We start from the raw sequence: 112,757 nt of genomic DNA on the forward strand, positions 1-112,757 counted from the left end.
TGCGCCGGAAGTGGTGCGCATTATAGGCCCAGCAGATTTGACGTCAACTGTTATTTCGCAGCCTATTCGGCTTTTAGCGAAATACGCGCAAAGGCCTTCTTGCCTGCCTGGCACACATGCACGCTGCCCACCTTATATATATAGCTACGATCCACCACCTCACCATCCACCCGCACACTTCCAGCCCCAAGCAGGTCCCTAGCCATCGCCGCATTCTTCACTAGGCCTGCCTTGTTCAGCAGGGCAGAGATAGGCATGTCTTCAGCAGCTAGCAATTCGATCTCAGGCAGGTCATCGGGCAGCTCGCCGTCTTTCATGCGGTTACCGGCAGAGCGATGGGCGCCCGCGGCGGCTTCCTCGCCATGAAAGCGCGCGACCAGCTCCTCCGCTAATTTGATCTTGATGTCTCGCGGGTTTGCCCCCTGCTCAACATCCAACCTGAACTGATTGATTTCACCCATTGAACGAAAACTCAGCAGCTCGAAATAACGCCACATCAAAGCGTCGGGAATCGACACTAACTTGCCGTACATGACGCCCGGCGCCTCTTGAATACCGACGTAGTTACCCAAGGACTTGGACATTTTTTTGACCCCGTCGAGGCCTTCAAGCAGCGGCATGGTGACGATGCACTGCGACTCCTGACCGTAAGCCCGCTGCAGCTCGCGCCCCATCAGCAGGTTGAACTTCTGATCGGTCCCACCCAGCTCCACATCAGCACGCAGCGCCACCGAGTCATAACCCTGCACGAGCGGGTAGAGGAACTCATGGATGGCGATCGGCTGATTGGTCGTGTAGCGCTTACTGAAATCATCACGTTCCAGCATGCGCGCGACGGTGTACTGCGAAGCCAGCCGGATGAAATCAGCAGGGGTCAGCTGATCCATCCAGGTAGCGTTGAACGCCACCTCGGTTTTCGCCGGATCGAGAATCTTGAACACTTGGTTCTTATACGTCTCGGCATTCGCCAGCACTTGCTCGCGCGTCAGCGGCGGCCGAGTTGCGCTCTTGCCGCTCGGATCACCGATCATGCCCGTGAAGTCGCCAATCAGGAAAATCACCTGATGCCCCAACTCCTGGAATTGGCGCAGCTTATTGATCAGCACGGTATGCCCAAGGTGGAGATCAGGGGCTGTCGGATCGAAGCCCGCTTTAATTCGTAGCGGTTGACCGCGCTTGAGCTTTTCAACCAGCTCGGATTCAACCAGAACCTCTTCTGCACCGCGCTTGATCAGCGCCAGCTGCTCTTCAACCGACTTCATAACAGGGCTCACGACTACTCAAAAATCAAAGGGAACCAACCATACAATATCGCAGACAAATAACAAGTTTTGCCCAGCGCCCACCCACTCCATCACCGCACAACTACGCTCAGGGTTGCCTCGTAGACGATTTGGTTATATTTTATACAGTTATTGCATATTCATCATTTTCTTCATCTCTTCTATCCATCTTTTCAAAGTCAAAAGCAGCCTATGACCCCTAAAACGACCAAAGCGCCGCCTCTATACCCGAAAAGCCATATCTTGGCTGCCAGCGGCGTAGCTGCACTGCTCAGTTTGTCCTTACTCGTGTTCCCATCCCGCGAAGTCGAAGCCAAGCGGACCTACCTTGCCCTGGAACTCGACAGCAGCCCCGCACTTGTGGTGCCGGAAAATGATGCCCCGCCACTCGACTCTGACCTAGAGGGTAAAGCCGCCTCACCCTTCGCCAAGATCGAAAGCACGCTAGAGAGTCAGAGTCCCGCTGAGCAAAATGCAGCTATAAAGGATACGGACACAGCACCCAGCCCTAGCGACACCCCTGCCGACCCCAGCCACAAGATCGTTAGCGTTGCGAATGGCGATACCCTGTCCACGGTATTTGCCAAAGTCGGCCTGTCCGCCAATGCCTTGCATGACGCGCTGAGCAGCAGCAAAGAGGCCAAGCAATTCAGCCGTCTTAAGGTTGGCCAGGAACTGGAATTTCAGCTGAGCGCGGACGGCCAACTCGAAAGCCTGCACAGCAAACTGAACGATCTAGAGAGCATCAGCCTGGCCAAGACTGAAAAAGGCTTCGCGTTCAAGCGCGAACTGGTCAAGCCAGACGTCAGGACTGCCTATGCTCACGGCATGATCAACAGTTCGCTGTTTCTCTCCGCCAAGCGCGCGGGCCTGTCACATGGCTTGACCATGGAACTGGCCAACGTCTTCGGCTACGACATCGACTTCGCCATGGATATTCGCAGAGGCGATGAGTTCGAACTGGTCTACGAAGAAAAAGTAGTTAACGGCAAGCGCGTCGACACCGGCAACATTCTCTCAGCACGCTTTACCAACCGCGGCAAAACCTTTACCGCCGTGCGTTACACCAACAAACAAGGCTCCACCAGCTACTACAACGCCAACGGCGAGAGCATGCGTAAAGCCTTCATCCGCACCCCCGTTGACTTCGCCCGCATCAGCTCGCGCTTTTCCAACGGCCGCCGCCACCCGATCCTCAATAAGATTCGCGCACACAAAGGCGTCGATTACGCCGCGCCGCGCGGAACACCAATCAAGGCTGCTGGTGATGGCAAGATTGTCCTCGCCGGACGCAAAGGCGGTTACGGCAATGCCGTTGTCCTGCAACACGGCAGTCGCTATCGCACGCTCTATGCACACATGCAGGGTTTCGCCAAAGGCATACGCACCGGCGGTAGCGTGAAGCAAGGACAAATCATCGGTTACATCGGCACCACCGGCCTTTCCACGGGTCCGCATCTGCATTATGAATTCCAGGTCAATGGCGTTCATGTCGACCCGCTGAGCCAGAAACTGCCCATGTCCGACCCGATCGCCAGTAGCGAGAAGGCTCGCTTCATGCAATTGAGCAAACCGCTGATGGCGAAGATGGATCAGGAAAGATCCACCCTGCTCGCCCTCAACAAGCGCTGATTGCGGTGCCGTATTACCTGGGGGTGATGTCTGGCACCAGTCTGGACGGTCTGGACATCGCCCTGATCGAACAGACCGACAAGACCACCCTCATCGCCACTCGCTACCTACCCATGCCGGCCGAGTTGCGCAACGAACTGCTGGCGTTGTGCTCGCCAGGCCCGGATGAATTGGCAAGGGCCGCCATGGCCGAACAGCGTTGGGTGCAACTGGCAGCGTATGGCATCAACGAACTGCTGGAGCAGAATCGGCTCAAGCCTGAGGCGATTCGCGCGATAGGCAGCCACGGTCAAACAGTACGCCATGAGCCCGCGCGCGGTTTCACCATCCAGATCGGTAATCCTGCCCTTCTTGCCGAACTCACCGGGATCTGCGTGATAAGTGACTTTCGCCGCCGCGACATCGCCGCCGGCGGACAAGGTGCTCCCTTGGTGCCGGCCTTTCATGAAGCCTTGTTCGATGACCAACGTAGCCGCCGAGCCGTGCTGAATATTGGCGGGTTCAGCAACCTTAGCCTGCTAACGCCCGGCCAGGCCGTACATGGCTTCGATTGCGGCCCGGGCAATGTCCTACTGGATGCCTGGATTCAACGCCAGCGCGGTGAAAGCTTCGACCGTGACGGCGCCTGGGCCGCCAGCGGGCAGGTGCAACCGCACTTGCTGCAAGCCCTGCAGAGCGACCCCTACTTCCAGACCCAGGGCCCCAAGAGTACCGGCCGCGAACTGTTCAACCTCACCTGGCTTGAACGGCATCTAAGCCGCCTGCCCGAGTACCCAGACGCGGATACTCAAGCGACGCTGCTAGAGTTGACTGCATCGAGCATTGTTGCCGCGCTGCAAAGCGCCCAGGCCCAGACCGAAGAACTGCTGGTCTGCGGTGGCGGCGCGAACAACCGCGCGTTAATGGCACGCCTGAGTGATCTGCTGCCTGGCTGCGCGGTCAACAGCACGGCGGCTCATGGCGTACCAGCGGACTGGGTGGAAGCCATGGCCTTCGCCTGGCTGGCACACTGCTGCCTGGAAGCTATTCCAGCTAACCGCCCCAGCGTCACGGGCGCCCGAGGACTAAGGGTACTGGGGGCGATCTATCCCGCCTGAGCACTGCCTTTTACAACCCCCTGAAACGACAACGCCGCGCACAAGGCGCGGCGTGAGCGTCGAGTCTCTGCTTACGATCAGATCGAAAAGGACGAACCGCAGCCACAGGTCGTGGTGGCATTCGGATTCTTGATCACAAAACGCGAGCCTTCCAGACCTTCCTGATAATCTACCTCGGCACCCGCCAGATACTGGAAGCTCATGGGGTCAACCACCAGGCTCACCCCCTCGCGCTCGACGATAGTGTCGTCATCGGCGACGTCTTCATCGAAAGTAAAGCCATACTGGAAGCCCGAACAACCGCCACCGGTCACGAATACACGTAACTTCAGGCGTGGGTTGCCTTCTTCATCGACCAGGCTCTTCACCTTGCTCGCGGCGCCCTGCGTGAATTGCAAAGCTGTAGGGGTGAAGGTTTCGACGCTCATGCTGACTATCTCCCGGCGCTAAGCGCCATACTGCGTTGGGCCCTGCATTATCCGCTTACCCTACAAAAGCGGTCAACTATTGTGCGTCGTCCAGTCGTTCTGGCAGTTCCAACGGGCGCGCGTGATCTTTCAGATGACACAAGCGCCCTTCGATCTGCGCGCCCATGGCCATCTCCATCAACCCGTAATAGAGGTCGCCGCGCACTCGCGCACGGGCGCCCAACTCCAGGTGCTCGCTGGCATGCACATCGCCGATCACCTCGCCGTCGATCACGATACGAGGCGCGCGGACTTCGCCCTCGACCAACCCTTCGACACTGATTCGCGCCATGCCGTCAGTGGCCAGCAAATTACCAGTCACGCGACCATCGACCTGCACCGCCCCCTGGAACTGTAAATCACCACTCAGCTCAGCCCCTGCGGCAATCAGGCTGGTCTTACCGGTAAAACGCTGTAGATCGGTTCTGCTTTTGTCTTTATTCCACATATACAACTGTCACTCTTCGTCGATCCATTTGAATGTACGCTCCAGCGGTTTCTCACCTTTGATTTCGGCGCGCACCTTGACCTGACGCGGTATAAAACCGTCAGGTAACTTCAGCTCGGCGAAGCGTCCAGCTTCGGGAATGGACTGGAAATGCTTGAACGCGAAGGAAATCACCTGATCATCCAGCTGATCAGGCAGCCCTTGGGTCAAGGCCGCCAACTCCAGACTGACCGGCGTGTCGCCCTGCACCCCTTCCACAGTCACCTGCAGTTTTCCCTCCAGGGGCTTCTCGTCCTTGCCCACCCGGCTGAGCAGCAGTTTGTAGCGAAATAGCTGCGGTGTGTCCGTGGCCTGCAACTCAAAGGCACGAATCCTCAGCCCCTTTCGTCGGCTCGCCGGCGCCAACACCCCTTTGTAGAAAGCCAAGTCCTGTTGTTGCTTGAATATCTGCTCCTCGAGCAGCTTGATGGTCAGGCGACTCTGCTCGTTAGCTTGCTGCGCGACTTTTTCGCCGCTGGAAACGACCGCCAGACGCTGGCGCAATTCTTCCAGCTCCTGCTCTTGCTCAGTCAGGCGCGCCTGCAGCGATTGCCGCTCCGCCACAACCACTTGCATAGTGCGCGCCTGCCACCAGCCTCCGGCATAGAACGCAACAGGAAGCGCCAGGCTCAACAGCAGTAGCGCCAAACGCATGCGCTTGGCGCCACGCGGGTCACTCGGCCGGACTTCCCAGCCGGCCATCAGGGCAACATGGCCGCATGCGCCAAGCCGAGACGTTCGTCGAGACCGAAGAGGATATTCATGTTCTGCAGCGCCTGCCCCGAGGCCCCCTTAACCAGATTGTCGATCACCGACAACACGACGACCAGGTCGCCACCTTGCGGGCGGTGCACGGCAATACGACAGACGTTGGCACCGCGCACGCTGCGGGTCTCGGGGTGACTGCCGGCCGGCATCACATCGACAAAAGGCTCCCGAGCATAACGCTGCTCGAACAACGCCTGCAGGTCGACCGTTCTGTCCGTCACGGTCGCATACAGGGTGGCGTGAATACCACGAATCATCGGCGTCAGATGTGGCACGAAGGTCAGACCTACCTCCGCACCGGCAGCCCGCCGCAAGCCCTGACGAATCTCCGGCAGATGACGGTGGCCCTTGACCCCATAGGCCTTCATGCTTTCGCCAGCCTCGCTGAACAGTGACCCTACGCTGGCACCACGTCCGGCGCCGCTGACCCCGGACTTGCAGTCGGCGATCAATTGCGCGGTATCGGCCAGGCCGGCTTCCAGCAGCGGGATCAGGCCCAGTTGCGCCGCTGTGGGGTAACATCCCGGCACCGCGATCAGCCGCGCAGTCTTGATCGCCTCGCGATTGACCTCGGGCAGACCATAGACCGCCTCAGGCAGCAGATCCGGGGCGCCGTGCGGCTGGCCATACCATTTCGCCCACTCTTCGGCGTCTTGCAGACGGAAGTCGGCGGACAGATCGATGACCTTGGTACCGGCCGCCAACAGCTCACCGGCCAAAGCGTGGGCCACCCCGTGCGGGGTGGCGAAGAACACCACATCGCAGGCGCCCAGGGTCGCCACATCCGGCACGCTGAACGCTAGGTCGGCGTAATGCCCGCGCAGGTTCGGATACATCTCATCGACGCGCAGGCCCGCTTCGGAGCGTGAAGTGATGACCTCGACGTGCGCCTGCGGATGCTGCGCCAACAGGCGCAGCAGCTCGACACCGGTGTAACCCGTGCCGCCAACGATCCCGACCTTGATCATCACTTGCCCCTTGAAAAAGCCATTGGAAAGCTGTCGATGATAAAGCCGCTGCGGCCAGGGGCCAACCGCCAGTGATGACGTATGCGGCATCGCCCACTACTATCGAGGCACTTTAATCGCGTGGAAATCGAATAATGCTCTACCTGTGGCTCAAAGCCCTGCACATCATCGCCATGGTCTGTTGGTTCGCCGGGCTGTTCTATCTGCCACGCCTGTTCGTCTATCACGCGATGAGTGACGACGAGACCAGCCGTCAGCGTTTCTGCGTGATGGAGCGCAAGCTGTATCGCGGCATCATGTTGCCGTCGATGCTCGCCACCCTGGTTTTCGGCATCTGGCTGCTCAGCCTCAACCCAAGCCTTTATCTCAGCCAGGGCTGGATGCACGCCAAACTCATCCTGGTGCTCCTACTGATCGGCTACCACCATGTCTGCGGCGCCCAGCTCAAGCGCTTCGCCCGTGGCGAAAACCAACGCAGTCACGTGTTCTACCGCTGGTTCAATGAAGCTCCGGTGCTCGCCCTGATCGCCATTGTCGTCCTGGTGATCGTTCGTCCGTTCTGACCCTGCCACACTCCTCAGCCGAAGGTGTCGCCATGTCCCTGCCCGCCCTGTTCGAACAACGTTTGCGTCTGCCAGTGGTTGCTGCCCCGATGTTCCTGGTATCCAACCCGCAGCTGGTATTGGCCTGTTGCCAAAGTGGCATCGTCGGCAGCTTTCCGGCGCTGAACCAGCGCGACAGCAGCGGCTTTAACGCTTGGCTGGACGAGATCGAAGCTGGACTTAGTCCCGAGGCGGCGCCCTACGCCGTTAACCTGATCGTGCATGGCAGTAACCCACGCCTGCAGGCGGATCTAGCGATCTGCGTAGAACACCGTGTGCCCATCGTCATCACCAGTCTCGGCGCGGTGAAGGAAGTGGTCGATGCGGTGCATAGCTACGGCGGCCTGGTGTTCCATGACGTGACCACCCGCCGCCATGCGGAGAAAGCGGCGGAAACCGGCGTCGATGGGTTGATCGCCGTGGCCGCAGGTGCCGGCGGGCATGCCGGCACCTGGAGTCCATTCGCGCTGATCGCCGAAATCCGCCAGTTTTTCGACAAAACCCTGCTGCTCGCCGGCTGCCTCAACCGTGGCCATGAGATTCTTGCCGCGCAGTTGCTCGGCGCCGACCTGGCTTACCTCGGCACACGCTTTATCGCCACGCAGGAAAACAATGCCACTACGGCTTACAAACAGATGATCGTCGATGCCAAAGCCGCCGATATCATTCACACCCCGGCAGTCTCCGGCGTACCGGCCAGCTTCATGCGCCGCAGCCTGGAGCTCGCCGGCTATGACCTGAAGCAGCTGCAAAACAAGGCCGAGGTCAATTACGGCGAGAAGCTCAAGCCGATCAGCGACGAGGCAAAAGCCTGGAAAACCGTGTGGTCGGCCGGCCAGGGCGTCGGCGCAATCGGCGACCTGCCAACGGTCGAGGCGCTGGTCGCGCGCCTGGATCGCGAATATCGCGCGGCACACAGCCAGGCCCAGCACCTGAAAAACTGCTGGCTACGCTGAAACTCGCAGCCTGTTCAGCCCAGACCCGGGAGGCTGCTCGACGGCGCCAACGCCCAGCCTGCCGCCACGCAGCCAGTAAATCTGTCCCCCGAGCAGTTTGTTTGGCAAGCGCCGTGCCCGCTAAGCTATCTTGATTATTCCTCCATGGCGCCGACAAGGAAGCCCGCATGACCCAAGCCCGTTTCAAGATTGTCTTCAATGGTGAACTGATGCCCGAAGTGGCCCTCGATACCGCCAAAGACAACCTTGCCCGACTGTTCAAGAGTGACCGCACGCGAATCAATAGCCTGTTCAGCGGCAGCACCTTCGCCCTCAAACGCGACCTGGGTGAAAGCGAGGCCGACCAGTATCTGGCGGCCTTGCAACGCGCTGGCGCCAACGCGCGCAAGGAGCCGGACCTGGCAGCCAGCCTAACCCTGGTGGAAACCGAAGAGCACAACCCCGTCGTAGCAGCCGACACGGTCAGTGGCGCTGAGATGACCTGCCCCAAGTGCGGGAAACAGCAAGCTAAAACAGCAGAATGCTCGGCATGCGGGATCATCATCGAGAAATACCTGGCTCGCCAAGCCTTGCTGGCCGAGAGCGCGCCGAGAGTTGCCTCGAACAACGTCAGCTCCAATACCCCCTATGCGCCGCCACAGGCCGCCGTCGGCGAGGCCGTGGCGGAAATCGGCGATCTCAAGGTGTTCTCCACCGATGGCCGGATCGGTCGCTTACGCTACCTGGCCTGGTCGCTGGTGCTGATGTTCGCCGCCAGCGGCGTCATGGCCGTAGTGGCCATCGCCGCCAGCATCTCCGAGGTACTCGGCGGCTTGCTCGGCATCGCGGTAGTGATCGGCATGCTGGTGGTCAGCGTGCAGATAGGCGCACAACGCCTGCATGACATCGGCTGGAGTGGCTGGCTGCTGCTGCTGAACATTGTGCCCATCATCAACAGCGTGTTCTGGTTGCTGATGCTAGTGATTCCCGGCACCCTTGGCGCCAACCGTTTCGGCCCACCGCAACCGGCCAACAGCACTGCGGTCAAGGTACTGGCCGGGTTGTTCCTGGCGTTGCTGCTCGGCGGCGTCCTGACCTTGTTTCTCGGCGGTTTTGCCATGCTCGGCTTGGCCTTGAGCGGCCTCGATCTCGGCGCGTTGGGCACACCCAGCAACTGACCGGTCACTGGGCCGCAGTCATTTACTTGCAGGCCCAGGCAACCCTCGGCCACCGCCGCGGTCGAAGCCGACCCGTCACGGAGAAACGCAATGCCCCGTTATGCCCTGATCACCGGTGCCTCAAGCGGTATAGGCCTGGCCCTGGCCGAAGCCCTGGCGCGCCAGGGGCGCAATGTAATTCTGGTGGCGCGCCAACGCCATGCACTGGAAAGCATCGCCTGTGAGCTGAGCCAGCGCTTTGGCGTAGAGGTACTGTTTCGGGTCTGCGACCTGAGCGAGCCGCTGCAGTTGTCCGGCTTACTGCATGAGCTGGAGCAAAGCGAACTGAGCATCGACTTGCTGGTGAACAACGCCGGGCTGGGCAACTCCGGCGCCTTTGTCGCGCAGGACTGGAAGCGCGAACAGCAACTGATCGAAGTCAACATCCTCGCCCTCGCCCGGCTCTGTCATAGCATCGGCACCATCATGGCGGGTCAAGGCCACGGGCAAATCCTCAATGTCGCCTCGGTAGCGGGCTTTCAGCCCGGCGCCTGGATGAGCAACTACTACGCGAGCAAGGCCTATGTATTGCACTTCTCCGAGGGGCTGCGTGAAGAGCTCAAGGAGTACGGCGTCAGCGTGTCGGTGCTGTGCCCCGGACCGACACGCAGCGCCTTCTTTCGCAACGCGCAGCTTGATAGCGCACCATTGGAAAGCAGCAAATTACTGATGAGCGCCGAGGAAGTGGCGCTCATCACGGTCAGAGCGCTGGAAAAGAAGCGCGCGATCATCATTCCCGGCTGGCGCAATCGGCTGATGTCCATGCTGCCGCGCTGGGCCCCACGCTGGCTGGTACGCAAAGCTGCAGCCAGGATCAATCGACGCTTTACCCGCGCGGATTGACCCTTGGCGGCTTAGCCATTGGCATTCACCGTGCGGCCGTCGGCCCAGCTGCGCAGGGCGTTGAGATTTTCTGCCATGACCACTGACAACGGCGCCGTGCTCTGGATGCTCTGCAGCAGCAAGGCCTGATCGACAGCCTTCTGCTGCGCCTGAGCGGCGTACAGCGCACTGACCACCACCTGCTCGATCTCCGCTCCGGAAAAACCCTCGCTGGCGTCCACCAACAGGCTCATATCGAAATCGCCGGGTTCCAGCTCGCGCCGGGCCAGGTGGATACGGAAGATATCCAGGCGCACCTCAGCATCCGGCAGGTCGACGAAGAACAGCTCATCGAAGCGTCCCTTGCGCACCAACTCGGGCGGCAGGCGTTCGATGACGTTGGCGGTGGCCACCATAAATACCGGCGCTTTGCGCTCGCTCATCCAGGTCAACAGGGTCCCCAGCACACGCTGACTGACCCCGCCGTCGTGCTCGCCACTGGCCAGGCCCTTCTCGATTTCGTCCATCCACAGCACGCAAGGCGCCATCTGCTCGGCCAACTTCAAGGCCTCGCGCAGGTTGCGTTCGGTCTCGCCGAAGAACTTGTTGTACAGGCAGGCGAAGTCCAAGCGCAGCAACGGCAAGCCCCACAGCCCAGCCACCGCCTTGGCCGCCAGACTCTTGCCACCGCCCTGCACCCCGACCAGCAGCACGCCCTTGGGCAAGTCGACGCCCTTGGCGTCGAGGAAAACCGCCTGACGCTCGGCCAGCCAGCGCTTCAAATTGTTCAGCCCGCCGACTTCGGCAAAACGTGCGGTGTCGTACTCGAAGCTCAACACCCCGTCCAGGTCGAGCAGCTGGAACTTGGTCTTGTTCAGCTCGGGCAGGTCTTCCTGAGTAATGGCGCCGTCATCGCAGATGACGTTGCGCGCCAAGGTGCGCGCCTCGGCATGGCTCAGACCGCGCAGGTTCTTCACCACCTGCTGCAAGGTGCGGTTATCGGTGCGCACGCGGGCGTTGTGGTTGCGCTCGCTCCAGTGACTGGCCTCCTCGCGAACGATGGCCAGCAGCTCGTCCTCAGAAGGCAAGGCCAAGCTGAAGCGCGCGGCATAACGCTGCACGTCTGGCGGCAGCTTGCAGGCGTAGGACACCAGCACCAGCGTCGGCTTGTGCGGGCTGGTGCACATGGCAATCTCCTTGAGCAGGCGCACCAGCCTGGGGTTGTCGTCGAGAAAGGGATGCAGGTCGCACATGACGTAGAGATTCGCCAGCGGATCGGCCTTGATCAACCGTAGGGCGGCCTCCGGCTCCTGAGTCTGACCATCGCCCAGCGGTTCTCCGCCAAAGCCGAGGCGCTGCAAACCCTCGGTCACCGACCAGGTATGCAAGCCGAGTCCGCGCTTGACCGCCAAGCCGGTAAGGGTTTCCAGCACCCGGGGTTCGTCCCAGGATTCGACAAGGACCAGCTTGACCTTGGAGTCGAGCACCAGGCCCAGGTCATGAATATCGTTTTTCACGCAAACTCCTTGTACGTGCGTCACCACTGGCCGGGACAAACACCCACCGTTAAACTCGAATTTCTTTCAACAGGCCGGGAGACTGTCCATGGACTGTCTGTTCTGCAGAATCGTCGCCGGTGAAATACCCGCGCGCAAGCTTTATGAAGACGACCAAGTGTTTGCCTTTCACGATATTGGCCCGCAGGCGCCCGTGCACTTTCTGGTCATCCCGAAAAAACATATCCCCACGCTGAACGATCTCACTGAAGAGGACAAAGCCCTGACCGGACACATGCTCTTCACCGCGCAACGCCTGGCCAACGAGCTCGGCTGCGAGGCCGGCTTCCGCGTGGTGATGAATTGCAATGATCAAGGCGGGCAAACCGTCCACCACATTCATATGCATGTACTCGGTCAGCGCCAGATGACCTGGCCACCGGGTTAATCGAAAACATTACCGGACTGGCCGGCCACCCGGAAGCTGGACGATATACCCCACAGGCTTGGCTGATAGCGAGGCAAAACGCCTCAGACCTGGCTCAAGCCTATGCTCGACGATTGGAGTAAACTGGGCCGCGTTGCTCACGCCGGAGGTTCCATGGCCAACGAACGCCTTTACTCACCCATCGACCGCCTGTTGCTGCAAGCCGATGTGGCACTGCGCACCCTGCTGCCCTTCAGCGGCCAACCCAGCCGCCCTTCGCCGGCCATTGTGCAGCCTGAAGCCGAACTGGATGAGCAGGTAGCGCAGCACGTTGCCGGCCTGATGCGCATCAACCACACGGGCGAGGTATGCGCCCAGGCGCTGTACCAGGGACAAGCGCTGACCGCCAAGCTACCCGCGGTACGCAGCGCCATGGAGCACGCCGCCGACGAGGAGGTCGATCATCTGGCCTGGTGCGAACAGCGCATCCGTCAGCTCGGCAGCCACCCCAGCGTGCTCAATCCACTGTTCTATGGCTTGTCATTTGGCGTGGGCGCGGTCGCCGGCTTGATCAGCGACAAGGTCAGCCTGGGCTTCGTCGCCGCCACCGAAGACCAGGTGGTCAAACACCTCGACGAACACTTGCAGCAGATCCCGCCCAGCGACGAAAAGTCCCGGGCAATTCTCGAGCAGATGCGCGAAGACGAGGCCCTGCACGCCACCAGCGCCCTGGAAGCCGGCGGCCTACGTTTCCCGTTGCCGGTTAAATTCGGCATGAGCCTGGTCGCCAAGGTCATGACCACAAGCACCTACCGCATCTAAATCCAGCGGACAGCAAAAAGGGGCGCTTGAGGCGCCCCTTCTTATTGTCAGCTTCAGCAAGCACAACTGCTTGGCGTCTGGATCAACGCGGCATATTGCGCGCGTAAAAGATCTCCAGCATCTCGTGGCGCACGCGCTCTTCCACCTGAGCGCGCTGCTCAGGGGTCAGATTGTTGGTGGCATCGCCGAACAGGTAGCTGTCCAGTTCGAAGTCCTTGAGCAACATCTTGGTGTGGAACAGGTTCTCCTGATACACATTGACGTCGGTCATCTGGTACGACGCCTGGGTATCGTCGGAGAGGTAGTTCTGAATCGAATTGATCTCATGGTCGATGAAGTGCTTCTTGCCTTCCACGTCACGGGTGAATCCGCGCACGCGATAATCGACGGTGACGATGTCCGAATCGAACTGATGAATCAGGTAGTTCAACGCCTTGAGCGGAGAAATCACCCCGCAGGTCGACACGTCGATGTCCACACGGAAGGTAGCGATGCCATCCACCGGATGAATCTCCGGATAGGTGTGCACGGTGATGTGGCTCTTATCCAGATGGGCGAGAATGGTCTCGGGCAACGGGCCTGGCGACTCCTCAATCTGACTTTCCGTCGGGTCAACCGGCTGCTCGGAAATCAAAATGGTCACGCTGGCGCCTTGCGGGTCGTAATCCTGCCGGGCGATGTTGAGGATATTAGCGCCGATAATGTCGACAACATCCGTGAGAATCTGGGTCAGGCGCTCGGCATCGTACTCTTCGTCGATGTACTGCACATAGGCCTGCTGGTCTTCCGCGGTTTCCGCGTAGCAGATGTCATAGATGTTGAAGCTCAAGGTCTTCGTCAGGTTGTTGAACCCGTGGAGCCTGAGTTTGCTTTTCATCACCGTTGAAACTCTCTATATGGATGCGGCCTGACCGCGTGATCGAGCATGCCCGTCAGATGCGCAGTGCGCTCCTGCGTAGGACGATGAACACCTCTTCGCATTGGCGATTTTGATTGCTTGCATGGCGCGCAAAGCGCCCCGAAAAAAGGCGCGGCTATCCAGGTGACGCGCACCGGCCGCCAGGGTGTGGCCAATGCAACTGCTCAAAGGATTTCAGCCCAGTTCGATGATTTCATAGTCGTGACTGATCTCGACCCCTGCGCGGCCGAGCATGATCGAAGCCGAGCAGTACTTCTCTGCCGACAGCTCCACCGCACGCTTGACCTGCGCCTCTTTCAAACCACGGCCCTTGACCACGAAGTGCAGGTGGATTTTGGTAAACACCTTGGGCTCTTCACTGGCGCGCTCGGCCTCCAGAAATGCTTCACAGCTCTCTACCGGCTGTCGGGATTTTTTCAGGATGCTGACCACATCGAAGTTGCTGCAACCGCCAAGGCCGATCAGCAGCATTTCCATGGGGCGCACACCCAGGTTACGCCCACCGCTCTCCGGCGGACCATCCATCACTACCGCGTGGCCGCTGCCCGACTCGCCGAGAAACAGGGCTTCGCCGGCCCACTGAATGCGCGCTTTCATTACCAAGCCTCCGCTGTTAAAAAGGGACGCAGCTTACCACAGCGCTTTTTGTTGCCAGGCTACAGCTGATAACCTGAAAGTTCCTTGGCAAGGTGTTATCCAGGTCGCAAAATCGCCCCCCATCACTGACCCTCTGTTAAGCTGGCGCCGGATTACTGGCACACTTAGCCGGATAACTAATAAAAAACTTGCCTGTCGGACAAAGGCTCATCTTTTATATTCGGGAATCGGGCATGGTCGCTATTACCCTCACACCTAAAATCAAGAATCTCGACAAACTCCTCGCACACTGTCACCGCCGCCGCTATACGGCGAAAAGTACCATCATCTATGCGGGCGATCGTTGCGAAACCCTGTTCTTCATCGTCAAAGGCTCGGTCACCATCCTGATCGAAGATGACGATGGTCGTGAAATGATCATCGCCTACCTCAACCCCGGAGACTTTTTCGGCGAGATGGGCCTGTTCGAAAAAGAAGGTGCGGAGAAAGAGCGCAGCGCCTGGGTACGGGCGAAAACCGAATGCGAAGTCGCTGAGCTCAGTTACGCCAAATTCCGTGAGCTGACCCAGCAAGACCCGGACATCCTCTATGCCCTGGGTAGCCAGATGGCCGAGCGCCTGCGCAACACCACGCGCAAGGTCGGCGACCTGGCTTTCCTCGACGTCACTGGGCGTGTAGCGCGCACCCTGCTCGACCTGTGCAAGCAACCCGACGCCATGACCCACCCGGACGGCATGCAGATCAAGATCACTCGCCAGGAAATCGGCCGCATCGTCGGCTGCTCGCGAGAGATGGTCGGTCGCGTATTGAAGACCCTGGAAGAGCAGGAATTGGTCTACGTCAAAGGCAAAACCATGGTGGTGTTCGGCACCCGCTGAATTCTTCAGATCTAAAAAAACCGGCGCATGTGCCGGTTTTTTATTCAACTTATTCAGGCTGGTCAGTCGACATCCAGACCGCTGACCACCCGCTTGCCTCCGGGAAAGAACAGGCGCTCCAGCTCGGCGCCGGGATTTTCCGCGCGCATAAACGCCTCGCCGACCAGAAAGGCGTAGACCTCACTGATTTCCATCAACTCGACATCGGCGCGATTGAGGATGCCACTCTCGGTCACCACCAGACGGTCGCGCGGAATCCGCGGCAACAGGTCCAGGGTAGTTTCCAGGCTCACCTCGAAGCTGTGCAGGTTGCGGTTGTTGATCCCCACCAGCGGCGTATCCAGGGTATTCAGCGCGCGATCCAGTTCATCGCCATCGTGCACTTCCACCAGCACATCGAGATCGTGAGCCTTGGCGGTCGCCGCCAGCTCGGCCATCTGCGCATCGGACAGGGCCGAGACGATCAGCAACACGCAGTCCGCGCCCAAGGCACGGGCCTCGACGATCTGGTACGGGTCGATCATGAAGTCCTTGCGAATCACCGGCAGCGAGCAGGCGCTGCGGGCCTCCTGCAAATAACGGTCAGCGCCCTGAAAGAAATCCACATCGGTCAGCACCGAGAGGCAGGTCGCCCCCCCGGCCTGGTAACTCTGAGCCAGCTCCGCCGGCACGAACTGCTCGCGCAGCACGCCTTTGCTTGGTGAGGCCTTCTTGATCTCGGCAATCACCGCCGGCTGCTTGCGCTTGGCCTGGGCCAGCAAGGCCTGGGCGAAGCCACGGGGCGCATCGGCGGCCCGCGCTTGCTGTTCGACCTCGGCGAGGCTGACCAGGGCGCGGCGTGCGGCCACTTCTTCGGCCTTGCGGGCGAGAATCTTTTCCAGAACGGTCGGCAGGCTCACCCTTCATTCTCCTGTTTGAACACTGCGGTGAAGGACACCAGCTCCTGCAGCTTTTCCCAGGCCAGGCCGGTGTGCAGTGCATCGTGGGCCATGTCCATGCCTTGCTGGAGACTGCTGGCCAGATCGGCAGCATAGAGCGCGGCGCCGGCGTTGAGCACGATCATGTCGACGGCTTTCTGCCCGGCCTCGGTCTTGCGCCGACCCAGCGCGTCGCGAATCAGCGCCAGGGACTCGGCGGGGGTTTCCACGGTAAGCCCGATCAGGCTCTGGCTCTTGATGCCAAAGTCTTCCGGCTGGATACGGTACTCGCTGACCACGCCACCTTTCAGCTCGGCCACATAGGTCGGCGCAGCCAGGCTGATCTCATCCAGGCCATCATGGGCATGCACCACCAGCACGTGCTCACTGCCCAAGCGTTGCAACACTTCGGCCAGCGGCCGGCACAGCGCCTGGCTGAACACTCCGATCACCTGGTGCTTGACCCCGGCCGGATTGGTCATCGGCCCGAGCATATTGAAAATAGTCCGTAGCCCCAACTCACGACGCGGGCCAATGGCATGCTTCATCGCGCCGTGATGGGCCGGGGCGAACATGAAACCGACACCGACGCTCTCCACGCAACGCGCGACCTGCGCCGGCGTCAGGCTGAGGTAAACCCCGGCCGCCTCCAACAGATCGGCACTGCCGCTCTTGCCGGAGACCGCACGATTGCCGTGCTTGGCCACCTTGCCGCCGGCCGCCGCGACGACGAAGGCCGCCGCCGTGGAGACGTTGAAGATGTTCATGCCATCGCCGCCGGTACCGCAGGTGTCGACCAGGCGCTCGGCGTCGATCTGCACCGGTGAGGCCAGCTCGCGCATCAGCTTGGCTGCACCGGTGATCTCGTCGATGGTCTCGCTCTTCATGCGCAGGCCCATGAGGAAGGCGCCGATCTGCGCGTCGCTGCACTGCCCGGTCATGATCTCGCGCATCACGTCCTGCATTTCCTCGGTACTGAGATCGAGCTGACCGACCACCCGATTGAGGGCTTCCTTGATGTTCATTGGCGCACGCCTCCGTGTTGGTTGAGGAAATTGGCAAACAGCTCGTGACCCTGCTCGGTGAGAATAGACTCGGGGTGAAACTGCACACCTTCGATGTTCAGGGCCTTGTGGCGCAGGCCCATGATTTCATCGAGCGAGCCGTCGTCCAGCTGAGTCCAGGCCGTGACCTCCAGACAGCCCGGCAGGGTTTCGCGCTTGACCACCAGCGAATGATAGCGGGTCACCGTCAGCGGCTTGTTGAGCCCGGCGAAAACGCCCAGGTCCTGGTGAAACACCGGACTTGTCTTGCCGTGCATCACCTGACGCGCGCGCACCACATCGCCGCCGAAGGCCTGGCCGATGCTCTGGTGGCCCAGGCAGACGCCGAGAATCGGCAGCTTGCCGGCAAAATGAGCAATCACCGCCAGCGACACCCCGGCCTCGGTCGGCGTGCAGGGGCCCGGGGAAACGACGATGCGCTCGGGCTTTAGCGCCTCGATCTCGGCGACGCTCAGTTCGTCGTTGCGAATCACCTTGACCTCGGCACCCAGTTCGCCGAGGTACTGCACCACGTTGTAGGTAAAGGAGTCGTAATTATCGATCATCAGCAGCATGGCAGGACTCCTTAGTTCTTGGTCTGGACAGGGGCGGTTTGTTCGGCGAGCGCCACGGCGCGGAACATGGCGCGGCGCTTGTTCAGCGTCTCCTCCCACTCCAGCGCCGGCACCGAGTCGGCGACTATGCCGGCGCCGGCCTGCACGTGCAGCTCGCCGTCCTTGATCACCGCGGTGCGAATGGCGATGGCCGTGTCCATATTGCCGTTCCAGGCCAAATAGCCGACCGCGCCGCCATAGACGCCACGCTTGACCGGCTCAAGCTCATCGATGATTTCCATGGCGCGGATCTTCGGCGCGCCGGACAGCGTGCCGGCCGGCAGGATGGCGCGCAAAGCATCCATGGCGCTCAGGCCGTCCTTGAGCTGACCGGTGACGTTGGAGACGATGTGCATGACGTTGGAATAACGCTCGATCACCATTTTCTCGGTGAGCTTGACGCTGCCGGTGCTCGACACGCGACCGACATCGTTGCGCCCCAGGTCGATCAGCATCAGGTGTTCGGCGAGCTCCTTGGCGTCCGAGAGCAGGTCCTGCTCCAACGCCACATCGGCCGCTTCATTGGCGCCGCGCGGGCGGGTGCCGGCGATCGGCCGCACCGTCACCAGGTTGTCCTCCACGCGCACCAGCACCTCCGGCGAGCTGCCCACCACATGGAAGTCGCCAAAATTGAAGAAGTACATATAGGGCGTCGGATTAATGCAGCGCAGCGCGCGATACAAATCGATCGGCGCGGCCTTGAAGGGAATCGACATGCGTTGGGAGATCACCACCTGCATGCAGTCTCCCGCCAGGATGTACTCCTTGATGGCATTCACCGAACGCTCATAGTCGTCACGGCTGAAGCTGGAGCGGAATGCCGGCTCGGCAGCCGACGCGGCATTCAAATCGACCCCCAGGCGCGGAGTGATCGGCTGGCGCAGCTTGCTCAGGATGTTTTGCAGATGTTCCAGCCCGTTCTCAAGCGCGTTGGTTTCGGCCGGGTCGGCGAGCACGATGGCGTGCATTTTGCCGGCCAGGTTGTCGAACACCACCACGGCATCCGAGACCATCAGCAGAATGTCTGGAGTGTCCAGTGGATCGGGATTAGGGCAGGCGCCCAGACGCTTCTCCACATAACGCACGCTGTCGTAACCGAAGTAGCCCACCAGCCCGCCATTGAAGCGCGGCAGCCCCGGCAGGGTCGGCACCTTGTAGCGCCCCTTGAACTGCTCGACGAAGTCCAGTGGGTCCGCGCACTCGTGGCGCTCCACTTCGACACCATCGACGCTGATACTGACGCTATGGCCGTAGGCGCGCAGCACGGTGCGGGCTGGTAGGCCGATAATCGAGTAACGCCCCCACTTCTCGCCGCCCTGCACGGACTCCAGCAAGTAGGTGTTGGCCTGATCGGCCAGTTTCAGGTAGATCGACAACGGCGTGTCGAAGTCGACCAGGGTTTCACAGGCAAGGGGGATGCGGTTATAGCCGGCAGCGGCCAAACGCAGGAATTCTTCGCGGATCATGATCAGCCTCGTGGCTTGAGGGTAAAACGGTCGTGTGCAAACCTGCCGACTAAGCGGCCAAGATCAGTTCAGAGGCGCCAGCGCCAACGGGCCAGAGACTTGATGATTTTCATCCCAGCTCGTGCGAGCCAGTGTTTGCAGGTAACCACCACGGGGGGATCTCTTGGGCGGGAGTAAAGACTGGCCACACTAGCGTAGCCGCCGAGGCGAATCAACCCGCCGAACTTGCTCTCAGGCCAACTGCCGCCCTGTTTCCTCAATGGTGGCGAGCCCGCGCAAGCATCGCCTGCAGGCTCCTGCTTACTCTGTAGCCAACAATAACTCTCGTAGGTCGTCGATCACTCGCGCCGGCGCCTCTTCGGCGATTGGCCGGCCGTGGTTGTAACCATAACTGAGCGCCACACAGGGCACGCCCGCCGCCTTGGCCGCCAGCACGTCGTTGCGCGAGTCGCCGACAAACAATGCCTGCCGCGCCTCGACCTGGGCCAGCCGCAGGATATGCAGCAAGGCTGCCGGATCGGGCTTCTGCTGCGGCAGCGTATCGCCGCCGACAATCCAGCGGAAATAGCCACCCAGTCCTTTCTCATCCAACAACGGGGCGACGAAGCGCTCCGGCTTATTGGTGACGATGGCCAGTGCAATACCCTGCTCGGTTAGCCAGCCGAGCATGTCCTTCACCCCGGGATAGACACGGGTCAGGGCATGGCTCTCGGCGTAGGCCTGCATAAACAGCTGCAGCGCCTCGGCCGCGTCCGCCTCGGCGATATGCGCGTGCTGCAGGCCACCGGCCAGGGCGCGGCGCACCAACACGCTGGCGCCATTGCCGACCCAGTCGCGCACTCGCTCGACGCCTGCCGGCGCCCGGCCAAGGCCGAGCAGCACCTTATCCACGGCGGCGGCGAGATCCGGCACCGAGTCCACCAGGGTACCGTCCAGGTCGAACATCACCAGGCGCGGCAACTGGCCAGCAAACAGCTCGCGCAACTGCATCAGCCGCGCACCTGCGCCAGCTCGGCGCGCATCGCCTCGATCACCTCGCGGTAGTTCGGCTGGTTGAAGATCGCCGAACCGGCGACAAAGGTATCGGCGCCGGCCGTGGCGATCTCGCGGATGTTCTGCACATTGACCCCGCCATCGATCTCCAGGCGGATATCGCGGCCACTGGCATCGATCAGCGCACGCGCCTCGCGCAACTTATCGAGCGTGCCGGGGATGAACTTCTGCCCGCCGAAGCCCGGGTTGACGCTCATCAACAGGATCATGTCGACCTTGTCCATCACGTACTTGAGCACGTCCAGCGGGGTCGCCGGATTGAACACCAGGCCGGCCTTGCAGCCGCCGGCACGGATCAGTTGCAGCGAGCGATCGACATGTTCGGACGCTTCCGGGTGGAAGGTTATGTAGCTGGCGCCAGCCTCGATGAAATCGCCGATCAGTCGATCCACCGGCTTGACCATCAGGTGGGCATCGATCGGAGCGGTGATGCCGTATTTGCGCAGCGCCGTGCAGACCATCGGGCCGATGGTCAAGTTGGGCACGTAATGGTTGTCCATCACATCGAAGTGGACGATATCGGCGCCGGCAGCGAGGACGTTATCCACTTCCTCGCCCAGGCGAGCGAAGTCGGCGGAAAGGATCGACGGGGCGATGGCGAAGGGTTGCATGGCGCACCTCGGGAGCATTCACGGAAGGCGCGCAGTGTACCAGCCCAGAGCAAGGCTCGGCATGGCCGGAGACGCCTGACAAAACAACCGCAAAACCGCTAGGCTGCGAGCACGATTGCCGCCCGGAGAAGTGCTATGCCCTCGCACCATGCCCCCCTTGCCCTGTGCCTGCTGTTGCTCGGCGCGCAGGCTTATGCCGAAGGCGAGGTGCCCCCGAGTAGCGCGCCTGTCAGCACAGCTTTGCCCGCAGTTGAGCGCGCAAAGCTGGCGGAGCGCAGCCAGGCCGACGCCAGCGCACTCGAGCGCCAGCTACAAGATAAACAGCAGCAGCAACTCAAGACCGCCGATGACAGCTTTTTGGCCCTCTGGCTACCCGCCAACGTCGGCGAACCAAGCGGCGCGGTGATTCTCCTGCCCGGCGACGATGAGAGCGCCGACTGGCCACAAAGCATCGGACCACTGCGGCGCAAGTTACCGGATGCCGGGTGGCACAGCCTGAGCCTGAGCTTGCCCGACCCTCAGGGTGAGAGCCTGCCCTTGCGCAGCGCCTCCACCGACGCCAACGTCAACGCCGCCCCTGCCAGACAGCCAATAGCAGCCCAAACAGACGAGAGCACCGGCGAGCCTGACCCGACTGAGGCCGCCGACGAACCGCCAGTCGACGATCAGGCGTTGCCCGCCAGTACTGATCTTGAAACCGCTCGCGAAGCCCAGCGCAAGACCCACGCAGAGCGCGTCCTGACGCGCATCGAAGCCGGCATCGCCTTCGCCCAACAGCAACAGGCGAAGACCATCGTCCTGCTCGGCCATGGCAGTGGCGCTTATTGGGCGGCACGCTTTCTGGCCGAACGCCAGCCAACGGAGGTGCAGAACCTGCTGCTGGTCGCCGCCGAACTGCCCGACGGATTCAGCCCGGCGCTGGATGAACTCATCCCCGGCCTGAAGCTGGCCACCGGCGATTTCTACTACCAAGAGCAGAACAGCGATCGCAATGCCGCGCTCAAGCGCATGCAGACGAGCAAGCGACAAAAGCACCCGGCCTACACTCAGATCGCCATGCAGGCGCTACCCGGTAATCCGCCAGCGGAGCAGGAACAGTTGTATCGGCGCATCCGCGGCTGGCTCAACCAGCACCTGCACGCCAGCGCACAGTAGCTAATCGCCCCGACGGCAGGCCTGCCTGGCGCCTAGCGAAAACCGTGGCGCTGGCGGATCAGCTCGTAGGCCCGGTGCAGCTCGCCGGTTTTTTCCGTGGCTTCGCGCACCCGCTCGGGGCCTGCGCCACTGCCGGTCAGCTTGTCGGGATGGTGACGACTCAACAACCGTCGATAAGCGCGCTTGATCTGCAGTGGTTCGCTATCGGCCGCGACCCCGAGCAAACGCAGCGCGTCCTGATAGCTACCACCGGCCGAGGCCAACGGGCCTTGCCTCGGCGCGTAGGCCGCACTCAGCGCCTCCTGGGTCGCAGCGGGGACATTCAGCCACTTGCCCCACAACAGAATGAGCTCGCGCTCGGTTCGCGACACCCGACCATCCACCCAGGCCATCCGCCAGCACGCGCGCAACAAGGCTTCACCGCGCACCGTCTGATGACGCAGCGGCGCGCGCAGACTGTCACGCCCGGTCTTGCCGCGCGCAAACGCCTCGATGGCCCGTCGCTGCGCCACCTCATCCAGCCCCAGGCGCTGCATCTCGGCCCGCGCCTGCTGAATATGTGCATGCAGCACCCGGCCATCGCACTTGGCCAAACGGCCAAGCAGAAGAAACAACACCTCCTCATCGCCGGGTATTGCCCGCCCCCCCAGCCGCTCACGCAGCGCGGCCCAACTGCTCAAGCGCAGACGGCGATCCAGCACCTGACCGAGCAGACCACCGAGCAATGCCCCGGGAATACTGGCCACGGCCAGACCGGCAAATGCACCGAGCAATGTCGCCGGCCAGAGCACGTCAATCCCCCTGCGCGAGCAAACGCTCTACTTCAGCCAGGCGCTCATGGGTGCCAACATCGACCCAACGCCCACTAAAGGTCTCGCCACTTACCTGCCCTTCGCGCATGGCAGTGCGCAACAGCGGCGCCAGCTTGAACGCACCGGGCTGGCAGCCGGCGAACAGCGCTGGCGAGAGCAGCGCGATGCCGCTGTAGGTCAGGCTCGGTTGATCGACGACGGCATCACTCACTCGACCTTGATCCAGGCAGAAATCACCCGACTGGTGATGCGCCGGGTTGGCCACCAGCACCAGGTGAGCCAGCCCGCTCAGCGGCTTATCCAGCACGGCAAAGGGGTAGTCGGTAAAAATATCGCCGTTGACCACCAGAAAGGGTTCATCGCCGAGCAAGGGCAATGCCCGAAAAATCCCGCCCCCGGTTTCCAGCGGCTCACCCTCGGCCGAGTAGCGGATGCTCACGCCGAAGCGCCCGCCGTCGCCGAGGTAGTCCTCGATCTGCTGCCCGAGCCAGGCATGGTTGATCACCAATGCGCGGATACCCGCGGCGGCCAGGGCACGCACGTGGTACTCGATCAGCGGCACGCCGGCGGCCTGCACTAACGGCTTTGGCGTATGCAAGGTCAAGGGGCGCAGGCGCTCACCTTTGCCGGCGGCGAGAATCATCGCCTTCATACGGATGCCGTCTCGACCTGTCGCAAGCTCACCAGCAACTCGCCCAACTCGGCCAACTCGGGTCGGCGCGCCAGCACGGCGTCGATATACGCGAAGAAACGTGGCACGTCGCCGAGGTACCTGGGTTTGCCATCACGGTGACAAATACGCGCAAAAATACCGATCACCTTGAGGTGGCGCTGCACCCCCATCAAATCACTGGCGCGCAGAAAGTCGTCCAGCTCCGCCTGCACCGGAATACCCGTGGCACGCGCCTGCCGCCAATAGGCTTCCAGCCAGTCGCGCACCCGCGCCTCCGGCCAGCTGAGAAAGGCATCCTTGAACAGGCAGGTCACGTCATAGCTGACCGGTCCGTAGACCGCATCCTGAAAATCCAGCACCCCCGGATTCGGCTCGCTGAGCATCAGGTTGCGCGGCATGTAATCGCGATGCACCACGACCTTGGGTTGCGCTAGCGCGCTGGCGATCAACAGGTTACTGATGCGCTGCCAGGCAGCCTGTTGCGCAGCATCCAGTTCGATGCCCAGGTGATGTTGCACGTACCACTCGGGAAACAGCTGCAACTCGCGGCGCAGCAAGGCGTCGTCATAGCTCGGCAATCCCGCCTCCATCGGTAACCGCTGAAACGCCAACAACGCCTCCAGTGCATCGGCGAACAGCGGGCCGGCGTTATCCGCATCGATCACGTCCAGATAGGTTTGCCGGCCCAAATCACTCAGCAATAGAAAGCCGCGTTCGACATCGGCCGCGAGTACCTGCGGCACGCTCACCCCGGCTCCAGCCAACAGCGCCGCAACCTTAACGAAGGGCCGACAGTCCTCCTGCGGCGGTGGCGCATCCATCACGATCAGGCTGCGTCCGGCACCTTGCCAGCGGAAATAACGACGAAAGCTGGCGTCGCTGCTGGCCGACGTCAACGTGGCAGCGGGCACTTCACCCCAGCCTTGCGCGGCGAACAGCGTCGGCAGCTGCCGATCGAGCCAATCGTTCAGGAGTTGCAGGCGTACATCTTCATCAGGCATTACAAGGGTCTCCACGGCGCTAGCCGTTGCGCGGGTCATGCTTTATTATCCAGCATCTTTTTCAGCCCATCGAGAGGCGTGCGGCCCCTGGGCCGATAGCGCGCAGGAAGCCCGGAAAAATAAGATGGCAGTAAAATACCCCGCGTTCCGTAAAAAATTCCCACTTCTGGTCACTGGCAGCCTTCTTGCCATACAGCCTGTCGCTGGCCAATTCGCCATAGCTGCCGAGCAGTATGACTGCCAAGCGTCGGCTTCCGGTAGCTGGGCATGCGCGCCAAAAGCCAGCAGTGCTGCTGTGCCGGCACGCCCGGTGCACAGTGGCTCCGCCGTCAGCGCCGGCACCTCCGCAGACAAGAGGGGAGAGAGCAAAGCCTCCACCGCCACCCTAGTCACGCAAAGCGGCGGCAAGGCCCTGGCCTCGCGCAGCGCCGACTACAGCCATCTGGACTGGGTGCCGCGCGAGCAACTGAGCGCCGCGCAGCTGGCCGAAACCGGCCCTTACTGCGCCGGCGCTTACGTTGAGCCGAAGCGCCCGGGCATGGGCGACACAACGCCGATGAGCGAAGCGCCGCTGTTCGTTTCCGCCAAAGCCTCGCGCTACGAGCAGGAACAACAGGTCGCGACCCTGGCTGGCGATGTGGTTCTGCGCCAATCGAGCCTGCAGGTCGAGGCCGACGAGGCCCGCCTGCTTCAAGCCGAAAATCGTGGCGAGCTGATTGGTAATGTTCGTCTGCGTGACGATGGCGCGCTGGTGGTCGGCGACCGTGCCGAGCTGCAACTGGACAACGGCGAAGCCAAGATCGATAACGCCGAGTATGTCCTGCACAAAGGCCATGTACGCGGCAGCGCGCTCTACGCCAAACGTGAAGAGACGGCGATTATCCGCCTGAAAGACGGCACCTATACCAGCTGCGAGCCCGGCAGCAACGCCTGGCACCTGAAAGGCAACAACGTCACCCTGAATCCCGCCACCGGTTTTGGCACCGCGACCAACGTCACCCTGCGGGTCAAGGATTTCCCGGTTTTCTACACGCCGTATATCCACTTTCCGATTGATGATCGGCGCCAGTCCGGCTTCTTGCCGCCGAGCATCAGCAGCTCCGGCAATAACGGCCTGACGCTGCAGACGCCCTATTATTTCAATCTGGCGCCGAACTACGACGCCACGCTCTACCCGACATACATGAGCGACCGCGGCCTGCTCACCGAAGGCGAAATGCGCTACCTGACCAAGAGCAGCGAAGGTCAGCTGGGCGCCGGCTACATCAGCGACAGCAACGACGACCGCAAGCTGCAATCGGAGTCCAAGCAGCAGCGCTGGCTCTATAGCTGGCAGCACAAGCAGGGCCTAGACTCGCGCCTGCTGGCCGAAGTCGACTACACCGACATCAGCGATCCGTATTATTTTCAGGACCTGAGCACCGACCTCGGTATCGACAACACGACCTATGTCAATCAGCGCGGCACCCTGACCTATCGTGGCGACGGCTACACCGCCCGCCTGAATGCACACGCTTACGAGCTGGCCAACATCACCGATATCACCCCGTACAACCGTTTGCCACAGATCACCCTGGATGGCGCGCTGCCGTTTCACCCGGGCGGCCTGGACTTCAGCTACGGCAGCGAATTGGTGCGCTTCGATCGCGACCTGCGCTCGGGTCTGTTCAGCGATGAAAATGGCATTACAACCCCTTGGTACGACACGAACTTGCAGGGCCTGGCTCGCGCCAACGGCAATCGCCTGCACCTGGAGCCGGCCGCCAGCCTGCCGCTGGATTGGAGCTGGGGCTTCGTCAAGCCGCAGGTCAAGTTCCTGCAGACCAACTATGACCTGAGCCTCGACCAGCAAGGCAAAAACACTCTGCTGGCCGAGCAGGAGTTCAGTTCCAGTCAAAGCCGCAGCCTGGCCATGTACAGCGTCGACAGCGGCCTGTACTTCGACCGCAACACCCAGTGGTTCGGCAAAGACTTCCGCCAGACCCTGGAACCGCGCCTGTTCTACCTCTATGTACCCGAGGAAGACCAGACCGACATTCCGGTCTTCGACTCCGGCGAATACACCTTCAACTATGCGTCGCTGTTCCGCGAGAACCGCTTCTCCGGCAAGGATCGCATCGGCGACGAAAACAAACTGTCACTGGGTGTCACCAACCGCTGGATCGAAAGCAACGGTTTCGAACGGCAGCGCTTCAGCATCGGCCAGGCCTTCTATTTCAAAGACCGCAAGGTGCAACTGCCAGGCATCGAGGCAAGCACCCGTGTCGATGCGCAATCATCCGTATCGCCTTACGCCTTGGAATATCTGTACCGCTTCAACCGTGACTGGCGCCTGTCCGCGGACTTCAACTGGGACCCGGACACCCACCGCACCCGCTCGGGTAGCACCATGTTCCACTACCAGCCGGAAGACAACCCGAACAAGATCATCAACGCCGGCTATCGCTACCGCAACGACACCGTGCGTTTCGACCAGAGCACCGGTAGCTGGGTGGTTGGCGGCGGCGATTTCGGCACGCCGGGCACCCCCAACTTCATCAAGGACTACTACAAGGTCAGCCAGCATGACTTCTCGGTGATCTGGCCAATCGTCCCGCAGTGGAGTGCGATTTCCCGCTGGCAGTATGATTATGGCCGCAATCGCACCCTCGAGGCCTTCGCCGGCTTTGAGTACGACAGTTGCTGCTGGAAGCTGCGGGTGGTCAATCGCTACTGGATCGACTACGACGAAGTCAGTCTGAACCCCTCGCTGAATGATCAGGCCGACAGCGGTATCTTCCTGCAAATCGTCCTCAAAGGCCTGGGCGGCGTGACAGGCAACAAGGTTGAAACTTTCCTCGACCAAGGCATTCAAGGTTATCGTGAACGTGAAGATCAAGCTTTCTGATTGTCTGCGCCCGCTGCTGTTGGGCGCAGTGTTCCTGAGTGCCGCGGCGCAGGCCGAGGTACAACCACTCAACCGCGTCGTGGCGATTGTCGACAACGACGTGATCATGCAGAGCCAACTGGACGCACGCGTTCGCGAGGTGCAGCAAACCATCGCCAAGCGCGGCGCGGCCGTGCCGCCGGAAAATGTGCTCAGCCAGCAAGTGCTGGAACGCCTGATTATCGAGAACATTCAGCTGCAGATCGGTGACCGCTCCGGCATTCGCATCACCGATGAAGAACTCAACCAGGCGATCGGCACCATTGCTCAGCGCAACGGCATGAGCATCGAGCAGTTCAGGGCCGCGCTGTCCAAGGATGGGCTGTCCTTCGCCGATGCCCGCGACCAGGTACGCCGCGAGATGATCATCAGCCGAGTGCGTCAACGCCGTGTGGCCGAGCGCATCCAGGTGACCGATCAGGAAGTGCAGAACTTCCTCGCCTCCGACCTCGGCAAGTTGCAACTGTCGGAAGAGTTCCGCCTGGCGAACATCCTCATTCCGGTTCCTGAAGGGGCGTCTCCCGAGACTATCCAGGCGGCGGATCGCCAGGTGCAAGAGCTTTATACACAACTGAAGCAGGGCGCCGACTTCGCCCAACTGGCGATCGCCCGTTCGGCCAGCGAAACCGCCTTGGAAGGTGGCGAGATGGGCTGGCGCAAAGCGGCTCAACTGCCCCCACCCTTCGACGCCATGATCGGCGCCCTGTCGGTCGGCGAGGTCACCGAGCCGGTGCGCACGCCGGGCGGTTTCATCATGCTCAAGCTGCTGGAAAAGCGCGGTGGCGGCGGCAACCAGGTACGTGACGAGGTCAACGTTCGCCACATTCTGATCAAGCCCAGTGAAATTCGCAGCGAAGCCGAAACCAAGCGCCTGATCGAGCGCCTTTACCAGCGGGTAAAGGCTGGGGAAGACTTCGCCGAACTGGCGAAGAGCTTCTCGGAAGACCCGGGCTCGGCGCTCAATGGTGGCCTGCTCAGCTGGATCGACCCGAACGCACTGGTTCCGGAGTTCCGCGAGGTGATGAACTCCACCCCCAGCGGCGAGCTGTCCAAACCGTTCAAGAGCACCTACGGCTGGCACATACTGCAAGTCATGGGCCGTCGTGCCACTGACAGCAGCGAGGAGTTCCGTGAGCAACAAGCAATGAACCTGCTGCGCAACCGCAAATACGACGAAGAGCTGCAAGCCTGGCTGCGCCAGATCCGCGACGAGGCCTACGTCGAGAGCAAGCTCTAAGCCTGCCCAGCTGGACCCGAGCCCGGCGCCTGCAACTAGCAGCACCGGGCTTTTCCGTTAAGGGCCGCGTACAGCATAAGATAGCGCTCAGTCCCAAAATTAATACCCGCCCTGATAGAGCGATCGAGAACTTGCCATGACTGCACAGCCTCTTTTCGCACTGACCCCCGGCGAGCCGGCAGGCATAGGCCCCGACTTGTGCCTGCTGCTCGCGCGCCAGGCGCAACCCCACCCGCTAATTGCCGTCGCCAGTCGTGACCTGCTCGCCGAGCGCGCCAGGCAACTGGACGTGGCGATTGAGCTGATCCCGATCGCCCCCGGCACCTGGCCGCAACAGCCCAGCCCAGCAGGCAGTCTGTATGTGTGGGATACGCCGCTGGCCGCTCCGGTCGTTGCCGGCCAGCTGAATCAGGCCAACGCCGCCTACGTCCTGGAAACCCTGACCCGCGCCGCTCAGGGCTGCCTGGACGGGCATTTCGCCGGGATGATCACCGCGCCGGTGCATAAGGGCGTGATCAACGACGCCGGCATCGCCTTCTCCGGGCACACCGAGTTTCTCGCCGATCTCACCCACACCGAGCAAGTGGTGATGATGCTCGCCACCCGTGGCCTGCGCGTGGCCCTGGTGACTACCCATCTGCCGCTCAAGGATGTCGCCGCGGCGATTACCGCCAAGCGCCTGGCCCGCGTTACCCGCATCCTGCATGCCGACCTGCGCGATAAGTTCGGCATCGACCAGCCGCGCATTCTGGTCTGCGGCCTCAACCCGCATGCCGGAGAGGGCGGCCACATGGGCCGCGAGGAAATCGAGACCATCGAACCGACGCTCGAACTGTTGCGCGGCGAAGGCATCGACTTGATCGGCCCGCTACCGGCCGACACCCTGTTTACCCCGAAGCACCTCGAGCACTGCGATGCAGTGCTGGCGATGTATCACGACCAAGGGCTGCCGGTGCTCAAATTCAAGGGTTTCGGCGCTGCGGTCAACATCACCCTGGGCCTGCCGATCATCCGCACCTCGGTCGATCACGGCACCGCCCTCGATCTGGCCGGTAGCGGCAAGATCGACAGCGGCAGCCTGCAAGTCGCCCTGGAAACCGCCTACGCCATGGCCGCCAGCCAGACCCAGCAGAACTGAGGCGTCAGGCCAGCGCACGCCGGCCGCCCTCTAGCCCCTAAGCCTAAAGGTGGATGGAAAAACACCATCCACCCCACGCCCTGTTAAACTGCCGCACTTTGCATTCGCTTTAAGCTCGCGGCTTGAAGCTTGGAGCCGTTTGAATGTCCGAACCCTATCAACACCGCGCGCGCAAGCGTTTCGGTCAGAACTTTTTGCACGACGCCGGGGTCATCCACCGCATCCTGCGGGCGATTCACGCCCGCGAAGGCGAGCATTTGCTGGAAATCGGCCCGGGCCAGGGCGCCTTGACCGAGGGCCTGCTCGACAGCGGCGCAAAACTCGATGTCGTCGAGTTGGATCGCGACCTGATCCCGATCCTCAACGCTAAATTCGCCACAGAGCCGCGCTTTCAGCTGCATCAGGGCGACGCGCTGAAGTTCGACTTCAACCGCCTGGGCGCGCCCCCCCGCAGCCTGCGGGTGGTCGGTAACCTGCCGTACAACATTTCCACGCCGTTGATCTTCCACCTGCTGAGCAATGCCGCGTTGATCCACGACATGCACTTCATGCTGCAGAAAGAAGTGGTCGAGCGTCTGGCCGCCGAGCCCGGTGGTGGCGACTGGGGCCGTTTGTCGATCATGGTGCAGTACCACTGCCGGGTCGAGCACCTGTTCAACGTTGGCCCGGGCGCGTTCAGCCCGCCGCCTAAAGTCGACTCGGCGATCGTCCGCCTGGTGCCCCATGAGACACTGCCGTATCCAGCCAAGGACCATCACCTGCTCGAGCGCGTAGTGCGGGAGGCCTTCAACCAGCGCCGCAAGACCCTGCGCAACACGCTCAAAGCCCTACTGCCCGCGACTGCGATCGAAGCGGCCGGCGTTGACGGCAGCCTACGCCCCGAGCAATTGGATCTGGCGGCCTTCGTGCGCCTGGCCGATCAACTGGCCGAGCAGCAGAGCACCCCAGCAACGCCTGACAGCCGCTAAACTGCCTGTTCAGCATACCGAGTCCCAGCACATGCCCGATCCTCGCTATCAGGTCGACGTCAGCGTCACCACTCGCTACCTGCCGGAGCAATCGCAGCCGGAGCAAAATCGCTTTGCGTTTGCCTATACCGTAACCATCGTCAATAGCGGTGAACTATCGGCCAAACTGCTCTCACGCCACTGGCTGATCACCGATGGCGACGGCCGCGTGCAGGAAGTGCGTGGCGCCGGTGTGGTGGGGCAACAACCACTGATCGAACCTGGCGACAGTCATACCTATAGCAGTGGCACGCTGATCGCCACTCACGTCGGCACCATGCAGGGCAGTTATCAAATGCTCGCCGAAGACGGTAAACGCTTCGACGCCGATATCGCGCCCTTCCGCCTGGCGGTACCGGGCTCGCTGCACTGATGGCCACTTACGCGGTAGGCGACCTGCAGGGTTGCCTCAGCCCCCTCCAGTGCCTCTTGCAACGTGTGGCCTTCGACCCCGACAAAGACCGCCTGTGGTTGGTCGGTGACCTGGTCAACCGCGGCCCGCAGTCGCTGGAAACCCTGCGTTTTCTCTACCGCATGCGCGATGCCGTGACCTGTGTACTGGGCAACCATGACCTGCACCTGCTGGCCGTCGCGCAGAACATTGAACGCCTGAAAAAGGCCGACACCTTGCGCGCAATTCTCGACGCACCCGATCGCGACGAGCTGCTCGACTGGCTGCGCCAACAGAAGCTACTGCATTACGACGCCGAGCGTGACATCGCCCTGGTGCACGCTGGGATTCCCCCACAATGGACCCTGGAAAAAGCCCTCAAACGCGCGAGCGAGGTCGAGGAAGCGCTGCGCGACGACGCCCGCTTCCCGCTGTTTCTCGACGGCATGTACGGCAACGAACCCGCCCGCTGGGACAGGGAGTTGCATGGCGTCCCGCGCCTGCGGGTGATCACCAACTACTTCACCCGCATGCGCTTTTGCAGCGCAGACGGTACCCTGGACCTGAAGAGCAAAGAAGGCGTCGACAGCGCGCCGCCTGGCTATGCCCCCTGGTTCAGCCATCGCGAGCGCAAGACGCGTGGACAGAAGATCATCTTCGGTCACTGGGCTGCGCTGGAAGGCCAGTGCAATGAACCCGGCCTGTTTGCCCTGGACACTGGTTGCGTGTGGGGCGGCGCCATGACCTTATTGAATATCGACAGCGGCGAGCGACACCGCTGTGACTGTAACCTGGAGCACCCATGAGCGACTTCAAACGCATCCCCCCGAAGCAGGCCAAGGCCCTGCGCGAACAAGGCGCAGTGGTGGTCGATATCCGCGACCCTGAGAGTTTTGCCCTCGGCCACATCGCCGGCTCGCAGCACTTGGACAATCACTCACTGCACGACTTTATCGCCAAGGCCGACCTCGACCGACCGCTGATCGTTGCCTGCTACCACGGCAACTCCAGCCAGAGCGCCGCCGCCTACCTGGTCGGTCAGGGGTTTTCGGAGGTGTACAGCCTGGATGGCGGCTTCGAGTTGTGGCGCAGCACTTACCCCGAAGACTCCACGCAAACGCAGCCCGAATAAAAATATATTCGGCGGTCAAACCGCACCGGCACTGGGCTGCCGCCCTTTCCTGACGAACGGTAATATCTTGATATCGTTCGCCGCCCCTTGACCTCGCCGATTCCGAACTATCCTTTAGCTCAGGCCATCCAAAACAAGGTAGAGCCGGCCAACCGGCATCCGGGCCATCGGTAAGACCTTTTGGTGTACTGGGGGATATCTCTCGACTGATTCGTCAGCCGACTACCAGCACCCGCACGACCGATCCCGCGCCGGCTCCTAGCATTGAGCGAGGTGACGTCATGACCATTTTCAGCCACTTCCAGCAGCGCTTCGAAGCGACTCGGCAAGAGGAATACTCCCTGCAGGAGTACCTTGAGCTATGCAAGCAGGACCGCAGCGCCTATGCCACCGCTGCCGAGCGCCTGCTGATGGCCATAGGCGAGCCCGAACTGCTCGACACCTCGAGCAACTCGCGGTTGTCGCGCATCTTCTCCAACAAGGTCATCCGCCGTTACCCGGCCTTCGCCGACTTCCACGGCATGGAAGAGTGCATCGACCAGATCGTCTCCTACTTCCGCCACGCCGCTCAAGGCCTGGAGGAGAAGAAACAAATCCTCTACCTGCTCGGCCCGGTTGGCGGCGGTAAATCGTCGCTGGCAGAGAAGCTCAAGCAGCTGATGGAAAAAGTGCCCTTCTATGCGATCAAGGGCTCGCCGGTGTTCGAGTCGCCACTCGGCCTGTTCAGCGCGACCGAGGACGGCGCCATCCTGGAAGAGGACTACGGTATCCCGCAGCGCTTCCTCAACAGCATCATGTCGCCCTGGGCGACCAAGCGTCTGGCCGAGTTCGGCGGCGACATCAGCCAGTTCCGTGTGGTCAAGCTCTACCCGTCGATTCTCAACCAGATCGCCGTGGCCAAGACCGAGCCGGGCGACGAGAACAATCAGGACATCTCGGCGCTGGTCGGCAAGGTGGATATCCGCAAACTGGAAGAATTCCCGCAGAACGACGCCGACGCCTACAGCTTCTCCGGTGCCCTGTGCCGCGCCAACCAAGGCCTGATGGAATTCGTCGAGATGTTCAAGGCACCGATCAAGGTGCTGCACCCACTGCTGACCGCCACCCAGGAAGGCAACTACAACAGCACCGAAGGTCTCGGTGCGATTCCCTACAGCGGTATTCTGCTGGCCCACTCTAACGAATCGGAATGGCACAACTTCCGCAACAACAAGAACAACGAGGCGTTCATCGACCGTATCTACATCGTCAAGGTACCGTACTGCCTGCGCGTGACCGATGAAATAAAGATCTACGACAAGCTGCTGTTCAACAGCTCTCTGGCCAACGCCCATTGCGCCCCAGACACCCTGAAGATGCTCGCCCAGTTCTCCGTGCTGAGCCGGCTGAAGGAACCGGAAAACTCGAATATCTACTCGAAGATGCGGGTCTACGACGGCGAAAACCTCAAGGACACCGACCCCAAGGCCAAGTCGATCCAGGAATACCGCGACACCGCGGGCGTCGACGAGGGCATGAACGGCCTGTCGACCCGCTTCGCCTTCAAGATTCTCTCCAAGGTGTTCAACTTCGACCCCCATGAGATCGCTGCCAACCCGGTACACCTGTTGTATGTACTGGAACAGCAGATCGAGCAGGAACAGTTCCCCGCCGAGACGCGCGAACGCTACCTGCGCTTCATCAAGGAATACCTGGCACCGCGTTACATCGAGTTCATCGGCAAGGAAATCCAGACGGCCTACCTCGAGTCTTACAGCGAGTACGGACAGAACATCTTCGACCGCTACGTGCTGTACGCCGACTTCTGGATTCAGGACCAGGAATACCGTGACCCGGAAACCGGCGAAATCCTCAATCGCGTGGCGCTCAACGAGGAACTGGAAAAGATCGAAAAACCGGCCGGCATCAGCAACCCGAAGGATTTCCGCAACGAAATCGTCAACTTCGTCTTGCGCGCCCGCGCCAACAACAACGGCAAGAACCCAACCTGGCTCAGCTACGAGAAGCTGCGCGTGGTGATCGAGAAGAAGATGTTCTCCAACACCGAGGACCTGCTTCCGGTCATCAGCTTCAATGCCAAGGCCAGCAAGGAGGACAAACAGAAACACAACGACTTCGTCACTCGCATGGTCGAGCGCGGCTACACCGACAAGCAGGTGCGCCTGCTCTCCGAGTGGTATCTGCGGGTTCGCAAATCGCAGTAACGTAGCCCCAAGCATCAGCCACAAGCGGCAAGCCGGAGTGCCCGCGCAACACGGCTCCATTTGCCGCTCGTGGCTTGCAGCTTAAAGCTCCCCGGAGGGGTCTATGAGCCATGTGATCGACCGGCGCCTGAACGGCAAGAACAAAAGCACGGTAAACCGCCAGCGTTTTTTGCGACGTTACCGTGACCACATCAAGAAAGCGGTGGAGGAAGCGGTCAGCCGCCGCTCCATTACCGACATGGAGCATGGCGAACAGATCAGTATTCCCGGTCGCGATATCGACGAACCGGTGTTGCACCATGGCCGGGGCGGCAAGCAGACAATCGTCCACCCGGGCAACAAAGAATTCACCACCGGCGAACGCATTCCTCGCCCGCAAGGCGGCGGGGCCGGCCAAGGCGCAGGCAAAGCCAGCAATAGCGGCGAAGGCATGGATGAGTTCGTCTTCCAGATCACCCAGGAAGAATTCCTCGACTTCATGTTCGAGGACCTGGAGCTGCCCAATCTGGTCAAGCGCCATCTGACCGGCAGCGACACCTTCAAGACCGTGCGCGCCGGCATCAGCAACGAGGGCAACCCGTCACGGATCAACATCATCCGCACCCTGCGCTCGGCCCACGCCCGGCGTATCGCCCTGTCCGGCAGCAGCCGCGCCAAATTGAAAATCGCGCAAGCCGAACTGGAGCGCCTCAAGCGTGAGGAACCGGACAACCTCGGCGACATTCAGCAACTGGAAGCTGAAATCAGCAAGCTGCACGCGCGCATCAACCGCGTGCCGTTCCTCGACACCTTCGACCTCAAGTACAACCTGCTGGTCAAGCAGCCGAACCCCAGCTCGAAAGCCGTGATGTTCTGCCTGATGGACGTGTCCGGCTCGATGACCCAGTCGACCAAGGACATCGCCAAGCGCTTCTTCATCCTGTTGTACCTGTTCCTCAAGCGCAATTACGACAAGATCGAAGTGGTATTCATCCGCCACCACACCAGCGCCAAAGAGGTGGACGAGGAAGAGTTCTTCTACTCCCGCGAGACCGGCGGCACCATAGTCTCCAGCGCACTCAAACTGATGCAGGAGATCATGGCCGAGCGCTATCCCATCAACGAGTGGAATATCTATGCCGCCCAGGCGTCGGACGGCGACAACTGGAACGATGATTCACCGATCTGTCGGGATATATTGATAAAGCAGATCATGCCGTTCGTGCAGTACTTCACCTACGTCGAGATCACCCCGCGCGAGCACCAGGCGCTGTGGTTCGAATACGAGCAGGTCTGCGAAGCGTTCGTCGACACCTTCGCCCAACAGCAGCTGGTCTCGGCGGCCGATATCTACCCAGTGTTCCGCGAACTGTTCCAGCGGAGGCTCGAAACATGACGGCATATGACGGCGCTGTGCGCAAAAAGAAAGGCCAACCGATCTCCACCGGCTCGGAATGGACCTTCGAGCTGATCCGCGCCTACGATCGAGAGATCAGCCGGATCGCCGAAGGCTATGCGCTGGACACCTACCCGAACCAGATCGAAGTCATCACCGCCGAGCAGATGATGGATGCCTACGCCTCGGTCGGCATGCCACTGGGCTACCACCACTGGTCCTACGGCAAGCAGTTCCTCAGTACCGAGAAGAACTATAAGCGCGGCCAGATGGGCCTGGCCTACGAGATCGTGATCAACTCCGACCCGTGCATCGCCTACCTGATGGAAGAGAACACCATGTGCATGCAGGCGCTGGTGGTGGCCCATGCCTGTTATGGGCACAACAGCTTCTTCAAGGGTAACTACCTGTTCCGCACCTGGACCGATGCCAGCTCGATTGTCGATTATCTGGTGTTCGCCAAGCAGTACATCATGCAGTGCGAGGAGCGTCATGGCATCGACGCCGTGGAGGACCTGCTGGACTCCTGCCACGCCCTGATGAACTACGGTGTCGATCGCTACAAGCGCCCTTACCCGATTTCCGCCGAAGAAGAGCGGCGCCGGCAGAAAGATCGCGAAGAACACCTGCAAAAGCAGATCAACGACCTCTGGCGCACCATTCCCAAAGGCGCGGACAAAGGCGACGACAAGGACAGCAAGCGCTTCCCCGCCGAACCCCAGGAAAACATCCTGTACTTCCTGGAAAAGCACGCACCGCTGCTGGAACCCTGGCAGCGCGAGGTGATCCGCATCGTGCGCAAGATCGCCCAATATTTCTATCCGCAACGCCAGACCCAGGTGATGAACGAAGGTTGGGCGACCTTCTGGCACTACACCCTGATGAACGATCTGTATGACGAAGGCCTGGTCACCGAAGGCTTTATCATGGAGTTCCTGCAGTCGCACACCAGCGTGATCTACCAACCGCCGTTCGACAGCCCTTATTACAGTGGCATCAACCCCTACACCCTGGGTTTTGCCATGTACCGCGACATCCGCAGGATCTGTGAGGCGCCCACCGAAGAAGACAGGCGCTGGTTCCCCGATATTGCCGGCAGCGACTGGCTGAGCACCCTGAAATTTGCCATGAAGAGCTTCAAGGACGAGAGTTTTATCCTGCAGTACCTGTCGCCCAAGGTGATTCGCGATCTCAAGCTGTTCAGCATCATGGACGACGACCAGAAGGATGAACTGCTGGTCTCCGCCATCCACGACGATCCGGGCTATCAAATCATCCGCGAAACCCTCGCCGCGCAGTACAACCTCGGCAACCGCGAACCCAACGTGCAAATCTGGAGCATCGATCGACGCGGCGACCGCTCGCTGACCCTGCGCCATCAACAGCATGATCGCAAGCCACTGGGCAGCTCGACCGAAGAGGTGCTGAAGCACCTGCACCGCCTGTGGGGCTTCGATATCCACCTGGAAACACTGCAAGGCGACAAGTTGATCAACACCCAGCACGTGCCGCCCAAAGGCGACCCTGAACATGACAGCGATCACCCGCGACTGGACCTGATCATTCCCCCCATCTAATCGGCTGCCCCCAGCCAGCGCCCGTGCGTATCACAGCAGCCTTGGCGCGGCTGCTGTGATACGCCACTTGCTCATCCGACCGCGCTACCTCGACGTGGCTCCTGGGCGATAAGCCTTTTCCCACCGGCACGCCTAACCGTTATCCTCTGCGGCAACGGAGGTAGGCATGCAGATTTACAAAGTCGGCGGCGCGGTACGCGACCGTCTGTTGGGGCGACCGGTCAGCGAGATCGACTGGGTGGTAGTCGGCGCCACGGCCGAGCAGATGTTAGCGCAGGGATTTCGCCCGGTAGGTGCGGATTTCCCGGTGTTCCTGCACCCGAAAACGGGCGAGGAGTACGCCCTGGCGCGCACCGAGCGCAAGAGCGGGCGCGGCTACGGTGGCTTCACCTTCTACGCCAGCCCGGAAGTCACCCTGGAAGAAGACCTGATCCGCCGCGACCTGACCGTCAACGCCATGGCCGAGGACGCTCAAGGACAGCTGATCGACCCCTACGGCGGGCAACGCGATCTCGCCGCACGTCTGCTGCGGCATGTTTCCCCGGCGTTTGCCGAAGACCCGTTACGGGTACTGCGCGTCGCGCGCTTCGCCGCGCGTTATGCGCCGCTGGGCTTTAGCGTCGCCCAACCAACCCTCGATCTCATGCGCCAACTCAGCGATTCCGGCGAACTGTCGGCACTCACCCCCGAGCGCAGCTGGAAGGAAATCTCGCGCGCGCTGCTGGAGCCACGCCCGGATATATTTATCCGCGTATTGCGCGACTGCGGTGCCCTCAAGGCGCTGCTTCCGGAAGTCGACGCGCTATTTGGCGTCCCGCAACCACCCGCCCACCATCCGGAGATCGACACCGGCGCGCATGTACTCAGCGTCTTGCGACAATGCGCCGAACACCAACAACCGCTGAGCGTGCGCTGGGCCTGCCTGCTGCACGACGTGGGCAAAGGCCTGACACCCGAGGCGGAGTGGCCCCGGCATATTGCCCACGAGCAACGCGGCCTGGCGGCGATCCGCGCGATCAACGAGCGCAGCAAGGCACCGAAAGACTGCCAGGAGCTGGCCCTGCTGGTCGGTGAATACCACACCCATGGTCATCGTGCCCTGGAGCTGAAGGCCTCGACCCTGCTGGAGCTGCTGCAGCACTTTGACGTCTATCGACGGCCGCAGCGTTTCGAGGCATTCATAGCCGCTTGCGAAATGGATGCCCGCGGCCGCGATGGCCTGGAACAGTCCGCCTACCCGCAGGCCGACTACCTGCGCGGCGCCATGCGGGCGGCGCGCAGCGTTGCGGTACAACCGCTGCTGCAGCAAGGATTCACGGGCCCAGAGCTGGGCGAGGCACTGAAGCGCGAGCGCCTGAAGGCGCTCAAGGTCTACAAGAACAGCGCGGAAAAACCTTAGGACTTAGGAAAAGCCAGGCGCAGCGACTCGGGGGTCAGCTCGACCCCGCGCCACTGAAAGGCCACCGGCCACAGCTGCTGGTCGATTCGCGCCGCCTGCCACAGCTCGGCAAAACTGCGCCGCTCGCCCAAATGCAGGCTATCCGGCGCCAATAGCGCCAGAGGCCACAGCACGAAAGCATTCTTCAGAATTTCTACGCGGGGCAATATCAGGCCATCAAAATTGCCGACTTGATCGCCATACAACAGCACATCGATGTCCAGCGGCAGACCCTTGCGCTCCGGTGCGTAACGTCCATTGTCCGCCTCGATGAACTTCAGCCGACGATCCAGCTCACGCAGGGGTAACTCGGTATAGCCCGTCACCACCAGATTGAAGAACGGCCCACTCTTGATCCCCACCGCCTGACTCTCGAACACCGGCGAGCAGCGCATCTCCTGCAGAAAGCCCGCCAGCGCCTCAAGGCCGGCGCACAAGTGGGCCTGACGCTCGATATTGCTGCCAAGGCCGAGAAAAACCGGAGTTAGCGACATCCGCGCTCGATCTCCACGCCGACACCACCTGCAGCGGCCGGCACTGCGCCGGGCTTGGTCAAGCGCAGACGCATCCAGGGAATCTGGAATTCGTGCATCAGCAGCTCAATCAGACGCTCGGCAAAGGTTTCCACCAGGATGAACTGCGCCTCGCTGGCGAAAGTCTGCACACGCGTCGACACCGCGGCGTAATCGAGCGCCTTGCTCAGGTCATCGCCCGCGGCGGCCGGTCGATTATCCCAGCCCAAGCTAAGATCCAGGCGTAAGCACTGGCGAATGGTGCGCTCCCAGTCATAGGCGCCGATCACCGTATCGACTTCCAGCCCTTCAATAAACACTATGTCCAAACACTTTCTCCGCAACTCTTAGGAGGCCACATCATTGGCAGGCCATTGTTAAAAACCACTGCGTCGACACACCCCGCCGAGACCCTACTCACACGCTGATTTACCCTGGGTAAACTGCACTCGTTGAGCTTATCTCGCAGGCCAAACCTTCGCTCGCTACCTATTTCAACGGCCTGCTAGAATCAGGGCGTCCCTCGCCCGGAATGGATACCATGTTTTGGTTGTTGGCGATCCTCGCCTACCTGCTCGGCTCGCTGTCCTTCGCCATTCTACTCAGTCGCCTGATCCATGGCCCGGACCCACGCGCCAGTGGCTCAGGCAACCCTGGCGCCACCAACATGATGCGGGTCGCCGGCAAGCGCCTGGCCATCTTGACCTTATTGGGCGACTCACTCAAAGGTCTGTTGCCCGTGCTAATGGCCCACCAGCTTGGCCTCAACCTGCAACAGCAAGCCTGGATTGGCCTCGCGGCGGTAATCGGTCACCTCTATCCCTTGTTCTTTCGTTTCCGCGGTGGCAAAGGCGTCGCCACTGCCGCGGGCATGCTGCTGGGGCTTTACCCGCCGGCCGCGCTTCTCGCCGTTAGCGCCTGGCTGTTGACCTTTTTCCTCACCCGCATCAGCTCAATCGCGGCGTTGATCGCCATACCGCTGATTTTACCGCTACTGGCCTGGCAACAGCCTGCGGCTCTGTTACCGATGAGCGCCCTCACCGGCCTGGTCGTCTGGCGTCATCGCGGCAATCTACGCGATCTATTCGCCGGCCGTGAGCGGCATTTCTGACTCGACAACCTGAACGCTGCTCATCCTCCAGCCGCAACCTTACAACGCAGGCAACTGCTCCATCGGCCAACGCGCTTGCACGGTGATGCTCAAGCCCTCGTGCTGACCGGCCTTGAGGCGCTGACAGCCGGCGTACGCGATCATCGCGCCGTTATCCGTGCAAAAGGCCGGGCGCGCGTAGAACACCTGCCCCCGCAACTCGCCCAACATACGTTCCAGCGAGGCCCGCAGGGCGCTGTTCGCACTGACGCCACCGGCGATCACCAGGCTGTTCAAACCCGTTTGTTTGAGTGCGCGACGACACTTGATGGTCAGCGTCTCGACGACCGCCTGCTGAAACGCCAGGGCGATGTCACAGCGCGTCTGCTCCGTGTCGTCGCCGGCCTCGCGGCAGCGCTGCCAGGTATTCAAGGTGAAGGTCTTCAAGCCACTGAAACTCATGTCCAGGCCCGGACGATCGGTCATGGGCCGAGGAAACTTGAAACGCCCCGGCGTGCCGCCCTCAGCCATGCGCGCAATTTCTGGCCCGCCCGGGTAGTTCAGGCCCATCAACTTGGCGGTCTTGTCAAATGCCTCACCGGCAGCATCGTCGAGCGACTCACCCAGCAGTTGATAACGGCCGATACCGTCCACCCGTACCAGTTGGGTATGCCCGCCGGACACCAACAAAGCGACGAACGGAAAGCTCGGCGGTTGCTCCTCCAACATAGGCGCCAGCAAGTGCCCCTCCATATGGTGCACTCCGAGAGCCGGGATGCCCCAGGCAAATGCCAGAGCCTGGGCACAGGAGGCACCGACCAGCAGCGCGCCGACCAAGCCGGGGCCCGCGGTATAGGCAATCGCATCGATATCGCTCGACACGCAGCCGGCCTCGGCCAGCACCTCGCGAATCAACGGCAGCATGCGTTTGACGTGGTCGCGTGATGCCAGCTCGGGCACCACTCCACCGTAGACTCGATGCAAGTCAATCTGGCTGAATAATGCATCGGCCAGCAGTCCACGCTCACTGTGATAGAGCGCGACACCGGTTTCATCGCAAGAGGTTTCCAATCCCAGAACCAGCATGGGCAGTGCCTTGTAGTAGAGAGGGGGCAGCTTCGAAGGGGCGCATGATAAGGGTGCCTGACGCGGCTCGACCAGTGCTTTTCGATCAGAGGCTTTGCATTCCGGGCAATGAGGCGGTAACATCCGCAACCCTTAAAAACCTACGTTCTCCAGCGCCATTTGCCAGGAGCACGTTAACCCCGGTAATAAAGAAGGTACGCCCTGGATGCCAGCCGTCAAAGTTAAAGAGAACGAACCCTTCGACGTAGCTCTGCGTCGTTTCAAGCGCTCCTGCGAAAAAGCCGGTGTTTTGGCTGAAGTTCGCAGCCGTGAATTCTACGAAAAACCGACTTCCGAGCGTAAGCGCAAAGCAGCAGCCGCTGTTAAGCGTCACGCCAAGAAAGTGCAGCGCGAGCAGCGTCGCAGCGTTCGCCTGTACTAATAAGTACAGCCGAAACGCCTGAAAGCCCGACTTCGGTCGGGCTTCGCTTTTAGACTCCGCGCCACCCTCGGGTGGCGATCGGAGTCTTTTAGTTTCTGCCCGCAACTGTCCAGCCGCCTTCCACGACAGTACTCTGAGCGCCTATGGCCGGCCTGATCCCACAATCTTTTATCGATGACCTGCTCAACCGCACCGACATCGTCGACGTGGTGGCCTCGCGCATCCAGCTGAAAAAAGCCGGCAAGAACTACACCGCCTGCTGCCCCTTCCATAAAGAGAAAACCCCCTCGTTCAGCGTCAGCCCGGACAAACAGTTCTATTACTGCTTCGGCTGCGGCGCGGGCGGCAACGCCCTGGGTTTTATCATGGATCACGATCAACTGGACTTCCCCCAGGCCATCGAGGATCTAGCCAAACGCGCCGGCATGGACATACCGCGCGAAGAAGGCGGACGCAGCAACAAACCACGACAACCAACCGACTCGCCGCTCTACCCACTGCTTACGGCAGCCGCCGACTATTACCGACAAGCCCTGAAGAGCCATCCACAACGCAAAGCCGCAGTGGACTACCTGAAAGGCCGCGGCCTGTCTGGCGAAATTGCCCGCGACTTCGGCCTCGGCTTCGCCCCGCCAGGCTGGGACAACCTGCTCAAGCACCTGACCAGCGACAGCCTGCAACAAAAGAGCATGATTGACGCCGGCCTACTGGTCGAAAACGCCGAAAGCGGCAAGCGCTACGACCGCTTCCGCGACCGCGTGATCTTCCCGATCCGCGACAGCCGTGGCCGCGTAATCGCCTTTGGCGGCCGGGTACTCGGCGACGACAAACCCAAGTACCTGAACTCGCCGGAAACCCCGGTATTCCATAAAGGCCAAGAGCTCTACGGCCTGTTCGAGGCACGCAAGAACAACCGCAACCTCGACGAGATCATGGTGGTCGAGGGCTACATGGACGTCATCGCCCTGGCCCAACAAGGCCTGCGCAATGCCGTCGCCACGCTCGGCACCGCCACCAGCGAAGAACACCTCAAGCGCCTGTTTCGCATCGTCCCCAGCGTGCTGTTCTGCTTCGACGGCGATCAGGCTGGACGCAACGCCGCCTGGCGCGCCCTGGAAGCCACACTCTCGAGCCTGCAAGACGGTCGCCGCGCACGCTTCCTGTTCCTCCCGGACGGCGAAGACCCGGATACCCTGGTTCGCAGCGAGGGCACCGACGCCTTTCGCGCACGCATCAACCAACAAGCACAGCCACTGGCCGACTACTTCTTTCAGCAACTCAGCGAAGAAGCCGACCCACGTTCCCTGGAAGGCAAAGCGCACCTCGTCACACTGGCCGCCCCACTGATCGACAAGATCCCTGGCGCCAACTTGCGCGCCCTGATGCGCCAGCGCCTCACTGAGATCACCGGGCTCAGCGGCGAAGCCCTGAGCCAGGCCGCGCCCGCCAGCAAACCCAGCGTAGCGCCCAACGACCACTCAGAGATTCCCGACAGCGCCTATTACGACGCTGCGCCCAGCTATGACGACTACGACAAGCCCAGCCCAGCGCAAGGCTTCGAGCGCAGCAACAAGGGCAAAGGCAAAGGCAACTGGAAGAAAGATGGCAACAAGTGGATCAAACAGGACCGCAGCGACTTCTCTCCCCGCGCACCACGCACTGCCGTCAGCGTCGAATCGCCGCACCTGAGCGCCCTACGCACCCTGTTGCACCACCCTGAACTCGCGCAAAAAGTAGAAGACGTCAGCCACTTCGCCGCCGAAGACGACACCTACGCACAACTACTCGTCGCCCTGCTCGGCGCCCTGCAGAAAAGCCCCACATTGCGCTCGCTGCAACTAATCGCACGCTGGCACGGAACCGAACAAGGGCGTCTACTGCAGGCATTGGCGGAAAAGGAGTGGCTAATTTCGGCCGACAACCTTGAACAACAGTTTTTCGACACTATAACTACTCTTATAGCCCGCCAACGTGAGCGCACATTGGAACATTTGCTGCGCAAAGCCCGTCAAAGTGAGTTAAGCGCAGAGGAAAAAAATCAGCTGCGCAACCTGTTGAGTCGTAATACCTCACCAGTAATCCCGAGCCCAACTGGCGCGTAAGGGTCCTACTCGGGTATAATCCTCGGCTTGTTTTTTGCCCGCCAAGACCTTCAGTGGATAGGGTGTTATGTCCGTAAAAGTGCAACAGCAGTCTCGTATCAAAGAGTTGATCCTCCTGGGTCGTGAGCAGAAGTATCTGACTTACGCAGAGGTCAACGACCACCTACCGGAAGATATTTCTGATCCGGAGCAGGTGGAAGACATCATCCGCATGATCAACGACATGGGGATCCCCGTACACGAGAGTGCTCCGGATGCGGACGCCCTTATGTTGGCCGACGCCGATACCGACGAAGCCGCCGCTGAAGAAGCCGCTGCAGCGTTGGCAGCGGTCGAAACCGATATCGGTCGAACCACGGACCCCGTGCGCATGTACATGCGTGAAATGGGTACCGTGGAACTGCTGACTCGCGAAGGCGAGATCGAAATCGCCAAGCGCATCGAGGAAGGCATCCGCGAAGTCATGGGGGCTATCGCCCACTTCCCTGGCACCGTAGACAGCATCCTCGACGAGTACACTCGCGTCACCACCGAAGGTGGCCGTCTGGTAGAAGTACTGAACGGCTATATCGATCCGGATGACGGCGTCGTACCGACTCCTGCCCCGCCAGCTCCTGTCAAAGACGACAGCGCTGACGACGACAAAGACGACGACGACAAAGACGACAGCGACGACGAAGAGGAAGAAGAAGGAGATGGCGGTCCGGATCCGGAAGAAGCCCTGCGCCGCTTCACCGCAATTGGCGAGCAGCTGGAACTAGCCAAGAAAGCCCTGAAGAAGCATGGCCGCGGCAGCAAGCAAGGCATTGCCGAGCTGAAAGCCCTGGCCGTACTGTTCATGCCAATCAAGCTGGTGCCTAAGCAATTTGACGCGCTGGTGGTACGAGTACGCGACGCTTTGGTGCGTTTGCGCGCCCAAGAACGCGCCATCATGCAAATCTGCGTGCGGGATGCACGCATGCCGCGTGCTGACTTCCTGCGCCTGTTCCCAGGCAACGAAGTCGACACCACCTGGGCCGAGCAACTGGCAAAGGGTAAGGCCAAATACGCCGAAGCGCTTGGCGAACGACTGGCAGACATCCAGCGCGGCCAGCAGAAGCTCACCGCACTGCAAGCCGAGTGCGACCTGACCCTGGCCGAGATCAAGGATATCAATCGACGCATGTCGATTGGCGAAGCCAAGGCCCGCCGGGCGAAGAAAGAGATGGTCGAGGCCAACTTGCGCCTGGTTATCTCGATTGCCAAGAAGTACACCAACCGCGGCCTGCAATTCCTCGACCTGATCCAGGAAGGCAACATCGGCCTGATGAAGGCGGTGGACAAGTTCGAATACCGTCGCGGCTACAAGTTCTCGACCTACGCCACCTGGTGGATTCGCCAGGCGATCACCCGGTCGATTGCCGACCAGGCGCGCACCATTCGAATTCCGGTGCACATGATCGAAACGATCAACAAGCTCAACCGCATTTCCCGGCAGATGCTGCAGGAAATGGGTCGCGAACCGACCCCGGAAGAGCTGGGCGAACGCATGGAAATGCCCGAGGACAAGATCCGCAAGGTATTGAAGATCGCCAAAGAGCCGATCTCCATGGAAACCCCGATCGGCGACGACGAAGACTCGCATCTGGGCGACTTCATCGAGGACTCCACCATGCAATCGCCGATTGATTTGGCGACCGTGGAAAGCCTCAAAGAAGCCACCCGCGAAGTACTCGCCGGCCTCACCGCACGTGAAGCCAAGGTACTGCGCATGCGCTTCGGCATCGACATGAATACCGACCACACCCTTGAGGAAGTCGGTAAGCAGTTCGACGTGACCCGCGAGCGAATTCGCCAGATCGAAGCCAAGGCGTTGCGCAAGCTACGCCACCCGACGCGGAGCGAGCATCTACGCTCCTTCCTCGACGAGTAAAACAAAACCCCCGGCCGAAACCGGGGGTTTTGCTTTCTGCCGCCTCGACACAGCTCGCCCCAGCAGAAAAAGCCACAAGCAAAGCCCGCGCGCACGGCGCCCTCCACTACAGAGCACATGCACACCCTTGGCCTCACAGCCAAAGGCGTATTTGCGACAGCCTCTTTAATCGACAATACCTTCATGCACGCCGTTCCGTTGGCGCTAGCGTGGCAGGGCCGGTATAATCCGCCCGCTTCTGAGGGCCCATAGCTCAGTTGGTTAGAGCAGAGGACTCATAATCCTTTGGTCCACGGTTCGAGTCCGTGTGGGCCCACCACCTTTAAAGCCGCGCATTGCGCGGCTTTTTCATGCCTGCAAGAAAAACAGCTAGACCAACCATCTCGTCCAAAGGTAGAAATTCCGCACCGTGTCATTCGAGAATCTTTCGTTTCAAACGGACGGTTCGCCCGTAGTTTGATAGCGCCTCATTTGACCACCCATAAAATGTACCGTATACGTTACTTTTATATTTTAAAGTAATGTATACGAGACATGGACATATCGACCCTCTCGCAACGACTGAGCCGACAGATACGTGAGAAACGCCTCAATCGTGGCCTCACCCAGGCTGCGCTTGCCGAGCTTGCGGGCCTGCCCCGGCAGAAGGTAATCGCAATCGAACAGGGCAGCCTGTCAGTTGCCATGAATGCCTATGCGCGGGCGCTGGTCGCGCTGGACTGTGAACTGGCTGTTGTCCCTGCCGCCATGCCGACGCTCGATGAGATCGAAGGACTGTTCGAATGAAGACTACTGCCCTGCAGGTCAGCACCCCACAAGGGTCAAGCGGCAGCGTGCTGAGCGGTGCCGAAGACTTCATTTTTCGTTATCACAACGAAGCCTCTCCTCAAGCAGCCATTAGCCTACTAATGCCCGTTCGCCCCGATGAGTTCAGGCGGCGCGAGCTGCATCCGATCTTTCAGATGAACCTGCCCGAAGGCTACGTCCTCGAGCAACTGCGCAACCGGCTGGCGAAGACCGTCAACGTCGATCCCTTTCTGCTGCTGGCACTATCGGGAAGCAGCGCACCGATTGGTCGAGTTTTCGTACAGTCTGCAGCGGTAGACAAGCTGCTTCAGGGCCGACAGGCACCGAGCGGCGAGAAGCTCGAGGAAATCCTGCACTGGGACGGTACCGAGGATATTTTTGCCGACCTGGTTGACCGCTACATCCTACGAGCGGGTATCTCTGGCGTGCAGCCCAAGGTACTGGTCCCGGAGCAAACCGAGGCGCAAGCACGCAAGGTCACGTCCAGAACAGCGGACTTGATCATCAAGAGCGGCCGTGAAGAGTTCCCAGGACTCGCAATCAACGAATTCCTCTGCATGAGCATGGCCAAGGAGGCCGGCCTACCCGTGCCAGAATTTTACCTGTCGGACAACATGAAGCTGTTCGTCATGCGCCGCTTTGACCGGGACGACCAGCTCAACGCCCTGGGCTTCGAAGACATGGCCGCCTTGATGGGGCTTTCGGCCCAGCAGAAATACAGCAAGAGCTACGCTGCGATCGCCAAAGCGATTCGGCTGTACTGCCCTCCCGAGCACGTACGCAGCTCACTGCAGCAACTGTTCGACAGCGTCGCCCTGAGCTGCATCGTCGGCAATGGCGACGCCCACCTGAAGAACTTTGGCCTGCTCTATTCAGAACCAACCAAGCGCGATGGGCAGCTCGCCCCCGCCTACGACATCGTTAACACCACAGCCTACCTTCCCGAAGACTCGCTGGCCCTGGACCTTGCGGGCAACAAGTCGCTATTTGCCGCCCGCCTAGGCCTTCTGGAGTTCGCCCACAACTGCGACATCGAACAACCCAAGGAACGCATCCGCAGGCTGCTGGAAGCCGTGGAACGGGTGCTCGCTCGCCACCGGGAGCACTGCGAGCAAGCAGTGCAGGTTGTCCAGGCGATCCGCAGTAGCGCAGCACCCTACCTGCACACGTTCGGATAACCTTGCTGGTGGCTGTTAACCCCTCGATGAGCCGAATAAAACCGCTAATCGGCTCACAGATGAGCAAGCCCCATGAACGAACCCTTCTGGATCTGGCAGCAGCCCAACTGGCCGCACTTCAGCTGGCAGGCCGAACCGCTTCCCCTACGCGCCTGCACCCAGGCTCAGGGGCGCTTGCTCGGCATGCTCGGTGCTGTCGGTGGTGATAGCGAAGTACAGAGCAGCCTGGATGCCCTGCTGCAGAAACCTAGGCGACCTCGTTGAAAAGGCCGCATCACCCGCCTGCCCGGCGGTGGTCGCAGCACCCGCTATCAAGTTAATTACTCCGCCGGTGTGCAAGGCAGCAAGACAGCCTAAGCAAGCGACATCAAGTCATCCCCATGACATTGGTTACAGGCATTACGCAAGCGCTCCGCAGACGCAGGGAATACCAGGAACAATGCTTTGCCCCTATTGCCCTTCCCACGCAATAACCAGCGCCCCATCGAACAACAAGATACCGCCCATCTTGGGTCGACCTTCCCTAGCAAAACTTGTGGCCTGAGAGCTACATAATATGGCCAACCATCCAATTATGTAGCTCTCAAGCTACAAACCAATGTGGACTGCCTCTTGTGCAACTGTAGCCCGAGGGCTACAGTTTTCGGCATATCACCCATTTTTGGCGCACGAGAGCTACAAATGTCCTCCCTATACGATGTCTCCGAAATGCTGAAACAGGCGCGAAGTGAATCGAAGCTGAGCCAAGAAGCATTGGCCAGCAGTGCCGGCGTATCACGCTCTACAGTGGCACGCATGGAAACACTGGCTAGAGGCGACATGAGTGTCTTGGCGCTTGTTCGCCTGCTAGAAGCGGCGGGGTATAACTTGAAGCTGGTTAAGGCCGGCCATGAACGCACGGTTGAGGACATTCTTAACGAGCAACGTTCAGGGAAAGGCTGACCATGATTCTCGACGTCCACGTCAACTCAAGGCTAGTAGCCAAGCTCTATCGGAAACGAGGTGAATACGCCCTGAAATACTTAGCGGCGCTGCGTTACTCGCCTGTTTTCCGTACATGGCCCTAGCTTGCGAGATCGGGAAAAACTCTGAATTGCGTTGCATTGACAGCTGAGCTGCCCGGCAAGCAGACTGTCCTCAGTCCATGGACAGTGGACGAGGAGCGACTGCAATGATGAAAGGTCAAGACATACTGTTAATGCTCAAGCTGGTTAGCCTGGAAAACCAGCACCCCAAGCCCGAGCAAGCTGCCGAGCACTTCTCCATGCGTGCGCTGGAGCAATCCACCGGCATCAGCAAATCCGAAGTCAGCAATGCACTTAACCGCTGCATTGCCGCAGGGCTCGCCAAGCTGGGGCGCAACAGCGCACTGCCGCAGGTCAACACTCGCGCCCTAAACGAATTTCTCGGTCACGGTTTGAAGTACGTGTTCCCGGTTCGGCCCGGCTCTATCGTGCGTGGCCTGGCCACCGCACATGCTGCGCCCGTGCTGGCCGGCAAGTTGTTGTCCGGTGGTGACCATATCTATGTGTGGGAGGATGCACTGGGCAGCGACATGGGCCAAAGCATTGAGCCCCTGTTCAAGAGCGCGCCCAAAGCGGCGCGCCAGGATGAGATGCTGTACGCCATGCTCGCTCTGGTGGACGCCATTCGCCTGGGCAACGAGCGCGAGGCCAGCCTGGCCAAAACCCTGCTGACGCAACAGCTGCGAGGCGAGCCTAATGGCAGCTGAATGGCACATGCAGGAGCTGATGCTGCAAACCGTCGCCGATGCACTGGGCCCGGACTTACTGCGCGAGGCGGCCTTTGTCGGCGGCTGTACCACCGCGTCGCTGATCACCGACGCCTTCGCCCGTGAAGCCGTGCGCTTTACCGAGGATGTCGACGTGATCGTCCATGTGCTCGGTTACGGCAACTGGCAACGCTTGCTGACTGAACTACGGCAGCGCGGCTTTCGTGAATCCCAGAGGATGACGTTATCTGCCGCCTGCGCTTGCCCAATGCGCTGATCGGTCGTGATCTGCTGGTCGACTTCATGCCCGACGACGAAGCCATCCTCAACTTCACCAACCGCTGGTACCGCGATGCCCTGCAAACGGCCGCCGACTATGCGCTGCCCTCAGGCACGCTGATCCGCGTTGTAACCCCCAGCTACTTCCTCGCTACCAAGCTGGAAGCCTATCGCGGCCGGGGTCGCAACGACCCGCTGGGCAGCCGTGACATTGAAGACATCCTAGCGGTGGTAGACGGCCGCGATAGCCTGCATGCCGAACTAGCCCAGACCGAACCCGCCTTACAGCACTACATAGCCCACGCTATCAGCGCGCTGCTCGCCAGCAACAGGCGCGGGAAGAACTCATATTTCAGCGCCTGGAAGCCATCACCGTGCTTTCAGCAGCCCAGTAACGGAAACGACCCTATCCACCACGTTTCTCAACGGCTTAGCTCCATGCCCTAGGGCCAGAGGCCCAGGCTAGAGCGCCGAAGAATACTTTCGTCCATTTACGCTTACTTTCGGTACTATCCGGGTAACTCAGGATTACCGAAGGTCAGGAAATGGACTTCACCCCCGTCATCGCCCAAGTCTGGGGCACGCTGGGATGGTTTATCCCGCTGATGCTGCTGATCGGCCTGCTCAAGTCACCTTGGGCCAAGGGCCAGATCGGTGAACTCCTGGTGCGCCTGTTCGCTCATTGGCAGCTGGATAAACGGACCTACCGCCGCCTGCACAATGTCACCCTGAACACGCCAGACGGCACCACCCAGATCGACCACGTATTCCTCTCGCCCTATGGCATCTTCGTGCTGGAAACCAAGAACATGAGCGGCTGGATCTTCGGCAGCGAGAAGCAGCCGCAGTGGACGCAGAAGCTCTACAAACGCACCTTCAAGTTCCAGAACCCGCTGCGCCAGAACTACAAGCACCTCAAGGCGCTGGAAGCCGCCCTCGGCGTCAGCCCCGAGCACCTGCACTCGGTCATCACCTTTGTCGGCGGCAGCACCTTCAAAACCGAGGTGCCGGCCAACGTGACCCAGGGCGTCGGCTTTATCCGCTATATCCAGTCATTCCAGCAGCCGCTATTCACCGAGGCTGAAGTCGACGCCATGCTGCACGCCCTGCAAACCGGCCGCCGCGCCCCCACCCTGGCCACTCACCGCGAGCATGTGCAAAACCTCAAACGCCGAAGTGATCCAACCGCCGAGCGGCAATGTCCGAAATGCGGCAGCGCCATGGTTATTCGCACCCGTAAAACTGGAATTAATGTAGGCGAGCAATTCTGGGGCTGCTCAACCTTTCCCAAATGCCGAACCATGCAGAGCTGTTGAGAGCCAATCACAGTCCGAAGTAGGCCATTTCAAAAAGGAAGCGAGAAATGATCGAGTCAATAACCCTGGCGAATATTGCTAGCTACGCTAGCCCTGTTACGGTGGACAAGCTCAAACAAATAAACTTCTTTTACGGGGCCAATGGGGCCGGAAAAACCAGTATCAGTCGGTTAATCGGTAATCCATCACTTTCAACCACATCTCAGGTAAATTGGCTCAAAGGCCTACACCTCGAAACCTTGGTCTATAACAACGACTTTATAGAGAAAAACTACACATCAGTTCCTAATCTGAAGGGTGTATTCACCCTGGGCGAAGCGCAACAGACCCAGCTAGACGAGATCAGCGCGCTTAAGAAAGAGATAGGTGCGCTCGGCGATGGTAGAGACAAGCATCAGGAGAACTTGGAGAACCCTGATGGAAAGAGCGGAAAACTGTTAGAACTTGCCACCTTAGAGGCCGCCTTTAAGGATAAATGCTGGGCCCAAAAGCGAAAATACGATGATGCATTTGCAGGAGCGTTTAGTGGCCTCAGAAGTAACTCTGAGCATTTCAAAACCAAGATTTTATCGGAAAAAGTCTCCAACACATCCGAGCTGATTGAAATTGCGACTCTTACTGAAAAAGCGAAATTGCTTTACGGGAATGTTCCCGATCAGCTTGTCACTATTCAATCACTGAACGCCACATCACTAATCCAGTTAGAGACAGACCCGATACTTCAGAAAAAGGTTTTGGGTAAGAGCGATGTTGATATCGCCGCAATGATCGTCAAACTTAATAATAGCGACTGGGTCAGACAAGGCCTAGCGTATTTCAAAGAGAGCGACAATAACTGCCCATTTTGCCAACAAACAACCTCCACAAATTTCGAGAAAAGTTTAAGTGAGTACTTTGACGAATCATTCGAAACTGATACAAAATCAATTGAAACACTACGCAACTCCTACAAAACAGGCGCTGACTTACTACTCCAGCAGATAGCCTATCTAGCCGAAGCAGAATCAGAGTTCATAGACAAAGAAAAACTAGATGCAAATCTAGGACTACTGAGCTCCCTCATCACAATCAACCTTCAGCGCATCGAAAGCAAAAAATCTGAACCCAGCTCCGAAATAAATCTTGAACCAATAAGTCAAGCCTCCGCAGAAATAGTCAAAATCATAAACGATGCAAACACGAAAATTTCAGAACAAAATAAACTTGTAGAAAATTTCAAATCCGAACAATCAAAACTGACAGGTCAAGTTTGGAAGTACATCCTCGAAACAGAACTGAAAGACACCATCGCCGATTATGACAAGGCTAAGACAGCATTAGTTAAAGCAATTGCAGGTCTCACTGCTCAGATCGACAAGGCTAAAGCAGCAATACTTCTGAAAGACAAAGAGCTCAAGGAGTTGGAAAGCAAGACCACCAGCATTCAGCCTACAGTCACTGCCATCAACCGCCTGCTAAGAAGTTTTGGCTTCAAGGGGTTTTCACTCGCAGTAACGACTACCGGTGATTCGTACAGGCTTATTAGGGCTGATGGCACTGACGCCAAAACGACCTTAAGCGAAGGCGAGAAAACCTTCGTCACCTTTCTGTACTTCTATCACCTGCTGAAGGGAAGCCCTACCACCACGGGTATGACGGCCGACCGAGTAGTGGTGATAGATGATCCAGTCTCCAGTCTGGATAGCGACATCCTGTTCATCGTGGCCAGTCTGATCAAGAAGCTATTCGCTGAGATCCGGGAGGGCAACGGGTATCTCAAACAGATCTTTATCCTCACCCACAACGTGTACTTTCATAAAGAAATCACGTTTCACCATAAACGAAATGCTAAGGGCAGCGCGCTGTCGGAAGAATCCTTTTGGATCGTACGAAAGCCTGACCTGCACTCAAAGGTGGAGCGTTACGACACCAACCCAATCAAAACCTCTTATGAGCTTCTGTGGGCAGAGCTGCGCAAGCCAGACCCACAGAGCCTGACAATTCAGAATACCTTGCGGCGTATCCTGGAAAATTATTTCAAAATCCTGGGTGGCATTGATTTGCAGGATTTGTGGGAGCACTTTGACGGGGAAGAAGCTGTTCATTGCAAGTCACTTATTTCATGGGTCAATGACGGTTCTCATTTTGCCCATGATGACCTGTACGTGGTTATTGACGAGCCTATGGTCAGCAACTACTTGAAGGTGTTCTTTAAGATTTTCAAACAAACAAAGCACATGCCCCACTACCAGATGATGATGGGTGAGCAGTACATCGACCTTGATCCTGACGTCGTTGAAGCCGAGACGGGGCCAGAGCTAGGCACAGAGCCTGTCGAGGAAACTCATGCAGAGCCAAAGCCTTTTGAGCTTTCTGAGGACACGGAATTGCCCATCCATGCGCCCCAAAAGACTGCGCCTGACCAAGAGCCTCCACTTGCTCTGCCAAGCATCGCCACTCCTCAAACACCAACGAATCAGGATTTGCCGCCCTTTTGATCGAAAAGTGCTGCCCCAGCTTCCGGCGAATGCTAAAAATGGGGTAGTACCACTCCAGTGTAGTGAAATAAATCAATGGAACAACTATGAGTAAACTCCATAAATTATTAGATACGAAATGTACTGAAGCAGACGTTCAAAAGCTCTTCGAAGCTCGACCTGAAGCAATCTGTGGAAGTTTATACGTCATGAACAATGCTGTAATACGAAAATTCCCTTTAGGGAGAGACCACGTCACTGACTTTACGTACGTCAACCCACAGTCAGGGCAAACACTTATTTACTTAATAGAAATAGAGTCTCCATCAAAGAAAATATTCAATAAAGACGACTCCTTTACCTCTGAATTCAGCCAGGCATTACAACAAGTAAATGATTGGCTAGTTTGGTGCTCACTTAACGATGACGCCCTTTCACAACAACTTGAGCCGCTAAGACGCCGAAACGGAGACTGCATACTTCACTACGTCCCTCGCGGCATCCTTATCTATGGCCGCGAAGAAGAAATCAACAGTATCCGAAGAAAAGAACGCTGGCTTGGAAAAGTTAAAGAAAACCCGTTTATTTCAATTAGAACATTCGACGGCTGGAATAAAGAGCACTCACGGTTTCTTTCTGACAACAGATTTGATATTGGCATTCGCAGCGTTATATATCATGGAAGAGATTACTCTGACTTACAGACAGTAGTATCAGGCATTTAGAAATTTTGAGAAAACAACACCGTAAACACTGACCGTTTCGCGGTACAAAAAACAGTACACTGGAGGTACAGTGCCCAGCTTTTACAGCTTTCGCCAAATTACGCTTAAACCCGTCTACGACGCTACTTCCAGCTCACTGTACCTGCGCTAAGCTACGCACGATTTCACTGGGTTTGCAGCGTTTCCAGGCAACTCATAATCCCTTGGTCCACGGTTCGAGTCCGCGTCGGCCCACCACCTTTAAAGCCGCGCACTGTGCGGCTTTTTGCTTGCCGCGTGCGGGGTTTCTGTCGCTGACCCGCTTGGGTGACTGGGCCGCCTTGCCGCTTTCGCACGGCGCCGCCCATAATCGGCCGCACTCTTTCTTCGGAACCCTGCTGCCATGGCGATTTCCCGCGCCGATCTCGATCAACACGGCCTGATTATCGGCGTCTCGCCCGAGCGCTTTCGCGCGGTGGCCATGCCGTTGTTGTTCGATCACCTGAACGCGCAGTGCGAAGGCACTATTGCGGTGAATCGCCAGGCGCGGATTGTCTGGATCAACGACAAGTACGCGGAGAAAGTCGGTATCAGCGATCCCAGTAGCGTGCTCGGCAAGGAAATCGAAGACGTGCTGCCAGCCAGCAAACTGCGCGAGGTGGTGGAGAGCGGCCAGCCGAGCATGCTCGACCTGATGGCCTTCGGCAGCGAGCACTTCGTGGTCACCCGCATTCCCCTGCGCGACGAGGACGGCACCCTGGTGGGCGCCCTGGGCTTCGTGTTGTTCGACCGTGCCCGCCATCTGAAGCCTCTGATGGGCAAATACAACGCGCTGCAGAACCAGCTATTGGCCACTCAGAACGAGCTGGCCAAGGCGCGTCGCGCGCGTTACACCATCGCCGGCTTCATCGGCAGCAGCGCGGCCGCCAGCGAGATCAAGCGCCAGGCCCGCCGCGCCGCGCAACTGGATGCCACGGTGCTGCTGCGTGGCGAAACCGGCACCGGCAAGGAACTGTTGGCCCAGGGCATCCATAACCTGTCGCCGCGGGCCAACAGCCCTTTCGTCGCGGTCAACGTGGCGGCGATTCCGGAAACCCTGGTCGAAGCCGAGCTGTTCGGCACCGCCCCCGGCGCCTTTACCGGCGCGGATCGCAAGGCGCGCATCGGCAAGTTCGAGGTGGCCAACGGCGGCACCCTGTTTCTCGATGAGATCGGCGACCTGCCGCTGCCCCTGCAAGCCAAACTATTGCGCGTGCTTCAGGAACAGGAAGTCGAGCCGCTCGGCTCCAACCAGGTCAAGCCGCTCAACGTGCGGGTAATCGCCGCCACCCATATCGACCTGGAAGCCAAGGTGGCCGCCGGCCTGTTCCGCGATGACCTGTATTACCGCCTCAACGTCCTGGCCCTGCCCGTGCCGCCGCTGCGTGCCCGCCAGGAGGATATTCCGGCGCTGATCGAGTACCTGCTCGACGATATCGCCAACCGCTCCGGCCTGGCGCCGATGGAGCTGAGCGCGGATGCGGTGGCCCTGCTCGCCCGGCAAACCTGGACCGGCAACGTGCGCGAGCTGCGCAACCTGCTGGAACGGGCGCAGCTCAGCGCCGACAACGGCCTGCTCGACACCGCGCAAATAACAGTGCTACTCGACAAACCGGCGTTAGCCACAGCGCTGGAATCGCCCAGCGCGGCTGCCCTGCCCAACCCAACACAGGAGGTCGAACCCCTGGCGCAGAGCCTGGCCCGCGCCGAACGAGCGGCCATTCTCCAGGCCCTCAGTGCCACCGGCGGCAACCGTTTGCAGGCTGCCGCGCGCCTGGGCATTTCCCGCGCGGCGCTGTACAACAAGCTGAACCAGCACGCACTGGTGTCGTGTCAATCCTGAAATGTCGGATCATTGTAGGGTGGGTTAGCGGCGCCAAGCGCCGAAGGTTCAGGCAGCGCTAGCGTGACGCGCCGCGTAACCCACCAGGCGATAGGCCTGCGTCGCGCCGATGGAGGGTTAGGGCGCAACCGATCTTGCAGGCTCATCGCTATCGGGAGCATGCGCCTAACCCAGCCTTGGGATCGCGGCACATGGCTAAGACCGCGATTAACAGGCATTTAAACGTTGTCGTGACACCAGCCTGGTGTCCAACCAAATGGACAGTCACCCTCAATAGCGTCCAGGAATATGGACACTGTCTAGCCAAGTAGACAGTCAAAGCCGCCCAACCCAGCATCACAGCCCCCGCACAAACCCCACTTGCTGCGCATCCAGGCCCCGAACTAGAGCGCCTTACCGCCCACGCGAGCGGGCTAGCTCCCTACCTGGCACGGCTTTCGCTCTAGGGTTGTGCATGGATTGCGCGAACCTGCCAAGGCGCCTCACGCAACCACTACCGGCCCGCCACAGAGCGGCGCCTAAAACAACAACAAAAGGAATAACCTGCATGGGTACCCTCGGTATTCTGATTTCTCTGGCCCTGTTGATGTACCTCGCCTACCGCGGCATCAACGTGCTGATCCTCGCTCCCCTGCTGGCCCTGCTCGCCCTGCTGTTCTCCGGCGAAGTGGCCATGCTGCTGCCGACCTACACCCAGGTGTTCATGAAGGCCATGGGCGGCTACGTCATCCAGTTCTTCCCCTTGTTCCTGCTCGGCGCACTGTTCGGCAAGCTGATGGACGACTCCGGATCGGCCCGCGCCATCGCCCACGGCATAGTCGCCAAGGTCGGCAGCCAGCGGGCGATCCTGGCCATAGTTTTGGCGTGCGGCATCCTCACCTACGGCGGCGTCTCGCTGTTCGTGGTGGCCTTCGCGGTCTACCCGATCGGCGCCGCGCTGTTTCGCGAGGCCGGCATCCCCAAGCGCCTGATCCCCGGCGCCATCGCCCTCGGTTCGTTCACCTTCACCATGACCGCGCTGCCGGGCACCCCGGCGATCCAGAACGCCATCCCCAACCCCTTCTTCGGCACCGATGCCTTTGCCGCGCCGGGCCTGGGCCTGATCGCCGGGCTGATCATGTTCGGCCTGGGCACCTGGTGGCTGAGCAGCCAGGCGCGCAAGCTGAAAGCCGCCGGTGAAGGCTATGGCGAGCACCGCGACGACCCTATCGCCCAGGACAACAGCGGCATTCCCGGTTTCTGGCTGGCGCTGCTGCCGATTCTGCTGGTGATTGCCCTGAACTACCTGATGGCCAAGCAAGTGTTGCCGAACATCGACGCCAGCTTCCTGGCCAAGCCGGAGTTCGGCGGGCTGCAGGACGCCAAGTCGCTGATCGGGATCTGGTCGATCATCGTCGCCCTGGCCGCCGCCATCCTGCTGCTGGTCGGGCTGCACTGGAAGCGCTGGGCCAACCTGCAGAAAAGCGTCAACGACGGCGCCTTCGGCTCCATGCTGCCGATCCTCAACACCGCAGCGGAAGTCGGTTACGGCACGGTGATCGCCTCGCTGGCCGGCTTCGTGATCATCCGCGACCTGGTGCTCGGCGTCTCCAGCAACCCGCTGATTTCCGAGGCGGTGGCGGTGAACATCCTCGCCGGCATCACCGGCTCGGCCTCCGGCGGCATGTCGATCGCGCTGAAGACCCTCGGCGAGCAGTACCTGAGCCTGGCCACCGCCGCCGGCATCAGCCCCGAACTGCTGCACCGCGTCGCCGCCATGGCCTCGGGCTGCATGGACACCCTGCCGCATAACGGCGCGGTGATCTCGCTGCTGGCGATCTGCAAGCTGACCCACCGCGAGTCGTACAAATTCATCTTCGTCAATACCGTGGCCTTCCCCATGGTCGCGCTGGTTGTGGTGATTATGTTGGGCACCCTGTTTGGCAGCTTCTAACAGACCACTGAAAAGCTGCTGCGCTCGGCTATACGGCGTTGCGCTCAGGCTCGGATGCTCATGTACAGCCGTACATTGCGCGTCCTCGCCTGAGCGCGCCTTGCCTAGCCTTCGCTCGCGACGCTTTTAAGCGCCCTGTACTTCTTGTTGTTTAACCGCTTTCGAGTACCCGCCATGAGCAAGATCATGAGTGCCGCCACCGCGGTGGCGCGCATCGCCGATAACGCCAACGTCGCCACCGGCGGTTTCGTCGGCATCGGCTTCGCCGAGGAAATCGCCATCGCCCTGGAGCAGCGCTTCCTGGCCGAGCAGGCACCGCGTGACCTGACCCTGGTGTATGCCGCCGGCCAAGGCGACGGCAAGGGCCGTGGCCTCAATCACCTGGCCCACGAAGGTTTGCTGCGGCGGGTGATAGGCGGACACTGGGGACTGGTGCCGGGCCTGCAGAAGCTGGCGGTGGACAACCGCATCGAGGCCTACAACCTGCCGCAGGGGGTGATTTCCCAGCTGTTTCGCGACATCGCCGCGGGCAAGCCGGGGCAATTGTCCAAGGTCGGCCTGGGCACCTTCGTCGACCCCGAGTTCGGCGGCGGCAAGCTCAACGCCCGGACCACCGCCGAGCTGGTGCGGCGCATGCCGATCGATGGAGTGGACTACCTGTTCTACCCGACGTTACCGATCCATGTCGGCATCATCCGCGCCACCAGCGCCGACCCCGACGGCAACCTGAGCATGGAACGCGAGGCGCTGACCATCGAGAGCCTGGCCATCGCCATGGCCGCGCACAACTCGGGCGGTTTGGTGATCGCCCAGGTCGAGCGCATCGTCGAGCGGGGCTCACTGAACCCGCGCGAGGTGAAGGTGCCGGGCATCCTGGTCGACTGCGTGGTGGTCGCCCAGCCAGACAATCATCAGCAGACTTTCGCCACCGGCTATAACCCGGCCTTTGCCGCCGAGACCCGCGTGCCCATGGACAGCCTGAGCCCCATGCCGCTGGATGTGCGCAAGTTGATCGCCCGCCGCGCCGCCCTGGAGTTGAGCGCCGGCACCGTGGTCAATCTGGGTATCGGCATGCCCGAAGGCGTCGCTGCGGTGGCCGCCGAGGAAGGCATGATCGAGCGCCTGACCCTGACCGCCGAACCCGGGGTGATCGGCGGGGTGCCGGCCTCTGGCCTGGATTTCGGCGCGGCAAGCAACCACAGCGCGCTGATCGACCAGCCCTACCAGTTCGACTTCTACGACGGCGGCGGGCTGGATCTGGCCGTCCTCGGCTTGGCCCAGGCGGACGCGGCAGGCAATCTCAACGTGTCCAAGTTCGGCTCGCGCCTGGCCGGCGCCGGCGGTTTTATCAACATCAGCCAGAACGCCAAGCGCGTGGTGTTCGTCGGCACCTTCAGCGCCGGCGCGCAGGATATCCGCATCGAGGACGGTCAGCTGCGCATCCTCCAGGACGGCGAGGTGCGCAAGTTCGTCGCTGAGGTCGAGCACCGCACCTTTGCCGGCCGCCAAGCCGCCGAACGCGGCCAGCCGGTGCTGTACGTCACCGAGCGCTGCGTATTCCAGCTGACCCTGGACGGCCTGGAGTTGATCGAGATCGCCCCCGGCGTCGACCTGCAACGCGACATCCTCGCGCGCATGGACTTCCAACCGATCATCCGCCAGCCCAAGCTGATGGATGCGCGGCTGTTCGCCGAGACAGCTATCGGCCTCTGCGAGCGGCTGGGCCAGCCTGGCGACGCCTAGCTGCGAATGCAGCGGGCAGTTTTGCGTGACTGGGCAGCCTTCGGGCTGCCTTTTTTTGACTATGTCCTAGTTACGTGTTGGCCGCGCTGATGGCTGTAGAGTCTCGGCTTTTCCGTAGGGTGGGTTAGCCGCGTAGCGGCGTAACCCACCATTGATACCGTAAGACCTCACCCTTGCCGGCCTAACGGCCGGGTGGCGGGTTACACCTTCGGCTAACCCACCCTACGCAAGACCTTGCACCACACAGCTGGGGCAGAGCCTTTTTATCAAGGATTTTTTATCCAGGATAAGCCGGCGCCCTGAGAGCGACCCGACGGGCACGGTACCGCGCGCAGGGCCAGCCCATGGGCTGGCCCTTTTTTACGACGACTCAGTTTTGCCGCAGCTTGGAGGCGACACCTTCGACGAAGTACTTCATCTTGCCCAGGTCGCTGTCGCTGATGACCTCGCCAGCGGGCACGCGAGTCCTGCCGTCCTGATCGACTATCGGGCCGGTGAACGGATGGAAAGTACCGGCGCGCATCTCGGCTTCCAACTTCTCCACCTGCGCTTTGACATCCGCCGGTACAGAGGGGTTGAGCGGCACGATCTCGATCATCTCGTCCTTGATCCCACCCCAGGTGGACGCCGGCTTCCAGGTGCCGTCCAGCACGCTCTGGGTGGTATCGGTATAGAACTTGCCCCACTGGTGGGTGGTGCCGGAGAGCTGCGCCTTGGCGCCGTACTTGCTCATGTCCGAGTGGTAGGAGAAGGCATTCACGCCCTTCTCCTCTGCGGCTTGCACCACCGCGGTCGAGTCGGTGTGGTGGGTGAGCATGTCGGCGCCCTGGGAGATCAGGGTCAGCGCGGCTTCGCGCTCCTTGCCCGGGTCATACCAGCTATTGACCCAGATCACCCGCACTTCGGCATTCGGGTTGACGCTGCGCGCACCACGGGCGAAGGCGTTGATGCCCATCACCACCTCGGGGATGGGGAAGGCGGCGACATAGCCCAGTACGTTGGACTTGGTCATCTTGCCGGCGACCACGCCATTCAGGTAGCGGCCCTCATAGAAGCGCGCGTTGTAGTTGCCGAAGTTCTTGCCCATCTTGTAGCCGGTGGCATGCATCAGGGTCACGTTGGGGAACTGCTTGGCGACACGCTCGACGTAGTTCATGTAGCCGAAGCTGGTGGCGTAGATCAGGTTGTAGCCGCTACTGGCCAACTCGCGGATCACCCGTTCGGCGTCGGCGCCTTCCGGTACGTTCTCGATGTATTTGGTTTCGACCTTATCGCCCAGGGCTTTTTCCATTTGCAAGCGCCCTTGATCATGCTGGTAGGTCCAGCCGGCGTCGCCGATCGGGCTGATATAGACGAAGCCAACCTTGAGCGGATCGGCCGCCTGCGCGTAGCCGAGCAAACCGACGCCGAACGCTGCCGCCACCGCCATGCCACCCGCTGCCTTGATGAAATGTCTGCGATTACCCATCAGTTCCTCTCCTAGCCTAGTGCTGTGATTGTTTTTGTTGTCGGGGGAAATAAATGCAGCAGACCCTTCCCCTTCAGAGCCCGCCAACGGATCAGGCATCCGGCCGGTAAGGCTGGCCGAGCGACATCGGCGAGTTCAGCCGGATGGTCTGTTGATTACGCGAAATCAGCACCAGCACGATGATCGTCGCCAGGTACGGCAGCGCCGAGAGCAACTGCGACGGCACCTCGATCTGCAGGCCCGAGCCCTGGATAAACAACTGACTGATCATCACCCCGCCGAACAGGTAGGCCCCGGCCATCACCCGCAGTGGCCGCCAGGTGGCGAACACCACCAGCGCCAGGGCGATCCAGCCACGGCCCGAGACCATGCCCTCGACCCACAGCGGCGTGTAGAACACCGACAGGAAGGCGCCGCCGATACCGGCCATGGCGCCGCCGAAGATGGTGGCCAGGTAGCGGATGCCGATCACTGAATAGCCGATCGAATGCGCCGACGAGGGTGACTCGCCAACCGCGCGTAGGATCAGTCCGGCGCGACTCTTGTAGAGGAACCAGATCACCCCGCCGAGCAGGGCCCAGGAGAAATACACCAGGGACTGCTGATTGAATAGCGCCGGGCCGATATAGGGGATATCGGCCAGCAGCGGGATGCGGATCGCCGGCACCGCCTGCAGGGTCAACGACTCGAAGGGTTTGCCGATGAAGGCCGAGAGGCCGACACCGAAGATCGTCAGCGCCAGTCCGGAGGCCACCTGATTGGCCATCAGCGTCAGGGTCAGCAGGCCAAACAGCAGGCTCATCAGCGCACCGGCAGTCATCCCGGCCAACACCCCGAGATAAGGATTGCCGGTGTAATGGGTGGCGGCGAAGCCGGCCACCGCACCCATGGCCATGGTGCCTTCGGCGCCCAGGTTGAGCACCCCGGACTTTTCGGTGATCAACTCACCCAGGGCCACGATGATCAGCGGGGTGCCGGCCACCAGGGTGGCGAACAGCATTGAGGTAATCAGGCTCTGCTCCATCTCACGCCCCCGCCTTGGTCAGCGTCCTGCGCATGCGCAGCCGGTAGTTGATAAATAGATCCGAACCGAGCAGGAAGAACAGCAACATTCCCTGGAATACCTTGGAGATCGACGCGGGCAGACTCATATACAGCTGCGCCTGCTCGCCGCCGAGAAACAGCAGCGCCATCAACAGGCTGGCAAAGAAGATCCCGAGGGGATTCAGCCGCCCGACGAAAGCCACGATGATGGCGGCGAAACCGTAGCCGCTGGCAACCTTGTCGGTCAGTTGGCCCATGGGCCCCGCTACCTCGGCCATGCCGGCCAGGCCCGCGCAGGCCCCACCCACCAGCAGGCCGATCCAGACCATACGCTTGGCCGAGAAGCCGGCATAGCGCGCCGCATCTGCCGCCTCGCCGGCCACGCGCATCTTGAAGCCGAGAAAGCTCCGGTGCATGAACACATAGCCGACCACCAGCACCCCCAGCGCCATGACGAAGGCCAGGTTCAGCCGCGTGCCTTCGACCAGCAGCGGCAACAGCGCCGAGTCGGAGAACATCTTGCTCTGCGGGAAGTTGAAGCCGTCTGGGTCCATCCAGGGGCCGAACACCAGCCAGGACACCAGCAGCTGGGCGACGTACACCAGCATCAGCGAGACCAGGATCTCGTTAGCGTTGAAGCGGGTGCGCAGGAACGCCGGGATCGCCGCCCAGGCGGCACCACCCAGCGCCCCGGCGACGATCATCGCCAGCAACACCAGCGGACCGCTCTGCTCCGCCAAGGCCAGCGCAACCCCAGTCGCCGCACAGGCGCCAAGGATGAACTGGCCCTCCGCGCCGATATTCCACACATTGGCCCGGAAACCGATGGCCAGGCCCACCGCAATGAGCATCAGCGGGACGGCCTTGAGCAGCAACTCGGAAACCCCGTACCAGCTGCGCACCGGGTTGAGAAAGAACACCTGGAAGCCTTCCAGCGGGTCTTTGCCCAAGACGGAGAACAACAGCAGCCCGCCGAGCACAGTCAGGACCACCGCAATCAGCGGCGACAGGTAGCTCATGGTGCGCGAGGCTTCGGGCCGGGCTTCAAGCTTGAAGGACAACATGGCGCGCTTTCCCTTGTTATAGATGGCTGGTTGATTGATCGCGGGGCGCTGCCGGCGCGCGCTCGGCGCCTGGCCACATGCCGCTCATCCACACGCCGATGTCCTCCACCGAGGTCTCGGCCAAGGGCCGCGTTGGCGACAATCGACCGTCGGCGATCACCGCGATGCGGTCGCAAATCTCGAACAGCTCATCCAGCTCCTCGGAGACCACCAGCACCGCGCAACCGGCGTTTCTCAGGTCAATGATCTGCTGGCGGATAAAGGCCGATGCGCCCACGTCCACACCCCAGGTCGGCTGCGCGGCCACCAGCAGTTTGGGCGCCTGCATGATCTCGCGGCCCATGATGTACTTCTGCAGATTGCCGCCGGACAGCGATCTGGCCTGCGCGGCCGGCCCGCCGCACTTGACGTTGAAGCGTTCGATGCATTCGCTGGCGAAGGCCTTGGCCGCACGAAAATCGATCAGCCCGTGCTTGACCAGGTCCTTCGCGGCGGCGGCCGTGAGAATCGCGTTGTCGCTGAGCGCCATGCTCGGCACCGCACCACGGCCCAGGCGCTCCTCCGGGACGAAGCACAGGCCGATTTGCCGGCGCTGGTCGGGCGACAAGCGCCCCGCCTGGTTACCGCAGATCTGCACCGGGCCTGCCTCGCTCAGCGGGATCTCCCCGGAGATGGCCGCCAACAGCTCGGCCTGGCCGTTGCCCGAGACCCCGGCGATGCCGACTATCTCGCCGGAGCGCACCTCCAACTGGAGGTCCTTGAGGTCGGTGCCGAAGGGATCGGGCGAGGCCTGCGACAACCCCGCCAGCTTCAGCCGGACCTCGCCGTCGGCCTGCCCCGCGGTATGGACACAGGCCGGCAGATCCTTGCCGATCATCAGCCGCGCCATGCTCTTCGGCGTCTCTGCTGAGGGGATGCAGGCGCCCGTGACCTTGCCGCCCCGCAGCACCGTGGCGCTGTGGCACAGCTCCTGGATTTCGTCGAGTTTGTGGCTGATATAGAGAATCGCGCAGCCTTCGCTGGCCAGTCGGCGCAGGGTCTCGAACAGCACGCGTACCGCCTGTGGGGTGAGTACCGAGGTCGGTTCGTCCATGATCAGCAGCCGTGGGTTCTGCAGCAGGCAACGGACGATCTCGACCCGCTGCCGCTCACCGACGGACAGCGCATGCACATGCCGACGCGGATCGACCGGCAAGCCGTAACGCGTGGACACCGACTCGATACGGCGGGCCAGGTCGGCCAGATCGGGGTTGCCCGGCAGGGCCAGGGCGACGTTTTCCAGCACGGTCAGGGTTTCGAACAGCGAGAAGTGCTGGAACACCATACCGATGCCCAGACTGCGCGCATGGGCGGGGTTCTCCACCGTGACCGGCTGGCCCTCCCAGACCATCTCGCCGGAGGTTTGCCGCGTCACGCCATAGATGATTTTCATCAGGGTCGACTTGCCCGCGCCATTCTCCCCCAGCACGGCATGAATCTCGCCGGGCATGACGCGCAGATCGATGCCATCGTTGGCGACTACCGCGGGATAGACCTTGCGGATGCCCTGCAAGATCAAGCGAGGCTGTGCATCCGACGCAGCGGCGGCGTGCTCAGGCTTCATTGGGTTTTCTCCTGTTCTCCGATGACTTTAGCAGCTCGAATGAGCCGGCATCGGCGCCTTATTATTGGAGAGGAGCAGCAACCCTGGCGGCCACTGCACCCTTGTGGTTAGCCACCCGAGAACAGCCAGCCCGGTACGGATGTGCACTCTTGTGTACTACGCAAAATTAGATTGTGCAACTCAATGCGCACAAAAATGCTGTTTTATGTAAACAACACTCTCGCCGGGCAAACTCGCGGCATGCCAGGCGAGCCGCTCTAAACCGGTGCTTTCGTTTACATGATCACGGGCAGTTGGCCACTATCCATCACACGCCAGCTAAGCGCTTTGCTCGCGACTGCGTCTGACTAGGGTCTGTTGCCGCTTCATTGCGAGCCGCGTTGCCGCGAGAAATGGCCCCCGATTAGGCGCAGGACGCAGGTAATGGTCATTCCCTTGCCAAGTCCTGCAACAACAGCGGGGGCCATTTCCCGCGCAACCCGAAGGGCCGGGCCTGTTTTTGCGCGATGCGGCGTTTCTCGTCGCTCATTTGGAACAACCAAACCGCGCTCCTCGTGCCTTGCCTCGCGCAAAAACAAGCTACGGCGCGGCCGCGAATGAAACGGCAACAGACCCTAGGCAATATATAGGCCGGGGAGCGCAAACCCCGAGTCACCGCCGCTTAGGATGGCCAGAAAAACCAACAGCCCCGGACAACCTGTATGGCTGTGCGGGGCTGGAAACGGCACGGCGCCGGGGTTGGCGCCGAAGGCGGAGGTCGCTCAGGCCTTCAGTTTATGGCGCGCGGCGTACAGGCAGATCATCTCCATCGCCAGGGTGGCGCCGGCCAGGGCGGTGACTTCTGCGCTGTCATAGGGCGGCGCCACCTCCACCACGTCCATGCCGACCAGGTTGATGCCGCGCAGCCCGCGCAGGATCTCCAGCGCCTGATGGGTGCTGAGGCCACCGCACACCGGGGTGCCGGTGCCGGGGGCGAAGGCCGGATCGAGGCAGTCGATGTCGAAGGTCAGGTACACCGGATGCTCACCGACCCGCGCGCGAATGCGCTCGGCGATCTGCTCCGGCGACTGTCGATGCACCTCGCGGGCATCCAGCACCTGAAAGCCCATCACGTCGTCATTGGTGGTGCGCAAGCCGACCTGCACCGAGCGCGCCGGGTCGACCAGGCCCTCGCGGGCGGCGTGGTAGAACATAGTGCCGTGATCGATGCGCGCGCCCTCTGCGTCCGGCCAGGTGTCGCTGTGCGCGTCGAAGTGGATCAGCGCCAGTGCGCCATGCTGCCTGGCATGCGCCTTGAGCAACGGGTAGCTGATGAAGTGGTCGCCGCCCAGGGTGAGCATGGCGCAGCCGGCCGCGAGGATCTTGTCGGCATGCGCCTCGATCAGCGCCGGAGTGTCCTGCGGCGTGCCGTGGTCGAAGTAGCAGTCGCCGTAGTCGATGCAGGCCAGCAGGTCGAAGGGGTCGAATTCCCAGGGAAAATGCCGCGCCCAGGCCGACTGCACCGAGGCGGCGCGAATCGCCCGCGGGCCGAAGCGGCTGCCGGGTCGGTTGGTGGTGGCGGTGTCGAACGGCACGCCACTGACCACCAGATCGACGCCGCGCAGGTCACGGCTGTAACGCCGGCGCATGAAACTGGTGATGCCGGCGTAGGTCGGCTCGGCCGCCGTGCCATACAGGCTGTCGCGGGTCATCGCCTGGTCGTTTTCGTAGGCTTGATCCATGGTTTACGGTCCTCACAACTTGGATAGAAATTCGGCGCCCGCTGCCGGGCGCGCTCAGTACTGGCTACGGAATGCGGTCCACAAGCGGGTGCGCTGACGCTGTTGCTTGAGGCTCTGGATTTGCTCGGGGAACAACTTGGCGCGCACCGCCGCCGGCGGGTAGATGTCCGGATCGCCGCTGACCGCCTCATCCAGCAAGGGCGCGGAAGCCGCGTTGGCGTTGGCGAAATACAGCGCGTTGGTCAGTTCGGCGATCGCCTCGGGCTTGAGCATGTAATCGATAAAGGCGCGGGCGGCCTGCGGGTGCGGCGCATCGACCGGAATCGCCATGGTGTCGAACCAGATCAGCGTGCCCTCCACAGGAATGCGGAACAGCACCGCGAACGACTGCTTGGCCTCGGCGGCGCGGGCGGCGGCCATGCCGGCGTCGCCGGTGTAGGTCAGCGCCAGGCAGATCTCGCCCTTGGCCAGGTCGTCGATATGCTTGCCGCTGCCGATGTAGCGCAGGTTCGGTTGCAACTGGGCGAGCAACTGCTGCGCGGCCTTGAGGTCGGCGGCGGCGGTGCTGTAGGGGTCCTTGCCCAGGTAGTTCAGCGCGATCGCAATCACCTCCTGCGGCGAATCCAATACGGCGATGCCGCAGTCTTTCAGCTTGCTGGCGTACTCCGGTTTGAACAGCAGATCCAGGCTGTTCAGCGCCACACCCGGCAAACGCTGCTCAACCGCCTGCTGGTTGATGCCCAGGCCGACGGTGCCCCAGGTGTAGGGCACGCCGTAGCGGTTGCCGGGGTCGACGCTGGCCAGCTTGGCCAACAGCTCGGGGTCGAGGTTAGCGGCATTGCTCAAGGCGCCGACCGGCTGCACGGCCTTGGCCTGAATCGCCCGGGCCAGACCGCTGGAGGCCGGAAACACGACGTCGTAGCCACTGCCGCCGGTGAGCAGCTTGCTGTCGAGCACCTCGGTGCTGTCGAAGGTGTCGTATTTGACCCGGATACCGGTTTCGCTCTGGAAGCGTTTGAGCGCCTGCGGCGCCACGTAGTCGGCCCAGTTGTAGATGTTCAGCACCTGCTCCTCGGCCTGCAGCGGCAGGGCGCAGGCGATCAGTAACAGGCTGGCGGCAAGGCGCATGGCGGATTCCTCTCTTCTGGCGAATCGGTTTGCTTGGGTAGGAGCCCGCGTGCGGGCGATCTTCAACAGAGAGAAATCGCCAGCAAGCTGGCTCCTACGAAAACGCTGGAATCATCCTGCGCCCGGTATTGCTTTGAATAAATATGAAGTGATCTACTTTGGCATCGATAACTATCAATGTTTGGAGCCGCCATGCTCAGCCAAGTACGCGACCTCGACCTGCAACTGCTGCGGCTGTTCGTGACCGTGGTGGAGAGCGGCGGCTTCAGTGCCGCCCAGGGTGATCTGGGAATCGGCCAGTCGACCATCAGCACGCAGATGGCCAAGCTGGAAACGCGCCTGGGTTTCCGCCTGTGCGAACGCGGCAAGGCTGGCTTCCGCCTGACCCCCAAGGGCGAACAGGTGCTGCTGGCCACGCACCGACTGTTCGCCGCCCTCGAGACCTTCAAGGGCGAGGCCCAGGGCATGGCCGACAAACTGCTGGGCACGCTCAGCATCGGCCTGTCCGAGGCCCTCGACGCCCAGGTGTTGAATCGGATCGGCGCCGCCATCGGGCGCTTTCGCCAGCGCAACCAGGCGGTGCAGATCGAACTGCTCAGCGCCATGCCCGCCGAACTGGAGCGGCGCCTGCTGCAGGATCAACTGCACCTGGCCATCGGCTATTTCTCCGGCACCCAGACCGCACTCGACTACCTGCCGCTATTCGAGGAGACACAGGCCCTGTACTGCGGCGCCGGCCATCGCTTATTCGAGCAACCCGACGTGAGCCTGGCGCAGCTGCAGGATGAGGACGGCGTGCATCACCCCTACCGCTTCATTCAACGCGACGAACCCTGGCAAACCACCGCCAGCAGTGCGCACAGCGAACAGGTCGAAGGCACCCTGGCATTCCTTCTCTCGGGCGCTCACATCGGCTACCTGCCCCAGCACATCGCCGCCCCCTGGGAAGCGCGCGGCCTGCTGCGCGCGCTGTTGCCGGAACGGCTCGGCTTCAGCGTGCAGTTTCACCTGAGCAGCCATCGCGGCCGCCAACCGAGCGAAGCGCAGCAGGCGTTTGTCGCGGACCTGCTCGGCGCATTTGCGCAAACGCCTGGGGCATGAGCGAAGCCGCCGGCAACGGTAACGCTGGCAGGCCTGTGGCAAGCCAACGGCTGTTGGCGGGAGCGTCCGCCCCCTGATCGGCTACGCAACGACAAGCGCCTGGTGCGCGCGGCGGTCTATAGTTTTTAGTTCAAGCCGGTACTGGCTCCCCCCTGTCCACAGCGTGCAAGGAATCATCATGAGCAAGGTCTACCACGTCGCCGTGCTGGTCGGCAGCCTGCGCAAAGCCTCGATCAACCGCAAACTCGCCCTGGCGTTAGCCGAACTGGCACCGTCATCGCTGAAGCTGGAAATTGTCGAGATCGGCGATCTGCCGCTGTACAACGAAGACATCGATGGCGAGCGGCCGCCCGAGACCTATACCCGCTTCCGAACCAAAGTCAAAGCGGCCGACGCGCTGCTGTTCGTCACCCCGGAATACAACCGTTCGGTGCCCGCGCCGATGAAGAATGCCATCGACGTAGGCTCGCGCCCTTACGGTCAGAGTGCCTTCAGCGGCAAACCCGGCGCGGTGCTGAGCGCCTCGCCGGGCGCGGTAGGGGGCTTCGGCGCTAACCACCATTTGCGTCAATCCATGGTGTTTCTCGACGTCGCGATGATGCAGCAGCCGGAAGCCTACCTGGGGGGCGCCGGCAGTTTCTTCGAGGAAGCCGGGATGCTCGGCGACGGCATCAAGCCGTTCCTGCAAAAATTCATCAATGCCTATGCGGCCTGGGTGGCGCAGCACGTCCCGGGCTGATCCGTCAGACAGCGCCACTGCTCGTGGGCTGCGGCCCGCTGGCTGGCGCAACTCTCGACTTCGTACACTGCCGCGGAGATACCCAGCTGCCTGACGGCTCCGGAGGGTTAGCAGATGAACCCGACACAGGACGAAGACAGCTTCTGGAAGGAAACCAGCCAGGACAAACGCCAAGTCGCCGACCTGTGCGCCGCCTTGCGGCGGCGTGCCCAGAGCGACCAGCCCATGTCCGATTTCCAACTGAAGAATGCCGAGCTGGCGGGCATCGACCTGGTCAACCATGGCAGTCACCACGGCTATGTACTGCACAACGCCGACCTGTACCGCGCCAATCTGCAGAGCGCCCATCTGTTTGCCCTCGACCTGCGCGGCAGCTCGCTGATGAAGGCCGACCTGCGTCACGCCAACCTGCACTGTGCCGACCTGCGCGACTGCAACCTGCTTGGCATTCGCCTGGAGGGGGCTCGCCTGGACAACATCATCTGGGATCGCCAGCTGCTGCAAGAGCGCAAAGGCCGCGAGCTGCTGCGTACTGGCAACAGCGCAGCCGCCCTTCAACTCTTTCAGGAGGCCGAGGAGACCTACCGCAACCTGCGCCTGCACCTGGAAAAGGCCGGCCTGTTCGAACAAGCCGGGCTGTTCTTCCACCGCGAGATGGTCATGCGCCGCCTGCAAATGCCGCGCTATTCGAGCAAACGCCTGCTGTCCTGGCTGGTCGACCTGTTCAGCGGCTACGGTGAGAAGCCGTTGAACGTGGTGCTGTTTTCCCTGGGGCTGATCGGCTTCTGCGGCCTGCTGTATTTCCTGGTCGGCGTACATCAGGGTGACCGGCCCATGGGCATTGCCTTCGAAGGCAGCCTGCTGAGCAACCTGTTGGACCTGCTCGGCTGCCTCTATTTCAGTGTGGTGACCTTCACCACCCTGGGCTACGGCGACATCAGCCCGCACGGTTTAGCCCGCCCGATTGCCGCCTTCGAAGCGTTTGTCGGCAGCTTCACCATGGCATTGTTCGTGGTGGTATTCGTCAAGAAGATGACCCGCTAGCCGCACGCCTAGTGGGTTGACTCCAGCTCGGATAACTGAGGTGCTGAGGCAAAGCGCTGCGCCGAGTCATAGCAGGCTATGGCAAGGCGCAGCACTGCAGCATCAGGGACTCAGACCTTCAGCGGCACCCAGACCTCTACCTGGCCGGTGCCGGCCATGGGGTCGAAATCCGCGCTGTAACGCTCGAACTCCGGGGCGTCCGCCACCTCCAGGACCGAGGCCGGCAGCCAGCGCTGGAAGATCGCGGCGAAGGTCTCGTGGATGCTGGAGATATGCCCGCGATGGAGAAACACCGCGTAACGTCGGGCCGGCAGGCGTATATGGCGCCAGCCCTCGGGCAGGCCGTCGCTGCGCGTCACCTGGACGCCAGCGATGTACTCGAAGCTGCCATCCTCGTCCGGGTTGCAGCAAACACCGTAGGTTTCCCCGCCTTGTTGTCCCGGTACCCTCCCGATATGCGGCACGAAGCGTTGCCAGAGCGCGGCGATGCCCTGGGCGCGCTCGGTGGTGAAGCGCTCGCCGAGTCCGGCGATCAACAGTTCCTGCTCGTCCACCAGACGCGGTTCGGGCAGCTCGAAGCTGTGTGTCGGTTGCATGCGCATAGCCTCCCTCAATTCAATTCCAGACAGCGTGCCGCTATTTCGCAGCGCCTCGGGGGTGAGGCCGAATTGCTTACGGAACGCGCTGGTGAAAGCCTCGTGGGAGCCGTAACCCACCTCGAGGGCGACGCCGAGGATGTCCGGTGCCCCGTCCGCCAAACGATGCGCCGCCCGGCTCAAGCGCCGCGCCCGCACGTAGCGCATCACCGACCAGCCGGTCGCGCAGGCGAAGGTTCGTGCCAGACCGAAGCGCGACAGACCGCAGACACTGGCAATGCGTTGCAGGTCGAGCGGCTCTTCGAGCTCAGTCTCGATCAGCCAGAGCGCTTTGCCCACGGGGTCCATGTCCACTCCTCAAACAGTCGCCTGCAGTACGGGATCACCCTGGCGGATGCACTTGATCGCTCTTGCGGCCCGTTGCCGGCCTTGGAGGCAAAAGCCGGTCGAGATGCCGCCGAGTCCATCGGCCGCAACCGCGAGCGCCCGAGAGCCCTTACAGACCATACTTGGCCTTCAGCGCAGCGACGGCGCGCTGCTCACTGCGCAGGAAGGCATCGAAACGCTGGATCAGCTCGGGATGGCGGATGCTCGACAGGTAATAGTGGCTGTCGCTGAGCGCCAGTAGCCTGGGCTCTGCTACCAGCGCATCCGGTCGGCCCTGCCGGGCCAAGTGATAGCGAGCCACTTGCTGCGCCATATTGGCACCATCGATATAACCGGCCAGGGTCATCCAGATCAGCCCTTCCGGGTTAGGCGCTCGATGAATTTCCACCTGGCCGGCGGCAATCTCAGCGTGGAACTTCCATGGGGTGAAACCGCGAACGAAGCCAAGCTTGCGAAAACGCTGTAGCGGCTGCCCCAACCGCGCCGGCATCACCAGCATCACATCCTGGAACGCCAGCAACGGCTGCGAGTAGCTGATGGAGTCCTCTGGCTTACCGGGTTCACTCCACAGCGGGTTATCGGGGAACACCAGGTCGAGCTGGCCTGCCCAATAGTTGTGGTAGAGCCGCCGCACTGGCAATGGCACATAACGCAGGGTGATCTTCTCGTGTGTGGCGAACAGGTCCAGCAACTCGCGCGCATAGCCGCGATATTGATGATCCGGCGGGGCCACCGAAAAAATCGGGAAATAATCGACATCCTCCACCCCCACGCTATATGTCTGTGCAGCAACCGTAGCGGGGATGAGGCTCAGGCTAAAGGCGGCCAGCAGCAAGCAAACGAGCCTGGCCGTTCGGGGAGCGCACTGGGCGAGCGGGGTCAACATGGAAGGAAGGCTCGGCTACTTCGATGCGCCACAGTGTACTTCCCCTACAGCTAGTCAACGCCAGCACCAAGCCGAGCAGAACGATGCAATGAATAGCAGAGGTATGTTCGGCCACCGGGTTGGCCGAACGCCGAAAAAAGAAAACCCCGCTGGTGCGGGGCTTTTGCAGACTGAGTGCTGACATCCTTGATCTGCGCACCATCCTGGCGGCAATCCAGCGTATCCCTTTTGGTTAATCTGCGCTTCCTGCGCGACGTCCTTGAGTAACAGATTACTCAGCCCCTCCAAGGGGTAACAGTGGCGATCGGCAGCGCGTGCTGTAAGCCATGGCTTACAGCACCTCCGTCCAACATCGCGCCACCAAGCGTCAGTGCAGCATCATGAAGCCGTGCACTCCCTATATCGCCGCCGACCTGCATAACCTCTATCCCGCCCTGACCCGTGTCGAACAGGCTCGACGCAAACACCATACCGATCAAGTTCGCAGGGCTTGGCTGCGACCTGAAGGCCAGCCACCCGCAGATGGAGCCTCGCGACGCGGCCAAAGGCAACATTGCCCGGGCGATCGTCTATAGGCACTACGAGTACCACCTACCCATAGTCGGCGCGCTTCAGATGTACAAAGAGTGGCACCGAATGGATCCGCCAGATGCCGAGGAGCAAGCGCGCAACGACAAGATCGCCAACCGGCAAGGTACGCTCAACAATTTTATCGATGACCCGGCGCGGGTCGATAGCCTGATCAAAAATCAAGCACCCCCTACTAAAAACCCCGCAGCAGCGGGGTTCCCAGTTCAGCACTCAACCACTAGAACTGCGCGGCGTCCAGCAGGTACAGGCTCTCGCTGCCGGCTTTGACCGAGGCACTCAACGAATGAATCCGCGGCAGGATGCGCGCAAAGTAGAAGCGCGCGGTGCCCAGCTTGCTGGCGTAGAAGTCGTCCTGAGCCTCTTTGCCCAGTGCGGCCTTGGCCATCAATGCCCACATGTAGGCGTAAGCGGTGTAACCGAACACGTGCAGGTACTCGACCGAGGCCGCGCCGATTTCATTCGGGTTGGACTTGGCGCGCTCCAGCAGGTCGGCGGTCATCTGCTCGAGGTTGGCGATGGCGGCTTTCAGCGGCTCGGTGAACTCGCTCAGGCTGCTGTCGGAGGAGTCGGTGAAGGCCTTGATCTCTTCGGCGAAGTGCTTGTAGAACGCACCGCCGCTGCCAACCACCTTGCGCCCGACCAGGTCGAGGGCCTGGATACCGTTGGTGCCTTCGTAGATCTGGGTGATGCGGCAATCGCGCACCAGCTGTTCCTGGCCCCACTCTCGGACGAAACCATGACCGCCGAACACTTGCTGACCGTGGATAGTGGTTTCCAGGCCGAGGTCGGTGAGAAAGGCCTTGGCCACCGGCGTCAGCAGCGCCACCAGCTCCTCGGCGCGCTTGCGGGTGGCCGGCTCCTCGCTGAACTTGGCGGTATCCAGCTGCATGGCGACGTAGCTGGAGAAGGCACGACCGCCTTCGTTCAGCGCCTTCATGGTCAGCAGCATACGGCGCACGTCGGGGTGCACGATGATTGGATCGGCGGCTTTGTCCTTGGCCACAGGGCCGGTCGGCGCACGACTCTGGATACGCTCGCGGGCGTATTCGATGGCACTCTGGTAGGAGCGCTCGCCGGTCGCCAGGCCCTGAATGCCGACGCCGAGTCGCTCGTAGTTCATCATGGTGAACATCGCCGCCAGGCCACGGTTCGGCGCGTCGATGATGTAGCCGGTGGCGCCGTCGAAGTTCATCACGCAGGTGCTGGAGGCCTTGATGCCCATCTTGTGCTCGATCGAGCCACAGGACAGGGCGTTGTGCTCGCCCAGCGAGCCGTCGGCGCCCACCATGAACTTGGGTACCAGGAACAGCGAGATACCTTTCGGACCGGCCGGGGCGTCGGGCAGTTTGGCCAGGACCAGGTGAATGATGTTCTCGGTCAGGTCGTGCTCGCCGCCGGTGATGAAGATCTTGGTGCCGCTGACCTTGTAGCTGCCGTCAGCCTGCGGCTCGGCCTTGGTGCGGATGATGCCCAGGTCGGTGCCGGCGTGCGGCTCGGTCAGGCACATGGAACCGGCCCAGGTACCGGCGTACATGTTCGGCAGGTACTTCTGCTTCAGCTCTTCGCTGGCGTGAGCATTCAGCGACAGGCAGGCGCCGGCCGTGAGCATCGGATACAGGCCGAAGGACAGGTTGGCCGAGTTGACCATTTCCTCGACTTGCGCCGAGATCACCTTGGGCATGCCCATGCCGCCGAACAGTGTGTCGCCGCCGACGCCGACCCAGCCACCTTCGGCGTAGGTCTTATACGCCGCCGGAAAACCGGCCGGGGTCTTCACCGCGCCGTTGTCCCAGGAGCAGCCTTCTTCGTCGCCGCTACGGTTCAGCGGCGCAACCACGCCCGCGGTCACCTTGCCAGCCTCTTCGAGAATGGCGTTGGCGGTCTCTTCGTCCACCACCTCGGCCAGAGCAGGCAGTTCGGCCCATAGCTTGGACACTTCAAACACTTCATTGAGTACGAAGCGCATATCACGCAGGGGAGCTTTGTAGTCAGCCATGGGGAATCCTCGAACGAACCAACGGGCTTGCAGTAGGGTTCGGAGTTTAACTCAACAACTTTTAAGACATATAGGGTCGTGTTATGACCCAATAGTCTAATCAGGTCGACCCGCCAGCCTCATGTAGAAGCCCGCCAAACGGCGGGCTTCCTGGAACCGCGACCATTCGTCAGAGCGCGAAGTGCTCGGCCGGCAAGTCCATCATGCAGGCGCTGCCGGCCTCGGCCGCAGCCAGGTGCGCGGCGGTACGCGGCAGCAGGCGCTTGAAATAGAACTCGCAGGTGGCCAGCTTGGCTTGGTAGAACGCCGCCTCACCGGTCCCCGCCGCCAGCTTGTCCTGCGCGACCAGTGCCATGCGCAACCAGAAGTAACCCAGAATGACGTAGCCGGAAAACATCAGGTAGTCCACCGAAGCGGCGCCGACCTCATCTGGATTGTTCATCGCCGCCAGTCCAACCTTCTGCGTCAGTTCGCTCCACTGCTGGTTCAGCGTCGCCAACTGGCCCGCATAGCCCTTGAGCTGCGGATGCTCGGCCTGCGCCTGACAGAACTTGTGGACGATTTTGCTGAAGCCTTTCAGCAGCTTGCCCTGGCTACCCAGCACCTTGCGGCCGAGCAGATCGAGCGCCTGAATGCCGTTGGTGCCTTCATAGATAGGTGCGATGCGGCAATCGCGCACCAGCTGCTCCATGCCCCACTCGCGGATGTAACCGTGGCCACCGAACACCTGCATGCCGTGGTTGGTTACTTCCAAGCCGGTTTCGGTCATGAAGGCCTTGCAGATCGGGGTGAGGAAGGCCAGCAGATTTTCCGCCTCCTCACGCGGTTCAGCGTCAGCACTCAGGTGGGCAGTATCCAACAGCTGCGCGGTGAAATAAGCCAGCGCCCGGTTGCCCTCGTTGAAGGCCTTCATGGTCAGCAGCATGCGCCGCACATCCGGGTGCACGATGATCGGATCGGCCGGTTTGTCCGGCGCCTTAGGCCCGCTCAAGGCACGCATTTGCAGACGCTCATTGGCGTATTTGATCGCGCCCTGGAAGCTGGTTTCGCCCAGGCACAGCCCCTGCATACCAGTGCCCAGGCGGGCGTGGTTCATCATGGTGAACATGCAGTTGAGACCCTTGTTGGCCTCACCGATCAGAAACCCCTTGGCGCTATCGAAGTTGATCACGCAGGTGGCCGAGGCCTTGATGCCCATCTTGTGTTCGATCGAACCGCAGGACACGGCGTTACGCTCACCCGCCTCCCCCTGCGCATCGGGCAGGAATTTCGGCACGATAAACAGTGAAATCCCCTTGGTACCGGCCGGCGCATCGGGCAGTTTGGCCAGCACCAAATGGACGATGTTCTCGCTCATGTCGTGCTCACCGGCCGAGATGAAAATCTTGCTGCCGGTGATCGCATAGCTGCCATCCGCCTGGGGCACGGCGCGGGTTTTGATGATGCCCAGGTCGGTACCGCAATGCGCTTCGGTCAGGCACATGGTGCCGGTCCAGCGCCCTGCGGTCATGCGCGTCAGGTAGGCCTGCTTCTGCTCTTCCGTGCCGTGGGCATGGATCGCCGACATGGCACCGCTGGTCAGGCCCGGGTACATGCCCCATGAGGTGTTGCTGGCGCCGACCATTTCGCTGATCAGCAAGCCGAGCGAGTGCGGCAGCCCCTGGCCACCGTAATTCGGGTCGGTGGCCAAGCCCATCCAGCCACCTTCGGCGTACTGGGCAAAGGCTTCCTTGAAGCCCTTGGGCGTGGTCACCACGCCGTTGTCGAACTGACACTCTTCCTCGTCACCGGAACGATTGAGCGGTGCCAGCACCTGCTCACAGAATTTAGCGCCTTCCTCAAGGATCGCGTCGACCATGTCCGGCGTCGCATCGCTAGCCCCGAGGGCGGCGTAGCTGCCGTGGAAGTCGAAGACATCGTCGATCAAGAAGCGCATGTCGCGCAGGGGGGCCTTGTACTCGGGCATGGTCGTTCTCCGTCAGCAGGCGCGCAGGGCGCGGATTAATACTCCCACGCTACTGCTACTGGGTGCCTGAGGACAATCACCGTGCGAGCGCTGAATGCGCCGCCATAAATGGCTCGACTCAGCCGCCCGCGCCCATCAGCTTGATCGCACCGCGGTGCCGTTGACCATGGATACGAATGCAATTGCGCCCGGCACTCTTGGCACCGTACAGCGCCTGGTCCGCGGCCTTGATCACCGCTTCCGGGCTGCGCTGCTCCGCCCCACGCTCGGCCACTCCCATGCTCAGCGTCACCGAGACCTGGGTAGCGGCCGCGCTGCCGCGGCGCTGGCGACCTTGCTTGTCGTCCTGTGGGCGGCTGAACGTGTCGCGCAATTGCAGGCGGTACTCTTCAACCGCCTGGCGCACCTGCTCCAGGTGTGGCAAGCATTCCTCGAGGGTTTTACCGGGAAACACCAGGGTGAACTCCTCGCCGCCATAACGGTAGGCCTTGCCTCCGCCGCCAATCTTGCGCAGCTGACTGGCGACCAGACGCAGCACCTGGTCGCCAGTCTCATGGCCGTGAGTATCATTGAAGCGCTTGAAGTGATCGACATCGGCCATGGCAATCACATAGCTGCGGCCCAATCGTTGCAGGCGCTCGTTCAGCGCACGCCGCCCCGGCAGCCCAGTCAGCTCGTCGCGAAAGGCCATTTGGTAGGCTTCATGGGCGACCGCCGCCGCCAGTATGAGCATCACCAGACTACTCATCACGTGCAGGCCGTGCGCCACGATGAAGGTGTTCGGCAGCATCCACAGTAGGCCGAGCAACCCTACCAACTGTGCGGCATGCAAGGGTCGAGGCGCGCGCAGGTATTGCACCAGCAAGAGGAGAAAAGCCAGTACGAACAGTGGATAGGCCAGTTGCACCAGGCTCATCCACTCGCCATGTAGTGCCGGCCAGCGAATCACCGACAGCCACTGCAGCAGCGCCTCGGGGTAGCGCTGTTCGAGTGCCAGGGCGACGCCTCCGACTGCCAGCAAAACGGCGGCGCGGGCGATCAGGTCCTGAGCCAGATGCGTGCGCTCCTGCCAAGCCGCGTACAGCCCATAGAGCAGCGGCAACAGCAAACTACTGAGGTGGAAAACCAAGGCGGCGTCAGGGCGCACCCGGCCTACGGCGCGGTAGTGATCGAGCTGGATATCCAGGAGGAAGTAGAACAGGTACAGCACCAGCAGCAAGAACAACTCACGCTGACGACCGTAGACCAGACAGAAGGCGCCGCCGAGTAACAACAACAGCGTCGGCAAGACGTTGAACAGCGAAATGAAGAACTCATTCAGGCGCGGCAAGCTGACAGCGACCAGCCCTGCACCGAGCAACAGCAGCGAAGGCAGGAAGTGACTGAGGCGCACAGCAGCCAGGTGCGACAAAACAAACTCCACGGGCAGGCCGAGACAAGACGACGACTGGCATTTTGCCAGTCGTCGACGCGTTACGCACGGAGCTTAGCGCGTAAATCGAAGTCGCGACGGTTCTGCTCCTCGCCACAACACAGCCATAAAAAAAGCCGCGATCCCAAAGGAGCGCGGCTTTCGACCCGAAGTCGAACTAAGGCTTAGTAGCCCAGAGCGAAGTGCTCTTCGTCCATATCCATCAGGTTGCTGGCGCCGGACAGCATGGTTTCAACATGGCTGCGGGTGCGCGGCAGAATACGTGCGAAGTAGAAACGCGCAGTCTGCAGCTTGGCCTTGTAGAAGGCTTCTTCGTTGGTGCCAGCGGCAAGCTTCTCGGCAGCCAGGCGTGCCATGTCGGCCCAGAAGTAGGCCAGGCAGGCGTAGCCGGAGTACATCAGGAAGTCCACGGAAGCGGCACCGACTTCTTCGCGATCTTTCATCGCGGCCATGCCGACCTTCATGGTGACTTCGCCCCACTCCTTGTTCAGCTTGGCCAACGGCTCGACGAATTCCTTGATGGCTTCGTTGCCTTCGTTGGTCTGGCAGAACTTGTGCACGATCTTGGTGAAGCCTTTGAGTGCTTCGCCTTGAGTCATGAGGATCTTGCGACCCAGCAGGTCAAGCGCCTGGATACCGGTAGTGCCTTCGTACAGCATGGAAATCCGGCTGTCGCGCACGTTCTGCTCCATGCCCCACTCGGCGATAAAGCCGTGACCACCATAGATCTGCACGCCGTGGTTGGCGGCCTCGAAGCCCACTTCGGTCATGAATGCCTTGGCAATCGGGGTGATGAAGGCCAGCATCGCATCGGCGGCTTTCTTGTCTTCTTCGTTCTCGCTGTACTTGACGATGTCGACCTGCTTGGCAGCGAAGTACACCATCGCCCGGTTGCCTTCGGCGAACGCTTTCATGGTCAGCAGCATGCGCCGCACGTCTGGATGCACGATGATCGGGTCGGCGGCTTTTTCAGGCGCTTTCGGGCCGGTCAGCGAACGCATCTGCAGGCGCTCACGAGCGTACTTCAGACCACCCTGGAAACCGATTTCGGCGTGAGCCAGGCCTTGCAGCGCTGTGCCCAGGCGAGCGGTATTCATAAAGGTGAACATGCAGTTCAGACCTTTGTTCGCCGGGCCGATCAGGTAACCGGTGGCGCTGTCGAAGTTCATCACGCAGGTGGCGTTACCGTGAATGCCCATCTTGTGCTCGATCGAGCCACAGGACACACCGTTACGCTCGCCGGCATTGCCTTCGGCATCAGGCAGGAACTTCGGCACGATGAACAGGGAGATCCCCTTGGTGCCGGCCGGTGCATCGGGCAGGCGGGCCAGCACGATGTGGACGATGTTATCGGCCATGTCGTGTTCACCGGCGGAGATGAAGATCTTGGTACCGGAAACCTTGTAGGAACCGTCGGCTTGCGGCTCGGCCTTGGTGCGCAACATGCCCAGGTCGGTACCACAATGCGGCTCGGTCAGGCACATGGTACCGGTCCACTCGCCGGACACCAGCTTGGTCAGGTAGGCGTGCTTCTGCTCATCGGTACCGTGCTCGGCGAGGGTGTTCATCGCGCCGTGCGACAGGCCCGGGTACATGCCCCACGACCAGTTCGCCTCACCGACCATCTCGCTCAGCACCAGGCCGAGGGACTCCGGCAGGCCTTGGCCACCGTGGTCGACGTCATGCGACAGGCTCGGCCAGCCACCTTCGACATACTGCTGGTAAGCGTCTTTGAAACCCGTCGGGGTTTTAACGCCGGACTCGCTCCAGGTGCACCCTTCGATGTCACCGGTGCGGTTCAGCGGGGCCAGTACCTGCTCACAAAACTTGGCGCCTTCCTCGAGGATGGCGTTAACCATATCCGGGGTAGCGTCTTGGCAAGCCGGCAGGCTCTGATAATGCGCTTCGTAACCGAGCAGTTCGTCACGTACGAAACGAATATCACGCAAGGGGGCCTTGTAATCAGGCATAGCGAGTAACCTCTGCGGTGGGTTCCTAGTATTCAGGTGACCGGGCTAGCGGCCGTGTTCGGGATTGCTCCCAACTGTTTGATTACCTCTCGGCAAGCAAACAATCAAACATGTGTTTGAAACATACGTTTAGAACCAGTCCTTGTCAAGCACCTGCATTTCTCTCACTACGCGACGAAATCGATCAACCGCCCCGATATCGCGGACTCAGCAAAGCCTCGGTAAATAGCCAGAGGCTGGGTTTGCCGCGTCGGTTCCTGTAGGCCGCTCGGCTGCTCCTGGGGTGCCTGATCTGCCGGTTCTGCGCGCGTCTTCTCCGTGGCTGCGTCACGCTGCAACTCGGCTAACTCGACACGCGCCTGCGCCATCTGCGCCTGAGCTTGCGCCGCTACGCTGCGATCCTGAGAGGAGGGTTCGGCCGGCGCCAATGCCGCCCGTACGACCACCTCCATCTTGCTCAAGGTGGCTTGTGGATCGTTCGACACCGCAGCGGTATCGATGCTGACCTCACCACCTACGGCATAGCGCTGACCATCCGGGCCACGGCTATAGGTGTAGCTGGGCGCCCCGGCATAGCTGCCACCCACAGCGGCATGCGCCTGTTCATGAGCGCGTACCTCCCGATCACGGCTAACCATTTCGGCGATTTCCAGTTGCTCGCCGCGCTGTTGCGCGGGGCTGCTATCGGGCTTGCGGGAAGGCTGGCCGGGGGCTTTATCCGCCTCTTCACGAGCAGAGGGCGATTGCGGCCCCTCCAGTGAGGGTGCCGGAGTTGCCGGTGCCTGGGCGGCGCGGGTCAAGTCCTGCGAGACGTCGGGCGAGACATTGGCGGACAGTGGTTGCGCCGGCCGTGTCACCCCTGCGAGTAGAGGATATGAGGACGTGCCGACAATCTGCATAGAGTCCCTCCTTACCCAAGGAGCGTAAGAGCCTGTCGGGCTTAACTCAGCCCTACTGCGGACGCTCAAGTCCGGCAAGCTCCCAAGTCGCTTCCGAGACCAAGGAAAATGCGATCAGCCGCTGGCAACTACACAATAGGGTTGATGCGCTACGCCCCGCACTCACCAGGATCAGCTAGGTACTCCGCCAGAAACGGGGATAACCCTAAGCATCAGCTGCTACCGGCTCAACCGCCCCGTTAAGCCGTGGTGTCGATCAAGGTCCCGAGCACTTCGTCTGCGGTTTTGACCACCCTCGCGCCGGCCTGTGCTTCGTGCTGGCCGACGCGTAGCGCCACCAGGCTTTCCGTCAGGTCCGGGCGATTCTCGGCGGGCGCTTCGGCGGAGGGATTGACCTGACTCTGTCGCGCGGGCTGTGCCGTCTGTGGCGGCGCAGTGAAGGCATTAGTGGCGATATCGCTGGCAGCCTGCTCGACGCGTCGCTGACCGGACTGAATGGTGCTGACACCCGAGCTGAAGGCGTTACCGGTGATTTCCATGCACAAACTCCGCAGTGGAAGGACAGTATTGCCTTGTATTGAAGCAGAAAACGCGCAGAACCCGTACGGGAAAAAGGCTATGGCAAAAGGCCTGCTTATAGCCCGAGTGCCAACAGACTCAGGTCGAGATACCCCGCCACGGCCGCCGGGGTGGCTATTTCCAGGCGCGGCACCTGCCCCAGACAGGGTGCTGGCAAGCGTTCGGCGAGGGTGGCGAGGTTCTCCTCCAGGCGCGAGGTCTGCGGGTCGATCACATTGGCTACCCAGCCCGCCAGCTCCAGACCATCGCGGGCAATCGCCTCGGCGCTTAGCACGGCTTGGTTGATGCAGCCCAGGCGCACGCCGACCACCAGAATCACCGGTAAACCCAGGCTGATCACCAGGTCGGACAAGTTCGCCTGGCCGGCCAAAGGTACGCGCCAGCCCCCCGCACCTTCGACCAGGGTGAGGTCGGCGCCTTTGTCCAGAATGTGCCGCACCGGCTCACGTAAAGCCGCTACATCCAGCAGTACCCCGGCTTCACGCGCCGCCAGATGCGGAGCGATGGCCGGCGCGAACGCCAGCGGATTGACCTCGGCATAGTCCAACGCCAGGGTGCACTCGCCGAGCAGGGCCAAGGCGTCGTCGTTGCGCAAGCCGTCAGGGGTCTGCAGACAACCGGAGGCCACCGGTTTAGACGCGGCGGTGGACAGGCCGGCCATTCGCGCCGCATGCAGTAGGCCCGCGGCGATGGTGGTCTTGCCGATTTCAGTGTCGGTGCCGGTGACGAAGTAGGCCTGGGCCATATCAAACCTCCCTCGCACTGGGGTTGTCTATCGACCGCGTTGCGGGTCTTGCCGACTCGCTGACGAAAACGGGAGTATCGGTGCCGATGACGAAAGACGCGGCAGTCATGCCCGAGGCTCCTTGCGCAACACGCCATAGACCACCTGATAGGTCGCCGGCAGGCCCTGTGGTTGACGGCAGCGCTCGTAGGCTTCGAGCAGGGCGCGCATCCGCGCACGCCCGGTCAAGCCGCCGGGGCGGCCGGGATTGAGGTTATGTGCACCGAGGGCCTTGAGTTCGTGGGTGAGGCTGCGCAGATCGGGGAAGTGCATGACCTCCACCTGGGTATCCAGACTGAGGAGCTGCAGGGCACTGGCGGCGCAGTGGCCCTGGTAGTCGGCGAAACGGCGGAAGCGGTTGACGTGGACGAAGCCATCCACCGCCTGCCAGCTGTCGCGCAGCTCCTGCAGGGTGCCGACGCACAGGCTGCTGAACGCCAGCACGCCACCCGGACGCAGCACCCGATGCGCCTCGCTCAGCACTGCCTGGAAATCCGCGCACCATTGCAGCGCCAAGCTGGAAAACAGCAGATCGCAGGACGCACCCTGCAACGGCAGACGCTCGGCATCGCCGGCAATGAACTGCTGCGCCCCGCCCAGTGGTCGCGCGTGGCGTAGCATGCCCTCGGCAATGTCCAGGGCCAGACCCTCGGCGGCACTGAAACGCTCGGCCAAGGCCCGACTGAAATGCCCGGTGCCACAACCCAGATCGAGCCAGCGTTGCGGGCTGAACGGTGCCGGCACGCGTGTCAGCAACTCGCTGCCGACCTTGCGCTGCAGCGCCGCGACGCTGTCGTAACTGTCCGCGGCACGGGAAAACGAGGCGGCGACCTGACGTTTGTCCGGCAGCCCGTCCAGCGGGTTCTGCAGCAACTCAGTCATCGCTGGCCTCATGCAGGAACGCCTGGATCGCCGCCGCCACCTCATGCGGTCGCTCCAACACGAAGGCGTGACTGGCGGTGTCGATCAGGCCGATTTCGACATCCGGCAACAGTGCCAACAACGCAGCCGCCGCGCCTGCGGGAACCAAGCCATCGAGACCGGCGAACAGATGCAGTTGCGGACCGGCGAAGCTCTGCAGCGCCGCGCGGGTATCCAGCGCGGCGAGTAGATCCAGGCCCGCCAGCAGGCTGTCGGGCGCTACTTGGGGCGCCGCGCCCAGCAGCAAACGCGAGAGGCCACGGGGGTCGGCCGCGCCCTGACTGCAGAGCAAAGCGAAACGCTTCAAGGTGACCGCCGCATCCGTCGCGCAGCCCTGGCGGAAGGCGGCGAAGGTCTCCGCTGGCATCGCACTGGGCCATGCCGAGCCGGCGACGAAACGCGGATTGCTGGCCAGGGTCAGCAGGCCGGGGCAACGCTCGCCACGCCGGCCAGCCAGCTCGGCGGCGAGCATGCCGCCAAGTGACCAGCCCCCCAGCCAGGCATCTGGCGGCAAGCTGTCGTCCAGCTCGTCGAGCCACTCGGCGGGGTCGCTGCTGCTCAGCGTCGGCAAGGGTTCGACCTGCACCCGCAGGCGTTCATCCAATCCGCGCAAGGCCTCGGCCAAGGGCTCCAGCGGCGCCGTGCCCAGGCCCCAGCCCGGCAGCAGAATCAATCGATCACGCATTGCCTTTGTCCTCCTCAACCGTGGCCAGTTGCGGCCAGCACTCGGCCAGCGCCTCCAGCAACAACTCTAGCTGGGCGACGCTGTGGGCGGCCGACAGGGTGACGCGCAGACGCGCACTGCCCGCCGGCACGGTTGGTGGGCGAATCGCGGTGACCAACAGGCCGCGCTCGCGCAGCATCTGCGATAGGCGCAACGCGCGGTCGCTGTCCCCGACCATGATCGGCTGGATCGGTGTCGGGCTGTCCACCAGGCTCAGGCCAATCGCTTCGGCGCCAGCGCGAAAGCGCTGAATCAGCGTCGCCAAATGCTCGCGGCGCCAGTGCTCAGTGCGCAGCAACTCCAGGCTTTTCAGCGTCGCACAGGCCAGCGCTGGCGGCTGACTGGTGGTGTAGATATAGGGGCGGGCGAACTGCACCAGGGTGTCGATCAGCTCATCGCTACCCGCGACGAAAGCCCCGGCAGTGCCGAACGCCTTGCCCAGGGTGCCGACCAGCACCTGTACATCGTCCTGGCCCAGGCCGAAGTGCTCGACGATACCGCCACCGCTGGCGCCCAACGGGCCGAAGCCGTGGGCATCGTCGACCATGACCCAGGCATCGCGCTGCTTCGCTGCGGCGCACAACGCCGGCAGGTCGGCCAGGTCGCCGTCCATGCTGAACACGCCGTCGGTCACCACCAGGGTGTTGCCGTTGGCTTTAGCCAGACGGCCGGCGAGACTGTGCGCATCGTTATGCAAGTAACGCGAGAAGCGCGCGCCGCTGAGCAGGCCGGCATCCAGCAGCGAGGCGTGATTGAGCCGGTCTTCCAGCACAGTATCGCCCTGACCGAGCAGCGCGGTGACGGCGCCCAGGTTAGCCATGTAGCCGGTGGAGAACAGCAGCGCACGTGGCCGCCCGGTGAAAGCCGCAAGCGCTTCTTCCAGTTCATGGTGCGGGGTGCTGTGGCCGATCACCAGATGTGAGGCGCCGCCGCCGACGCCCCAGCGTTGCGCGCCGGCACGCCAGGCCTCGATCACCTGCGGATGATTGGCCAGGCCGAGGTAATCGTTGGAGCAGAAGGCCAGCAACTCACGGCCGTCGACCCTGACCAGCGGCCCCTGTGGGCTGTCCAGCAGCGGGCGTTGGCGGTACAGGTGCGCGGCGCGGCGCTCGGCGAGACGGGTGGCGAGATCGAAAGACATGACGGCTCAGCATGATTCGTAGGAACCAGCTTGCTGGCGATTTCCGCTAACCGGAATCGCCAGCAAGCTGGCTCCTACAGGTTCGAGAAGGTCAGACCGTGGCGTCGTAGAACAGCGCGCCGCTCTTCTGCTCGACCAGCGCCTGCTCGATGGCGGCCTGGTGGACTTCGTCGGCGTGCTCTTCGCGCTCTTCCGGCTTGATGCCGAGGCGGGCGAACAACTGCATGTCCTTGTCGGCTTGCGGGTTGGCGGTGGTCAGCAGTTTCTCGCCGTAGAAGATCGAGTTGGCGCCGGCGAAGAAGGCCAGGGCCTGCATCTGCTCGTTCATCGCCTCGCGACCGGCGGACAGGCGGACATGCGACTGCGGCATCATGATCCGCGCCACGGCGAGCATGCGGATAAAGTCGAACGGATCGATGTCCTGCTCATCGGCCAGCGGCGTGCCCTTGACCTTGACCAGCATGTTGATCGGCACCGACTCCGGGTGTTCCGGCAGGTTGGCCAACTGGATCAGCAGGCCGGCGCGATCGTCCAGCGTCTCGCCCATGCCGAGGATGCCGCCGGAGCAGATCTTCATCCCGGAGTCGCGCACGTAGGCCAGGGTTTCCAGGCGCTCGTTGTAGGTGCGGGTGGTGATGATGTTGCCGTAAAACTCCGGCGAGGTATCGAGATTGTGGTTGTAGTAATCGAGGCCGGCCTCGGCCAGGGCAGCGGTCTGCTCCTTGTCGAGCTTGCCGAGGGTCATGCAGGTTTCCAGGCCCATGGCCCGTACACCTTTGACCATCTCCAGCACGTAGGGCATGTCTTTCGCCGACGGGTGCTTCCAGGCCGCGCCCATGCAGAAGCGCGTCGAGCCGATGGCCTTGGCTTCGGCGGCCGCTTCCAGCACCTTCTGCACTTCCATCAGTTTTTCTTTTTCCAGCCCGGTGTTGTAGTGGCCGGACTGCGGGCAGTACTTGCAGTCTTCCGGGCAGGCGCCGGTCTTGATCGACAGCAGGGTCGAGACCTGCACGCGGTTGGCATCGAAATGCGCGCGGTGCACGCCCTGGGCCTGGAACAGCAGGTCGTTGAACGGTTGCTGGAAGAGCGCCTTGACCTCGGCGAGGGTCCAGTCGTGACGCATTGGGGCGGCGGTAGCGCTCATGAATGATTCCTTATGGTGCAGGTCGTTGAAAAACGTAGCGAGCGACGGCTAGGCAAGGCGAAACCAGGTAAAAAAGGGCAATGTACGAGATGTACATGAGCATTTTGAGGCTGGCTTCAACGCGGCATAGCCTAGTGCAGTAGTTTTTCAGCGATCTGATAGCGGCAACAGCCTGCTAGAGTAGCCAGGCAGACACGGATGTTCGGCATGATTATGGAAGCCTTATGCACTGTCAACCCAAGCGACTTGAACAGGTTTACAACTGGTTAAAAATCAAACAATGCTGTTTGCTTTGCGATGAGCCGGCGGACACTGCGCACGCGCTCTGCGTCAGCTGCGAAAGCGAGCTGCCCTGGCTCGCCGGGCGCTGCCAGATCTGCGCCCTGCCCTTGGTGCATACGGGACTGACCTGCGGCGCCTGCCTGCAACAGCCACCGAGTTTTCACCGCGTGGAAGTACCCTGGCGCTACGCCTTCCCGGTCGACAGCCTGATCACGCGCTTCAAACACCAGGCCAAGTGGCCTTTGGGACGTCTGCTCGGTGAACTTTTGTCACATCATCTGCTGCATGCCTTCGATGAAGGCCTGGCCAAGCCAGAGCTGCTGCTGCCCGTACCGCTGTCCGAGCGACGCCAGCGCCAGCGTGGCTTCAATCAGGCGACGCTGCTCAGCCAGTGGCTGGGCCAAAGCCTGCAGCTGCCGCACCAGGCCGACTGGCTGCAGCGCGTGACCGATACCCCCGCCCAGCAGCAACTGGATGCCGCCGCGCGCAAACGCAACCTGCGCCGCGCCTTCGCCCTATCTGCCGACGCTCGGGTAGCAGGCCGCCACCTGGCCCTGGTCGACGATGTGCTGACCACCGGCGCCACTGCGGAAAGCCTCGCACGCTTGTTAAAACGAGCCGGCGCTGCACGAGTCGATGTGTATTGCCTGGCGCGCACCGCAAAACCGGGTGACCGTTAAACCGCAAGCCCTGCCGCGCCTGACCACGGACCAGAATCGACGGTATTGACTCAAGGGTCAGGCTCGCGCACATTACGGCGCTATATACCAAAGCATATAGCGCCATCCACATGACCCTCATGACCACGCTCGCCCAGCATGTCACGCGCCGCCCGCAGCGCATGGCCCTGCTCGAACAGATTGCCGTGCAAGGCTCGATCACCCGCGCCGCCAAAGCCGCCGGCCTGAGCTACAAGGCGGCCTGGGACGCGATCGACGAACTCAATAACCTCGCCGAAGAGCCGCTGGTCCAGCGCAGCGTCGGCGGCAAAGGCGGTGGCGGCGCCAAGCTGTCCGCCGCGGGCGAACGCCTGCTGGTCCTCTACAAACGCCTGGAAAACTTGCAGGCCCAGGTGCTGGCGGCCGAGGACGACCACGATCTGCAACTGCTCGGTCGCCTGATGCTGCGCACCAGCGCGCGCAATCAGCTCAGCGGACGGGTACGGGCGATTCACCCGCAGGGGCGTAACGACTTGATCGAGATCGAGCTGCCCGGCGGCGCGCAGATCCAGGCACAGATCACCCGCGACAGCACGGAAAAACTCGAGCTCGCCGAAGATCGCCCGGTGATCGCCTTGATCAAGGCCGGCTGGCTGGAACTGAACGCCCTGTCGAGTGCCGCCGATCCGACGCGCAACCAGTTGCAGGGCTGGATCGAGCAGATCATTGCGGCGGCCGACGGCCCCAGCGAAGTGCGCATCGGCCTGGCCAGTGGACAGACCCTCTGCGCGCTGGTCGATCCCAGCCATCTGCGTGAACAGCACCTGCATGCCAGCGACCCGGTACGCGCGCAGTTCGCCGCCAATCAGGTGCTGCTCGGCACCCCCGTCTAAATCTTGGGTAGGACACAACCACCGTGTACAAAACACTTCTCCCCTGCGTCCTCGCCGGCCTACTGACGACCCAGCAGGTGCAGGCTGCCGAGACGCTGCGAATCGCCGTCGCCGCCAACCTGCTGCCGGTAATGGAGCGGATCGCCGCCGACTACCAGCAACAGACCGGCACCAAGCTACAGATCGCCGGAGGTTCCAGCGGCGCCTTCTTCGAGCAGATCCAACGCGGCGCGCCCTTCGACCTGTTCTACTCCGCCGACGCCGAGCGCCCGGACAAACTCGCCGCGAACGGTCACGGCACAGACGCCAGAACCTACGCCTGCGGTCGCCTGGCCCTGTGGTCGCCGCGGCAGCCGGCGCGCCTCGACAACCTGCCAGCCGGCAAGGTGGCGATTGCCCAGCCGCAGACCGCGCCCTACGGCAAGGCCGCCCTGCAAGCCCTCGAACGCAGTGGCCAACTGGCGACGCTCAAGCCTCGCCTGGTGTATGGCCAGGACATTGGCCAGACCTTCCAATTCATCCTCAGTGGCAGTGCGCCGAGCGGCTTGGTTGCCCTCAGCCAGTTGACCGCGGCCAAAACCCCCAGCGCGCAGTATCAGCAGGTGGATGCCAGTCTCTATGAGCCCTTGGTGCAGAAGCGCCTGATCCTCGCCAAGGACGCGCGGCGGGGCGCCGCCGAACGCTTCGCCGCCTTCTTCGACACTCAGCAGGCGACCCTGCAGGCGGCGGGTTACGCATTACCGGGCGAGGCTGGTTGTGCTGCTGACTGATAGCGACTGGCAGGCGCTGTGGCTGACCCTGCAACTGGCCGGGCTCTCCACCGCGCTGCTGATGCTGCTCGGCCTGCCACTGGCGGCCTGGCGTGTGCGCAAGCAAACCCGCCTGCGCCAGGTACTCGACGCGGTGCTGGCCCTGCCCCTGGTGTTGCCACCGACCGTGCTGGGGTTTTACCTGTTGGTGCTTTTCGCCCCGGATAATTCGCTGGGTTCGGCCTGGATCGCCCTGACCGGGCAGCAACTGGCCTTCAGCTTCAGCGGCCTGGTCCTCGGCTCGGTGATCTACTCGCTGCCCTTCGTCGTGCAACCACTGACCGTGGCGTTTCGCGAGATCCCGCCGAGCCTGCTGGAAGCCGCCGCCAGTCTCGGCGCCACCCGCTGGGAGCGCCTGCGCCGAGTGATTCTGCCGCTGCTGCGGCGCGGCCTGCTGGTCGCGGCGACCCTGGGTTTCGCCCACACCCTCGGCGAATTCGGTGTCGTACTGATGCTCGGCGGCAGTATCCCCGGCGAAACCCAGGTGGTCTCGATCGCCCTGTTCCAGCACGTGGAAGCGCTGCGCTACGCCGACGCCCACCGCCTGGCCGCCTTCCAGCTCGGCCTGTCGTTCCTCCTGCTGTTGCTGGTCTACGGCCTGGGCGACCCACGCCGATCGGCGCCCATGCGCACATAGGCGTCTGTCGGACTTAACGTTGCCCTACTGCGGCAACGCCGGATTTGGCCATTTTCCCCGCTCTTTCTCGTTAAATAGCTCGCTATTCGCCGCGAAAGATCGGCAACCCTGACTCAACCGGACTTTCCCTCGCTACGGACAGTCAAGTTCGACAGGCTCCTAGGCGTTACACTTGCGGCCCACTTACCGGAGCCTCCCATGTCCCATCCCTTTGCCGACCTCACCCCTGATCTGGTACTGGATGCCGTGGAGAGCCTGGGCTACCTCAGCGATGCCCGCATACTGGCGCTGAACAGCTACGAAAATCGGGTCTATCAGGTGGGCATCGAAGACGAGACGCCGCTGATCGCCAAGTTCTACCGCCCGCAGCGCTGGAGCGATGCGGCGATTCGCGAGGAGCACAGCTTCACCTTCGAACTGTCCGAGTGTGACGTGCCGGTGGTGGCGCCGCTGCAACTCGACGGCGAGACCCTGTTCGAACACGCCGGCTTCCGTTTCACCCTGTTCCCACGGCGCGGTGGCCGCGCGCCGGAGCCGGGCAACCTGGATCAGCTCTATCGCCTCGGCCAGTTGCTCGGTCGCCTGCATGCCGTCGGCGCGACCAAGCCCTTCGCCCACCGCGAAAGCCTGCGGGTCGACAACTACGGTCATGCCTCGCTGGCCACCCTGCTCGAGGGCAACTTCATTCCGCGCAGCCTGCTGCCGGCCTACGAGTCGGTGGCCCGCGACCTGCTCAAGCGCCTCGACGCGCTATTCGCCGACAACCCGGTGCAAGCGATCCGCCTGCACGGTGACTGCCACCCCGGCAACCTGCTGTGCCGCGATGAGACCTTCCACATGGTCGACCTCGACGACTGCCGCATGGGCCCGGCCGTGCAGGACCTGTGGATGATGTTGGCCGGTGAACGCCATGAGCGCCTCGGCCAGTTGTCCGAATTGATGGACGGCTACCAGGAGTTCCACGATTTCAACTCCCGCGAACTACCGCTGATCGAAGGCCTGCGCTCCCTGCGCCTGATGCACTACAGCGCCTGGCTGGCGCGACGCTGGGATGATCCGGCATTCCCCCACAGCTTTCCCTGGTTCGGCAGCGAGCGTTACTGGGGCGATCAGGTGCTGATGCTGCGCGAGCAGCTGGCGGCGCTGGATGAAGAGCCGCTGAAACTGTTCTGAGGCGCAGCGGTAAGCAAGAGCACCGTCCCGTAGCCCGGATGCAATCCGAGGATTGCGCTTCCTGGATTGCATCCGAGCTACGGCTGTAGAGCCGGGAGGGTGGATGACGCCATCTTCATCCACCCTAGGATGTCGCAGACCTTGCGCATGAACATAAGACCTACGGCTGTAACGCCTGCCTTACGCAAATCAGCTTTTTCCCTTGCAGAAAAAACCTGAACCCACAGACAAGAGCCGAGCGCCGCGACTAGAATCCGAGGCTTTAGTTAGCCGCCTAAGCAAGGAACCCCATGGCCACCGCTAACCCGCAACGCGGGTACATTCTCGGCCTCGCCGCCTATATCATCTGGGGCCTGTTTCCCCTCTACTTCAAGGTCATTCAGGACGTTCCGGCGCTGGAGATCGTTGCCCATCGCGCGCTCTGGGCGGCGCTGTTCGGCGCCGCACTGCTGCTGGTATGGAAACACCCCGGCTGGCTGCGCGAGCTGCGCGACCACCCGCGACGCTTCGCCGTGCTGACGTTCAGCGGCGTGCTGATCGCCAGCAACTGGCTGGTCTACGTCTGGGCGGTGAATAACGAACGCATGCTCGAAGCCAGCCTGGGTTACTACATCAATCCGCTGGTCAATGTATTGCTTGGCATGCTCTTGCTCGGCGAACGCCTGCGTCGCCTGCAATGGCTGGCCGTCGGCCTGGCCGCCCTGGGCGTGGCACAACAGGTCTGGCAGGTCGGCAGCATTCCCTGGGTATCCCTGATACTGGCCCTGACCTTCGGTTTCTACGGGCTGATCCGTAAGCAGGCACCGGTCGCCGCACTGCCGGGCCTGGTGGTGGAAACCTGGTTGCTGCTACCGCTGGCGATCGGCTGGTTACTGCTGAACCCGACCGCGATCAGCAGCCAACCCGCATTCTGGTCGACCACCGAGGCGCTCTGGCTGATCGCCGCCGGGCCGATCACCCTGGTGCCGCTGGTGTGCTTCAACGCGGCCGCACGCCACCTGCCCTACATCACCCTGGGCTTCCTGCAATACATCGCGCCGACGCTGGTGCTGCTGCTCGCGGTGTTCGTCTTCGGCGAGCACTTCGACCCCAGCAAGCTGCTGGCCTTTATCTGTATCTGGGCAGGTCTGGCGATTTACAGCGTGGATGCCTGGCTGACGCTACGCCGCCGGGCTTGAGGCCTTAGGTTGCGGCGCGGGAATGACATCGCGAGCATGCGCAGGACTGCACAAAAAACGCGCAACCGCCCGCAATCGCGGGCCCGATGAGGCGCACAGCCAAGTATCCCAACCTTAGCCACAGAAGCATCCCCGGACTTTGTGCACAAGCTGCTGAAAATGCTGGTTTTTTAATCAACTCAGGCAGAACCCCGGCGCACTAGCGCGTGCGCCGAAGGCCCCCAGGTTATCCACAGCGATACGCACTTGAGCCGTGGATATCTACCTGCCCCCTATGCCTGCCCCCTATGACAGGCCGCAGTTAGCCAGTCGTTGAAAAACACTCGGTTAACTCTCGGTACGCAGATTGAGTTCGACCATCAGGTCGTCGGCGAGGGTCTCCAGCTTGGCCTGTAACACCTCCAACGACAGCGCCAAGGGCACCGCGAGCAGGGCCTCGGCGTGGAACAGCAGCTCGTTGCTCATGGGCGCCGGCATCACTTCGGTGGCTAGATTTTCCAGGTTGATCCCATATTCGGCGAGCAGTCTGGTGATATCGCGGACGATACCCGGACGGTCGTTGCCCACCAGGTCGAGATGGATCGGCTTCCAGTTGCAGGACGGCTCGGCGCCACTTTCCGCCAACAGCACGCGGATGCCGTGGGCGCTCAGGCCCTCCAGCGCGGTGACCAACTCGGCGTGGGCCGTGGCCGGCACCGCAACCCGCAGAATCCCGGCGAACTGCCCGGCCATCCGCGACATGCGACTCTCCAGCCAGTTGCCATGGTGGTCCGCCACGCATTGGGCGACCCGCTCGACCAGCCCAGGCTGATCCTCGGAGATAACCGTTAATACCAGATGATCCATAGCACGCCTCTCGTTGTTCTCAGGAATGACGTTGCGGTAGCCCGTGCCTTGTTCGCGCAATCCGTGTCCGGCCTGCGCCTACGGACTCAGTCGCCTTGCCGAGGCAAGCCTAGCCAATAGGTATAGAACAGCTCATCGCGCACATACCCCAAGCGCTCGTACAGGGCCTGTCCTGCCAGATTGCTCTTTGCCGTCTCCAACTGCAAACCGCAGGCGCCCTGTGCTTCGGCGTGGGCACGGGCGGCATGCATCAACGCCTCGCCAATGCCCTGGCGGCGTGCTTGTTGGCTGACATAGAGGTCGCTCAACAACCAGGCCGGCTGTAACTCCAAGGATGCGAACAGCGGGTAGAGCTGAACGAAGCCCAGCGCAGTCCCCTGCTCATCACGCGCGATAAATAGCGTCGAGTCGCCCAGGCTCAGACGCGCAGCCAGAAAAGCCTGGATCGCTGGCAGCGGTTTGCCCGTCTGATAGAACTGCAGATAGTCGCCGTACAGCGGGACCAGGTCATGTAGATCGGCCAGCACGGCCATGTGAATAGGCATGGGTGAACTCTCGGGAAGACGTCGCTCGAGTATAGCCAGCAGGCGGCCTCCCCTGCGAAAGCACCGCCCAGTCAGTCCGCACAATTAGTTGTGTACGATTTTGATATTTTTATGAAACAATAAACACATATTTTTCTGACAATTCGCCCTTCTCATGACTGCAAAGCGCCTTCTGGTCGCATAGCGACGCGCGCCCGCTGATTTTCATAGGATCTTGATGTAGTATGCCGCGGCTCGGACTACAAGACGCACCCCGGGTCCGAAGCGGCTATTGAGTAAGCTGAGCAGAATGAGGCAAGTGATGACTGAACGCGTTCAAGTCGGTGGCCTACAGGTCGCCAAAGTGCTGTTCGACTTCGTGAACAACGAAGCCATCCCCGGCACCGGCATAGCTGCCGAAAAATTCTGGTCCGGCGCCGAAGCCGTGATCAACGAGCTGGCTCCGAAAAACCGTGCCCTGCTCGCCAAGCGCGACGCGATTCAGGCACTGATCGATGGCTGGCACCAGGCTCGCGCCGGTCAGGCCCACGATGCGGCCGCCTATAAAGCCTTCCTCCAGGAGATCGGCTACCTGTTGCCGGAACCGGTCGACTTCCAGGCGACCACCGCCAACGTCGACGAAGAAATCGCCCGCCTGGCCGGCCCGCAGCTGGTCGTACCGGTGATGAACGCACGCTTCGCCCTGAACGCCTCCAACGCGCGTTGGGGTTCGCTGTACGACGCCCTGTACGGCACCGACGTGATCAGCGAAGAAGGCGGCGCCGAGAAAGGCAAGGGCTACAACAAGGTCCGTGGCGACAAGGTGATTGCCTTCGCCCGCGCCTTCCTCGACCAGGCGGCACCGCTGGCGGTCGGCTCCCACGTCGACTCCACCGGCTATCGCATCGAAGGCGGCAAGCTGGTGGTCAGTCTCAAAGGCGGCAGCAACAGCGGCCTGCAGGACGATGCCCAGCTGATCGGTTTCCAGGGCGACACCCATGCGCCGATCGCCGTGCTGCTCAAGCAAAACGACTTGCATTTCGAAATCCAGATCGACGCCAGCAGCCCGATCGGCAGCACCGATGCCGCCGGGGTCAAAGACGTGCTGATGGAAGCCGCGCTGACCACCATCATGGACTGCGAAGATTCGGTTGCCGCGGTCGATGCCGATGACAAAGTCGTGGTCTATCGCAACTGGCTGGGCCTGATGAAGGGCGACCTGGCCGAAACCGTGAGCAAGGGTGGCAGCACCTTCACCCGCACCATGAACCCGGACCGGGTCTACACCCAGACCGACGGCGGCGAACTGACCCTGCATGGTCGTTCCCTGCTGTTCGTGCGCAACGTCGGTCACCTGATGACCATCGACGCCATCGTCGACCAGGACGGCTTCGAGGTACCGGAAGGCATCATGGACGGTCTGCTGACCAGCCTGATCGCCATCCACAACCTCAACGGCAACACCAGCCGCCACAACACCCGCACCGGCTCGGTGTACATCGTCAAGCCGAAGATGCACGGTCCGGAAGAAGCGGCGTTCACCAACGAACTGTTCGGCCGCGTCGAAGACGTCCTCGGCCTGCCGCGCAACACCCTGAAAGTCGGCATCATGGACGAGGAGCGGCGCACCACCGTCAACCTGAAAGCCTGCATCAAGGCCGCCAGCGAGCGCGTGGTGTTCATCAACACCGGCTTCCTCGACCGCACCGGCGACGAAATCCACACCTCCATGGAAGCCGGCGCCATGGTGCGCAAAGCGGCCATGAAAGCTGAGCAGTGGATCGCCGCCTACGAGAACAATAACGTCGACGTCGGCCTGGCCACCGGCCTGCAGGGCCGCGCGCAGATCGGCAAGGGCATGTGGGCCATGCCGGACCTGATGGCGGCGATGCTCGAGCAGAAAATCGCCCACCCGCAGTCCGGTGCCAACACCGCCTGGGTACCGTCGCCAACCGCGGCCACCCTGCACGCCCTGCACTACCACCAGGTCGACGTGTTCGCCCGTCAGGCCGAGCTGGCCAAGCGCACTCCGGCCTCGCTGGACGCCATCCTGAGCATTCCGCTGGCCGCCGATACCAACTGGAGCGCCGAGGAAATCCAGAACGAACTGGACAACAACGCCCAGGGCATCCTCGGCTACGTGGTGCGCTGGATCGACCACGGCGTCGGTTGCTCCAAGGTACCGGACATCAACGATGTCGGCCTGATGGAAGACCGCGCCACCCTGCGCATCTCCAGCCAGCTGCTGGCCAACTGGCTGCGCCATGGCATCGCCAGCGAAGAGCAGATCGTTGCCAGCCTCAAGCGCATGGCCCCGGTGGTCGACCGGCAGAACGCCAGCGACCCGCAATACCGCCCGATGGCGCCGGACTTCGACAGCAACATCGCCTTCCAGGCCGCCCTGGAATTGGTAGTCGAAGGCGCCAAGCAGCCGAACGGCTACACCGAGCCGGTGCTGCACCGCCGCCGCCGCGAGTTCAAGGCAAAGAGCAAGGCCAAGAACGGCTTGTAATTCCGCTCTGCTGCAATGAACGAACCGCCCTCCGGGGCGGTTTTTTTTATGCCAGGAGGACGCGCTGGGCTCAGTGGCTCATCGGCCCACGCACCGGCTCGGCACGGCCGTAGCTGAGATCGCTGATTGGCGCGCCGGCCTCACGCAGCGCCTGGCATTGCTGAGCGATAGGCGTGCGTGCGGCAACCCGTTCGAACACACCCAGTTTGGCGAATCCCGGCAAGCCCAGGGTTGCCTCGACAAAGGCCGCCAGCTTCGGCCAGCGCGTCGCATCGAGTTGATAGCGGGCGAACTGAGCATTGCGCATGAAACTGGCGATGGCGATGTCGGCGATCGACAGCTCGCCGAGCACAGCCCCCGACACCGGCAGCTGAGCTTCCAGGTAATCGAAAATCTCCGGCAGATCATGCTGATAGGTCTTCTCCAGCAGCGCCTGATCCGGCTCGCGCGCCCACACTGCGCGGCCGATCACCAGTTGATTGAACAGCTGCCAGATGACTACCTGGCCCATCCGGCTGTCGGCGTACTCCTCCAGCCAACGGGCCCGGGCGCGCGCGGCGATCGCCTGGGGATACAGGCGCGGCTCGGGATAGCGCTCCTCCAGGTATTGGCAGATCACCGAGGAGTCGTTGAGTACCAGCTCGCCGTCGAGCAACACCGGTACCTGACGCAACGGGCTCAGCTGGGCGAACTGATCATTGCCGTAAAACGGCACGATCGGATCGATCCGATAAGCGACACCTTTCAGCTCCAGCATCACCAAGGCCTTGCGCACATAGGGTGATAGGTAGGAACCGATGATCAGCAGCGGTTGAGGCATGTACTTGCCCTTACTCGTGAGTTGACTGCCTGCAGTGTTAACCCGCCGCGCGGCCTTGTACAGAGGGTTCACGCCAGCGCTCTACGGCTTTTCGCCAGGCCTGACTAGACTTACGTCCAATGTGCAGCGGCCCGCATGCGGCCGACCATAGCCCTACGTGAATCGTCGAGACGCACATGAGCAAAGCGGACGCCTTCGCCCAGGCCGGCAAGACGGCGGTGCTGCAGAACATCCACGGCACCATGGAGTTTCTGCAAAAATTCCCGCCGTTCAATCAGATGGACAGCGCCCACCTGGCCTACCTGGTGGAGCACTGCCAGCTGCGCTTCTACGCCGCAGGCGAGAGCATCATCAAGCCCGACGATGGCCCGATCGAGCACTTCTACATTGTCAAGCAGGGCCGGGTGCATGGTGAGCGACCACACTCGGCCAAGCGCGGCAGCGAAACCACCTTTGAAATAACCAGCGGCGAGTGCTTCCCACTGGCCGCACTGATCGGCGAGCGTGCCACCCGCACCGAGCACCTGGCCGCCGAAGACACCTTCTGCCTGCTGCTGAGCAAGCCGGCCTTCATCAAGCTGTTCGCCCACTCCAACCCGTTGCGCGACTTCGCCCTGCGCGGAGTCAGCAGCCTGCTCGACCAGGTCAATCAACGGGTACAACTGAACGCCGTGGAAACCCTCGGCGCGCAGTACTCGCTGGACACCCGTCTGGGCGAGTTGGCCATGCGCCAACCAGTCAGCTGTGCACCCGCCACCGCGTTGCGCGAGGCGGTCAAATTGATGCACGAGCAGCATGTCGGCAGCATCGTCATCGTCGACCCGGCGCACCGGCCCATGGGGATCTTTACCCTGCGCGACCTGCGCCGGGTAGTCGCCGATGGCAGCTCATTGGATCAGCCAATCGACAGCCTGATGACGCCTGGGCCGTTCCACTTGCCACCGGATGCCAGCGCCTTCGATGCGGCGATCGCCATGACCGAGCGGCATATCGCCCATGTCTGCCTGGTTGAACACGAACGCCTGTGTGGCGTGGTTTCCGAGCGCGACCTGTTCTCCTTGCAACGCATCGACCTGGTGCATCTGGCGCGCACCATTCGCCACGCCGGAACAGTCGACACCCTGGCGGCGCTGCGCAGCGACATCCGTCAACTGGTCGACCGCATGCTCGCTCACGGCGCCAGCTCGACCCAGATCACCCATATCATCACCCTGCTCAACGACCACACCGTGTGCCGGGTCATCGAACTGACCCTGGAGGACCTCGGCGATCCCGGCGTGCCCTTCACCTGGCTGTGCTTCGGCAGCGAGGGGCGCCGCGAACAGACCCTGCACACCGACCAGGACAACGGCATCCTGTTCGAGGCCAAGGACGCAACTGAAGCCGCAGACATGCGTCGGCGCCTGCTACCCGTGGCCGTAGAGATCAACCAACGCCTGGCGCAGTGCGACTTCACCCTGTGCAAGGGCAACATCATGGCCGGCAATCCCGAGCTGTGCCTGTCGCGCCAGGAATGGACGCGACGCTTCACCAGTTTCATCCGCGAAGCGACACCGGAAAACCTGCTGGCCTCGAGCATCTACTTCGACTTGCGCGTGGTCTGGGGTGACTCCCAAGGCTGCGAACAAGTGCGCCAGGCACTGTTCAAGCAGATCGTCGGCAACAGCCTGTTCCAACGCATGATGGCCGAAAACGCCCTGCGCCAGCGTCCACCGGTCGGGCGCTTGCGCGACTTCGTGGTCGCCCGTACAGGCGCCGAGAAACACACCCTGGACCTCAAGGTGCAGGGCCTGACACCCTTCGTCGACGGCGCCCGGTTGCTCGCTCTGGCCCACGGTATCGAGACCTGCAATACCCTGGAGCGGCTGCGCGCACTGATCGAAAAAGGCGTGATCGAGGCGCTCGATGGCGCCGCCTACGAGGAGGCCTATCACTTCATCCAGCAAACCCGCATGCAGCAGCATCAGCTGCAAGCGCGGCAGGAACGGCCCTACTCCAACCGCCTCGATCCCGACCGCCTCAATCACCTGGACCGGCGCATCCTGCGCGAGGCCTTCCGTCAGGCCCAGCGCCTGCAAAGCAGCCTGGCGTTACGCTACCAACTATGAACGCATTAAGTTGGTTAACCGGCCGCACCCCGCAACTGACCGAGCAGCAGCGCCAGCGCTGCGAGCTCCTGTCCGCGGCCGCTGCGCTCGACGACAGCCCGTTAAGCCAACAGCGCCTGGTGGTGATAGATCTGGAAACCAGCGGCCTGGATATGCGCCGCGATCAGGTCCTGTCGATTGGCGCCGTGGTCATCGAGCAGGGCGCCATCGACCTCGGCCAGCAGTTCGAATGCACCCTGCACCGCCACGACCACCAGGTCAGCGCCAGCGTGCTGATCCACGGCCTGGCCCCCAGCGCCATCGCCGCCGGCATTGCCCCGGCCGAGGCGCTGCTGGGCTTCATGGAGTTTCTCGGCGCCAGCCCACTGCTGGCCTTTCATGCCGGTTTCGATCAGCGCATGCTCGGCCGGGCGCTGAAGCAGACCCTCGGCTATCGCCTGCGCCATCCCTTCTTCGACGCCGCCGAACTGGCGCCGCTGCTCTGCCCGCAGGCCAATATCCAACAGGGTGGCCTGGACGACTGGACCGACTACTTCGGCCTGCAGGTGCAGCAACGCCACCACGCCAGCGCCGACGCCCTGGTCACCGCCGAACTGGCGCTGATCCTGTTCAGCCGCGCACGCCAGCAACAGCTCGACAGCCTGTCGGCCCTGGAGCAGCGCCTGGCCGGCTGGCGCAGACGGCAGCAAGCACACTCGCTCTAAGTGGTTCGCGGCGCACGCACCTTACCCACAAAGTCGGTGGATGACGCTGTGGATAAGCTGTCCAGACAGTAACCCGGCCCAAGCCCCGCAACGCCTGCCGCCGGCTGGTTATTTTTTGAGCCCGATCAATAAATTAACCACCGACTTAAACACAGTAACGGTGCGCCGAGTTGTGGATAAGCTGTGCCCTGAGTGACGCAGCCCATAGCCCGCGGGGCCTTGCTCGTGCTGGCTATTTTTCGTACAGACCGAAGCTACTCGCACGCGTGCTTGAGCTCACTCGCTAGACGGCCAGCGCCGCGCTGGCGATACCGACCCTGCTGCCCTTTTGCACCGGCCCGCAGCACAACAGGCAGGTCTGGTCGTGCCCCAAGCGCGCGAACACTGCGCAGCCGTCGACTCCGACAACAGGCCAGAGCAGAAACGACAACGCCCCGTTTCCGGGGCGTTGGTATTCGCGTAGCAGTGTTTAGCGCTTAGTGATCGATGGCGGCACCTGCACCACGGGGAATGCGGATGTCTTCGATGATGTGCTGGATGTGCTCCGGCGGTGAAGCGGTGACTTGCGCCACTGCAATCGCCACCACGAAGTTGAAGATCATGCCCAGGGTACCGATGCCCTCAGGGGAGATACCGAACCACCAGTCAGCAGGCCCGGCAGTCGGGAAGATGAACTTGTAGTAGACGATATAGCTGAAGGTGAAGGCCAGACCGACCGCCATGCCGGCAATCGCGCCTTCCTTGTTCATCTTCTTGGAGAAAATCCCCATGACGATGGCTGGGAAGAACGAGGCCGCAGCCAGACCGAAGGCGAAGGCGACCACCTGCGCCACAAAGGCCGGCGGGTAGATACCGAACAAGCCAGCAACCAGTACCGCCACACCTGCTGCCAGACGTGCGGCGAGCAGCTCCTTCTTCTCGCTGATGTTCGGCATCAGGTTGCTCTTCAGCAGGTCATGCGAGATCGAGGTGGAGATCACCAGCAGCAAGCCCGCTGCGGTCGACAGTGCAGCCGCCAGACCACCCGCGGCGATCAAGGCGATCACCCAGCCCGGCAGACCGGCGATTTCCGGGTTGGCCAGCACCATGATGTCGCGATCCACATACAGCTCGGTGGCCGCTTCAGTCGGTGCGTTGGTCACCATGCGCTCGCCATTGGCCCCACGCTCGGCGGCGAAGGTAGGCGCACCAACAAACGGAGCACCTGGGCCGTACTGGATCTTGCCGTCGCCGTTCTTGTCCAGCCAGGCGATCAGACCGGATTTCTCCCAGTTGCTCACCCACTGCGGCGCCTCGCTGTAGCTGATGCCAGGAATGCTGGTCAGCAGGTTGGTACGGGCAAAGGCGGCGATGGCCGGCGCGGTGGTGTAGAGAATGGCGATAAACAGCAGGGCATAACCGGCGGACAAACGCGCCGCACGCACGGTGGGGGTGGTGAAGAAGCGTACGATCACGTGGGGCAGACCGGCAGTACCGACCATCAACGCCATGGTGATGAAGAACACGTCGATAGTCGACTTGCTGCCATCGGTGTAGGTGGCGAAGCCCAGCTCAGTGCTCAGGCCGTTGAGTCGCTCGAGCACCGACTGACCGGTACCGATAACTTCGCTGCCGAAGCCCAGCTGCGGGATCGGGTTACCGGTGATCATCATCGAGATGTAAATCGCCGGCACCATGTAGGCGAAGATCATCACGCAGTACTGCGCCACCTGGGTGTAGGTGATGCCCTTCATGCCGCCGAGAACGGAGTAGAAGAACACGATGCACATGCCGATGATCACACCAACGTTGATGTCCACTTCCAGGTAACGCGAGAAGACGATACCGACGCCGCGCATCTGCCCGGCCACGTAGGTGAAGGAGATGAAGATCACGCAGATCACCGCCACCAGACGCGCAGTCTGCGAGTAGTAACGCTCGCCGATGAAGTCCGGCACAGTGAACTTGCCGAACTTGCGCAGGTAGGGCGCCAGGCACATGGCCAGGAGCACGTAACCACCGGTCCAGCCCATCAGGTAGACGCTACCGTCGAGGCCGACGAAGGAGATGATCCCCGCCATGGAGATGAACGACGCCGCCGACATCCAGTCGGCGCCGGTGGCCATACCGTTGAGGATCGGGTGTACGCCCTTGCTGGCGACGTAGTATTCACTGGTGGAACCCGCACGGGTCCAGATGGCGATGCCGATATACAGCGCAAAAGTCGCGCCGACGAACAGGTAGATCAGAGTTTGGGTATCCATGTTCGCCGCCTTATTCTTCGTGGACGTCGTGTTTGCGGTCGTACTGATTCATCTTCCACACGTAGAAGAAAATCATTAGGACAAACACATAGATTGACCCCTGCTGGGCAAACCAGAAACCCAGGGGGAACCCGAAGAACTGGATATGATTGAGCTGCTCGACGAACAGAATTCCGGCGCCGAATGACACCGCGAACCAGATGGTCAGCAGGATCAACATCAGTCGCAGGTTATCTTTCCAGTAGGCTTTCGCAGCCTCTTGCTTGGAAGCGGACATGTGAGGGACTCCTCATTGTTTTTGTAGTTTTGACCATTGAAACTTAGCAGCCCCACGGGCAACTACTAGTGAGACTTTGGTCGAGTGCGGCGCCATCGACGGCCCCCTGAATTGCCCTCACCCCGCATAAACAGTGGCCTCCAGCCGAGTCCTGGGACAGTAGCCGTGCAGGCCGCCCCCGACCAAGGTCGAATGCGCGCCCATCGTTCAACCGGGGAATCGGCGGCGCCGCCGACCTCGCGCGGCTGGCGGACTATGCTGAATATCCGGGTCAGTCATCCGTCACCTGCACGCGGCCCGGGCTGCGGAGACCGCTCATGAGCCATCCCCTCGCCCTCTGTCTAACCCTGCTGCTCAGCCTCACGGGGCTGTCTGCCCTGGCCGCTCAGGTGCAGTACTACCCACTGCCGCCCGGCTCTGGCCCGCATGACGTGGCCCCGGCCAGCGACGGCCGGGTGTGGTACACCGCCCAGCGTCAGGGTGTACTGGGCCGCCTCGACCCACAGACTGGCCAGACCGAACAGGTACCGCTGGGTAGCGGTTCGGCGCCGCATGGCGTGATAGTCGATTCGCAAGGCGCGGCCTGGGTCACCGACAGCGGCCTCAACGCCCTGGTCCGGGTGAGCGCCGAAGGTCTCGAGGTCACCCGCTTCCCACTGCCCGCCCATGCCGCCAACGCCAACCTGAATACCGCGGTGTTCGATCATCAGGGCCGGCTGTGGTTTACCGGGCAGAACGGCATCTACGGCCGCCTCGACCCCGCCACGCAGGTGGTCGAGACCTGGTCGGCGCCGCTCGGACGCGGCCCCTATGGCATCGCCGTGACCCCGGACGGCACCGTCTGGTACGCCTCGCTGGCCGCCAGCCACATCGCCCGGATCGAACCCAGCAGCGGCGCCGCCACGGTGGTCCAGCCACCCACCGCGGACCAGGGCGCACGGCGCATCTGGAGCGACTCGCAGGGCAACCTCTGGGTCAGCGAATGGAACAGCGGTCAGCTCAGCCGCTACCAGCCCGCCACACAACGCTGGCAAAGCTGGCCGCTACCCGGTGAGCGGCCACGCCCTTATGCGGTGTATGTCGACCAACAGGATCGGGTCTGGCTGTCGGATTTCACGAGCAACGCCATCCTGCGTTTCGACCCCGAGCGCGAACGCTTCGAGCGCTTTCCCAGCGACCGGGCCAATGCCAATGTGCGACAAATCCTCGGCCGTAGCGGCGAGCTCTGGGGCGCCGAGTCGGGGACTGATAGGCTGGTGGTCATTCGTTACTGAGGAGGCACTATGTCCAGCGCCAGCATGACCCTGTTCCACTCGCCCATGTCGCCCTTCGCCCGCAAGGTCCGGGTGCTGTTGCATGAGACCGGCCAGCTCGACCGCGTCGCCCTCAAGGAGGTGCAGCTGACGCCCGTCAACCCGAGCGCCGAGCTGAACGCGCAGAATCCTGCCGGCAAAATCCCGGCCCTGCGTCTGGCCGACGGCAATGTGTTGTTCGACAGCCGGGTGATTCTCGACTATCTCGACCAGCAGCACGTCGGTGAACCGCTGATCCCCGCCAGCGATAGCCCACGCTGGCGACGCCTGACCCTGGCCGCGTTGGCCGATGCGATTCTCGATGCCGCCGTATCGATGCGCTACGAGTCGGCGCTACGCCCCGAGGACAAGCGCTGGCCCGAGTGGCAGCACGCCCAGCGGGAGAAGATCGAGCGCAGCCTGCAGCAGTTCGAGGAGCAGGCCATCGCCGAGCTGAGTTGCCACTTCGATATCGCCGCCATCGGCCTGGCTTGCGCCCTCGGCTACCTGGATTTGCGCCAGGCCGACCTGGGCTGGCGCCAGCGCTACCCGCAACTGGCCGGCTGGTATGCCGAGGTCAGCCAGCGGCCGTCGATGCTCAGCACCCAGCCGCCGGGTTAAGCGCGGCACTCAGGCCAGCGGCAGGAGAGTGAGCGGACTGGCTTTGCTCACGCTGGCGCGGAAACAGCCGGGCAATCCGCAGCGCCAGCCGCGCACCGACCCGTGCGTCCTCGCGCAGCCCGAGATGCCCGCTCATCGCCTATACCACAGGCGGAAGAAGCCCAGCGCCAACAGCAACGCGCATTGTCCCAGACCGGCGCACAGCGACAGGAAGGAGCGCAACGCGGGGCTCTGCGCAGCGTCCGTCAGGCCGCTCAGCGCGACCCAGAAGGGCTCCGGCAGCAGGACCAGGCCGAGCCGCGCCAAGGGTTCGCCACTGAGCAGCAGACCGTCGATCACGCCGAACAGGCCGAAAAACATCAGGGCAATCAGGGCCAACACGGCGACCACCAGGCCCAAGGCGAAACAGGCGCCAAACTGTAGAAGTACTCGCATCGTCTTATGCTCCAGAGCGGGTGGGCCATGCCCGCTGCTCTCATGGGTGGACTCACTGGCTGTCGTTGGCTGGCATCGCCGCGGGCTTGCCGACGCCGTACCAGTCGAGTTTGCGGGTCAGCACCATCACACTGCCGAGCACGCCGAAGACCAGCAGCGAGCCCATCAGCAGGGCGTAATCCTCGGCGCTGAGCAGTCCGAACAACAAGCCGTAGAGCGCCGCCAATAAGCCCCCGAAGGCGCTGCCGCGCAGCCCGCTGCGCAACACATGGCTGACGTAGAAGCCGATCAGCGACACGCTGGCGAACGCCGAGATGGTATAGGCCGTGGCAAAGCCCAGGTGCTCGGACAGCGACAGTAGCAGCAGGTAGAACAGCGCCAATGACATCCCCACCAGGGCGTACTGCACCGGGTGCACCGCCAGGCGCTTGAGCACCTCGAAGAGGAAGAACACCGCGAAGGTCAGACCGATAAACAGCAGCGCATATTTGATCGCCCGCTCGGTCTTCAGATACTGATCGACCGGATCGACGAAGCTCACCCCGAAATTCCGCGCCGTCAGCCCCTGGCAACTGGCCTTGCGCACGCAGTCCTGCAGCGCCTGCTCCAGGTTGGTGGCGAAGAAGCTGGTCTGCCAGTGCGCCTTGAAGCCTTGCGCGCTGACCTCACGCTGGCTCGGCAGGTATTCGCCGACGAAGCTGGGGTGCGGCCAGTCGGAACTCAGCTCGACGCGGCTGTCGCGGCCCACCGGGGTGACGCTGAGCTGCTCGGTGCCCTGCAACTTGAGGTCGAAGGCGAACTCCAGCACCTGGCTGCCCTGGCTGCCCTGGCTATCCAGCACCGGCAGCGGCGCATGCACGCCGCTGCCGAAACGCTCATCGCCCGAGCCCGGCGCGAAGCTCAGGGTCGTGCCATTCAGGCGCAACTGCAGGTCGTTGCTGATGCCGCGCACATCGCTGATACCCACCGAGAGGAAGGGCGCCTGGAAACGGTAAAAGCCCAGGTCATCGCCCAAGCCCAGACGCGCCGGCAACTTGAACGCGCCACTCACCTGGTTATCGCTGCGATAGAGCAAGGCTTGGTAAATACCGCGCGCACGCAACTCGGTCGCGACCTTGCCATTGAGCACGAAGCGCTCCGGCAAGAAGTACAGGCGGCCGCGGGACTGGCGCTCCTCCTGATAACGCTCGCCGGTCTTGTCGTGGGTTTTCCATTCATGCCAGACCTTGGTGTAAGGCATCACCAGAATCGGCCCGGTGATCTGCTGGCGGTAACTGGCGCTACGGGCAATGTCCTGCAACACCCCCTCGCGCTGATACTGCCGTTCGCTGACCAGCCCGCCAATCATCGACAGGGGAACCAGCAGCAACACAATCAACAAGGCGATAGCGCCCAACTTGAAACCCAGGATTCGGTGCATGGGGTGACTCTCCAGTGCAGATAAGGTGAGGAGAGTCTGGGCCGCGGCCATGGCGCCAGGATGGAGGAATGATGGAGAGTCTGTGGAAATTTCCGGCGCACTGAAACGGCAAAGGCGCCCCAGGTGGGGCGCCTTCAGGCGGTGCAGTAAGGCATGGGCTGCGCTCGATTGTTCGATGGCGTTGAGGGGGGTTAGGCGGTGCGGCTGGCTTCCAGACGCTCGGCACCACCTTCGGCCACACGGTTAGCGCCGGTACGTTCGGCACCACCTTCGGCCACGCGATTGGCGCCGGTGCGTTCGGCACCACCTTCAGCCACGCGGTTGGCGCCGGTACGTTCGGCACCGCCCTCAGTGACGAAGCGGGCGCTCTTGCCGATCTGGCCTATATCCTGCGGCAGGACGAAGGCGCTGACGGAGAGGCTGGCGAGGACCAGGCTAGTGAGGGTCAAACTGGCGAGAATTGGCTTTTTCATGGCGGGCTCCGGGGTAGCAATTGGTGAGTACGGGGCCCATGTTATCCAGATGAATTCGATGCAGAAGTGCACACCAAGCATAGCGATAATCAAGCAAATCGATACCTGATAAAGTGCTTATAAATTAGTCGCTTAGCGCAGTTATTCGGTCTCGCTCCCGGTATCGACAAGCAGCGCTCGGCGCCTGGCACGAACGTATCGGGCAATGACGGCCCGGGATCGTCGAAGAGCGGCATGCGGGTCGAGTGGCGCCTGGCGAGCACTCCGAGCAGATGCGGCGTCCAGTCAATCCCCGCGGGAGGCCGGCTACTCGCCGCGGATGTACTGCTCCAGTTGCTGGATCAGACTGGCCTGCTCGGCGATAGTCTCCTTGACCAGGTCGCCGATCGACAACAGGCCGATCAACTCACCCTCGGCCAACACCGGCAGGTGGCGCAGATGACGGTCGGTCATCAGTTGCAGGCAATGCTGGGAGGTGTCACGCGGGCCGATGGTGATCACTTCAGCGGTCATGATGTCGCTGACCTTGGCGCTGAAGGCCGAGCGCTCCAGCAGCTCCACCTTGCGCACATAGTCACGCTCACTGACGATTCCCGCCAGGCGGTTACCGTCCAGCACTACCAGCGCCCCGATCCCCTTCTCGGCCATCAGGCTGATCGCATCGAGTACCGACGCGGTGGGGCTGATACTGTAGACGGCGGCGTGCTGCTTGGATCTGAGAATCTCGGCAACTGTTTTCATGCAATGGCTCCCGCACTGGTGATTGGCAATAAGGTGGACAGGTCGCACTACAGCATCATTGAGGATAGCCGAGGGTGCATGATTTTCTGGCTAACCGGGCAATTGGCAGGCCGCTGCCCACTTGACCGCCGCCCCCCTGACTCGCCAGGCTGGCAGCAGCACAACGAACTGAGTCGATGCGCACAACCTGTGTCAGCCTCGCCCGGCTCCTGAGTCTGTTGTAACCCATCCTGTCTCTTGCGCTACCCTGGCCGCCATGAAATCGACCGACCCCGATGCTCGCAACACCGAAGAAGCACCTTCGCGTACCGACAGCGAACAGATCATCCAGGCAATCAGCGCCGGGAAAAACAAGCGTGCGCGCAAACTGCTGAGCCATATGCACCCGGCCAAGATCGCCGCCATGCTCGAGTTGCTCGAAGCCGAGCCACGCATGGCGCTGTGGCAACAGATCGACCCCGCGCTCGAGGGGCGCATCCTGCCGCACCTGAACGTCAGGTTGATCGGCCAGCTGGTCGGCGACTCGACAGATACCCAGCAGCCAAGCCCCGAGTCTGGCCAGGCGTCCAGCCTGAGCAACCTCAACCACCTGGAAGCCATCCGCGAGGCCTTGAGCCTGAAGAAGCTCAAGCGCGTGGGGAAGATTCTGCACCGCATGCACCCGGCCAAAGTCGCCGGCCTGCTCGAGGCGCTGCCGCCGGTGGAGCGCCTCAGCGTCTGGAGCATGGTCGAAACGGAACGCGCCGGCCGAATCCTGACCTACCTGCACGATGAAATACGCATCGCCCTGGCGCTCGAACTGGACCTCGACGACCTGATCGCCTCGGCCCAACACCTCGAACTCGATGACCGGGTCGACTTGATTCAGACCCTGCCCAAAGACCTGGGCAACAAGCTGTTGCGCGCCAGTAGCGCCAGCCAGCGCAAGCAACTCGAATCGCTGTTGTCCTACCCTGAGGACTCGGCCGGCGGCTTGATGGATGCCGACGCCATCCAGGTCCGCGCCGACGTCAAGGTGAGCACCGTACTGCGCTATTTGCGCCTGCTGGAAACCCTGCCGGCGCAAACCGACATGCTGATGGTGGTCGACCGTAAGGGCCACTATCAGGGCGGACTGCGCCTGAGCAGCCTGGTCACCGCCGATCTCGACCGCGCCGTGGCCGAACTGCTGGACAGCGATGTCGTCGGCATTGCCGTCACCACCACGGGCACCGATGTGGCCCGCCTGTTCCAGGATCTCGACCTGCTCTCCGCTCCGGTGCTGGACGAACACAACCGGGTGATCGGTCGCATCACCGTGGATGACGTGGTCGACCTGATTCGCGAAGACTCGGACCGCGCGCTGATGCAGATGGCCGGCCTCGATGATGAAGCCGACATGTTCGCCCCCGTGCTGGTCAGCTCGCGCCGCCGTGCGGTATGGCTGGGCATCAACCTGATCACCGCCTTCAGCGCCGCCTGGGTGATCGGCCTGTTCCAGGCCACCCTGGAACAACTGGTCGCGCTCGCCGTGCTGATGCCCATAGTGGCGAGCATGGGCGGCATCGCCGGCAGCCAGACCCTGACCCTGGTCATCCGGGGCTTGGCCCTGGGCCAGGTGCAAAAAGGCAACATCCGCATCCTGCTCAACCGCGAGCTGGGGGTTTCCATCCTCAATGGCCTGTTGTGGGCCGTGGTCATCGCCTTGCTGGCGGTGGCCTGGTTCGGCAACTGGGGGCTGGGCGCGGTGCTGGGCAGCGCGATTCTGATCAACCTGCTCTGCGCGGCACTCGCCGGCTGGGCCATCCCGCTGATTCTCGACCGCATGGGCATCGACCCGGCTCTGGCCGGCAGCGTTATTCTCACCACGGTGACCGATATCGTCGGCTTCTTCGCCTTCCTCGGCCTGGCCAGCGTGTTGTTGCTGTAACGCCTGATCGAGGCGCCAAGTCGGGCAATGCCCAGCCAAGCGCTGTAGCCGTGCGCAAGCGTTGCAACACAGGCTGCCGCGCTTGCCAAACAACATCGCCGCGCGGCACATTTGCCCCCGACACAACCATGGACGGTACTATGAAACAGCTCGCACTCCCGCTGATCGCCCTGGTCGGCTTTTCCAGCTACACCCTCTACGTCATGTTGCAGGCCGAGCAATCCTTGCTGCAGTTCGGTCTGCAACTGATGACCCGCGCGGATACCGCCCAGGTGGTGATCGACCTCTACCTGCTGGCGACCCTGGCCTGCGTCTGGATGTACAGCGATGCCAAGGCGCGCGACAAGTCGCTGGCCTACCTGCTGCCGTACCTGGCGCTGACCGTCGTCTTCGTGTCGGTCGGCCCATTGCTCTACCTGGTGCTCAGAGCCTTGAGCAAGGACCGCCCTGCCCCCGTTAGTTCGGCCACCACAACGGAGACTTTATGAGCACGGCCAACTTACTGACCTCCCTGCTGCACTACAACGCCTGGGCCAACCGGGAGTTGTTCGGCGAATTGCAACGGCTCGATCCGCAGGCCCAGCACGACGAGCTGCATGCCGCCCTGCGCATCCTCAACCATAGCCATGTGGTCGAGCGCATCTTCGTCGCCAACCTGCAGGGCCTGCAGCACACCTACACGGCCACCAATACTGCGGAAACGCCAACACTCGAGGCGCTGCGGCAGGCGGTGCAGGACACCGACCGCTGGTATCTGGACTATGTCGCCGGTTTGAGCGCCGAGCAGTTAGGCGAAGTCATTGCCTTCACCTTTGTCGACGGCGACAACGGGCGCATGAGCCGCGAGGAAATGCTGGCGCATATAGTCACCCACGGTGGTTATCATCGCGGCGCGGTAGGCAGGATCATGGCGCAGCTGTCGCTGGCGCCTCCGCGGGATATCTACAGCCGCTTTGTGCATGAGGTCGAGCCTGAGCGGCGCCAGCCAACCTGAGCACAACCCATACCTGCGGTCTCACGCAAAGACAGCGGATGCACTGATAAGCGCAGCGTTTAACCTTGAACTCAGCTCAGCTTTCGGACCTTCAGTCACATGCCATCCATTCGTATAGCCGCCGCGCAATCGCTGTCCGTCCCACTGGACCTCACCGCCAACCTCGACATTCATTGCCGCTTTATCCAGGCGGCAGCCGAGGCCGCTGTCGATGTCCTGGTGTTTCCCGAACTGTCGCTGAGCGGCTATGAGCTGGCGCAACTGGGCAGTTGCGCGCTGCAGCCTGACGATCTGCTATTGGCCCCCATTCGCCAACTCGCCCGCTCCCACGCCATGACGGTGGTGCTCGGCGCGCCCATCCCCAGCGACTCGCCGATGCCCTACATAGGCGCCATCAGCTGCTTCCCGGATGGCCGCTGCGCGGTGTATCGCAAGCAGTACCTAGACCCCAGCGAAGTCGCCTTCGCGACTCAAGGAGAACGGGGCGCCAGCCTCCATGGCGTGAAGGGCGAGTCGTTCAGCTTGGCGATTTGCGCCGACACCAACCACGAACAGCACGCCCGTGATGCCGCCAACGCGGGCGCCTCCCTGTATCTGGCCGGAGTACTGGTGTCCCAGGCCGGCTACCCGCAGGACTCCGCCAACCTGCAGCGCTATGCGGCCCGCTACGGCATGACCACGCTGATGGCCAATCACGCCGGGCCCTCAGGGCCTTACGTGTCGGCAGGCCGAAGCGCAATCTGGTCAGCCGAGGGGACGCTGCTGGTTGAAGCACCCGGCCCAGGTAGTTATCTGCTGACGGCGACTCAAGGCCCGCACGGCTGGACAGGTGAACTGATGACGATCGAGACCTGATGCCTCAACTCAGTGAGATGCCTGGAGGCTCAAACTAGACCTGCAGCGGCTGCTCGATAAAACGGCTATACCGATTATCCATCAGCCACACTCCGCCTAGGCTGCGGCTGCAGCAAGCGTCAGGACCGCCTACCCCTGACCCGCGTGATCCACAGTTACGGCGCCACTCGAGTACTCGCCCAGATGAAAGCCGCAATCCAAGCCGTTGAATTCAACCACCAGGTGCAACAACTACTCGCGGCCTGTGACCTGCCCACAGAGGATCTTCTGCTCCCGGTGACCGCGCGCCGGCTGTTTGGCTGTCAGCTTGACGGCCGCCTTGCTGGTCTCGTGGGTGTCGAAATACATGGCCCGGATGCGCTGTTGCGCTCCCTTGCCGTTGCCGACAGCGCGCGAGGCAAGGCGCTGGGCGCCGCGTTGCTGGCATATGCCGAACAGTACGCCGCCGCTCAAGGCGTACAAACCATCTACCTACTGACAACAACGGCCGAGACCTTCTTTGCCCAACGCGGCTACAGCCTCGCCCAACGCGTAGCGGCGCCAGCCGCGATTGCCGCGACCCAACAGTTTTCCGGGCTTTGCCCGGCGGCGGCTGCGTTTATGCTCAAGCGTCTGAATCAACCCGCAGGCTAGGCATGCCGGCGGCCTATCCGGGCTACCTTCGTTAAGCGCGCGGCAGGCTGAGGCGCACCTCGACGCCGCCGTCGACATTGCTTAGCTGCAACGCCCCGCCATGCAAGGCCATGACCTCCTGCACGAAATTCAGCCCCAGGCCGGTGCTCTTGCGCCCAGTGGCCGGGCGCGGCAGCGAGTAGAAACGCTCGCACAGGCGCGCCAGGGCGTAGTCGGGAATCGGCGCCCCCTGATTGAACACACGGACGTCGATTTGCTCGCCGGTGGCGCTGGCCGCAAAGCGGATCAGCCCGTCCGCCGGGGTGAAGTCGAGGGCGTTATCCAGCAGGTTGCTCAGCGCCTGACGCAGCAGAAAGCGTTCGCCACGGACCGACAACGCCTGAGGGATCAGGTTCTCGACCCGTAGCCCGGCGCGCTCGATACGCGCCATTTGCCCCTGCAGCAGTGACTC

The 112,757-nt window shown here is 61.9% G+C and carries 106 protein-coding genes, 1 tRNA gene and 2 pseudogenes (1 of these 109 running past the window's edge); 59 read left to right on the forward strand and 50 right to left on the reverse strand.

Translation table 11 applies throughout. From position 1 onward, the window contains the following. Positions 1-62: 62 nt before the first annotated feature. A complete protein-coding gene (tyrS, locus tag FBY03_RS14235) occupies positions 63-1,262 on the reverse strand; it encodes a tyrosine--tRNA ligase (protein ID WP_147173032.1) in 1,200 nt (399 codons plus the stop codon). 213 nt (positions 1,263-1,475) lie between these two features. Here tyrS and FBY03_RS14240 point away from each other — a divergent pair, with 213 nt between their 5' ends. Together FBY03_RS14240 and FBY03_RS14245 are read left to right on the forward strand one after the other, a co-directional pair. Beyond that, positions 1,476-2,915, forward strand: a complete 1,440-nt coding sequence (locus FBY03_RS14240; RefSeq protein WP_147173138.1) for a peptidoglycan DD-metalloendopeptidase family protein — start codon at positions 1,476-1,478, stop codon at positions 2,913-2,915. A gap of 5 nt (positions 2,916-2,920) precedes the next feature. Then, a complete protein-coding gene (locus FBY03_RS14245; RefSeq protein WP_147173033.1) occupies positions 2,921-4,012 on the forward strand; it encodes an anhydro-N-acetylmuramic acid kinase in 1,092 nt (363 codons plus the stop codon). 77 nt (positions 4,013-4,089) lie between these two features. Here the strand turns inward: FBY03_RS14245 and erpA are convergent, their stop codons facing one another. The 4 genes from erpA to argC form a co-directional block, all read right to left on the reverse strand. After that, complete coding sequence (erpA, locus tag FBY03_RS14250) at positions 4,090-4,440, reverse strand: iron-sulfur cluster insertion protein ErpA (RefSeq protein ID WP_025163181.1); 351 nt, start codon at positions 4,438-4,440, stop codon at positions 4,090-4,092. A 76-nt stretch (positions 4,441-4,516) separates the two neighbouring features. Then, on the reverse strand, positions 4,517-4,927 hold the full coding sequence (locus FBY03_RS14255) for a polymer-forming cytoskeletal protein (RefSeq protein WP_147173034.1): 411 nt from the start codon (positions 4,925-4,927) through the stop codon (positions 4,517-4,519). A gap of 9 nt (positions 4,928-4,936) precedes the next feature. After that, a complete protein-coding gene (locus FBY03_RS14260; RefSeq protein ID WP_256677934.1) occupies positions 4,937-5,668 on the reverse strand; it encodes a DUF6776 family protein in 732 nt (243 codons plus the stop codon). Further along, complete coding sequence (argC, locus tag FBY03_RS14265) at positions 5,668-6,702, reverse strand: N-acetyl-gamma-glutamyl-phosphate reductase (RefSeq protein WP_147173035.1); 1,035 nt, start codon at positions 6,700-6,702, stop codon at positions 5,668-5,670. The genes FBY03_RS14260 and argC overlap by 1 nt, the downstream gene beginning before the upstream one ends. Before the next feature lie 134 nt (positions 6,703-6,836). Between argC and hemJ the strand changes: the two genes are divergently transcribed. The 4 genes from hemJ (at position 6,837) to FBY03_RS14285 (ending at position 10,299) form a co-directional block, all read left to right on the forward strand. Beyond that, positions 6,837-7,265, forward strand: a complete 429-nt coding sequence (gene hemJ / locus FBY03_RS14270; RefSeq protein WP_147173036.1) for a protoporphyrinogen oxidase HemJ — start codon at positions 6,837-6,839, stop codon at positions 7,263-7,265. A gap of 32 nt (positions 7,266-7,297) precedes the next feature. Beyond that, positions 7,298-8,260: a nitronate monooxygenase family protein gene (locus FBY03_RS14275; protein ID WP_147173037.1), complete on the forward strand. Its 963-nt coding sequence runs from the start codon at positions 7,298-7,300 to the stop codon at positions 8,258-8,260. 167 nt (positions 8,261-8,427) lie between these two features. After that, positions 8,428-9,417, forward strand: a complete 990-nt coding sequence (locus FBY03_RS14280; protein ID WP_147173038.1) for a DUF805 domain-containing protein — start codon at positions 8,428-8,430, stop codon at positions 9,415-9,417. Positions 9,418-9,507: 90 nt separating this feature from the next. Then, complete coding sequence (locus tag FBY03_RS14285; RefSeq protein WP_147173039.1) at positions 9,508-10,299, forward strand: SDR family oxidoreductase; 792 nt, start codon at positions 9,508-9,510, stop codon at positions 10,297-10,299. 11 nt (positions 10,300-10,310) lie between these two features. On the opposite strand, the gene FBY03_RS14290 is transcribed toward FBY03_RS14285, so the two are convergent. Then, positions 10,311-11,795, reverse strand: coding sequence for an AAA family ATPase (locus FBY03_RS14290; RefSeq protein WP_147173040.1), 1,485 nt, complete (start codon positions 11,793-11,795; stop codon positions 10,311-10,313). Between the two features lie 88 nt (positions 11,796-11,883). On the opposite strand from FBY03_RS14290, the gene FBY03_RS14295 reads away from it, so the two are divergent. Then, the gene (locus tag FBY03_RS14295) at positions 11,884-12,222 is read left to right on the forward strand and encodes a histidine triad nucleotide-binding protein (RefSeq protein WP_147173041.1); all 339 of its coding nucleotides are present in this window, start codon (positions 11,884-11,886) and stop codon (positions 12,220-12,222) included. A gap of 153 nt (positions 12,223-12,375) precedes the next feature. Continuing rightward, positions 12,376-13,023, forward strand: coding sequence for a 2-polyprenyl-3-methyl-6-methoxy-1,4-benzoquinone monooxygenase (gene coq7, locus FBY03_RS14300; protein WP_147173042.1), 648 nt, complete (start codon positions 12,376-12,378; stop codon positions 13,021-13,023). Between the two features lie 82 nt (positions 13,024-13,105). Here coq7 and speD read toward each other — a convergent pair whose 3' ends face one another. Together speD and FBY03_RS14310 are read right to left on the reverse strand one after the other, a co-directional pair. Continuing rightward, the gene (speD, locus tag FBY03_RS14305) at positions 13,106-13,900 is read right to left on the reverse strand and encodes an adenosylmethionine decarboxylase (protein WP_147173043.1); all 795 of its coding nucleotides are present in this window, start codon (positions 13,898-13,900) and stop codon (positions 13,106-13,108) included. A gap of 216 nt (positions 13,901-14,116) precedes the next feature. Further along, complete coding sequence (locus FBY03_RS14310) at positions 14,117-14,539, reverse strand: OsmC family protein (RefSeq protein WP_147173044.1); 423 nt, start codon at positions 14,537-14,539, stop codon at positions 14,117-14,119. Between the two features lie 233 nt (positions 14,540-14,772). On the opposite strand from FBY03_RS14310, the gene crp reads away from it, so the two are divergent. Further along, positions 14,773-15,417 (forward strand): cAMP-activated global transcriptional regulator CRP, encoded by a 645-nt coding sequence (gene crp, locus FBY03_RS14315; RefSeq protein WP_147173045.1) that lies wholly within the window; start codon positions 14,773-14,775, stop codon positions 15,415-15,417. 62 nt (positions 15,418-15,479) lie between these two features. Here crp and trpC read toward each other — a convergent pair whose 3' ends face one another. From trpC to rpe, 6 genes and pseudogenes are all read right to left on the reverse strand, one after another. After that, positions 15,480-16,316 carry an indole-3-glycerol phosphate synthase TrpC gene (gene trpC / locus FBY03_RS14320; protein WP_147173046.1) on the reverse strand — a complete coding sequence of 279 codons (837 nt, stop codon included), beginning with the start codon at positions 16,314-16,316 and terminating at the stop codon, positions 15,480-15,482. Then, positions 16,313-17,359 carry an anthranilate phosphoribosyltransferase gene (trpD, locus tag FBY03_RS14325; protein WP_147173047.1) on the reverse strand — a complete coding sequence of 349 codons (1,047 nt, stop codon included), beginning with the start codon at positions 17,357-17,359 and terminating at the stop codon, positions 16,313-16,315. The genes trpC and trpD overlap by 4 nt, the downstream gene beginning before the upstream one ends. After that, the gene (locus tag FBY03_RS14330) at positions 17,356-17,952 is read right to left on the reverse strand and encodes an aminodeoxychorismate/anthranilate synthase component II (protein ID WP_147173048.1); all 597 of its coding nucleotides are present in this window, start codon (positions 17,950-17,952) and stop codon (positions 17,356-17,358) included. Before FBY03_RS14330 ends, trpD begins: the two co-directional genes overlap by 4 nt. Positions 17,953-17,963: 11 nt before the next feature. Further along, positions 17,964-19,457, reverse strand: a complete 1,494-nt coding sequence (gene trpE / locus FBY03_RS14335) for an anthranilate synthase component I (protein ID WP_147173049.1) — start codon at positions 19,455-19,457, stop codon at positions 17,964-17,966. A gap of 68 nt (positions 19,458-19,525) precedes the next feature. Further along, a pseudogene (locus FBY03_RS14345) lies at positions 19,526-20,450 on the reverse strand (phosphoglycolate phosphatase). Further along, a complete protein-coding gene (rpe, locus tag FBY03_RS14350) occupies positions 20,447-21,121 on the reverse strand; it encodes a ribulose-phosphate 3-epimerase (protein WP_147173051.1) in 675 nt (224 codons plus the stop codon). The pseudogene FBY03_RS14345 and the gene rpe overlap by 4 nt, the downstream one beginning before the upstream one ends. A 135-nt stretch (positions 21,122-21,256) precedes the next feature. Here rpe and FBY03_RS14355 point away from each other — a divergent pair, with 135 nt between their 5' ends. Continuing rightward, positions 21,257-22,276 carry an alpha/beta hydrolase family protein gene (locus FBY03_RS14355; protein ID WP_147173052.1) on the forward strand — a complete coding sequence of 340 codons (1,020 nt, stop codon included), beginning with the start codon at positions 21,257-21,259 and terminating at the stop codon, positions 22,274-22,276. Positions 22,277-22,308: 32 nt separating this feature from the next. Here FBY03_RS14355 and FBY03_RS14360 read toward each other — a convergent pair whose 3' ends face one another. The 4 genes from FBY03_RS14360 to FBY03_RS23295 form a co-directional block, all read right to left on the reverse strand. After that, positions 22,309-23,067 carry a DnaJ domain-containing protein gene (locus FBY03_RS14360; RefSeq protein ID WP_147173053.1) on the reverse strand — a complete coding sequence of 253 codons (759 nt, stop codon included), beginning with the start codon at positions 23,065-23,067 and terminating at the stop codon, positions 22,309-22,311. A 1-nt stretch (position 23,068) separates the two neighbouring features. After that, entirely contained in the window at positions 23,069-23,740 is a 672-nt protein-coding gene (murU, locus tag FBY03_RS14365) for an N-acetylmuramate alpha-1-phosphate uridylyltransferase MurU (RefSeq protein WP_147173054.1), read from the reverse strand. Beyond that, positions 23,737-24,762: an aminoglycoside phosphotransferase family protein gene (locus tag FBY03_RS14370; protein WP_147173055.1), complete on the reverse strand. Its 1,026-nt coding sequence runs from the start codon at positions 24,760-24,762 to the stop codon at positions 23,737-23,739. The genes murU and FBY03_RS14370 overlap by 4 nt, the downstream gene beginning before the upstream one ends. Positions 24,763-24,823: 61 nt before the next feature. Then, complete coding sequence (locus tag FBY03_RS23295; protein WP_256677939.1) at positions 24,824-25,006, reverse strand: hypothetical protein; 183 nt, start codon at positions 25,004-25,006, stop codon at positions 24,824-24,826. A 51-nt stretch (positions 25,007-25,057) separates the two neighbouring features. Between FBY03_RS23295 and FBY03_RS14375 the strand changes: the two genes are divergently transcribed. The 11 genes from FBY03_RS14375 to FBY03_RS14425 all read left to right on the forward strand — a co-directional run bounded on the left by FBY03_RS14375 (position 25,058) and on the right by FBY03_RS14425 (position 39,148). Next, on the forward strand, positions 25,058-27,649 hold the full coding sequence (locus tag FBY03_RS14375) for an LPS-assembly protein LptD (protein WP_306102482.1): 2,592 nt from the start codon (positions 25,058-25,060) through the stop codon (positions 27,647-27,649). Next, positions 27,630-28,925 carry a peptidylprolyl isomerase gene (locus FBY03_RS14380; protein ID WP_147173057.1) on the forward strand — a complete coding sequence of 432 codons (1,296 nt, stop codon included), beginning with the start codon at positions 27,630-27,632 and terminating at the stop codon, positions 28,923-28,925. Before FBY03_RS14375 ends, FBY03_RS14380 begins: the two co-directional genes overlap by 20 nt. 136 nt (positions 28,926-29,061) lie before the next feature. Continuing rightward, positions 29,062-30,063 (forward strand): 4-hydroxythreonine-4-phosphate dehydrogenase PdxA, encoded by a 1,002-nt coding sequence (gene pdxA, locus FBY03_RS14385; protein ID WP_147173058.1) that lies wholly within the window; start codon positions 29,062-29,064, stop codon positions 30,061-30,063. Between the two features lie 143 nt (positions 30,064-30,206). Beyond that, positions 30,207-31,031 (forward strand): 16S rRNA (adenine(1518)-N(6)/adenine(1519)-N(6))-dimethyltransferase RsmA, encoded by an 825-nt coding sequence (rsmA, locus tag FBY03_RS14390; RefSeq protein WP_147173059.1) that lies wholly within the window; start codon positions 30,207-30,209, stop codon positions 31,029-31,031. Positions 31,032-31,062: 31 nt separating this feature from the next. Next, positions 31,063-31,443 (forward strand): Co2+/Mg2+ efflux protein ApaG, encoded by a 381-nt coding sequence (gene apaG / locus FBY03_RS14395; protein WP_147173060.1) that lies wholly within the window; start codon positions 31,063-31,065, stop codon positions 31,441-31,443. Further along, complete coding sequence (locus FBY03_RS14400) at positions 31,443-32,267, forward strand: symmetrical bis(5'-nucleosyl)-tetraphosphatase (RefSeq protein WP_147173061.1); 825 nt, start codon at positions 31,443-31,445, stop codon at positions 32,265-32,267. The genes apaG and FBY03_RS14400 overlap by 1 nt, the downstream gene beginning before the upstream one ends. Continuing rightward, positions 32,264-32,593, forward strand: coding sequence for a thiosulfate sulfurtransferase GlpE (glpE, locus tag FBY03_RS14405; protein WP_147173062.1), 330 nt, complete (start codon positions 32,264-32,266; stop codon positions 32,591-32,593). The genes FBY03_RS14400 and glpE overlap by 4 nt, the downstream gene beginning before the upstream one ends. 281 nt (positions 32,594-32,874) lie before the next feature. Then, positions 32,875-34,797 (forward strand): PrkA family serine protein kinase, encoded by a 1,923-nt coding sequence (locus FBY03_RS14410; RefSeq protein ID WP_147173063.1) that lies wholly within the window; start codon positions 32,875-32,877, stop codon positions 34,795-34,797. A 103-nt stretch (positions 34,798-34,900) separates the two neighbouring features. Next, entirely contained in the window at positions 34,901-36,172 is a 1,272-nt protein-coding gene (locus FBY03_RS14415) for a YeaH/YhbH family protein (RefSeq protein ID WP_147173064.1), read from the forward strand. Beyond that, positions 36,169-37,749, forward strand: a complete 1,581-nt coding sequence (locus FBY03_RS14420; RefSeq protein ID WP_147173065.1) for a SpoVR family protein — start codon at positions 36,169-36,171, stop codon at positions 37,747-37,749. Before FBY03_RS14415 ends, FBY03_RS14420 begins: the two co-directional genes overlap by 4 nt. Before the next feature lie 166 nt (positions 37,750-37,915). After that, a complete protein-coding gene (locus FBY03_RS14425) occupies positions 37,916-39,148 on the forward strand; it encodes a multifunctional CCA addition/repair protein (RefSeq protein WP_147173066.1) in 1,233 nt (410 codons plus the stop codon). On the opposite strand, the gene folK is transcribed toward FBY03_RS14425, so the two are convergent. After that, entirely contained in the window at positions 39,145-39,681 is a 537-nt protein-coding gene (gene folK / locus FBY03_RS14430; RefSeq protein WP_147173067.1) for a 2-amino-4-hydroxy-6-hydroxymethyldihydropteridine diphosphokinase, read from the reverse strand. The two genes, FBY03_RS14425 and folK, sit on opposite strands and share 4 nt — an antisense overlap. Next, positions 39,672-40,028: a dihydroneopterin aldolase gene (gene folB / locus FBY03_RS14435; RefSeq protein ID WP_147173068.1), complete on the reverse strand. Its 357-nt coding sequence runs from the start codon at positions 40,026-40,028 to the stop codon at positions 39,672-39,674. Before folB ends, folK begins: the two co-directional genes overlap by 10 nt. 212 nt (positions 40,029-40,240) lie before the next feature. Between folB and plsY the strand changes: the two genes are divergently transcribed. Then, the gene (gene plsY, locus FBY03_RS14440) at positions 40,241-40,810 is read left to right on the forward strand and encodes a glycerol-3-phosphate 1-O-acyltransferase PlsY (protein ID WP_147173069.1); all 570 of its coding nucleotides are present in this window, start codon (positions 40,241-40,243) and stop codon (positions 40,808-40,810) included. Between the two features lie 39 nt (positions 40,811-40,849). Here plsY and tsaD read toward each other — a convergent pair whose 3' ends face one another. Next, the gene (gene tsaD / locus FBY03_RS14445) at positions 40,850-41,875 is read right to left on the reverse strand and encodes a tRNA (adenosine(37)-N6)-threonylcarbamoyltransferase complex transferase subunit TsaD (RefSeq protein WP_147173070.1); all 1,026 of its coding nucleotides are present in this window, start codon (positions 41,873-41,875) and stop codon (positions 40,850-40,852) included. Positions 41,876-42,080: 205 nt separating this feature from the next. Between tsaD and rpsU the strand changes: the two genes are divergently transcribed. The 17 genes and pseudogenes from rpsU (at position 42,081) to FBY03_RS14530 (ending at position 60,340) form a co-directional block, all read left to right on the forward strand. Next, a complete protein-coding gene (rpsU, locus tag FBY03_RS14450; RefSeq protein WP_003296736.1) occupies positions 42,081-42,296 on the forward strand; it encodes a 30S ribosomal protein S21 in 216 nt (71 codons plus the stop codon). Positions 42,297-42,439: 143 nt separating this feature from the next. Further along, a complete protein-coding gene (gene dnaG / locus FBY03_RS14455; protein ID WP_147173071.1) occupies positions 42,440-44,398 on the forward strand; it encodes a DNA primase in 1,959 nt (652 codons plus the stop codon). A 67-nt stretch (positions 44,399-44,465) separates the two neighbouring features. Beyond that, on the forward strand, positions 44,466-46,310 hold the full coding sequence (rpoD, locus tag FBY03_RS14460; RefSeq protein ID WP_147173072.1) for an RNA polymerase sigma factor RpoD: 1,845 nt from the start codon (positions 44,466-44,468) through the stop codon (positions 46,308-46,310). Positions 46,311-46,552: 242 nt separating this feature from the next. Next, positions 46,553-46,629, forward strand: a tRNA-Ile gene (locus FBY03_RS14465). Positions 46,630-46,844: 215 nt separating this feature from the next. Next, on the forward strand, positions 46,845-47,096 hold the full coding sequence (locus FBY03_RS14470) for a helix-turn-helix transcriptional regulator (protein WP_147173073.1): 252 nt from the start codon (positions 46,845-46,847) through the stop codon (positions 47,094-47,096). After that, the gene (locus FBY03_RS14475; RefSeq protein WP_147173074.1) at positions 47,093-48,295 is read left to right on the forward strand and encodes a type II toxin-antitoxin system HipA family toxin; all 1,203 of its coding nucleotides are present in this window, start codon (positions 47,093-47,095) and stop codon (positions 48,293-48,295) included. Before FBY03_RS14470 ends, FBY03_RS14475 begins: the two co-directional genes overlap by 4 nt. Before the next feature lie 72 nt (positions 48,296-48,367). Beyond that, positions 48,368-48,538 (forward strand): annotated as a pseudogene (locus tag FBY03_RS14480) (DUF4172 domain-containing protein); the annotation flags it as partial. 438 nt (positions 48,539-48,976) lie between these two features. After that, complete coding sequence (locus tag FBY03_RS14485; RefSeq protein WP_147173075.1) at positions 48,977-49,237, forward strand: helix-turn-helix transcriptional regulator; 261 nt, start codon at positions 48,977-48,979, stop codon at positions 49,235-49,237. Between the two features lie 229 nt (positions 49,238-49,466). Continuing rightward, the gene (locus tag FBY03_RS14490; protein ID WP_306102483.1) at positions 49,467-50,027 is read left to right on the forward strand and encodes a helix-turn-helix domain-containing protein; all 561 of its coding nucleotides are present in this window, start codon (positions 49,467-49,469) and stop codon (positions 50,025-50,027) included. Continuing rightward, positions 50,017-50,304, forward strand: a complete 288-nt coding sequence (locus tag FBY03_RS23300) for a hypothetical protein (RefSeq protein WP_256677935.1) — start codon at positions 50,017-50,019, stop codon at positions 50,302-50,304. The genes FBY03_RS14490 and FBY03_RS23300 overlap by 11 nt, the downstream gene beginning before the upstream one ends. Beyond that, positions 50,289-50,753: a hypothetical protein gene (locus FBY03_RS23305; RefSeq protein WP_256677936.1), complete on the forward strand. Its 465-nt coding sequence runs from the start codon at positions 50,289-50,291 to the stop codon at positions 50,751-50,753. Before FBY03_RS23300 ends, FBY03_RS23305 begins: the two co-directional genes overlap by 16 nt. A 98-nt stretch (positions 50,754-50,851) precedes the next feature. Continuing rightward, the gene (locus FBY03_RS14500) at positions 50,852-51,622 is read left to right on the forward strand and encodes a nuclease-related domain-containing protein (RefSeq protein WP_147173076.1); all 771 of its coding nucleotides are present in this window, start codon (positions 50,852-50,854) and stop codon (positions 51,620-51,622) included. A 47-nt stretch (positions 51,623-51,669) separates the two neighbouring features. Beyond that, positions 51,670-54,099: an AAA family ATPase gene (locus FBY03_RS14505; RefSeq protein ID WP_147173077.1), complete on the forward strand. Its 2,430-nt coding sequence runs from the start codon at positions 51,670-51,672 to the stop codon at positions 54,097-54,099. 86 nt (positions 54,100-54,185) lie between these two features. Continuing rightward, positions 54,186-54,803, forward strand: a complete 618-nt coding sequence (locus tag FBY03_RS14510; RefSeq protein ID WP_147173078.1) for a Shedu anti-phage system protein SduA domain-containing protein — start codon at positions 54,186-54,188, stop codon at positions 54,801-54,803. A gap of 382 nt (positions 54,804-55,185) precedes the next feature. Then, positions 55,186-56,664 (forward strand): sigma-54-dependent Fis family transcriptional regulator, encoded by a 1,479-nt coding sequence (locus FBY03_RS14520; RefSeq protein WP_147173080.1) that lies wholly within the window; start codon positions 55,186-55,188, stop codon positions 56,662-56,664. Positions 56,665-57,211: 547 nt separating this feature from the next. Beyond that, positions 57,212-58,597 carry a GntP family permease gene (locus FBY03_RS14525; protein WP_147173081.1) on the forward strand — a complete coding sequence of 462 codons (1,386 nt, stop codon included), beginning with the start codon at positions 57,212-57,214 and terminating at the stop codon, positions 58,595-58,597. Between the two features lie 174 nt (positions 58,598-58,771). After that, the gene (locus tag FBY03_RS14530) at positions 58,772-60,340 is read left to right on the forward strand and encodes an acyl CoA:acetate/3-ketoacid CoA transferase (protein WP_147173082.1); all 1,569 of its coding nucleotides are present in this window, start codon (positions 58,772-58,774) and stop codon (positions 60,338-60,340) included. A gap of 370 nt (positions 60,341-60,710) precedes the next feature. Here the strand turns inward: FBY03_RS14530 and FBY03_RS14535 are convergent, their stop codons facing one another. The 6 genes from FBY03_RS14535 to FBY03_RS14560 form a co-directional block, all read right to left on the reverse strand. Beyond that, complete coding sequence (locus FBY03_RS14535) at positions 60,711-61,808, reverse strand: BMP family ABC transporter substrate-binding protein (protein WP_147173083.1); 1,098 nt, start codon at positions 61,806-61,808, stop codon at positions 60,711-60,713. A gap of 91 nt (positions 61,809-61,899) precedes the next feature. Then, positions 61,900-62,832 (reverse strand): ABC transporter permease, encoded by a 933-nt coding sequence (locus tag FBY03_RS14540; RefSeq protein WP_147173084.1) that lies wholly within the window; start codon positions 62,830-62,832, stop codon positions 61,900-61,902. Between the two features lies 1 nt (position 62,833). Next, on the reverse strand, positions 62,834-63,913 hold the full coding sequence (locus FBY03_RS14545; protein ID WP_218570785.1) for an ABC transporter permease: 1,080 nt from the start codon (positions 63,911-63,913) through the stop codon (positions 62,834-62,836). A 19-nt stretch (positions 63,914-63,932) separates the two neighbouring features. Next, the gene (locus FBY03_RS14550) at positions 63,933-65,519 is read right to left on the reverse strand and encodes an ABC transporter ATP-binding protein (RefSeq protein ID WP_147173085.1); all 1,587 of its coding nucleotides are present in this window, start codon (positions 65,517-65,519) and stop codon (positions 63,933-63,935) included. A gap of 761 nt (positions 65,520-66,280) precedes the next feature. Then, positions 66,281-67,240: an agmatinase gene (speB, locus tag FBY03_RS14555; protein WP_147173086.1), complete on the reverse strand. Its 960-nt coding sequence runs from the start codon at positions 67,238-67,240 to the stop codon at positions 66,281-66,283. A gap of 54 nt (positions 67,241-67,294) precedes the next feature. Next, entirely contained in the window at positions 67,295-68,368 is a 1,074-nt protein-coding gene (locus FBY03_RS14560; RefSeq protein ID WP_147173087.1) for a polyamine ABC transporter substrate-binding protein, read from the reverse strand. Positions 68,369-68,560: 192 nt separating this feature from the next. Between FBY03_RS14560 and FBY03_RS14565 the strand changes: the two genes are divergently transcribed. The 3 genes from FBY03_RS14565 to FBY03_RS14575 all read left to right on the forward strand — a co-directional run bounded on the left by FBY03_RS14565 (position 68,561) and on the right by FBY03_RS14575 (position 71,252). Then, positions 68,561-69,469: a LysR family transcriptional regulator gene (locus FBY03_RS14565; protein ID WP_147173088.1), complete on the forward strand. Its 909-nt coding sequence runs from the start codon at positions 68,561-68,563 to the stop codon at positions 69,467-69,469. A 178-nt stretch (positions 69,470-69,647) separates the two neighbouring features. Further along, entirely contained in the window at positions 69,648-70,208 is a 561-nt protein-coding gene (locus FBY03_RS14570; RefSeq protein WP_147173089.1) for an NADPH-dependent FMN reductase, read from the forward strand. Positions 70,209-70,322: 114 nt separating this feature from the next. Next, positions 70,323-71,252: an ion channel gene (locus tag FBY03_RS14575; protein WP_147173090.1), complete on the forward strand. Its 930-nt coding sequence runs from the start codon at positions 70,323-70,325 to the stop codon at positions 71,250-71,252. A 110-nt stretch (positions 71,253-71,362) separates the two neighbouring features. Here the strand turns inward: FBY03_RS14575 and FBY03_RS14580 are convergent, their stop codons facing one another. Beyond that, entirely contained in the window at positions 71,363-72,196 is an 834-nt protein-coding gene (locus FBY03_RS14580; RefSeq protein ID WP_147173091.1) for an AraC family transcriptional regulator, read from the reverse strand. Positions 72,197-72,344: 148 nt separating this feature from the next. Then, positions 72,345-73,070, reverse strand: a complete 726-nt coding sequence (locus FBY03_RS14585; RefSeq protein ID WP_147173092.1) for an ABC transporter substrate-binding protein — start codon at positions 73,068-73,070, stop codon at positions 72,345-72,347. A 573-nt stretch (positions 73,071-73,643) separates the two neighbouring features. Here FBY03_RS14585 and FBY03_RS23310 point away from each other — a divergent pair. Beyond that, positions 73,644-73,979, forward strand: coding sequence for an endonuclease (locus tag FBY03_RS23310; protein WP_256677938.1), 336 nt, complete (start codon positions 73,644-73,646; stop codon positions 73,977-73,979). On the opposite strand, the gene FBY03_RS14595 is transcribed toward FBY03_RS23310, so the two are convergent. From FBY03_RS14595 to bioB, 11 genes are all read right to left on the reverse strand, one after another. Then, entirely contained in the window at positions 73,930-75,708 is a 1,779-nt protein-coding gene (locus tag FBY03_RS14595; RefSeq protein WP_147173093.1) for an acyl-CoA dehydrogenase C-terminal domain-containing protein, read from the reverse strand. The genes FBY03_RS23310 and FBY03_RS14595 overlap by 50 nt on opposite strands. Before the next feature lie 169 nt (positions 75,709-75,877). After that, positions 75,878-77,674: an acyl-CoA dehydrogenase C-terminal domain-containing protein gene (locus FBY03_RS14600; protein ID WP_147173094.1), complete on the reverse strand. Its 1,797-nt coding sequence runs from the start codon at positions 77,672-77,674 to the stop codon at positions 75,878-75,880. Between the two features lie 118 nt (positions 77,675-77,792). Further along, positions 77,793-79,085: a diguanylate cyclase gene (locus FBY03_RS14605; RefSeq protein WP_147173095.1), complete on the reverse strand. Its 1,293-nt coding sequence runs from the start codon at positions 79,083-79,085 to the stop codon at positions 77,793-77,795. A 185-nt stretch (positions 79,086-79,270) separates the two neighbouring features. Further along, a complete protein-coding gene (locus tag FBY03_RS14610) occupies positions 79,271-81,076 on the reverse strand; it encodes a phenylacyl-CoA dehydrogenase (protein ID WP_147173096.1) in 1,806 nt (601 codons plus the stop codon). A 167-nt stretch (positions 81,077-81,243) separates the two neighbouring features. Next, on the reverse strand, positions 81,244-81,975 hold the full coding sequence (locus tag FBY03_RS14615; protein WP_147173097.1) for a putative metalloprotease CJM1_0395 family protein: 732 nt from the start codon (positions 81,973-81,975) through the stop codon (positions 81,244-81,246). A 239-nt stretch (positions 81,976-82,214) separates the two neighbouring features. Beyond that, entirely contained in the window at positions 82,215-82,514 is a 300-nt protein-coding gene (locus FBY03_RS14620; protein WP_147173098.1) for a hypothetical protein, read from the reverse strand. 95 nt (positions 82,515-82,609) lie between these two features. Then, positions 82,610-83,299, reverse strand: coding sequence for a dethiobiotin synthase (bioD, locus tag FBY03_RS14625; RefSeq protein ID WP_147173099.1), 690 nt, complete (start codon positions 83,297-83,299; stop codon positions 82,610-82,612). Between the two features lie 105 nt (positions 83,300-83,404). Then, the gene (bioC, locus tag FBY03_RS14630) at positions 83,405-84,220 is read right to left on the reverse strand and encodes a malonyl-ACP O-methyltransferase BioC (RefSeq protein ID WP_147173100.1); all 816 of its coding nucleotides are present in this window, start codon (positions 84,218-84,220) and stop codon (positions 83,405-83,407) included. Next, positions 84,213-84,944 carry an alpha/beta fold hydrolase gene (locus tag FBY03_RS14635; protein WP_147173101.1) on the reverse strand — a complete coding sequence of 244 codons (732 nt, stop codon included), beginning with the start codon at positions 84,942-84,944 and terminating at the stop codon, positions 84,213-84,215. The genes bioC and FBY03_RS14635 overlap by 8 nt, the downstream gene beginning before the upstream one ends. Next, positions 84,937-86,124 carry an 8-amino-7-oxononanoate synthase gene (gene bioF / locus FBY03_RS14640; protein ID WP_147173102.1) on the reverse strand — a complete coding sequence of 396 codons (1,188 nt, stop codon included), beginning with the start codon at positions 86,122-86,124 and terminating at the stop codon, positions 84,937-84,939. Before bioF ends, FBY03_RS14635 begins: the two co-directional genes overlap by 8 nt. A 91-nt stretch (positions 86,125-86,215) precedes the next feature. Continuing rightward, a complete protein-coding gene (bioB, locus tag FBY03_RS14645; RefSeq protein ID WP_147173103.1) occupies positions 86,216-87,268 on the reverse strand; it encodes a biotin synthase BioB in 1,053 nt (350 codons plus the stop codon). Between the two features lie 224 nt (positions 87,269-87,492). Between bioB and FBY03_RS14650 the strand changes: the two genes are divergently transcribed. From FBY03_RS14650 to rarD, 6 genes are all read left to right on the forward strand, one after another. Next, on the forward strand, positions 87,493-88,230 hold the full coding sequence (locus tag FBY03_RS14650) for a ComF family protein (protein WP_147173104.1): 738 nt from the start codon (positions 87,493-87,495) through the stop codon (positions 88,228-88,230). A gap of 110 nt (positions 88,231-88,340) precedes the next feature. After that, positions 88,341-89,102: a TOBE domain-containing protein gene (locus FBY03_RS14655; RefSeq protein WP_147173105.1), complete on the forward strand. Its 762-nt coding sequence runs from the start codon at positions 88,341-88,343 to the stop codon at positions 89,100-89,102. 23 nt (positions 89,103-89,125) lie between these two features. After that, on the forward strand, positions 89,126-89,872 hold the full coding sequence (modA, locus tag FBY03_RS14660; RefSeq protein ID WP_147173106.1) for a molybdate ABC transporter substrate-binding protein: 747 nt from the start codon (positions 89,126-89,128) through the stop codon (positions 89,870-89,872). Next, on the forward strand, positions 89,859-90,548 hold the full coding sequence (modB, locus tag FBY03_RS14665; RefSeq protein ID WP_147173107.1) for a molybdate ABC transporter permease subunit: 690 nt from the start codon (positions 89,859-89,861) through the stop codon (positions 90,546-90,548). Before modA ends, modB begins: the two co-directional genes overlap by 14 nt. Positions 90,549-90,746: 198 nt before the next feature. Further along, the gene (locus tag FBY03_RS14670; RefSeq protein WP_147173108.1) at positions 90,747-91,721 is read left to right on the forward strand and encodes a serine/threonine protein kinase; all 975 of its coding nucleotides are present in this window, start codon (positions 90,747-90,749) and stop codon (positions 91,719-91,721) included. Positions 91,722-92,011: 290 nt separating this feature from the next. Continuing rightward, complete coding sequence (rarD, locus tag FBY03_RS14675) at positions 92,012-92,899, forward strand: EamA family transporter RarD (RefSeq protein WP_147173109.1); 888 nt, start codon at positions 92,012-92,014, stop codon at positions 92,897-92,899. A 327-nt stretch (positions 92,900-93,226) separates the two neighbouring features. Here rarD and FBY03_RS14680 read toward each other — a convergent pair whose 3' ends face one another. Both FBY03_RS14680 and FBY03_RS14685 read right to left on the reverse strand, forming a co-directional pair. Further along, positions 93,227-93,745, reverse strand: coding sequence for a glycine cleavage system protein R (locus FBY03_RS14680; RefSeq protein ID WP_147173110.1), 519 nt, complete (start codon positions 93,743-93,745; stop codon positions 93,227-93,229). Between the two features lie 86 nt (positions 93,746-93,831). Continuing rightward, complete coding sequence (locus FBY03_RS14685) at positions 93,832-94,290, reverse strand: N-acetyltransferase (RefSeq protein ID WP_147173111.1); 459 nt, start codon at positions 94,288-94,290, stop codon at positions 93,832-93,834. Positions 94,291-94,591: 301 nt separating this feature from the next. Between FBY03_RS14685 and FBY03_RS14690 the strand changes: the two genes are divergently transcribed. Beyond that, the gene (locus FBY03_RS14690) at positions 94,592-96,781 is read left to right on the forward strand and encodes a malate synthase G (RefSeq protein WP_147173112.1); all 2,190 of its coding nucleotides are present in this window, start codon (positions 94,592-94,594) and stop codon (positions 96,779-96,781) included. A 70-nt stretch (positions 96,782-96,851) separates the two neighbouring features. On the opposite strand, the gene FBY03_RS14695 is transcribed toward FBY03_RS14690, so the two are convergent. Beyond that, positions 96,852-97,601, reverse strand: a complete 750-nt coding sequence (locus FBY03_RS14695; protein WP_147173113.1) for a glutathione S-transferase family protein — start codon at positions 97,599-97,601, stop codon at positions 96,852-96,854. Between the two features lie 176 nt (positions 97,602-97,777). On the opposite strand from FBY03_RS14695, the gene FBY03_RS14700 reads away from it, so the two are divergent. Together FBY03_RS14700 and FBY03_RS14705 are read left to right on the forward strand one after the other, a co-directional pair. Further along, positions 97,778-99,709: a putative nucleotidyltransferase substrate binding domain-containing protein gene (locus FBY03_RS14700; protein WP_147173114.1), complete on the forward strand. Its 1,932-nt coding sequence runs from the start codon at positions 97,778-97,780 to the stop codon at positions 99,707-99,709. After that, complete coding sequence (locus FBY03_RS14705; RefSeq protein WP_147173115.1) at positions 99,706-100,413, forward strand: PolC-type DNA polymerase III; 708 nt, start codon at positions 99,706-99,708, stop codon at positions 100,411-100,413. Before FBY03_RS14700 ends, FBY03_RS14705 begins: the two co-directional genes overlap by 4 nt. 476 nt (positions 100,414-100,889) lie before the next feature. Here FBY03_RS14705 and FBY03_RS14710 read toward each other — a convergent pair whose 3' ends face one another. Continuing rightward, on the reverse strand, positions 100,890-102,656 hold the full coding sequence (locus FBY03_RS14710) for a sodium:solute symporter family protein (RefSeq protein ID WP_147173116.1): 1,767 nt from the start codon (positions 102,654-102,656) through the stop codon (positions 100,890-100,892). 10 nt (positions 102,657-102,666) lie between these two features. Further along, positions 102,667-102,933 carry a DUF4212 domain-containing protein gene (locus FBY03_RS14715; protein ID WP_147173117.1) on the reverse strand — a complete coding sequence of 89 codons (267 nt, stop codon included), beginning with the start codon at positions 102,931-102,933 and terminating at the stop codon, positions 102,667-102,669. Positions 102,934-103,250: 317 nt separating this feature from the next. On the opposite strand from FBY03_RS14715, the gene FBY03_RS14720 reads away from it, so the two are divergent. Both FBY03_RS14720 and FBY03_RS14725 read left to right on the forward strand, forming a co-directional pair. Further along, the gene (locus FBY03_RS14720) at positions 103,251-104,207 is read left to right on the forward strand and encodes a lyase (protein WP_147173118.1); all 957 of its coding nucleotides are present in this window, start codon (positions 103,251-103,253) and stop codon (positions 104,205-104,207) included. Between the two features lie 9 nt (positions 104,208-104,216). Continuing rightward, positions 104,217-104,846 carry a glutathione S-transferase family protein gene (locus FBY03_RS14725; protein WP_147173119.1) on the forward strand — a complete coding sequence of 210 codons (630 nt, stop codon included), beginning with the start codon at positions 104,217-104,219 and terminating at the stop codon, positions 104,844-104,846. 132 nt (positions 104,847-104,978) lie between these two features. Here FBY03_RS14725 and FBY03_RS14730 read toward each other — a convergent pair whose 3' ends face one another. From FBY03_RS14730 to FBY03_RS14745, 4 genes are all read right to left on the reverse strand, one after another. Next, the gene (locus FBY03_RS14730; RefSeq protein WP_147173120.1) at positions 104,979-105,281 is read right to left on the reverse strand and encodes a hypothetical protein; all 303 of its coding nucleotides are present in this window, start codon (positions 105,279-105,281) and stop codon (positions 104,979-104,981) included. A 52-nt stretch (positions 105,282-105,333) separates the two neighbouring features. Then, positions 105,334-106,701, reverse strand: coding sequence for a cell envelope integrity protein CreD (gene creD, locus FBY03_RS14735; protein ID WP_147173121.1), 1,368 nt, complete (start codon positions 106,699-106,701; stop codon positions 105,334-105,336). A gap of 191 nt (positions 106,702-106,892) precedes the next feature. Next, entirely contained in the window at positions 106,893-107,174 is a 282-nt protein-coding gene (locus FBY03_RS23070) for a hypothetical protein (RefSeq protein ID WP_178090664.1), read from the reverse strand. A 306-nt stretch (positions 107,175-107,480) separates the two neighbouring features. After that, positions 107,481-107,915: a CBS domain-containing protein gene (locus tag FBY03_RS14745; RefSeq protein WP_147173122.1), complete on the reverse strand. Its 435-nt coding sequence runs from the start codon at positions 107,913-107,915 to the stop codon at positions 107,481-107,483. A 256-nt stretch (positions 107,916-108,171) separates the two neighbouring features. Between FBY03_RS14745 and mgtE the strand changes: the two genes are divergently transcribed. The 5 genes from mgtE to arsN2 all read left to right on the forward strand — a co-directional run bounded on the left by mgtE (position 108,172) and on the right by arsN2 (position 112,306). Next, entirely contained in the window at positions 108,172-109,824 is a 1,653-nt protein-coding gene (gene mgtE / locus FBY03_RS14750; RefSeq protein ID WP_218570784.1) for a magnesium transporter, read from the forward strand. Between the two features lie 140 nt (positions 109,825-109,964). Further along, positions 109,965-110,312 carry a DUF2834 domain-containing protein gene (locus tag FBY03_RS14755; RefSeq protein WP_147173123.1) on the forward strand — a complete coding sequence of 116 codons (348 nt, stop codon included), beginning with the start codon at positions 109,965-109,967 and terminating at the stop codon, positions 110,310-110,312. Beyond that, the gene (locus FBY03_RS14760; RefSeq protein ID WP_147173124.1) at positions 110,309-110,818 is read left to right on the forward strand and encodes a DinB family protein; all 510 of its coding nucleotides are present in this window, start codon (positions 110,309-110,311) and stop codon (positions 110,816-110,818) included. The genes FBY03_RS14755 and FBY03_RS14760 overlap by 4 nt, the downstream gene beginning before the upstream one ends. A gap of 99 nt (positions 110,819-110,917) precedes the next feature. Then, positions 110,918-111,673, forward strand: coding sequence for a carbon-nitrogen hydrolase family protein (locus tag FBY03_RS14765; protein ID WP_147173125.1), 756 nt, complete (start codon positions 110,918-110,920; stop codon positions 111,671-111,673). Positions 111,674-111,856: 183 nt separating this feature from the next. After that, positions 111,857-112,306 (forward strand): arsenic resistance N-acetyltransferase ArsN2, encoded by a 450-nt coding sequence (gene arsN2, locus FBY03_RS14770; RefSeq protein ID WP_147173126.1) that lies wholly within the window; start codon positions 111,857-111,859, stop codon positions 112,304-112,306. A gap of 31 nt (positions 112,307-112,337) precedes the next feature. Here the strand turns inward: arsN2 and creC are convergent, their stop codons facing one another. Further along, positions 112,338-112,757, reverse strand: partial view of a two-component system sensor histidine kinase CreC gene (gene creC, locus FBY03_RS14775; protein WP_147173127.1) — the end only. 1,005 nt of this gene lie beyond the right edge of the window; only the last 420 of its 1,425 coding nucleotides appear in the window; its start codon lies off the right edge, out of view; its stop codon occupies positions 112,338-112,340.

Source organism: Pseudomonas sp. SJZ079 (assembly GCF_007993865.1).
Classification (GTDB): Bacteria; Pseudomonadota; Gammaproteobacteria; order Pseudomonadales; family Pseudomonadaceae; genus Aquipseudomonas.

What these genes read in the sequence shown, in the direction of transcription:
- FBY03_RS14710 (WP_147173116.1), bottom strand. Translation starts at nt 102,656, where the DNA reads ATGGATACCCAAACTCTGATCTACCTGTTCGTCGGCGCGACTTTTGCG.
- FBY03_RS14470 (WP_147173073.1), top strand. Translation starts at nt 46,845, where the DNA reads ATGGACATATCGACCCTCTCGCAACGACTGAGCCGACAGATACGTGAG.
- coq7 (WP_147173042.1), top strand. Translation starts at nt 12,376, where the DNA reads ATGGCCAACGAACGCCTTTACTCACCCATCGACCGCCTGTTGCTGCAA.
- FBY03_RS14410 (WP_147173063.1), top strand. Translation starts at nt 32,875, where the DNA reads ATGACCATTTTCAGCCACTTCCAGCAGCGCTTCGAAGCGACTCGGCAA.
- FBY03_RS14530 (WP_147173082.1), top strand. Translation starts at nt 58,772, where the DNA reads ATGAGCAAGATCATGAGTGCCGCCACCGCGGTGGCGCGCATCGCCGAT.
- FBY03_RS14540 (WP_147173084.1), bottom strand. Translation starts at nt 62,832, where the DNA reads ATGGAGCAGAGCCTGATTACCTCAATGCTGTTCGCCACCCTGGTGGCC.
- FBY03_RS14425 (WP_147173066.1), top strand. Translation starts at nt 37,916, where the DNA reads ATGCAGATTTACAAAGTCGGCGGCGCGGTACGCGACCGTCTGTTGGGG.
- FBY03_RS14550 (WP_147173085.1), bottom strand. Translation starts at nt 65,519, where the DNA reads ATGAAGCCTGAGCACGCCGCCGCTGCGTCGGATGCACAGCCTCGCTTG.
- dnaG (WP_147173071.1), top strand. Translation starts at nt 42,440, where the DNA reads ATGGCCGGCCTGATCCCACAATCTTTTATCGATGACCTGCTCAACCGC.
- rpsU (WP_003296736.1), top strand. Translation starts at nt 42,081, where the DNA reads ATGCCAGCCGTCAAAGTTAAAGAGAACGAACCCTTCGACGTAGCTCTG.
- FBY03_RS14595 (WP_147173093.1), bottom strand. Translation starts at nt 75,708, where the DNA reads ATGGCTGACTACAAAGCTCCCCTGCGTGATATGCGCTTCGTACTCAAT.
- FBY03_RS14500 (WP_147173076.1), top strand. Translation starts at nt 50,852, where the DNA reads ATGGACTTCACCCCCGTCATCGCCCAAGTCTGGGGCACGCTGGGATGG.
- FBY03_RS14755 (WP_147173123.1), top strand. Translation starts at nt 109,965, where the DNA reads ATGAAACAGCTCGCACTCCCGCTGATCGCCCTGGTCGGCTTTTCCAGC.
- FBY03_RS14600 (WP_147173094.1), bottom strand. Translation starts at nt 77,674, where the DNA reads ATGCCCGAGTACAAGGCCCCCCTGCGCGACATGCGCTTCTTGATCGAC.
- FBY03_RS14400 (WP_147173061.1), top strand. Translation starts at nt 31,443, where the DNA reads ATGGCCACTTACGCGGTAGGCGACCTGCAGGGTTGCCTCAGCCCCCTC.
- FBY03_RS14280 (WP_147173038.1), top strand. Translation starts at nt 8,428, where the DNA reads ATGACCCAAGCCCGTTTCAAGATTGTCTTCAATGGTGAACTGATGCCC.
- FBY03_RS14580 (WP_147173091.1), bottom strand. Translation starts at nt 72,196, where the DNA reads ATGGACCCCGTGGGCAAAGCGCTCTGGCTGATCGAGACTGAGCTCGAA.
- FBY03_RS14260 (WP_256677934.1), bottom strand. Translation starts at nt 5,668, where the DNA reads ATGGCCGGCTGGGAAGTCCGGCCGAGTGACCCGCGTGGCGCCAAGCGC.
- rsmA (WP_147173059.1), top strand. Translation starts at nt 30,207, where the DNA reads ATGTCCGAACCCTATCAACACCGCGCGCGCAAGCGTTTCGGTCAGAAC.
- bioC (WP_147173100.1), bottom strand. Translation starts at nt 84,220, where the DNA reads ATGACTGAGTTGCTGCAGAACCCGCTGGACGGGCTGCCGGACAAACGT.
- mgtE (WP_218570784.1), top strand. Translation starts at nt 108,172, where the DNA reads ATGAAATCGACCGACCCCGATGCTCGCAACACCGAAGAAGCACCTTCG.
- FBY03_RS14695 (WP_147173113.1), bottom strand. Translation starts at nt 97,601, where the DNA reads ATGCCTCAACCGCTGCTGATCATCGGTTCCTACCTATCACCCTATGTG.
- FBY03_RS14275 (WP_147173037.1), top strand. Translation starts at nt 7,298, where the DNA reads ATGTCCCTGCCCGCCCTGTTCGAACAACGTTTGCGTCTGCCAGTGGTT.
- arsN2 (WP_147173126.1), top strand. Translation starts at nt 111,857, where the DNA reads ATGAAAGCCGCAATCCAAGCCGTTGAATTCAACCACCAGGTGCAACAA.
- FBY03_RS14525 (WP_147173081.1), top strand. Translation starts at nt 57,212, where the DNA reads ATGGGTACCCTCGGTATTCTGATTTCTCTGGCCCTGTTGATGTACCTC.
- FBY03_RS14520 (WP_147173080.1), top strand. Translation starts at nt 55,186, where the DNA reads ATGGCGATTTCCCGCGCCGATCTCGATCAACACGGCCTGATTATCGGC.
- FBY03_RS14650 (WP_147173104.1), top strand. Translation starts at nt 87,493, where the DNA reads ATGCACTGTCAACCCAAGCGACTTGAACAGGTTTACAACTGGTTAAAA.
- FBY03_RS14610 (WP_147173096.1), bottom strand. Translation starts at nt 81,076, where the DNA reads ATGCCTGATTACAAGGCCCCCTTGCGTGATATTCGTTTCGTACGTGAC.
- FBY03_RS14720 (WP_147173118.1), top strand. Translation starts at nt 103,251, where the DNA reads ATGAGCCATCCCCTCGCCCTCTGTCTAACCCTGCTGCTCAGCCTCACG.
- FBY03_RS14715 (WP_147173117.1), bottom strand. Translation starts at nt 102,933, where the DNA reads ATGTCCGCTTCCAAGCAAGAGGCTGCGAAAGCCTACTGGAAAGATAAC.
- erpA (WP_025163181.1), bottom strand. Translation starts at nt 4,440, where the DNA reads ATGAGCGTCGAAACCTTCACCCCTACAGCTTTGCAATTCACGCAGGGC.
- rpoD (WP_147173072.1), top strand. Translation starts at nt 44,466, where the DNA reads ATGTCCGTAAAAGTGCAACAGCAGTCTCGTATCAAAGAGTTGATCCTC.
- FBY03_RS14570 (WP_147173089.1), top strand. Translation starts at nt 69,648, where the DNA reads ATGAGCAAGGTCTACCACGTCGCCGTGCTGGTCGGCAGCCTGCGCAAA.
- FBY03_RS14510 (WP_147173078.1), top strand. Translation starts at nt 54,186, where the DNA reads ATGAGTAAACTCCATAAATTATTAGATACGAAATGTACTGAAGCAGAC.
- rpe (WP_147173051.1), bottom strand. Translation starts at nt 21,121, where the DNA reads ATGCAACCCTTCGCCATCGCCCCGTCGATCCTTTCCGCCGACTTCGCT.
- glpE (WP_147173062.1), top strand. Translation starts at nt 32,264, where the DNA reads ATGAGCGACTTCAAACGCATCCCCCCGAAGCAGGCCAAGGCCCTGCGC.
- FBY03_RS14690 (WP_147173112.1), top strand. Translation starts at nt 94,592, where the DNA reads ATGACTGAACGCGTTCAAGTCGGTGGCCTACAGGTCGCCAAAGTGCTG.
- FBY03_RS14705 (WP_147173115.1), top strand. Translation starts at nt 99,706, where the DNA reads ATGAACGCATTAAGTTGGTTAACCGGCCGCACCCCGCAACTGACCGAG.
- bioB (WP_147173103.1), bottom strand. Translation starts at nt 87,268, where the DNA reads ATGAGCGCTACCGCCGCCCCAATGCGTCACGACTGGACCCTCGCCGAG.
- pdxA (WP_147173058.1), top strand. Translation starts at nt 29,062, where the DNA reads ATGACTGCACAGCCTCTTTTCGCACTGACCCCCGGCGAGCCGGCAGGC.
- hemJ (WP_147173036.1), top strand. Translation starts at nt 6,837, where the DNA reads ATGCTCTACCTGTGGCTCAAAGCCCTGCACATCATCGCCATGGTCTGT.
- FBY03_RS14730 (WP_147173120.1), bottom strand. Translation starts at nt 105,281, where the DNA reads ATGCGAGTACTTCTACAGTTTGGCGCCTGTTTCGCCTTGGGCCTGGTG.
- FBY03_RS14760 (WP_147173124.1), top strand. Translation starts at nt 110,309, where the DNA reads ATGAGCACGGCCAACTTACTGACCTCCCTGCTGCACTACAACGCCTGG.
- plsY (WP_147173069.1), top strand. Translation starts at nt 40,241, where the DNA reads ATGTTTTGGTTGTTGGCGATCCTCGCCTACCTGCTCGGCTCGCTGTCC.
- FBY03_RS14420 (WP_147173065.1), top strand. Translation starts at nt 36,169, where the DNA reads ATGACGGCATATGACGGCGCTGTGCGCAAAAAGAAAGGCCAACCGATC.
- FBY03_RS14615 (WP_147173097.1), bottom strand. Translation starts at nt 81,975, where the DNA reads ATGCAGATTGTCGGCACGTCCTCATATCCTCTACTCGCAGGGGTGACA.
- trpE (WP_147173049.1), bottom strand. Translation starts at nt 19,457, where the DNA reads ATGATCCGCGAAGAATTCCTGCGTTTGGCCGCTGCCGGCTATAACCGC.
- creD (WP_147173121.1), bottom strand. Translation starts at nt 106,701, where the DNA reads ATGCACCGAATCCTGGGTTTCAAGTTGGGCGCTATCGCCTTGTTGATT.
- FBY03_RS14535 (WP_147173083.1), bottom strand. Translation starts at nt 61,808, where the DNA reads ATGGGTAATCGCAGACATTTCATCAAGGCAGCGGGTGGCATGGCGGTG.
- murU (WP_147173054.1), bottom strand. Translation starts at nt 23,740, where the DNA reads ATGAAGGCGATGATTCTCGCCGCCGGCAAAGGTGAGCGCCTGCGCCCC.
- FBY03_RS14285 (WP_147173039.1), top strand. Translation starts at nt 9,508, where the DNA reads ATGCCCCGTTATGCCCTGATCACCGGTGCCTCAAGCGGTATAGGCCTG.
- FBY03_RS14560 (WP_147173087.1), bottom strand. Translation starts at nt 68,368, where the DNA reads ATGCGCCTTGCCGCCAGCCTGTTACTGATCGCCTGCGCCCTGCCGCTG.
- crp (WP_147173045.1), top strand. Translation starts at nt 14,773, where the DNA reads ATGGTCGCTATTACCCTCACACCTAAAATCAAGAATCTCGACAAACTC.
- FBY03_RS14635 (WP_147173101.1), bottom strand. Translation starts at nt 84,944, where the DNA reads ATGCGTGATCGATTGATTCTGCTGCCGGGCTGGGGCCTGGGCACGGCG.
- FBY03_RS14355 (WP_147173052.1), top strand. Translation starts at nt 21,257, where the DNA reads ATGCCCTCGCACCATGCCCCCCTTGCCCTGTGCCTGCTGTTGCTCGGC.
- tyrS (WP_147173032.1), bottom strand. Translation starts at nt 1,262, where the DNA reads ATGAAGTCGGTTGAAGAGCAGCTGGCGCTGATCAAGCGCGGTGCAGAA.
- FBY03_RS14670 (WP_147173108.1), top strand. Translation starts at nt 90,747, where the DNA reads ATGTCCCATCCCTTTGCCGACCTCACCCCTGATCTGGTACTGGATGCC.
- speB (WP_147173086.1), bottom strand. Translation starts at nt 67,240, where the DNA reads ATGGATCAAGCCTACGAAAACGACCAGGCGATGACCCGCGACAGCCTG.
- FBY03_RS14655 (WP_147173105.1), top strand. Translation starts at nt 88,341, where the DNA reads ATGACCCTCATGACCACGCTCGCCCAGCATGTCACGCGCCGCCCGCAG.
- FBY03_RS14685 (WP_147173111.1), bottom strand. Translation starts at nt 94,290, where the DNA reads ATGCCTATTCACATGGCCGTGCTGGCCGATCTACATGACCTGGTCCCG.
- FBY03_RS23070 (WP_178090664.1), bottom strand. Translation starts at nt 107,174, where the DNA reads ATGAAAAAGCCAATTCTCGCCAGTTTGACCCTCACTAGCCTGGTCCTC.
- FBY03_RS14765 (WP_147173125.1), top strand. Translation starts at nt 110,918, where the DNA reads ATGCCATCCATTCGTATAGCCGCCGCGCAATCGCTGTCCGTCCCACTG.
- speD (WP_147173043.1), bottom strand. Translation starts at nt 13,900, where the DNA reads ATGAAAAGCAAACTCAGGCTCCACGGGTTCAACAACCTGACGAAGACC.
- FBY03_RS14330 (WP_147173048.1), bottom strand. Translation starts at nt 17,952, where the DNA reads ATGCTGCTGATGATCGATAATTACGACTCCTTTACCTACAACGTGGTG.
- FBY03_RS23310 (WP_256677938.1), top strand. Translation starts at nt 73,644, where the DNA reads ATGGAGCCTCGCGACGCGGCCAAAGGCAACATTGCCCGGGCGATCGTC.
- FBY03_RS14620 (WP_147173098.1), bottom strand. Translation starts at nt 82,514, where the DNA reads ATGGAAATCACCGGTAACGCCTTCAGCTCGGGTGTCAGCACCATTCAG.
- FBY03_RS14725 (WP_147173119.1), top strand. Translation starts at nt 104,217, where the DNA reads ATGTCCAGCGCCAGCATGACCCTGTTCCACTCGCCCATGTCGCCCTTC.
- bioD (WP_147173099.1), bottom strand. Translation starts at nt 83,299, where the DNA reads ATGGCCCAGGCCTACTTCGTCACCGGCACCGACACTGAAATCGGCAAG.
- FBY03_RS14485 (WP_147173075.1), top strand. Translation starts at nt 48,977, where the DNA reads ATGTCCTCCCTATACGATGTCTCCGAAATGCTGAAACAGGCGCGAAGT.
- folK (WP_147173067.1), bottom strand. Translation starts at nt 39,681, where the DNA reads ATGTCGCTAACTCCGGTTTTTCTCGGCCTTGGCAGCAATATCGAGCGT.
- FBY03_RS14745 (WP_147173122.1), bottom strand. Translation starts at nt 107,915, where the DNA reads ATGAAAACAGTTGCCGAGATTCTCAGATCCAAGCAGCACGCCGCCGTC.
- apaG (WP_147173060.1), top strand. Translation starts at nt 31,063, where the DNA reads ATGCCCGATCCTCGCTATCAGGTCGACGTCAGCGTCACCACTCGCTAC.
- bioF (WP_147173102.1), bottom strand. Translation starts at nt 86,124, where the DNA reads ATGTCTTTCGATCTCGCCACCCGTCTCGCCGAGCGCCGCGCCGCGCAC.
- FBY03_RS14475 (WP_147173074.1), top strand. Translation starts at nt 47,093, where the DNA reads ATGAAGACTACTGCCCTGCAGGTCAGCACCCCACAAGGGTCAAGCGGC.
- FBY03_RS14255 (WP_147173034.1), bottom strand. Translation starts at nt 4,927, where the DNA reads ATGTGGAATAAAGACAAAAGCAGAACCGATCTACAGCGTTTTACCGGT.
- FBY03_RS14240 (WP_147173138.1), top strand. Translation starts at nt 1,476, where the DNA reads ATGACCCCTAAAACGACCAAAGCGCCGCCTCTATACCCGAAAAGCCAT.
- FBY03_RS14700 (WP_147173114.1), top strand. Translation starts at nt 97,778, where the DNA reads ATGAGCAAAGCGGACGCCTTCGCCCAGGCCGGCAAGACGGCGGTGCTG.
- tsaD (WP_147173070.1), bottom strand. Translation starts at nt 41,875, where the DNA reads ATGCTGGTTCTGGGATTGGAAACCTCTTGCGATGAAACCGGTGTCGCG.
- FBY03_RS14310 (WP_147173044.1), bottom strand. Translation starts at nt 14,539, where the DNA reads ATGAAAGCGCGCATTCAGTGGGCCGGCGAAGCCCTGTTTCTCGGCGAG.
- rarD (WP_147173109.1), top strand. Translation starts at nt 92,012, where the DNA reads ATGGCCACCGCTAACCCGCAACGCGGGTACATTCTCGGCCTCGCCGCC.
- argC (WP_147173035.1), bottom strand. Translation starts at nt 6,702, where the DNA reads ATGATCAAGGTCGGGATCGTTGGCGGCACGGGTTACACCGGTGTCGAG.
- FBY03_RS14490 (WP_306102483.1), top strand. Translation starts at nt 49,467, where the DNA reads ATGATGAAAGGTCAAGACATACTGTTAATGCTCAAGCTGGTTAGCCTG.
- FBY03_RS23300 (WP_256677935.1), top strand. Translation starts at nt 50,017, where the DNA reads ATGGCAGCTGAATGGCACATGCAGGAGCTGATGCTGCAAACCGTCGCC.
- FBY03_RS14505 (WP_147173077.1), top strand. Translation starts at nt 51,670, where the DNA reads ATGATCGAGTCAATAACCCTGGCGAATATTGCTAGCTACGCTAGCCCT.
- FBY03_RS14575 (WP_147173090.1), top strand. Translation starts at nt 70,323, where the DNA reads ATGAACCCGACACAGGACGAAGACAGCTTCTGGAAGGAAACCAGCCAG.
- FBY03_RS14295 (WP_147173041.1), top strand. Translation starts at nt 11,884, where the DNA reads ATGGACTGTCTGTTCTGCAGAATCGTCGCCGGTGAAATACCCGCGCGC.
- trpD (WP_147173047.1), bottom strand. Translation starts at nt 17,359, where the DNA reads ATGAACATCAAGGAAGCCCTCAATCGGGTGGTCGGTCAGCTCGATCTC.
- FBY03_RS14565 (WP_147173088.1), top strand. Translation starts at nt 68,561, where the DNA reads ATGCTCAGCCAAGTACGCGACCTCGACCTGCAACTGCTGCGGCTGTTC.
- FBY03_RS14415 (WP_147173064.1), top strand. Translation starts at nt 34,901, where the DNA reads ATGAGCCATGTGATCGACCGGCGCCTGAACGGCAAGAACAAAAGCACG.
- FBY03_RS14680 (WP_147173110.1), bottom strand. Translation starts at nt 93,745, where the DNA reads ATGGATCATCTGGTATTAACGGTTATCTCCGAGGATCAGCCTGGGCTG.
- FBY03_RS14370 (WP_147173055.1), bottom strand. Translation starts at nt 24,762, where the DNA reads ATGCCTGATGAAGATGTACGCCTGCAACTCCTGAACGATTGGCTCGAT.